98 protein-coding genes and 1 pseudogene (1 of these 99 running past the window's edge) are annotated in these 114,182 nt (G+C 66.4%); 44 read left to right on the top strand and 55 right to left on the bottom strand.

All coding sequences use genetic code 11. The features are described 5' to 3' along the window. The 6 genes from J8847_RS09710 to J8847_RS09685 form a co-directional block, all read right to left on the bottom strand. A protein-coding gene (locus J8847_RS09710; protein WP_211524495.1) for a flagellar protein FlaG crosses the window boundary here: on the bottom strand, positions 1-229 show its 5' portion. Its footprint begins 128 nt before the window's first position; the window shows 229 of its 357 coding nt (coding positions 1-229); its start codon is at positions 227-229; the stop codon falls past the left edge of the window. 86 nt (positions 230-315) lie between these two features. Further along, a complete protein-coding gene (locus J8847_RS09705) occupies positions 316-1,779 on the bottom strand; it encodes a flagellin (RefSeq protein WP_211524494.1) in 1,464 nt (487 codons plus the stop codon). A gap of 360 nt (positions 1,780-2,139) precedes the next feature. Beyond that, the gene (locus J8847_RS09700) at positions 2,140-3,720 is read right to left on the bottom strand and encodes a GGDEF domain-containing protein (protein WP_211524493.1); all 1,581 of its coding nucleotides are present in this window, start codon (positions 3,718-3,720) and stop codon (positions 2,140-2,142) included. Between the two features lie 88 nt (positions 3,721-3,808). Continuing rightward, positions 3,809-4,456 carry a response regulator transcription factor gene (locus J8847_RS09695; RefSeq protein ID WP_211524492.1) on the bottom strand — a complete coding sequence of 216 codons (648 nt, stop codon included), beginning with the start codon at positions 4,454-4,456 and terminating at the stop codon, positions 3,809-3,811. Next, entirely contained in the window at positions 4,453-5,934 is a 1,482-nt protein-coding gene (locus J8847_RS09690; protein WP_211524491.1) for an ATP-binding protein, read from the bottom strand. The genes J8847_RS09695 and J8847_RS09690 overlap by 4 nt, the downstream gene beginning before the upstream one ends. Then, a complete protein-coding gene (locus J8847_RS09685) occupies positions 5,931-6,572 on the bottom strand; it encodes a hypothetical protein (protein WP_229429594.1) in 642 nt (213 codons plus the stop codon). Before J8847_RS09685 ends, J8847_RS09690 begins: the two co-directional genes overlap by 4 nt. Positions 6,573-6,623: 51 nt before the next feature. Here J8847_RS09685 and greB point away from each other — a divergent pair, with 51 nt between their 5' ends. From greB to J8847_RS09670, 3 genes are all read left to right on the top strand, one after another. Beyond that, positions 6,624-7,190: a transcription elongation factor GreB gene (gene greB / locus J8847_RS09680; RefSeq protein ID WP_211524490.1), complete on the top strand. Its 567-nt coding sequence runs from the start codon at positions 6,624-6,626 to the stop codon at positions 7,188-7,190. Between the two features lie 8 nt (positions 7,191-7,198). Then, positions 7,199-7,798: a biliverdin-producing heme oxygenase gene (locus tag J8847_RS09675; RefSeq protein WP_211524489.1), complete on the top strand. Its 600-nt coding sequence runs from the start codon at positions 7,199-7,201 to the stop codon at positions 7,796-7,798. A 197-nt stretch (positions 7,799-7,995) separates the two neighbouring features. Next, positions 7,996-8,421 carry a YciI family protein gene (locus J8847_RS09670; protein WP_211524488.1) on the top strand — a complete coding sequence of 142 codons (426 nt, stop codon included), beginning with the start codon at positions 7,996-7,998 and terminating at the stop codon, positions 8,419-8,421. Positions 8,422-8,437: 16 nt separating this feature from the next. Here the strand turns inward: J8847_RS09670 and J8847_RS09665 are convergent, their stop codons facing one another. The 5 genes from J8847_RS09665 to J8847_RS09645 form a co-directional block, all read right to left on the bottom strand. Continuing rightward, entirely contained in the window at positions 8,438-10,654 is a 2,217-nt protein-coding gene (locus tag J8847_RS09665; RefSeq protein ID WP_211524487.1) for a tetratricopeptide repeat protein, read from the bottom strand. A gap of 21 nt (positions 10,655-10,675) precedes the next feature. Further along, a complete protein-coding gene (locus tag J8847_RS09660) occupies positions 10,676-12,919 on the bottom strand; it encodes a bifunctional (p)ppGpp synthetase/guanosine-3',5'-bis(diphosphate) 3'-pyrophosphohydrolase (protein ID WP_229429595.1) in 2,244 nt (747 codons plus the stop codon). A gap of 77 nt (positions 12,920-12,996) precedes the next feature. Next, on the bottom strand, positions 12,997-13,200 hold the full coding sequence (gene rpoZ / locus J8847_RS09655; protein ID WP_005665923.1) for a DNA-directed RNA polymerase subunit omega: 204 nt from the start codon (positions 13,198-13,200) through the stop codon (positions 12,997-12,999). 49 nt (positions 13,201-13,249) lie between these two features. Continuing rightward, positions 13,250-13,897: a guanylate kinase gene (gmk, locus tag J8847_RS09650; protein ID WP_211524486.1), complete on the bottom strand. Its 648-nt coding sequence runs from the start codon at positions 13,895-13,897 to the stop codon at positions 13,250-13,252. Positions 13,898-14,028: 131 nt separating this feature from the next. Next, positions 14,029-14,916 carry a YicC/YloC family endoribonuclease gene (locus J8847_RS09645; protein WP_211524485.1) on the bottom strand — a complete coding sequence of 296 codons (888 nt, stop codon included), beginning with the start codon at positions 14,914-14,916 and terminating at the stop codon, positions 14,029-14,031. A gap of 200 nt (positions 14,917-15,116) precedes the next feature. Here J8847_RS09645 and J8847_RS09640 point away from each other — a divergent pair, with 200 nt between their 5' ends. The 5 genes from J8847_RS09640 (at position 15,117) to hemW (ending at position 19,786) form a co-directional block, all read left to right on the top strand. Further along, the gene (locus tag J8847_RS09640; RefSeq protein WP_211524484.1) at positions 15,117-16,100 is read left to right on the top strand and encodes a serine/threonine-protein kinase; all 984 of its coding nucleotides are present in this window, start codon (positions 15,117-15,119) and stop codon (positions 16,098-16,100) included. Between the two features lie 9 nt (positions 16,101-16,109). Further along, complete coding sequence (locus J8847_RS09635; RefSeq protein WP_211524483.1) at positions 16,110-17,036, top strand: PP2C family serine/threonine-protein phosphatase; 927 nt, start codon at positions 16,110-16,112, stop codon at positions 17,034-17,036. Positions 17,037-17,058: 22 nt separating this feature from the next. Continuing rightward, a complete protein-coding gene (gene rph, locus J8847_RS09630; RefSeq protein WP_211524482.1) occupies positions 17,059-17,793 on the top strand; it encodes a ribonuclease PH in 735 nt (244 codons plus the stop codon). Between the two features lie 176 nt (positions 17,794-17,969). Then, on the top strand, positions 17,970-18,554 hold the full coding sequence (gene rdgB, locus J8847_RS09625) for an RdgB/HAM1 family non-canonical purine NTP pyrophosphatase (RefSeq protein ID WP_211524481.1): 585 nt from the start codon (positions 17,970-17,972) through the stop codon (positions 18,552-18,554). Continuing rightward, positions 18,551-19,786: a radical SAM family heme chaperone HemW gene (hemW, locus tag J8847_RS09620; protein ID WP_211524480.1), complete on the top strand. Its 1,236-nt coding sequence runs from the start codon at positions 18,551-18,553 to the stop codon at positions 19,784-19,786. Before rdgB ends, hemW begins: the two co-directional genes overlap by 4 nt. Before the next feature lie 4 nt (positions 19,787-19,790). Here the strand turns inward: hemW and J8847_RS09615 are convergent, their stop codons facing one another. Next, positions 19,791-20,528 (bottom strand): hypothetical protein, encoded by a 738-nt coding sequence (locus J8847_RS09615; RefSeq protein WP_211524479.1) that lies wholly within the window; start codon positions 20,526-20,528, stop codon positions 19,791-19,793. A 119-nt stretch (positions 20,529-20,647) separates the two neighbouring features. Further along, positions 20,648-21,088 (bottom strand): thioesterase family protein, encoded by a 441-nt coding sequence (locus tag J8847_RS09610; protein WP_211524478.1) that lies wholly within the window; start codon positions 21,086-21,088, stop codon positions 20,648-20,650. A 93-nt stretch (positions 21,089-21,181) separates the two neighbouring features. Between J8847_RS09610 and J8847_RS09605 the strand changes: the two genes are divergently transcribed. Continuing rightward, positions 21,182-22,180: a GlxA family transcriptional regulator gene (locus tag J8847_RS09605; RefSeq protein WP_211524477.1), complete on the top strand. Its 999-nt coding sequence runs from the start codon at positions 21,182-21,184 to the stop codon at positions 22,178-22,180. A gap of 6 nt (positions 22,181-22,186) precedes the next feature. Here J8847_RS09605 and J8847_RS09600 read toward each other — a convergent pair whose 3' ends face one another. Genes J8847_RS09600 through J8847_RS09590 form a run of 3 tightly spaced genes read right to left on the bottom strand, consistent with a single transcriptional unit; the run spans position 22,187 to position 28,005 of the window. Next, positions 22,187-23,620, bottom strand: a complete 1,434-nt coding sequence (locus tag J8847_RS09600) for an efflux transporter outer membrane subunit (RefSeq protein ID WP_211524476.1) — start codon at positions 23,618-23,620, stop codon at positions 22,187-22,189. Beyond that, positions 23,617-26,772, bottom strand: a complete 3,156-nt coding sequence (locus J8847_RS09595) for an efflux RND transporter permease subunit (RefSeq protein ID WP_211524475.1) — start codon at positions 26,770-26,772, stop codon at positions 23,617-23,619. Before J8847_RS09595 ends, J8847_RS09600 begins: the two co-directional genes overlap by 4 nt. Before the next feature lie 18 nt (positions 26,773-26,790). Further along, positions 26,791-28,005, bottom strand: a complete 1,215-nt coding sequence (locus J8847_RS09590) for an efflux RND transporter periplasmic adaptor subunit (protein ID WP_211524474.1) — start codon at positions 28,003-28,005, stop codon at positions 26,791-26,793. 163 nt (positions 28,006-28,168) lie between these two features. Here J8847_RS09590 and J8847_RS09585 point away from each other — a divergent pair, with 163 nt between their 5' ends. Next, on the top strand, positions 28,169-28,786 hold the full coding sequence (locus J8847_RS09585; protein WP_211524473.1) for a TetR family transcriptional regulator: 618 nt from the start codon (positions 28,169-28,171) through the stop codon (positions 28,784-28,786). A gap of 65 nt (positions 28,787-28,851) precedes the next feature. Here the strand turns inward: J8847_RS09585 and tal are convergent, their stop codons facing one another. The 6 genes from tal to pgi form a co-directional block, all read right to left on the bottom strand. Beyond that, on the bottom strand, positions 28,852-29,781 hold the full coding sequence (tal, locus tag J8847_RS09580; protein ID WP_211524472.1) for a transaldolase: 930 nt from the start codon (positions 29,779-29,781) through the stop codon (positions 28,852-28,854). Positions 29,782-29,994: 213 nt separating this feature from the next. Beyond that, on the bottom strand, positions 29,995-30,492 hold the full coding sequence (locus tag J8847_RS09575) for a GAF domain-containing protein (RefSeq protein ID WP_211524471.1): 498 nt from the start codon (positions 30,490-30,492) through the stop codon (positions 29,995-29,997). A 69-nt stretch (positions 30,493-30,561) separates the two neighbouring features. Next, on the bottom strand, positions 30,562-31,416 hold the full coding sequence (locus J8847_RS09570; RefSeq protein ID WP_211524470.1) for an SIS domain-containing protein: 855 nt from the start codon (positions 31,414-31,416) through the stop codon (positions 30,562-30,564). Positions 31,417-31,423: 7 nt separating this feature from the next. Beyond that, positions 31,424-32,893 (bottom strand): glucose-6-phosphate dehydrogenase, encoded by a 1,470-nt coding sequence (gene zwf / locus J8847_RS09565; RefSeq protein WP_211524469.1) that lies wholly within the window; start codon positions 32,891-32,893, stop codon positions 31,424-31,426. A 341-nt stretch (positions 32,894-33,234) separates the two neighbouring features. Continuing rightward, the gene (locus J8847_RS09560) at positions 33,235-34,131 is read right to left on the bottom strand and encodes an SMP-30/gluconolactonase/LRE family protein (protein ID WP_229512657.1); all 897 of its coding nucleotides are present in this window, start codon (positions 34,129-34,131) and stop codon (positions 33,235-33,237) included. A gap of 23 nt (positions 34,132-34,154) precedes the next feature. Further along, a complete protein-coding gene (gene pgi, locus J8847_RS09555; RefSeq protein ID WP_211524468.1) occupies positions 34,155-35,798 on the bottom strand; it encodes a glucose-6-phosphate isomerase in 1,644 nt (547 codons plus the stop codon). 223 nt (positions 35,799-36,021) lie between these two features. Here pgi and edd point away from each other — a divergent pair, with 223 nt between their 5' ends. The 3 genes from edd to J8847_RS09540 are packed head-to-tail and all read left to right on the top strand — an operon-like array spanning position 36,022 to position 39,114. Next, positions 36,022-37,941, top strand: a complete 1,920-nt coding sequence (edd, locus tag J8847_RS09550) for a phosphogluconate dehydratase (protein WP_211524467.1) — start codon at positions 36,022-36,024, stop codon at positions 37,939-37,941. Beyond that, a complete protein-coding gene (gene eda / locus J8847_RS09545; RefSeq protein WP_211524466.1) occupies positions 37,938-38,561 on the top strand; it encodes a bifunctional 4-hydroxy-2-oxoglutarate aldolase/2-dehydro-3-deoxy-phosphogluconate aldolase in 624 nt (207 codons plus the stop codon). The genes edd and eda overlap by 4 nt, the downstream gene beginning before the upstream one ends. Positions 38,562-38,571: 10 nt before the next feature. Beyond that, on the top strand, positions 38,572-39,114 hold the full coding sequence (locus J8847_RS09540; protein WP_211524465.1) for a Rhs element Vgr protein: 543 nt from the start codon (positions 38,572-38,574) through the stop codon (positions 39,112-39,114). A 9-nt stretch (positions 39,115-39,123) separates the two neighbouring features. On the opposite strand, the gene J8847_RS09535 is transcribed toward J8847_RS09540, so the two are convergent. The 3 genes from J8847_RS09535 to J8847_RS09525 form a co-directional block, all read right to left on the bottom strand. After that, entirely contained in the window at positions 39,124-39,879 is a 756-nt protein-coding gene (locus tag J8847_RS09535; protein ID WP_211524464.1) for a hypothetical protein, read from the bottom strand. A 12-nt stretch (positions 39,880-39,891) separates the two neighbouring features. After that, positions 39,892-40,269 carry a hypothetical protein gene (locus J8847_RS09530; RefSeq protein WP_211524463.1) on the bottom strand — a complete coding sequence of 126 codons (378 nt, stop codon included), beginning with the start codon at positions 40,267-40,269 and terminating at the stop codon, positions 39,892-39,894. 76 nt (positions 40,270-40,345) lie between these two features. Next, the gene (locus J8847_RS09525) at positions 40,346-40,729 is read right to left on the bottom strand and encodes a VOC family protein (protein WP_211524462.1); all 384 of its coding nucleotides are present in this window, start codon (positions 40,727-40,729) and stop codon (positions 40,346-40,348) included. Positions 40,730-40,865: 136 nt separating this feature from the next. Between J8847_RS09525 and rpiA the strand changes: the two genes are divergently transcribed. Together rpiA and J8847_RS09515 are read left to right on the top strand one after the other, a co-directional pair. Beyond that, positions 40,866-41,543 carry a ribose-5-phosphate isomerase RpiA gene (gene rpiA, locus J8847_RS09520; RefSeq protein WP_211524461.1) on the top strand — a complete coding sequence of 226 codons (678 nt, stop codon included), beginning with the start codon at positions 40,866-40,868 and terminating at the stop codon, positions 41,541-41,543. Positions 41,544-41,561: 18 nt separating this feature from the next. Further along, a complete protein-coding gene (locus J8847_RS09515) occupies positions 41,562-41,891 on the top strand; it encodes a hypothetical protein (protein ID WP_211524460.1) in 330 nt (109 codons plus the stop codon). Between the two features lie 101 nt (positions 41,892-41,992). Here the strand turns inward: J8847_RS09515 and J8847_RS09510 are convergent, their stop codons facing one another. Both J8847_RS09510 and argA read right to left on the bottom strand, forming a co-directional pair. Next, positions 41,993-42,265, bottom strand: coding sequence for an oxidative damage protection protein (locus tag J8847_RS09510; protein ID WP_211518579.1), 273 nt, complete (start codon positions 42,263-42,265; stop codon positions 41,993-41,995). A 38-nt stretch (positions 42,266-42,303) separates the two neighbouring features. Beyond that, positions 42,304-43,617, bottom strand: a complete 1,314-nt coding sequence (gene argA, locus J8847_RS09505) for an amino-acid N-acetyltransferase (RefSeq protein ID WP_211524459.1) — start codon at positions 43,615-43,617, stop codon at positions 42,304-42,306. Positions 43,618-43,672: 55 nt separating this feature from the next. Here argA and hrpA point away from each other — a divergent pair, with 55 nt between their 5' ends. Further along, the gene (hrpA, locus tag J8847_RS09500; RefSeq protein ID WP_211524458.1) at positions 43,673-47,701 is read left to right on the top strand and encodes an ATP-dependent RNA helicase HrpA; all 4,029 of its coding nucleotides are present in this window, start codon (positions 43,673-43,675) and stop codon (positions 47,699-47,701) included. Positions 47,702-47,784: 83 nt separating this feature from the next. Here hrpA and J8847_RS09495 read toward each other — a convergent pair whose 3' ends face one another. Next, positions 47,785-48,543: a PRC-barrel domain-containing protein gene (locus tag J8847_RS09495; RefSeq protein ID WP_211524457.1), complete on the bottom strand. Its 759-nt coding sequence runs from the start codon at positions 48,541-48,543 to the stop codon at positions 47,785-47,787. 866 nt (positions 48,544-49,409) lie between these two features. Between J8847_RS09495 and J8847_RS09490 the strand changes: the two genes are divergently transcribed. Then, positions 49,410-50,591, top strand: coding sequence for a S41 family peptidase (locus J8847_RS09490; RefSeq protein WP_211524456.1), 1,182 nt, complete (start codon positions 49,410-49,412; stop codon positions 50,589-50,591). 105 nt (positions 50,592-50,696) lie between these two features. Here J8847_RS09490 and J8847_RS09485 read toward each other — a convergent pair whose 3' ends face one another. Further along, the gene (locus tag J8847_RS09485) at positions 50,697-51,674 is read right to left on the bottom strand and encodes a tripartite tricarboxylate transporter substrate binding protein (RefSeq protein ID WP_211524455.1); all 978 of its coding nucleotides are present in this window, start codon (positions 51,672-51,674) and stop codon (positions 50,697-50,699) included. A 280-nt stretch (positions 51,675-51,954) separates the two neighbouring features. Here J8847_RS09485 and cysS point away from each other — a divergent pair, with 280 nt between their 5' ends. Next, entirely contained in the window at positions 51,955-53,337 is a 1,383-nt protein-coding gene (gene cysS, locus J8847_RS09480; RefSeq protein WP_211524454.1) for a cysteine--tRNA ligase, read from the top strand. A gap of 8 nt (positions 53,338-53,345) precedes the next feature. Here the strand turns inward: cysS and J8847_RS09475 are convergent, their stop codons facing one another. The 6 genes from J8847_RS09475 to J8847_RS09450 are packed head-to-tail and all read right to left on the bottom strand — an operon-like array spanning position 53,346 to position 60,406. Then, positions 53,346-55,088 (bottom strand): MFS transporter, encoded by a 1,743-nt coding sequence (locus J8847_RS09475; RefSeq protein WP_211524453.1) that lies wholly within the window; start codon positions 55,086-55,088, stop codon positions 53,346-53,348. Between the two features lie 25 nt (positions 55,089-55,113). Then, positions 55,114-56,214, bottom strand: coding sequence for an N-acetylglucosamine-6-phosphate deacetylase (locus tag J8847_RS09470; protein ID WP_211524452.1), 1,101 nt, complete (start codon positions 56,212-56,214; stop codon positions 55,114-55,116). Next, positions 56,215-56,982 carry a DeoR family transcriptional regulator gene (locus J8847_RS09465; protein ID WP_211524451.1) on the bottom strand — a complete coding sequence of 256 codons (768 nt, stop codon included), beginning with the start codon at positions 56,980-56,982 and terminating at the stop codon, positions 56,215-56,217. It lies immediately after the preceding gene. Between the two features lie 34 nt (positions 56,983-57,016). Beyond that, positions 57,017-58,342 (bottom strand): D-tagatose-bisphosphate aldolase, class II, non-catalytic subunit, encoded by a 1,326-nt coding sequence (locus tag J8847_RS09460; RefSeq protein ID WP_211524450.1) that lies wholly within the window; start codon positions 58,340-58,342, stop codon positions 57,017-57,019. Then, entirely contained in the window at positions 58,339-59,283 is a 945-nt protein-coding gene (locus tag J8847_RS09455; RefSeq protein ID WP_211524449.1) for an ROK family protein, read from the bottom strand. Before J8847_RS09455 ends, J8847_RS09460 begins: the two co-directional genes overlap by 4 nt. After that, positions 59,270-60,406: an SIS domain-containing protein gene (locus J8847_RS09450; RefSeq protein WP_211524448.1), complete on the bottom strand. Its 1,137-nt coding sequence runs from the start codon at positions 60,404-60,406 to the stop codon at positions 59,270-59,272. The genes J8847_RS09455 and J8847_RS09450 overlap by 14 nt, the downstream gene beginning before the upstream one ends. A 337-nt stretch (positions 60,407-60,743) precedes the next feature. On the opposite strand from J8847_RS09450, the gene J8847_RS09445 reads away from it, so the two are divergent. The 7 genes from J8847_RS09445 to J8847_RS09415 all read left to right on the top strand — a co-directional run bounded on the left by J8847_RS09445 (position 60,744) and on the right by J8847_RS09415 (position 72,706). Next, the gene (locus J8847_RS09445; RefSeq protein WP_211524447.1) at positions 60,744-64,055 is read left to right on the top strand and encodes a TIM-barrel domain-containing protein; all 3,312 of its coding nucleotides are present in this window, start codon (positions 60,744-60,746) and stop codon (positions 64,053-64,055) included. 91 nt (positions 64,056-64,146) lie between these two features. Further along, entirely contained in the window at positions 64,147-65,508 is a 1,362-nt protein-coding gene (locus tag J8847_RS09440) for a Gfo/Idh/MocA family protein (protein ID WP_211524446.1), read from the top strand. 38 nt (positions 65,509-65,546) lie between these two features. Next, a complete protein-coding gene (locus J8847_RS09435; protein WP_211524445.1) occupies positions 65,547-66,845 on the top strand; it encodes a DUF3472 domain-containing protein in 1,299 nt (432 codons plus the stop codon). A gap of 39 nt (positions 66,846-66,884) precedes the next feature. Continuing rightward, the gene (locus tag J8847_RS09430) at positions 66,885-69,869 is read left to right on the top strand and encodes a TonB-dependent receptor domain-containing protein (RefSeq protein WP_211524444.1); all 2,985 of its coding nucleotides are present in this window, start codon (positions 66,885-66,887) and stop codon (positions 69,867-69,869) included. A 204-nt stretch (positions 69,870-70,073) separates the two neighbouring features. Continuing rightward, complete coding sequence (locus J8847_RS09425; protein WP_211524443.1) at positions 70,074-70,688, top strand: TetR/AcrR family transcriptional regulator; 615 nt, start codon at positions 70,074-70,076, stop codon at positions 70,686-70,688. Positions 70,689-70,985: 297 nt separating this feature from the next. Then, a complete protein-coding gene (locus J8847_RS09420) occupies positions 70,986-71,417 on the top strand; it encodes a DUF2231 domain-containing protein (RefSeq protein WP_211524442.1) in 432 nt (143 codons plus the stop codon). Further along, entirely contained in the window at positions 71,414-72,706 is a 1,293-nt protein-coding gene (locus J8847_RS09415) for a sorbosone dehydrogenase family protein (protein WP_211524441.1), read from the top strand. The genes J8847_RS09420 and J8847_RS09415 overlap by 4 nt, the downstream gene beginning before the upstream one ends. On the opposite strand, the pseudogene J8847_RS09410 reads toward J8847_RS09415, so the two are convergent. The 5 genes and pseudogenes from J8847_RS09410 to J8847_RS09390 all read right to left on the bottom strand — a co-directional run bounded on the left by J8847_RS09410 (position 72,696) and on the right by J8847_RS09390 (position 76,227). Then, a pseudogene (locus tag J8847_RS09410) lies at positions 72,696-73,306 on the bottom strand (HD domain-containing protein). The gene J8847_RS09415 and the pseudogene J8847_RS09410 sit on opposite strands and share 11 nt — an antisense overlap. 10 nt (positions 73,307-73,316) lie before the next feature. Further along, on the bottom strand, positions 73,317-73,961 hold the full coding sequence (locus tag J8847_RS09405; RefSeq protein WP_211524440.1) for a glutathione S-transferase family protein: 645 nt from the start codon (positions 73,959-73,961) through the stop codon (positions 73,317-73,319). An 86-nt stretch (positions 73,962-74,047) separates the two neighbouring features. Further along, entirely contained in the window at positions 74,048-74,542 is a 495-nt protein-coding gene (locus J8847_RS09400) for an NADH-quinone oxidoreductase subunit B family protein (RefSeq protein ID WP_211524439.1), read from the bottom strand. A 72-nt stretch (positions 74,543-74,614) separates the two neighbouring features. Then, positions 74,615-75,472, bottom strand: coding sequence for an AraC family transcriptional regulator (locus J8847_RS09395; RefSeq protein WP_211524438.1), 858 nt, complete (start codon positions 75,470-75,472; stop codon positions 74,615-74,617). Between the two features lie 41 nt (positions 75,473-75,513). Next, positions 75,514-76,227 (bottom strand): glutathione S-transferase family protein, encoded by a 714-nt coding sequence (locus J8847_RS09390; protein ID WP_211524437.1) that lies wholly within the window; start codon positions 76,225-76,227, stop codon positions 75,514-75,516. Positions 76,228-76,369: 142 nt separating this feature from the next. On the opposite strand from J8847_RS09390, the gene J8847_RS09385 reads away from it, so the two are divergent. Continuing rightward, on the top strand, positions 76,370-77,263 hold the full coding sequence (locus tag J8847_RS09385) for a LysR substrate-binding domain-containing protein (RefSeq protein WP_211524436.1): 894 nt from the start codon (positions 76,370-76,372) through the stop codon (positions 77,261-77,263). Between the two features lie 4 nt (positions 77,264-77,267). On the opposite strand, the gene J8847_RS09380 is transcribed toward J8847_RS09385, so the two are convergent. The 5 genes from J8847_RS09380 to J8847_RS09360 all read right to left on the bottom strand — a co-directional run bounded on the left by J8847_RS09380 (position 77,268) and on the right by J8847_RS09360 (position 84,326). Beyond that, on the bottom strand, positions 77,268-80,102 hold the full coding sequence (locus tag J8847_RS09380; protein WP_211524435.1) for an Hsp70 family protein: 2,835 nt from the start codon (positions 80,100-80,102) through the stop codon (positions 77,268-77,270). Next, positions 80,099-81,964 (bottom strand): Hsp70 family protein, encoded by a 1,866-nt coding sequence (locus J8847_RS09375; protein ID WP_211524434.1) that lies wholly within the window; start codon positions 81,962-81,964, stop codon positions 80,099-80,101. Before J8847_RS09375 ends, J8847_RS09380 begins: the two co-directional genes overlap by 4 nt. Then, entirely contained in the window at positions 81,961-82,530 is a 570-nt protein-coding gene (locus tag J8847_RS09370) for a DUF2760 domain-containing protein (protein WP_211524433.1), read from the bottom strand. Before J8847_RS09370 ends, J8847_RS09375 begins: the two co-directional genes overlap by 4 nt. Positions 82,531-82,644: 114 nt before the next feature. Then, complete coding sequence (locus J8847_RS09365; protein WP_211524432.1) at positions 82,645-83,067, bottom strand: DUF86 domain-containing protein; 423 nt, start codon at positions 83,065-83,067, stop codon at positions 82,645-82,647. A 20-nt stretch (positions 83,068-83,087) separates the two neighbouring features. Beyond that, complete coding sequence (locus J8847_RS09360; protein WP_211524431.1) at positions 83,088-84,326, bottom strand: putative Na+/H+ antiporter; 1,239 nt, start codon at positions 84,324-84,326, stop codon at positions 83,088-83,090. Between the two features lie 215 nt (positions 84,327-84,541). Between J8847_RS09360 and imuA the strand changes: the two genes are divergently transcribed. Together imuA and J8847_RS09350 are read left to right on the top strand one after the other, a co-directional pair. Continuing rightward, a complete protein-coding gene (gene imuA, locus J8847_RS09355) occupies positions 84,542-85,249 on the top strand; it encodes a translesion DNA synthesis-associated protein ImuA (RefSeq protein WP_211524430.1) in 708 nt (235 codons plus the stop codon). Continuing rightward, entirely contained in the window at positions 85,179-86,660 is a 1,482-nt protein-coding gene (locus J8847_RS09350) for a DNA polymerase Y family protein (RefSeq protein WP_211524429.1), read from the top strand. Before imuA ends, J8847_RS09350 begins: the two co-directional genes overlap by 71 nt. 245 nt (positions 86,661-86,905) lie before the next feature. Here J8847_RS09350 and J8847_RS09345 read toward each other — a convergent pair whose 3' ends face one another. Further along, a complete protein-coding gene (locus tag J8847_RS09345; RefSeq protein ID WP_211524428.1) occupies positions 86,906-87,610 on the bottom strand; it encodes a GNAT family N-acetyltransferase in 705 nt (234 codons plus the stop codon). Positions 87,611-87,797: 187 nt separating this feature from the next. On the opposite strand from J8847_RS09345, the gene J8847_RS09340 reads away from it, so the two are divergent. Both J8847_RS09340 and J8847_RS09335 read left to right on the top strand, forming a co-directional pair. Further along, entirely contained in the window at positions 87,798-88,574 is a 777-nt protein-coding gene (locus J8847_RS09340; protein ID WP_211524427.1) for a S9 family peptidase, read from the top strand. Between the two features lie 8 nt (positions 88,575-88,582). Next, a complete protein-coding gene (locus J8847_RS09335) occupies positions 88,583-89,032 on the top strand; it encodes a GNAT family N-acetyltransferase (protein WP_229512655.1) in 450 nt (149 codons plus the stop codon). 36 nt (positions 89,033-89,068) lie between these two features. Here the strand turns inward: J8847_RS09335 and J8847_RS09330 are convergent, their stop codons facing one another. Beyond that, positions 89,069-89,482 carry a helix-turn-helix domain-containing protein gene (locus tag J8847_RS09330; protein ID WP_211524425.1) on the bottom strand — a complete coding sequence of 138 codons (414 nt, stop codon included), beginning with the start codon at positions 89,480-89,482 and terminating at the stop codon, positions 89,069-89,071. A 79-nt stretch (positions 89,483-89,561) separates the two neighbouring features. Between J8847_RS09330 and J8847_RS09325 the strand changes: the two genes are divergently transcribed. Genes J8847_RS09325 through J8847_RS09315 form a run of 3 tightly spaced genes read left to right on the top strand, consistent with a single transcriptional unit; the run spans position 89,562 to position 90,882 of the window. After that, on the top strand, positions 89,562-90,047 hold the full coding sequence (locus J8847_RS09325) for a DUF2938 domain-containing protein (protein ID WP_211524424.1): 486 nt from the start codon (positions 89,562-89,564) through the stop codon (positions 90,045-90,047). Between the two features lie 29 nt (positions 90,048-90,076). Then, a complete protein-coding gene (locus J8847_RS09320) occupies positions 90,077-90,649 on the top strand; it encodes a flavodoxin family protein (protein ID WP_211524423.1) in 573 nt (190 codons plus the stop codon). Beyond that, positions 90,646-90,882: a DUF2798 domain-containing protein gene (locus J8847_RS09315; protein WP_211524422.1), complete on the top strand. Its 237-nt coding sequence runs from the start codon at positions 90,646-90,648 to the stop codon at positions 90,880-90,882. The genes J8847_RS09320 and J8847_RS09315 overlap by 4 nt, the downstream gene beginning before the upstream one ends. A gap of 201 nt (positions 90,883-91,083) precedes the next feature. Here the strand turns inward: J8847_RS09315 and J8847_RS09310 are convergent, their stop codons facing one another. After that, positions 91,084-93,000, bottom strand: a complete 1,917-nt coding sequence (locus J8847_RS09310) for a M61 family metallopeptidase (RefSeq protein WP_211524421.1) — start codon at positions 92,998-93,000, stop codon at positions 91,084-91,086. A gap of 218 nt (positions 93,001-93,218) precedes the next feature. Here J8847_RS09310 and J8847_RS09305 point away from each other — a divergent pair, with 218 nt between their 5' ends. From J8847_RS09305 to J8847_RS09290, 4 genes are all read left to right on the top strand, one after another. Next, positions 93,219-93,677 carry an Hsp20 family protein gene (locus tag J8847_RS09305; protein WP_211524420.1) on the top strand — a complete coding sequence of 153 codons (459 nt, stop codon included), beginning with the start codon at positions 93,219-93,221 and terminating at the stop codon, positions 93,675-93,677. A 208-nt stretch (positions 93,678-93,885) separates the two neighbouring features. Continuing rightward, complete coding sequence (locus J8847_RS09300) at positions 93,886-95,406, top strand: Do family serine endopeptidase (protein WP_211524419.1); 1,521 nt, start codon at positions 93,886-93,888, stop codon at positions 95,404-95,406. A 46-nt stretch (positions 95,407-95,452) separates the two neighbouring features. Then, positions 95,453-96,115 carry a response regulator transcription factor gene (locus J8847_RS09295; protein WP_211524418.1) on the top strand — a complete coding sequence of 221 codons (663 nt, stop codon included), beginning with the start codon at positions 95,453-95,455 and terminating at the stop codon, positions 96,113-96,115. Beyond that, the gene (locus J8847_RS09290) at positions 96,112-97,452 is read left to right on the top strand and encodes an ATP-binding protein (RefSeq protein WP_211524417.1); all 1,341 of its coding nucleotides are present in this window, start codon (positions 96,112-96,114) and stop codon (positions 97,450-97,452) included. The genes J8847_RS09295 and J8847_RS09290 overlap by 4 nt, the downstream gene beginning before the upstream one ends. Here the strand turns inward: J8847_RS09290 and J8847_RS09285 are convergent, their stop codons facing one another. Continuing rightward, entirely contained in the window at positions 97,453-97,758 is a 306-nt protein-coding gene (locus J8847_RS09285) for a hypothetical protein (RefSeq protein WP_211524416.1), read from the bottom strand. A 250-nt stretch (positions 97,759-98,008) separates the two neighbouring features. On the opposite strand from J8847_RS09285, the gene J8847_RS09280 reads away from it, so the two are divergent. From J8847_RS09280 to J8847_RS09255, 6 genes are all read left to right on the top strand, one after another. Continuing rightward, positions 98,009-99,139 carry a branched-chain amino acid ABC transporter substrate-binding protein gene (locus J8847_RS09280; protein WP_211524415.1) on the top strand — a complete coding sequence of 377 codons (1,131 nt, stop codon included), beginning with the start codon at positions 98,009-98,011 and terminating at the stop codon, positions 99,137-99,139. 46 nt (positions 99,140-99,185) lie between these two features. Further along, positions 99,186-100,097, top strand: a complete 912-nt coding sequence (locus J8847_RS09275; protein WP_211524414.1) for a LysR family transcriptional regulator — start codon at positions 99,186-99,188, stop codon at positions 100,095-100,097. A gap of 132 nt (positions 100,098-100,229) precedes the next feature. Further along, positions 100,230-100,967 (top strand): SDR family NAD(P)-dependent oxidoreductase, encoded by a 738-nt coding sequence (locus tag J8847_RS09270; protein WP_211524413.1) that lies wholly within the window; start codon positions 100,230-100,232, stop codon positions 100,965-100,967. Positions 100,968-100,983: 16 nt separating this feature from the next. Beyond that, the gene (locus tag J8847_RS09265) at positions 100,984-101,208 is read left to right on the top strand and encodes a 2-hydroxymuconate tautomerase family protein (RefSeq protein ID WP_211524412.1); all 225 of its coding nucleotides are present in this window, start codon (positions 100,984-100,986) and stop codon (positions 101,206-101,208) included. A gap of 211 nt (positions 101,209-101,419) precedes the next feature. After that, positions 101,420-103,759, top strand: a complete 2,340-nt coding sequence (locus tag J8847_RS24420; RefSeq protein ID WP_211524411.1) for a family 43 glycosylhydrolase — start codon at positions 101,420-101,422, stop codon at positions 103,757-103,759. A 27-nt stretch (positions 103,760-103,786) separates the two neighbouring features. Further along, positions 103,787-104,341 carry a PEP-CTERM sorting domain-containing protein gene (locus J8847_RS09255; RefSeq protein ID WP_211524410.1) on the top strand — a complete coding sequence of 185 codons (555 nt, stop codon included), beginning with the start codon at positions 103,787-103,789 and terminating at the stop codon, positions 104,339-104,341. Here the strand turns inward: J8847_RS09255 and hisC are convergent. The 5 genes from hisC to J8847_RS09230 all read right to left on the bottom strand — a co-directional run bounded on the left by hisC (position 104,327) and on the right by J8847_RS09230 (position 110,126). Further along, positions 104,327-105,397: a histidinol-phosphate transaminase gene (hisC, locus tag J8847_RS09250; RefSeq protein WP_211524409.1), complete on the bottom strand. Its 1,071-nt coding sequence runs from the start codon at positions 105,395-105,397 to the stop codon at positions 104,327-104,329. The two genes, J8847_RS09255 and hisC, sit on opposite strands and share 15 nt — an antisense overlap. Before the next feature lie 64 nt (positions 105,398-105,461). Beyond that, positions 105,462-106,346 (bottom strand): aspartyl protease family protein, encoded by an 885-nt coding sequence (locus J8847_RS09245; protein WP_211524408.1) that lies wholly within the window; start codon positions 106,344-106,346, stop codon positions 105,462-105,464. A gap of 122 nt (positions 106,347-106,468) precedes the next feature. Next, positions 106,469-106,738, bottom strand: coding sequence for a hypothetical protein (locus tag J8847_RS09240; protein ID WP_211524407.1), 270 nt, complete (start codon positions 106,736-106,738; stop codon positions 106,469-106,471). 61 nt (positions 106,739-106,799) lie between these two features. Further along, positions 106,800-109,196: a TonB-dependent receptor gene (locus J8847_RS09235; protein WP_211524406.1), complete on the bottom strand. Its 2,397-nt coding sequence runs from the start codon at positions 109,194-109,196 to the stop codon at positions 106,800-106,802. A gap of 102 nt (positions 109,197-109,298) precedes the next feature. Then, positions 109,299-110,126 (bottom strand): PhzF family phenazine biosynthesis protein, encoded by an 828-nt coding sequence (locus J8847_RS09230; protein ID WP_211524405.1) that lies wholly within the window; start codon positions 110,124-110,126, stop codon positions 109,299-109,301. A 127-nt stretch (positions 110,127-110,253) separates the two neighbouring features. Here J8847_RS09230 and J8847_RS09225 point away from each other — a divergent pair, with 127 nt between their 5' ends. Continuing rightward, positions 110,254-113,418: an error-prone DNA polymerase gene (locus J8847_RS09225; RefSeq protein WP_211524404.1), complete on the top strand. Its 3,165-nt coding sequence runs from the start codon at positions 110,254-110,256 to the stop codon at positions 113,416-113,418. A gap of 6 nt (positions 113,419-113,424) precedes the next feature. Here the strand turns inward: J8847_RS09225 and J8847_RS09220 are convergent. Then, on the bottom strand, positions 113,425-114,182 hold a 758-nt coding region (locus J8847_RS09220; protein ID WP_211524403.1), incomplete at its 5' end, for a YaiO family outer membrane beta-barrel protein.

Raw genomic sequence — 114,182 nt, 5'->3', positions numbered from 1 at the left:
CCTTGCTCTCGTCGTCGATGGCGAACTCCAGGCTCTGCGCCGAGGATTTCATGCCCTCGTTGATCTTGCGCACCGCGTCGGTGAGCTCTTCGCGCGAAGGCTGGGCGGCCTCTGGCGCGCCGGCGGACTGGGCGGCCTTGGCAGGCTGCGCGGTGTGCTGCTCGAGCGCCGGAAGCGAGCGCTCTTCCAGCCGCGACGCCACGGGTGAACCTAGCGATTGGATGTTCATGTGACTTCCCTAGCGAAAAATCCTCGGCTGAATTTCTTCAGCCGAGGATCCGTTTTACATCACGGGCGGACTAGCTGGTCCGGGGATTAACCACGCAGGAGCGACAGGACGCCGTTCGGCAGCGAGTTCGCCTGGGCCAGCATCGAGGTACCAGCTTGCTGCAGGATCTGGCCGCGGGTCATTTTCGCGGTTTCAGCAGCGAAGTCGGTGTCGACGATGCGGCTGCGCGATGCCGACAGGTTCTCGGTCGACGACTGCAGGTTCGAGATCGCCGATTCGAAGCGCGACTGCAGTGCGCCGTACTGTGCGCGCTGGCTGTTCACCAGGCCCAGGGCCGCGTCGGCAGTCTTCAGGGCCGCCTGGGCGCCTTCGAAGGTGCTGATGTCGATCTTGGCGACCGATTCCAGGCTCGATGCGCCGGCGTCCTTGGTGTCCAGGGCGAAGTCGGAATCGTCGACCACCGAGAAGCTCTGCTCCGAGTCCATGGTGATGCGGCCGGCGACAGTCACTTCGCTGGCGCCGCTTGCAGCGACACTCTGCGAGGCGCTGACGGTCTTGCCGTCGGCGTTGTAGGCCGCCGCGGTCAGGCCGGTGCCAGCCGAGGTGTTCTTCAGGTTGATGTTTTCGCCGCTGGCATTGGTCAGCTTCAGGCCGCCGCGTTCTGCGTCGTAGGATGCGGTCACGCCGGTTTTGGCGGACTGGGCATTGAACGCGCTGACGGCAGATGCCCAGCCGTTGGCGTCGTCGGTCTCGACCTTGAACGACACGGTCACGGCGTCGGCATTGTCCGACTTCACTTCCAGTGCGTACGATTGGCCGGCAGCAGCCACGTCCAGGAAGGACTCGGTCTTGGCTTCGGCGGTCACGCCGGTTTCACCGCTCTTGCCGTTGATCTGCGCTGCAACGACCTTGGCCGAGGCGTTGGAGGCGATATCGATGTCTTCCGAACCGGTCGAGCCGTTGATGGTCAGGGTGCCGGCGGCGATGCCGTTGGTCGAACCCGATGCAGCCGCGACGGCGTCGTTGGCCAGGCGGTTGTTGCCGTAGGTCGAGGTGGTGAAGTTCGAACCGGTCATCGAGATCAGCTGGCCTGCATTGGCGCCGACCTGGAAGTTCGCGGTGCCCATCGTGCCGTCCAGCAGCTTCTGGCCGTTGAACTCGGTGGTGCCGGCGATACGGTTCAGTTCCGAGGTCAGTTGGGTGACTTCAGTTTGCAGGGCCTTGCGGTCGCCAGCCGAGTTCGACGAGTTCGACGACTGCACTGCCAGTTCGCGGATACGCTGCAGGATGTCGCCCGAGCTCGACAGGGCGCCTTCAGCGGTTTGGGCCATCGACACACCGTCGTTCGCATTGCGGGTGGCCTGGGTCATGCCGCGGATCTGCGAGTTCATGCGGTCCGAGATGGCGAGGCCGGCAGCGTCGTCCTTGGCGCTGTTGATGCGCAGGCCCGACGACAGGCGCTGGATCGAGGTGTTCAGGGAAGCCTGCGAGGTCGACAGGTTACGCTGCGAGTTCAGGGATGCGACGTTGGTGTTGATTACGGATGCCATGGTATTTCTCCAGACTAATGTCTTTCAGGGTGGGCCACTGTGCCCTGTTCACTTTGGTCCGCCACGCTGTTCTTGTGACGATCAAACCGCTGTTGATGCAGGTAACGTTATTCTGGGGAAAAACTTGAGGGGCAAAAATGCAGTTTTTTTCGGAATTCGCTGCTGACGCTCTATGAGGGCGCCTCTTGTCGGCGGCAAAAATCGAGACTTTAGGGCAAAAAAAATTATTTTTTTCTGGAAATTTTTTTGGGGCTAGGGGAGAGCGGGATGACGTTCACGCAATTTTTGCTATCGAAAGAACAACGCCGCTGAGCGCTTGCGCGGCAGCGGCGTAGCAGGATGACAAGCGCTGGCGCCGGTTCAGGGATTGTCCGCCACCACCACGCGGTTCTTGCCGCTGTTCTTGGCCTGGTACATGGCCTTGTCGGCGCGCGCCATGACCGACAGCTGGTCCTCGTTCGGCAGGCGCAGCGCCACGCCGCAGGAGAAAGTGATCAGCATCTTCTCGTTCTCGTGCAGGAAGAAATGCCGGGTCAGCTCGCGCTGCACCCTGACCATGGCCGCCGCGGCCGCCTCGACGCTGGTCTCGGGCAGCAGGATCAGGAACTCTTCGCCGCCGAAGCGGGCGATCACGTCCATCGAGCGCAGGGTGTCGCGTACCACTTTGACAAGGTGCTTCAAGGCGGCGTCGCCGGCCAGGTGGCCATAGGTGTCGTTCAGGCGCTTGAAGTTGTCCAGGTCGAGCAGGGCCACGCACAAGGGCATGTTGCGGCGGTCGGCGCGCGCGCTCTCGCGCTCGAACACGTCGTCCAGGCCACGGCGGTTGAGGCTGCCGGTCAGCTGGTCTTCGCGCACCAGTTCGCTCATGTGCTGGAGTTCCGCTTCCAGCTCGCGGATGCGCTGCTCGGCATCCTGCACCTCGCGGTGGGCGGCCAGCATGCGGTCGCGCGCGGCCAGGGCCTCATCCTGGGCCTGGCGCGTCTCGCGAAGGACTTCTTCCAGCACGGCGTTGAGTTCCGTGATGTCGGCGGCGCGCCCGATGCGTTCCGAGAAGCCGCCCAGCTTGGCATGATAGTCGCCGCTCGCCGCCGCCGCCGTGCCGAGGCGGTCGATGAAGGTCATCATCATGTTCTTCATGGTCGACTTGACGTCGGCGATGCTGTGCTTCAGGTGGCCCTGGCGGATGATCACGTCCTTCAGGCTGCGGGTGGCGTCCTCCAGCGCACGCGCGTCCAGCGGGCCGGCGATCAGGTCCTGGACAGCGGCGATCTGGCCGCGCATCCAGTTGTCGTCGTCCAGCAGCTCGCTGACATTGTCGAGCAGCAGTTTAAACAGGCGGAGCAGCAGTTCCTGCTCTTCGGCCTTATCGCCGCCGCGCAGTTCGATCTGGAAGCACAGCTGCTTCAGGCGCGAGGCGATGTCCTGCAGCTCGGTTTCGCCGGTCGCGGTCTTGACCGCGCTGCCCAGGCTTTCGGCTTCCTTCACCAGGTCCGGGCTGCCGCTCAGCAGCGAGGCGACCGCGAAGGACAGGGTGCGCGCCAGCATCTCGCGCAGCAGGCGGGTGTCGGGCTCCTCGGCGCCGATGGAGGTGATCGGCGTGTTGCGGCGCAGATGGCGCTCGGAGACCTGGCCCAGCGCCTGCGTGGTGGCGATCCAGTCGCCGGCCTTGACCGCGCGCAGCATGCGGCGGCCGTATTCGGAGACCTCGCCCGGGGTTTCCGCCAGGCGCCGGGCGAAGCCGGCCAGCACCTCGACCGCGCCGCTGTCCGGCGCCGGCGCGGGCGGGGCCGGCGGAATCCCGGCGATCTCGTCATAGATTGCGCGGTAGGCGTCGGGGGTCGGCGCAATGCGGCGCGTGGCCAGGCGCCGGAAGGCTTCGCGGGCAATCTCGGCGGGGTTCAGGGCGGCGGGTGCGGCAGGAGGGGACGGCAGGTTCGACATGATGTAAAGACGACGGCACTAATCCCGACATGATAAGCATCTTTTTTGCTTACCATCAATGAGTAAACGGTAACAAAGTCCCGTATTTCTAATCTACCAAGCCGTTGCGAATTGCATAAGTGGTCAGTTCGGCACTGGTCTTGAGCTTCATCTTCACCAGGAGGCGCGCGCGGTATTCGCTGATCGTCTTGACCGACAGCGACAATTCCTTGGCGATTTCGCTGACCGTCATGCCGGAAGCGATCATGGTCAGGGTCTGGTATTCGCGGTCGGACAGGGTTTCGTGCACCGCCGCCTCGTGGTCCTCGCCGATCTGGCTGGCCAGGGTCTGGGCCAGGGCGGCGCTGACGTATTTCTGGCCGGAGGCCACCTGGCGGATCGCCGTCACCAGTTCCTTCGGCGCGCTCTGCTTGGTCAGGTAGCCGGACGCGCCTGCCTTGAGCGCGCGGATCGCGTACTGGTCTTCGCGGTGCATGGACAGCATCAGCACCGCCAGCTCGGGACGGTCTTTCTTGACCTGCTTGAGGACGTCGATGCCGTTGCGGTCGGGCAGGGAAATGTCGAGGAGCATCACATGGCAGCGCGCTTTGCCGATCAGCTTGGTGGCGTCGAGGCCATTCTCGGCTTCGCCGGCGACAATGATGTCGCGCTGCTCGGCCAGGATCTGCTTGAGTCCTTCGCGGACAATGGCATGGTCATCGGCAATGAAAACTCGGATAGTTGCTTTGTCAGTCATTCTTCTAGTGCTGCCTTGCTGGTCTTGGCGGTCCCGGTGGCGGGAGCCGGGGCCAGCCTGATCTTGATGGTCACCATCGTGCCACCTCCGGGCGCCGCCGACAAGGCCAGCGTGCCGCCGAGCGCCCTGGCGCGTTCGCTCATGCCGCGCAGACCGAAGGACTGGGGCTTGAGGCGGTCGGCCGGCTGGATGCCGCGGCCGTTGTCGCAGATGCTCAGGCTCAAGTGATGGCGCTGGCGGCGCAGCGACACCGTCACCCGGGTGGCGCCCGCGTGCTTGGCGATATTCGTGAGCGCTTCCCGGAAGATGCGGAACAGGGCGGCGGCGTGGTCGGGGTCGAGCTCGATGTCCTTGTCGGGGCAGCGCATGACGACGGCGATGCCCATCTGCTTCTCGAATTCGCGCGCCTGCCATTCCAGGGCCGCGACCAGGCCCAGGTCGAGGGTGGTGGGACGCAGGTCGAGCGAGATGCGGTGCACGGCCTCGATCGTGCGGTCGACCAGGTCGTCGACATAGGCGGCCTTGGCGCCCAGGGCCGGCTGGTCGACGGGCAGGCGCGCCGAGAGCATCGCCAGCGCCATCTTGATGGCGGTCAGGTTGCCGCCCAGGTCGTCGTGGATCTCGCGCGCGATGCGGGTGCGTTCCTGTTCCTTCACCTGTTCGATGTGGGCGGTCAGCTCGGCCAGGCGGGCGCGCGAGCGGCGCACCTCTTCCTGCTCCTCGCGGCTGGCGGTGATGTTGGTCATGATGCCGTCCCACTGCAGCGCGCCGTCCGGCAGCGCGTGCGGCGTGGCGCGCAGGTTGATCCACTTGACGTCCTTCCAGGCGTCGATCCAGATCCGGCCTTCCCAGTTCCAGGCCGACAGCGCCGTGCGCGAGGCCTGCATGGCTTCCTGGTAGCCCTTGCGGTCTTCAGGCAGGATCAGGCGCTCGAACAGGCTCGCGTCGTGCTGCAGTTCCAGCACGGTCAGGCCGAGCAGCGCCTGGCAGCCGTCGCTCAGGTAGGGGAAGTCGGTGCGCCCGTCCGGGTGCAGCATGAACTGGTAGACCAGGCCCGGGGTGTGGTTGACGATGGCGTTGAAGCGCGCCTGGTACTGTTCCAGGGCCAGGGTCGCGGCCTGTTCCAGGGACAAGTCTTCGCCGATCGCCAGCAGCAGGCGCTGGCCGTCGCGCACGATGCGCAGGAAGCACAGCTTGACCGGATAGCTGCTGCCGTCCGCGCGCCGCAGCCGCGTGCGCAGCCCCACCTGGGCGCCGACGTCCTCGCTCAGGTCCTGCAACAGCTCGGTCACGGCGCCGCAGTCGAGCGAGGGCGCGAGCTGGAAGGCTGTCATCTTGCACAAGGTGGCGTTGTCGTAGCCCAGGTGCAGGCGGGCGGCCTGGTTGGCGTCGACCACTTCCAGGGTGGCGGCGTCGAACAGGTAGATCTCGGACGTGGCCGACTGCATCTCGGCGGCGAGGGAGGGATTGGGACTCATGGCGATCCGGTTTCGGGTTTCTTTTCGCGCCGGCTGCGCGACTGGCTGCGGTAGCGGGCGCTGAAGCGGCGCAGCACGCGCACCAGGTGGCTGGCATTGCTAGGGATCGCGCGCCCTTTGCGGCGCAGGCGGCGCAGCAGGCGGCGGGCGCCGTAGCGCCAGGCGTTCATCAGGCGGCGCAAGTGCCGGTAAACATGGCTCGCGCGCAGGGCGGCCAGCAGGCGGTCCTTGAGGCGCAGGAAGCCGCCGTGGCAGCGCGCGAACCAGCCCACCGTGAGCAAGGTGGGCAGGGTCAGGATGTAGATCCGGGCGACGATGGCCGCGCCGCCCAGCTTGGCGACGATAAAGCCGGTCACGCCGGCGATGGCGTGACCGTGGGCAATGGCGAGCAGGGCCAGCAGCTTGACCGGCAGCAGCAGCAGGCCGGGCAGCACGAAGGCGGTGAGCGCGGCCCAGGGCGGGAGGGTGCGGATGCGCGCTTCCAGCCAGCGCAGCGGCGGCCAGGTGGCGAGGGCGGCGGCGAGGCGGCCGCCGACCTGCCAGGTCCAGGCTTCGGCGAGCAGGATCAGCGCCGCCAGCTGGACCAGGGGCGCGAGCAAGCGGCTGCGGGTGGGGGGCGCTCGTCTCATGAGTCGCATGATACGTCATCCGGAGGGCGTTCCGCGGCCGGTCCCGCTACAATAGGGCCCATGAACAAGGCATTTGTGAAAGAGTCCGACAACGAGGACGACGATGAGGCGTTGGCCCTGGCGCAGGCGATCCCTGCCGGCGCCAAGAATTACATCACGCCCGCCGGCTACCAGCGCATCAAGGACGAGCTGCTGCAGCTGATCGATGTCGACCGTCCCGAGGTGGTCAGGATCGTGCACTGGGCAGCCTCGAACGGCGACCGTTCGGAGAACGGCGACTATATCTACGGCAAGCGCCGCCTGCGCGAGATCGACCGCCGCATCCGCTTCCTCACCAAGCGCATGGACTCGGCCTTCCCGGTCGATCCGAGCGTTCATTACGGCAACGACCAGGTCTTCTTCGGGGCCACGGTTACCTATCTCAACAAGGCGGGCGAAGAACATACCGTCACCATCGTCGGCATCGACGAGCTCGATCCGCTGAAGGGCAAGATCAGCTGGGTGTCGCCGGTGGCGCGCGCCCTGACCAAGGCCCGGGAGGGCGACGTGGTGCAGCTGCACACGCCGCAGGGCGTGGACGAGCTCGAGATCCTGTCGGTCGAGTATCCCGAACCCCACGCGGACTGAAAGGCTGCATGAATCAATTTACGAAGAGCGCCAGCGCGCCGGACGTTCTGGCCGCGCTGCGCTCCGCCACGGCCTCGCGCCACGAGCGCCTGGACAGCGGCTTGCCCCTGTCCGGCGCGCAGGCGGGCCTGGAAGAGTATGCGCTGCACCTGAGCATGGTGCGCGACTGGCTGCGGCCGCTGGAGGGCTGGTTCGCTGGCTTCGCGGACGGGCCGCAGGCGGCGCTGGCGCGGGTGGAGCGCCTGGCCCTGATCGAGCGCGACCTGGCCGAGCCGGGCATGCCGGCGATGGCTTCGCCTGCCGCGGATCGGGCCTGGCCGCAAGAGGCGAGCGCGGCCTACCGCTGGGGCGTGTGCTATGTCATCGAAGGTTCGCAGCTGGGCGGAACGGTGCTGTACGGCCGCCTGGCCGAACGGCTGGCGCCGCACCCGCTGCGCTACCTGCGCGGCGCGGCGGAAGGGCCGGGGGCGAGGTGGCGGGAATTCATGCTGGCGCTCAGGACGGGAGTGAGGACGCAGGAGGAGATTGCCGAGGCGTGTGCGGGGGCGTGTGAGGCGTTTGACCGGATTATCGAACTGGGGCTGAAGCCCGAGCAGACCGGCTGCTGACCCCTCCCGCCAACCTCAAGACCGTCATTCCCGCCACTGGCGCAAATGACTCCCGGCGAAGGCCGGGATGTCGGGTTTTTAGGCGAGGTGGACAAAAAATTTTTCGCGGCCACGTCGATTCCCCTGTCCTCCATTCGTCGTACGATACACGGCAGCAAACAGCCGCCCTTATCGACCACAACACATCGGAGGACACCATGCGTTTCATGATTCTGCTGAAAGCCGACCAGCACAGCGAAGCCGGCCACATGCCCAGCGAGCAGCTGCTGGCCGAGATGGGCCGGTTCAATGACGAACTGATCAAGGCAGGGGTGATGGTCTCCGGCGAAGGCCTGCACCCGTCCTCGCGCGGCGCCCGGGTGCGCTTCTCGAAAGACGGCGGCGTGCAGGTGGAGAACGGTCCTTTCCCGGAAACGAAACAGCTGGTCGCCGGCTTCTGGATCTGGCGCGTGGCCTCGCGCGAGGAAGCCATCGAGTGGGTCAAGAAAGTCCCGATGCCGATGGAAGGCGGCGAGGCCGAGATCGAGATTCGCCAGCTCTTCGAGATGGAGGATTTCGGCGACAACATGACGCCGGAACTGCGCGAGCAGGAAGAACGCCAGCGCGCCGCCCTGGCGCAATGAAGACCCGCCGCCGGTCCTAGCCCTGGTCCGGCCGGCCTCGGCCGTTCCGTGCCGCGAGCTCCAGCGGCACCTCGAAGGCCGCGGCCGGCAGTCCTGCGCACCAGCGCTTCCACATCGTCCGCAGCGCATACTCCACGCAGTCGGCGATCCGATCCACGGCGCCCGGAGACCATTGCGGGGACGTGCCGCGCAGCCTGGCGCGCAATGTCGCGAGCGAGGCCGGATCCCGGCATGCCGCGACGCCTTTGCCGACGAAATCCTCGGCGTCGTGGGCGATGAATTGCGAGGCTCCGTTCGCCGCCAGGTGGGATGCCGTCTGGCGGCCGGGCATGGTCGCGCCGGCCAGGGTCAGGGTCGGCACGCCCATGTACAGGCCGTAGGCGGTGGTGGTGCCGCCGGAATAAGGGAAGGTGTCGAGGCAGATGTCGATCTGGCTGTACATCTCCAGGTAAGTGCGCATGCCGACGAGCGGATGGAAGCTGACCCGTTCCAGGTCGATGCCTTCCTCCCGCAGCCAGGCCTCCAGGTGTTCATGGCCGCCGCCCCGGGGCATGCCGCCCATCAGCATTCGCGCATCCGGTACCGCGCGCAATACCCTGGCCCACAAGCCAATCACTTCGCGCGTGATCTTGCTGACCCGGTTGAAGCTGGCGAAGGTCGGGTAGCCTTTCTCCAGCATCGGCAGCGGCGTGATGTCCGGGGCTTCCGTAGTGGGGGAAAACGCCATTTTCATGGGAAGCAGGGCCAGCTTCTCGGTGAACTGGGCGTCGAGCTCGCCGGGCGGCAGCAGGTAGCGGTCGCTGATGTAATAGTCCATCGCGGCCAGGCCGGTGCTGCCCGGGTAGCCGACCCAGCTCGCCTGCACGGGCGCCGGCTTGCGCGCGAACATGGGCAGGCGGTTGTGGGAAGTGTGGCCGGACAGGTCGATCAGGATGTCGATGCCATCGGCGCGGACCAGCGCGTCCAGTGCGTCATCGTCGAGTGCGGCCACGTCGCGCCATTGCGCCATGTAGCCGCGCAGGCGGGCGGTCGTGTCGTCGTGGACGGGGAAGTTGTAGTACGCATGCAGCGCCAGGCCAGGCCGCCCGGCAAGACGGGCAAACAGCGGCTCGACGAAACTGGCCACCGCGTGGCGGCGGAAGTCGCCCGACACGATGCCGATGCGCAGGCGCCGTTCCGGCTCGGGCGCATTATCCCAGCCGCGCGCAGGCCGCACGCGTGCTTCGAGCCGCTGTCCGTAGCGGCGGTGTTCCTCGAACAGCTCGGCGGGCGTCACGCTCTCCATATGGCTCATGCAGAACAGCATGTTGGTGTTCACATCGGCATTGCCCGGATCGCGTTCCAGCAAGCGGCGGTAGGCCGCCAGTGCTTCGTCCGAGCGGCCGCGGCGGTCGAGGACCAGCGCCAGCGAGTGCCAGGCGTCCAGATAGTCCGGGGCCAGGCGCACGGCGGCTTCCGCATTGGTCTGCGCGTCGGCCAGGCGGCCCAGTTCCATCACCACGCCCGACAGGTGGTTGTAGGCGGGGGCGCTGTCCGGCCGCAGCGCGATCGCGCGCCGGAGCACGCTTTCGGCTTCGCCCAGCAGGCTGAGGCGCTTGAGCACGATGCCCAGGTTGGTGAGCGATTCCGCATCCTCAGGGCCGTAAGCCACGGCCTTGCGCATCGCCTCCAGCGCGGGCACGGCGGCACGGTTCTTGTAGAGGACGGCGCCCAGCAGCTTCCAGCCGAAAGGATGCTGGGGGAAGCGTTCGGCGAGGTCGCGCGCGGCATGGGCGGCGTCGTCGAAACGCCCGCACGCATACAGCTCGGCGGCGGCGTCGATCTCCTGCTGCTGCGGCTTGCTGGAGCTGGCCAGCTGCTGTTCGAAGGCGTCGAGCGCCGCGTCCTGCAGGCCGTGGCGCCGGCCCAGGTCGATCAGTTCGCGCGCGGTGGCGAACTGGCGCGCTTCCATCAGCACGTCGATGTAGCCGATCCAGTAGCGCTCTTCATCGGGGGCGTGCTGCACCGCATTGGCGAAGTGCGGGATCGCATCGTGCAGCCGTCCCTCCTGCAGTTCCAGCCATCCGAGTCCGAAGTGCGCGCCCGCGTGGGAGGGCTGGAGTTCGAGGACGGCGCGGTACAGCGCGCCTGCCTGTTCCAGCTGCCCCGCTTCCGATTCGCGCAGCGCGGCCTGCAGCGCTTCTTCCGTCAATGCCTGGATGGCCTCGCTGGGCGGTGGGGGCGGTTGATTCATCAAGCGAAGGACGGGAAGGGGTCAGGAGCGCTCGCGTTCGACGCGGTTCACGCCGGCCACCCTGCGCAGGTTGCGGATCAGCTGCGCCAGGTGGACCCGGTCCTTGACCTGGATCGTGAAGCGCAGCTGGGTCATGCTGTGTTCGTCATCCTCGTCCATGCCCACATAGGTGATGTTGGCGTCGGATTCGCCGATCTCGGCGGCCACGCGGGCCAGGATGCCTTTTTCGTTGTTGATCAGGAGGCGGATGCGGCAGTCGAAGCGGCGGTTCAGCTCCTCGCCCCACTGCACGGCGATCCAGCGGTCCGGCTCCTTGGCGCGCACCCGCTTGGCCGGCAGGCATTCGCAGGTGTGCACGATCAGGCCCTGGTCGCGGCGCAGCTGGCCGATGATCTGGTCGCCCGGGATCGGCAGGCAGCACGGCGCCAGCTGCACCGCCACGCCTTCGCTGCCATAGATCGTGACCGGGTCGATGTCGCTGGCCGGCGCCGGCTGGCTGGTCGGCATCAGGTCCGGATCGCCTTCCATCAGGCCGAAGATATGGCGCGCCACCAGCGCCGCCATGCGCTTGCCGATGCCGATGTCGGCGTACAGCTCGTCCATCGACTTGGCCGAGGATTCGGCCAGCAGTTTTTCCACGGTGGCCGGGGCCAGCTCGGGGCGGATGTTGCGCAGCGCCAGGGCGCCGGCCAGCAATTCCTGGCCCAGCTCCACCGATTCGTTGACGTTGACCGTGCGCAGGTAATGGCGGATCGCCGAACGCGCCTTGCCGGTGCGGACGAAACTGAGCCAGGTAGGGCTCGGGCGCGATTCCGGATCGGTGACGATCTCGACGATGTCGCCGTTGTGCAGCTCGGTGCGCAGGTGCTGTTCTTCGTTGTTGATCTTGACCGAGACGGTGTGGTCGCCGATGCCGGTATGGATCGAGTAGGCGAAGTCGAGCGCCGTGGCGCCGCGCGGCAGGGCGATGATCTTCGACTTGGGCGTGAACACGTAGACCGAATCGGGGAACAGGTCGACCTTGACGTGTTCCAGGAACTCGGCCGAGTCGCCGGTCTGCTGCTGGATGTCGAGCAGCGACTGCAGCCACGCATGGGTACGCTGCTGCAGGTCGGACATGTTCGAGTCGCCGGTCTTGTACAGCCAGTGCGCCGCCACGCCGCTTTCCGCGGTGCGGTGCATTTCCTGGGTGCGGATCTGGAATTCGACCGGGGTGCCGTAGGGGCCGATCAGGGTGGTATGAAGTGACTGATACCCGTTGATCTTGCGGATCGCGATGTAGTCCTTGAACTTGCCCGGCATCGGCTTGTACAGCGCGTGCAGGGTGCCGAGGGCCACGTAACAGTTGGGCACGGTGTCGACCACCACGCGGAAGCCGTACACGTCCAGCACCTGCGAGAAGGACAGGTGCTTGTTGCGCATCTTTTTATAGATGCCGTACAGGGTCTTTTCGCGGCCGTAGACTTCGGCCTGGATGCCGGCCGTGGCCAGCTGGTTCTTGACCGCCTCGAGGATCTTCTTGACCACTTCGCGGCGGTTGCCGCGCGCGGCCTTGATCGCCTTCGACAGGGTCTGGTAGCGCAGCGGGTACAGGTGCGAGAAGGACAGGTCCTGCAGCTCGCGGTAGATGTTGTTCAGGCCGAGGCGGTGCGCGATCGGCACGTAGACTTCCATGGTCTCGCTGGCGATGCGGCGCTTCTTGGCCGGGATCATCACGCCGAGGGTGCGCATATTGTGCAGGCGGTCGGCGAGCTTGATCAGGATCACGCGCACGTCGGAAGCCATGGCCAGCAGCATCTTGCGGAAGTTTTCCGCCTGCGCCTCGACCTGGCTCTGGAACTCGATCTTTTCCAGTTTCGACAGGCCGTCGACGAGGTTCGCGACCTGGGCGCCGAAGCGCTCCACGAGGTCGTCCTTCTTGACGTCCTGGTCTTCGATCACGTCGTGGAGGAGGGCGGCCATGATGGCCTGGGCGTCGAGCTTCCACTCGGCGCAGATCTCGGCGACGGCGATCGGATGGGAAATATAGGGCTCGCCCGACTTGCGCACCTGCCCGAGATGCATCTCGTCCGAGAAGCGGTAGGCTTCCTTGACCTTCTTGAGTTCAGCGGGGGTGAGGTAGTCGGACAGCTTGTTGATCAGCTGCGTGACGGAGGCCACGCCGGGAGCGGGGGCCTCGATCGGGTCCTGCGGGCGGCTATCCTGGCGCTTGGCCCGGCCGCCGGTGTTGCCTGGATGAGTCGAATCCGGATAAGGCAAATTCATACGCTATGTCGTCAAACCGCAGTTGAAATTACAGAATAACAGATTAACGGGATGACGCATCCAGGCAATGCCTGCTCTTACATCGGCACCTTTTTCAGCATTTCCAGGCCGACTTTGCCTGCAGCGATTTCACGCAGAGCAACGACGGTCGGCTTGTCCTTGGCTTCGACCTTCGGGGTGTGGCCCTGCAGCAACTGACGAGCGCGGTAGGTAGCAGCCAGGGTCAGCTGGAAGCGGTTCGGGACGTTCTTGAGGCAGTCTTCGATGGTGATACGGGCCATGTTGTGCTCCTAATAGCAATCTAAATAGCAAACCGCGCGGGCGGGCCGCTTACGGTTGTGGTTGTTGCGCGTGGATTCCCAGCTGGGCAAACAGCGTAGCGTTGCGGGCCGCCTGCTGGGCGAAACGGCAACGTGTCGCTTTGACAATCGCCTGCAGTTCTGCGAGGGCGACGTTGAACTCTTCGTTGATGATAGCATATTCGAACTCCGGAGCGTGAGCCATCTCACCCCCGGCAGCCAGCAGGCGGCGGGTGATGATGTGGGGCTCGTCGGTCCCGCGCTTGTGCAGGCGCTCCTCCAGGGCTTCGATCGACGGCGGCAGGATGAAGATGCCGGCCGCGGCCGGGAACTGCTTCTTGACCTGGCGGGCGCCCTGCCAGTCGATTTCCAGCAGGATGTCGGTGCCGGTCTTCATTTCCTGTTCCACGGTCAGGCGGCTGGTGCCGTAGTAATTGCCGTGCACTTCGGCCCATTCCAGGAATTCGCCGCGCTCGGCGCGGTTGACGAAGTCGTCGGCGGTGGTGAAGTAGTATTCGCGGCCGTCCTGCTCGCCCGGGCGGGGCGGGCGGGTGGTGGTCGAGATCGACAGCTTGATGCCCGGTTCCTGCGCCAGCAGCGCATTGACCAGGGTCGACTTGCCGGCGCCCGACGGGGCCGCGACGATGAACAGGCTGCCGGAGAAGGCGGTTGGGATCATGGTTGTTTCCTTCTGTTTTTTGCGATTACTGATGTTAACGTTGAACGCGTGGACGGGAAACCCGTCCACCCTACGTGATCGTACCCGTAGGGTGGACGGGTCCCCCGTCCACGCGTCCAGCGAAGCGTTGATTACTCGAGGTTCTGCACCTGCTCGCGCATCTGCTCGATCAGCAGCTTGAGCTCCATCGAGGCATCGGCCAGTTCCTTGACCGAGGCCTTGGCGCCGAGCGTGTTCGCTTCGCGGTTCAGTTCCTGCATCATGAAGTCGAGGCGCTTGCCGACCTGGCCGCCTTTCTTCAGGATGTGACGGGTTTCGTTCAGGTGGGCCGACAGGCGCGACAGCTCTTCCGACACGTCGATGCGGATGCCGTACAGGGTCACTTCCTGGCGGATGCGCTCCAGCACTTCCTGGCGCGTCAGGGTCGTCCCGTTGCCATGGCCGGCCAGGCCCAGCGCGTCCTGCATGCGCTCGATGGCCTTTTGCTGGAATTGCGCAATCACCTGGGGGATGAGCGGGGTGATGCGCTTGACGATGGCTTCCATCGAATCGATGCGCGACTGCAGCATGGCTTCCAGCGCCGCGCCTTCGCGCTTGCGGCTTTCCACGAAAGCTTCGATGGTGGTCTTGGTGAGGGCCGCGACGTCGGCCTGGAGCGATTCCTGGCCGATGGTCGATTCCTCGATCACGCCCGGCCAGCGCAGCAGTTCCGCGACGCTCATCTGGGACGCGGACGCGAAGTGGCGCGTGACTTCGGCCTGCAGGCGGGCGAGGTCGTTCAGCAGCTCCTGGTTGAGGGCTTGCGAACCGCCGCTGGCCTTGCGGCCGAAGGAGAGGCGCACTTCCACCTTGCCGCGGGTGATGGCGGCCATGATGGCCGAACGCAGGTCGGGTTCCAGCGCGCGCAGCTCGTCGTTGATGCGGAACTGAAGATCGAGGAAGCGCGAGTTGACGCTCTTGATCTCGATCGTGAGGGTGCCGGCAGCGCCTTCGCTGGTGGCGACCGCATAGCCAGTCATGCTTGAAATGCTCAAAGGGATCCCCGGTTTTTATAGAGCGCCCGATAAAACCCTCATGGCGGCGTTGCATCGTCTCGCCGTACTGATGTACTGTCTTCGACGATGCGCCTTGCCCTGAGGGCTTTCTCGGACGCTCTTATTCTTTACAAAGCCGATATTTATCCACACAATCGTCCTGTTTAGCAAGGAAACCCACTTGGATGGCCACTCAGAATAACGCACCCCTGCCCGATGGCCTGGAAATTGCCGGATACCGCATTGTAAAGAAAATTGCGTCCGGTGGGTTCAGTATTGTTTATCTGGCATATGACGCCGAGGGCAACGCGGTCGCCATCAAGGAATACCTCCCCAGCGCGCTGGCTTTGCGCCAACCGGGCGAGCTCATACCGGTGGTTTCAAAGCCGAATTTACCGATCTTCCGCATCGGCCTGAAATGCTTCTTCGAAGAAGGCAGGGCGCTGGCCAAGATCGTCCACCCCAACGTGGTGCGGGTAGTGAATTTCTTCCGCGCGAACGAAACGGTCTACATGGTGATGGCCTACGAATCCGGCCACACCCTGCAAGACCATATCGCGCGCGCGGCCCAGCGCGGAAGCCGCCTGGGAGAGCAGTTCGTGCGCCAGGTATTCAACGGCGTCTGCGGCGGCCTGCGCGAAGTCCACGCCAACAAGCTGCTGCACCTGGACCTCAAGCCGGCCAACATCTACCTGCGCACCGACGGTTCGCCCCTGCTGCTGGACTTCGGCGCCGCGCGCCAGACCATCAACATCGACGCGCCCATGCTGGCGCCGATGTACACGCCGGGCTTCGCCGCGCCGGAGCTGAGCGCCAAGGGCACGGCCCTGGGCCCGTGGACCGACATCTACAGCATCGGCGCGGCCATGTTCGCGTGCATGGCCTGCACCACGCCGCAGGCGGTGGACGCGCGCAGGCTGGAGGACAAGCTGCCGGGACAACTGGATGCATTGGAATTGCGCTATTCGCGCGAGCTGGTGGCCATGGTGCGGTCCTGCCTGGCGCTCGATCCGCTGGCGCGCCCGCAAAGCGTGTTCGCGATCCAGAAGATGCTGCAGGCCGCGCCTGCGGTGCCGGTTCCCGAGCCGGAATCCGCCGAAGAAGAGCGCCCATCCGGCTGGCGCGGGCTGGCCGGCCGGCTCGGTTTCGGCCGCAAAGCAGGGAGCTAAGGAGCCGTCATGCAGTTTTCCGTCTACCAGCAAAGCCACATCGGCGGGCGCAAGGTCAACCAGGACCGCATGGGCTACAGCTTCACGCGCGACGCGCTGCTGCTGGTGCTGGCCGACGGCATGGGCGGCCACCTGCGCGGGGAGATCGCCGCCACCATCGCCTTGCAGACCATCTCGATGATGTTCCGCATGCAGGCCAAGCCGTATGTGAAGAAGCCCGAGCGCTTCCTGGAAGAGGCCTTGCAGCAGGCGCACCGCGACATCCTCGATTACGCGGCCAGGCACCAGCTGCCCGACACCCCGCGCACCACGGTGGTCGCTTGCCTGGTGCAGCACAATTGCGCGATGTGGGCGCACTGCGGCGATTCGCGTCTGTACTGGCTGCGCCGCAACCAGATCCTGGCGCGCACGCGCGACCACTCGCACCTGGAATACCTGATCGAGAAGGGCAAGGCCCTGGAATCGGAACGCAACACGCACCCGGACCGCAACAAGCTGTACAACTGCCTGGGCGCGTCCGGCACGCCCAAGGTGGAACTGTCGCGCCAGGCCAGCCTGGAACCGGGCGACGTGCTGCTGCTGTGTTCCGACGGCCTGTGGGGCATGCTGCCCGACAGCGAGATCCTGCACCGGCTCTCGACCTCCACCATCGTCCAGGCGATTCCGGACATGGTGTCGATGGCGACCGCGATCGGCGGCGCGCGCGCCGACAACACCACGGCGCTCGGTATCATGTGGCAAGGGGCTGATGTGCCGGGCGCCGACATGAAGAACATCATCTCTACCCAGATGCTGCCCGAGGACGAAGTCAGCTCGACGATCACCGCCGGCCAGCCGGCGCCTTCCGAGACCGACGCGTTCGACGAGGACGAGATCGAAAAGGCGATCGCCGAGATTCGCGAGGCGATCGAGAAGTCTTCCCAGTTACTCAAATAAGAAATAAATAGGAAACCAAGACATGACATTTGAACACCGCCCGAGCGGGCGCGCGGTCGACCAGCTGCGTCCGATCCGCATCACGCGCCAGTACACCAAGCATGCCGAGGGTTCGGTCCTGATCGAATGCGGCGACACCAAGGTGATCTGCACCGCCAGCATCGAAGATAAGGTGCCGCCTTTCCTGAAAGGGAAGGGGCAGGGCTGGCTGACGGCCGAATACGGCATGCTGCCGCGCTCGACCCACACCCGCATGGACCGCGAGGCCGCGCGCGGCAAGCAGACCGGCCGCACGCAGGAGATCCAGCGTTTGATCGGGCGTTCGCTGCGGGCGGCGTTCGACCTGGAAGCGTTTGGCGAACGCACCCTGCACCTGGACTGCGACGTGATCCAGGCGGATGGCGGCACGCGCACGGCGTCGATTACCGGCGCGATGGTGGCGGCGTATGACGCCTTCAACGCGCTGGTGGGCCGGGGCGTCGTGGCCGCGGTGCCGGTGCGGCACTTCGTGGCGGCGATCTCGGTGGGCGTGTATCGCGGCACGCCGGTGCTGGACCTGGATTATGTCGAGGATTCGGATTGCGATACCGATATGAATGTGGTGATGACCGAGGCGGGGCACTTTATCGAGGTGCAGGGCACGGCTGAAGGGGCGGCGTTTGATCGGGCCGGGATGAATCGCTTGCTGGACCTGGCGCAGCTGGGGATTACGGATCTCGTGAAGCTGCAGCGGCAGGCGCTGGGGTTGGCGATTTAGCAAGCAAACTTAGGTTCCGGCCTTCGCCGGAACGACGTGCTGGTCGAAGTGGCAAGCTCTAAGACCGTCGTCCCGGCGAAGGCCGGGACCCAAGTTCGCACCGCCGCAACTACAGCACGCATCACCCCAAAGCAGTAAAATATCCCCCCTCCGCAGAACCCACTCCCACACACACCATGACCCAACGCCTGATCCTCGCCTCCAACAACGCCGGCAAGCTGAAGGAATTCGCCCAGCTCCTCGAACCCATCGGTTTCGAACTGCACCCGCAAGGCGAATTCAATGTACCGGAAGCGGAAGAGCCGTTCGGCACCTTCGTCGAAAACGCGCTGGCCAAAGCCCGTCACGCCGCGCGCCTGACCGGCCTGCCGGCGCTGGCCGACGATTCGGGCGTGTGCGTGAACGCCCTGGGCGGCGCACCGGGCGTCTATTCGGCGCGCTATGCGGGCGAACCGAAATCCGACGCCCGCAACAATGAGAAGCTGGTGGCCGACCTGGCCCTTCAGGCCGACAAGTCGGCCTATTACTACTGCGTGCTGGTCTACGTGCGCCACGCGGACGACCCGCAGCCGGTGATCGCCGACGGCCGCTGGAACGGGGAAATCATCGACCAGCCGCGCGGCGCCAACGGCTTCGGCTACGATCCGCACTTCCTGATCCCGTCGCTTGGACAAACCACCGCCGAACTGGACCCGGCCCGGAAAAACGCCATGTCGCACCGCGGCCAGGCCCTGCGTGCGCTCGTCGAGAAACTGAAATGATCCCCATTAAAGTCGCTGGCCCAGCGCCGAGCGAGCCCCGTAATCCCGCCACCGCCGCGCTGCAATACCTGCAGCCGGGCGCGCTGAACCTGACCGCGCTGCCGCCGCTGTCGCTCTACATCCACTGGCCCTGGTGCGTGCGCAAGTGCCCCTACTGCGATTTCAATTCGCACGAGGCCAAGGGCGAGGTGCCCGAGCAGGAATACCTGGACGCCGTGCGCCTGGACCTGGAGCAGTCGCTGCCCCTGATCTGGGGCCGCAAGATCCACACGGTGTTCATCGGCGGCGGTACGCCCAGCCTGATGTCGGCGCAAGCCCTGGACCAGCTGCTGGCCATGGTGCGCACCCTGCTGCCGCTGGAGCTCGACGCCGAGATCACGATGGAAGCCAATCCCGGCACCTTCGAATCCGAGCGCTTCAAGGCCTATCGCAGCAGCGGCGTCAACCGCCTGTCGATCGGCATCCAGAGCTTCAACCCGGCCCACCTCAAGGCACTGGGCCGCATCCACGACGGCGACGAGGCTCTCCGCGCGGTCGAGATCGCGAAATCCACCTTCGACAATTTCAACCTCGACCTGATGTACGCGCTGCCCTCGCAGTCGCTGGACGAAGCCCGCCACGACCTGGAGACCGCGCTGTCCTTCGAGCCGCCGCACCTGTCGCTGTACCACCTGACGATGGAACCGAACACCGTGTTCGCCAAGTATCCGCCGCAGCTGCCGGACGACGACACCAGCGCCGACATGCAGGACATGATCGCGGAGGTGACCGCCGCAGCGGGTTACGAACACTACGAAGTATCGGCCTACGCACAGAAGGGCCGCCGCGCGCGCCACAACCTGAACTATTGGCAGTTCGGCGACTACCTCGGCATCGGCGCCGGTGCGCATTCGAAGATCTCCTTCCCGCACCGCATCCTGCGCCAGGCGCGCTTCAAGCAGCCGGCCTCCTTCATCGAGGCGGCCAGGCGCGGCAACCCGGTGCAGGAAGAGCGCGAGATCGGCCGCGCCGACATGGGTTTCGAATTCATGCTCAACGCGCTGCGCCTGGTCGACGGCTTCGATCCGAACCTGTTCGGCGAGCGCACCGGCATGAGCATCAGCACCATCGGCAAAGCCCTGAACGAGGCCGAGGCCAAGGGCCTGCTCTACCGCGACCACAAGCTGATCCGCCCGACCGAACTGGGCCAGCGCTTCCTGAACGACCTGCAGGAGATGTTCCTGGCCGAGTGAGCTGCTAGATGCGTACCGCGCCGGCGAGCGCGGTGATGGTGCGCGCCAGGCCGCTGACCACGCGCGCCATGCCGTCCACGTCCACTTTCTCCGAAGTGCGATGGTAGGGGTAGTCCAGGAAGCCGGTCTCGGTGATCAACAGGGCAGGGGAGCCGGGACGCTCGCGGCTGCGATGGTCCGACAGGGTCACGCCCATCACATGGGCCGGCGCCGCCAGGCCGTGATCCAGCGTTTCCGTCTGTTCCCTGAAGGCGTCCAGCGCCTGGCGCACCCGCGCCGACGCCTCCATGGTGCCGGCGAAGGCGATGAAGCTGCCTGCCTCCGGCAGCCCATCCGCACTCTCCACGGGCGCCTGATCGGCGAAGAATACGAAGCGGATCTCGGTGCCGCGGCTGGGCTGCATGGTCTTCAGGATGCGCGCCAGCTCCAGCACTGCCGCCGTGCCGCCGCCGCGGTCGCCGACGATGAAGACGCGTTCGGGCCGTGCGCCCGGCGCCAGGTTCGCAATCGACACTTCGATATCGCGCGCCTGGCGTACGCGCACAGGCGCGTAGCCGAAGCGCTTGAGCGTGGTCTCGATATAGCGTCCGGAAGCATCAGGCGCCGTGGTGGACGTCGCTTCCACGTGGGCGCGCAGGCGCGCCGTCAGCGGCGGCGCGGCGGGGGCGGAATCGATTTCCGCCGTGATCAGCGCCAGCACGATGGCAAGCAGGATCGCAATCAGCTTCCAGTGTGTGTGCAAGAATTGTCGCATGGCCGGCAAGCGCCCAAGGCGCATCAAGCGGTCGATGCGTCCAGTGTAGCCAAATCGTTCCCGGCCCGCGTCCGCGCGCAATCAATTCCGCGCTTCAACACGCCGGATCAGCGCGCGCTCCCCGGCAGGCCGGCGAAATCCTCGGTGCGCGCCAGGCTGCGCAGCAGGTCGGCAAGCTCGGGGGGCGGGACGGTCAGCTTGCGCTGGCGCAGGTCGAACCAACCGCCCAGCGAGGTCACGCGCGCGCGCAGCACGCCCTCGCGGTAAAAGGTGTTCCGCAGGTTCATGCGGCTGGCGTCCTCCGACAGCCCCGCCATCTCGAAGGTGACCGTGATCTCGTCGAGCAGGCGGCATTCGCGAAAGTACTCGATCTGGTCGCGCATCACCACCGGCCCCAGCTGCAGGCGCATGAACTCGCTCATCGGAAAGCCGTGCTCGGCGAAATACATCATGCGCACGTCGGCCGACTTGTCGAGGTAGGCGGTATTGCGCATGTGGGCATTGAAGTCCATGTCGCCCCATCCGGCGACCAGGGTTTTCTGGAACATGGTGTTTCTCCTTATTCGAAGCAAGCGTCACTGTACAGCGGCGGGTGGCAATGAGAAACTGGCAGAATTGACTATATCGATACCGAATTTGCCATGCGCATCGTCGTCCTCGCCCTGAATGCCGTATTTGACACCGGATTGGCCACGGTGCTCGATGCATTCCGCACTGCCGGCGAACTGGCCGGGCCGCACGCGCCCTTCGAACTCACGCTGGCCGGTGTGCGCGCCGAGGTGCGCAGCGCGCAGGGGCTGGGCGTGCCGGTGGTGCCGGTGGAGAGCTGCGGCGTGCCGGACCTGGTGATCGTACCGGCGATCGGGTACAAGATGCCGGAGCCTTTGGCGCAAGCGCTGGCGAGCGAGGAAGTCCGCGACGCGGGCCTGGCGCTGCGGCGCTGGGCGGAGCAGGGCGTGCGCATCGCGGCGCCCTGCATCGGCGCCTTCGTGCTGGCGGAGACGGGGCTGCTGGACGGGCATGAGGCGACCTGCACCTGGTGGCTGACGCCGATGTTCCGCGAACGCCATCCGCATGTGGGTTTGGACGCGCGGCGCATGGTGGTGCAGTCGGGGCAGTTCGTCACCGCGGGCGCGGCGCTGGGGCACCTGGACCTGGCGCTGTGGTTGATCCGGCAGTCCAGTCCCGAGCTGGCGGCATTGGTAGCGCGCTACCTGATCGTCGATGCGCGGCCGAGCCAGAGTGCGTATGTGATCTCGGATCATCTGCTGCACCACGATCCGCTCGTTGCCGGCTTCGACCGGTGGGCACGGGAGCATCTGGCGAAGCGTTTCAGCCTGGAGGCGGCGGCGGGGGCGCTGGCGACCAGCAAGCGTACCCTAGCGCGAAGGATGGCGGATACCTTGGGGAAGACGCCTGTCGAGCATGTGCAGGATCTGCGGATCGAGCGGGCGGTGCATTTGCTCAGAACGAGCGATTCTTCGGTGGAGCGGATTGCGGAGCAGGTCGGGTATAAGGATGGGGCGACGCTGCGGTCCTTGTTGCGCAAGCGGCTGGGCAAGGGCGTACGCGAGTTGCGGAACCCAAGCTTCGCGCACACCACTGCAATAAAAAACGGGCCCGAAGGCCCGTTCCGATAAAGTCGCTCAGCGCGCCGCGACCGGCGCCGCAGGCTCCGTCCATCCCCCGCCCAGCACGCGGTACAGGGTGACCTGATTCTGCAAACGCTGCAGGTTCGCCTGAATCGCCAGCTGCTGCGCCTGGAACAGCGAACGCTGCGCATCCAGCAGATCCAGGTAGCTCGCCGCCCCATTCCGGTAACGCAGGTCCGACAGGTTGAAGCGCTCGCTTTCCGCCTCGGCCACGGCACGCTGGGCGCGCAGCTGCTCGCTGAAGGTCGCCTGTCCCGCCAGCGCATCCGCCACTTCGCGGAAGGCCGTCTGGATCGAGCGCTCGTACTGGGCCACCGCGACATCGCGCTGCGCACGGGCAGAACCCAGCACCGCGGTGTTGCGGCCGTAGTCGAAGATCGGCAGGACCGCTTGCGGCGCAAAGGTCCAGCCATACGATCCGCTCTTGAACAGCCCCGACAGCTCGGTGCTGGCGCTGCCCACGCTGCCCGTCAGCGAAATGCGCGGGAAGAAGTTGGCGCGCGCCGCGCCGATGTTGGCATTGGCGGCGATCAGCTGCTGCTCGGCCGCGCGGATGTCCGGGCGGCTGGCCAGCAGGTCGGACGGCAGCCCGGCCGGCAGGTCCGGCAGCTCGGTCGCCGCGAGGGTGACCGCGCCCGGCTGCAGCTCAGGCAGCGGCTGGCCGACCAGCAGGGTCAGCAGGTTGATGTCCTGCGCGCGCTGGCGCTGGGCTTGCGCCAAGGTGGTGCGCGCGGTCTCGACCAGCGAGCGCGATTGCTGCAGCTCGAGGCGCGACACGACGCCGTTCTCGAAGCGCAGCTGGGTCAGCTTGTCCGACTCCTCGCGGGTCTGCACGGTGCGCTGGGCGAGGGACAGCAATTCCTCGTCCGCCAGCAGCTGCAGGTAGGCGTTGGCGACCGAAGCGACCAGGCTGATCTGCGTGGTCTTGCGCGCTTCCTCGGTGGCGAGGTACTGCGCCAGCGCCGCATCCGACAGGTTGCGCACGCGGCCGAACAGGTCGAGCTCGAAGCTGGAGACCGTGAAGCCGGCCTGGTAGACGCTGTTGATCGGTTCGTCTTCGCCGGTGGTCTGGCGCTGGCCTGTGATGGCGGCGCCCACCGTCGGCAGACGGTCCGCACGCTGGATGCGGTACTGCGAGCGCGCCTGCTCGATGTTGGCGATGGCGATGCGCAGGTCGCGGTTGTTGGCCAGCGACAGCTCGATCAGCTGGCGCAGGCGCGCGTCGGCGAAGAAGCGCTGCCATTCCATGTTGGCTGCCGCTTCCGTGGCGGCCGCGTTGGCCGGTGCGGTGGCCGCACGCGGCACGCCAGGGAAGCTGCCCGCCACCGGCGCCGCCGGACGCTCGTACTTGGGCGCCAGCGACATGCAGCCTGCCAGCGCCATAGCCAGCGCCAGCGGAGTCACGATGAGTTTGATGTGTTTGATCATATTTTCTTGTCCACGACGACGGTTTCTTCTTCATGCGCGTACTTCTTGCGCTGGCGCTCGCTGCCCTTGAAGAACTTGCGGATCACGACGAAGAATACAGGAACGAAGAGCACGCCCAGGGTCGTCGCGGTGATCATGCCGCCCATGACGCCGGTACCGATCGCACGCTGCGATGCCGAACCCGCGCCACCGGCGATCACCAGCGGCAGCACGCCCAGGATGAAAGCCAGCGAGGTCATGATGATCGGACGGAAGCGCAGGTGCGCCGCCTGGATCGCCGCTTCCATCGGTGACTTGCCCTGCGCCTGCAGGTCCTTCGCGAATTCGATGATCAGGACCGCGTTCTTCGCCGCCAGGCCGATGATGGTCACCAGGCCGATCTTGAAGTACACGTCGTTCGGATAACCGCGCAGCATCGCCGCCAGGATCGCGCCGAGCACGCCCAGCGGCACCACCAGCAGCACCGAGACCGGAATCGACCAGCTCTCGTACAGCGCCGCCAGCGCCAGGAAGATCGCCAGCATCGAGAAGGCCATCAGGATGCCCATGGTCGAACCGGACAGCTTCTCTTCACGCGACTGGCCAGTCCATTCGAAGGCGAAGCCGGACGGCAGCTGGCCCGCGAGGCGTTCCATCTCGGCCATCGCGTCGCCGGTCGAATAGCCCGGCTTGGCGTCGCCCGCGATGCTCATCGCCGGATAGCCGTTGTAGCGGATGGTCTGCATCGGACCGGTGATCCAGCGCGTGGTGGCGAAGGACGACAGCGGCACCGGCTGGCCCTGCACGTTCATCGCGTTCAGGCGCAGCAGGTCGTCCGGCTGCATGCGGGCGCTGGCCTCGGCCTGCACCACGACACGCTGCAGGCGGCCGGCGTTCGGGAAGTCGTTCACGTAGGCCGAGCCGAGCGAGGTCGAGATCGCGGTATTGATCGCATCGAAGGTCACGCCCAGGGCCTGCGCCTTGTCGCGGTCGATGTCGAGCATCACCTGCGGCGCGTCTTCCAGGCCTTCCGGACGCACGCCGGCCAGGATCTTGCTCTGCGCCGCCATGCCCAGCAGCTGGTTACGCGCCGCCAGCAGGGCGTTGTGGCCGTTGCCGCCGCGGTCCTGCAGGCGGAAGGTGAAGCCGGTGCCGCGGCCCAGTTCCGGGATCGGCGGCGGCGACAGCGCGAAGATGAAGGCGTCGCGCACGCCCGACAGCCCGCCCATGATGCGGCCGGCCAGCGCCTGCGCGCTCGAACCGTCGCCTTTGCGCTCGCTCCAGTCCTTGAGCGGAATGAAGGCCAGCGCCATGTTCTGGCCGGAGCCCGAGAACGAGAAGCCCAGCACGCTGACCATGTTCGCGACTTCCGGCTGCTTCATGATGAAGGCTTCGGCCTGGCGCATCACCTCGCTGGTGCGCTCCTGGGTCGCGCCCGGCGGCAGCTGGATGTTGGCGATCACGTAGCCCTGGTCTTCGTTCGGCAGGAAGGAATTCGGCATGCGCGTGAACAGCAGGGCGACCACGCCGGTCACGACCACGAACACCAGCATCGCGCGGCCGGTGCCGCGCAGCAGGCGCGCGACCCAGCTCTCGTAGTTCTTGGCGGTGGCCGTGAACTTGCGGTTGAACCAGCCGAAGAAGCCTTTCTTCTCGTGGTGGTGGCCTGCTTCCACCGGCTTGAGCAGGTGGGCGCACAGCGCCGGGGTCAGGGTCAGCGCCAGGAAGGCCGAGAAGGCGATCGAGGACACCATGACGGCCGCGAACTGGCGGTAGATGTTGCCGACCGCGCCGCCGAAGAAGGCCAGCGGCACGAACACCGACATCAGCACCACGGTCACGCCGATGATCGCGCCGGAGATCTGGCCCATCGCCTTGCGGGTGGCCTGCAGCGGCGGCAAGCCTTCCTCGCTCATGATGCGCTCGACGTTCTCGACCACCACGATGGCGTCGTCGACCACGATACCGATCACCAGCACCATGCCGAACATGGTCAGCACGTTGATCGAGAAGCCCAGCGCCAGCAGGGTAGCCAGGGAGCCGAGCAGGGCGACCGGCACCACGATGGTCGGGATCAGGGTGTAGCGGATGTTCTGCAGGAACAGGTACATCACCAGGAACACCAGCACGATCGCTTCGATCAGGGTATGCACCACCTGCTCGATCGAGATGTCGATGAACTTGGAGCTGTCGAACGGGATCGCGTACTTCATCCCGGCCGGGAAGAACTTCGACAGTTCTTCCATGCGCGCCTTGATCAGCTTCGCGGTTTCGAGCGCGTTGCCGGACGGCGCCAGCTGGATACCGATACCGGTCGACGGCTTGCCGTTCAGGCGCGCCGAGGTGGCGTAGCCCTGGCCGCCGATCTCGATGCGCGCCACGTCCTTCAGGCGCACGGTGGAACCGTCCGGATTCGCGCGCAGCACGATGTTGCCGAACTGTTCGACGGTCGAGAGCTGGCCGGTCACGACCACGGTCGCGTTGATTTCCTGGCCGGCGGCCAGCGGCAGTTCGCCGATGGTGCCCGAGGCCACCTGGGCGTTCTGGCTGCGGATCGCGTTGTTGACGTCGGCCGGGGACAGGCGGAAGCCCACCAGCTTGGCCGGGTCGATCCAGACGCGCATCGCGCGCTCGGTGCCGAACAGCTGGGCGGTACCGACGCCCTTGATGCGCTGCAGTTCAGGCAGCACGGTGCGCGAGGCGTAGTCGCCCAGCGCGATCGGGTCCCACTTCGGATCGTCCGACGACAGGATCGTGAACAGCAGGAAGTTCGCGCGCACCTTGTCGACGCGCACGCCCTGCTGGTTCACCGCCTGCGGCAGGCGCGGAGCCGCGCGCGACAGGCGGTTCTGCACGTCCACCTGGGCCAGGTCCGGGTTGGTGCCGGTTTCGAAGGTCAGGGTGATCGAGCCGCTGCCGTTGGCGGAGCTGCTCGATTCCATGTAGATCAGGCCCGGCGAGCCGTTCATCTCGCGTTCGATGACGGAGATGACCGAGTCTTCCAGGGTCTGTGCGGAGGCGCCCGGGTAGGCGGCGTTGATCACGATCGATGGCGGAGCCACGTTCGGATACTGCGCGATCGGCAGCTGGGTGATCGAGACGCCGCCGATCACCATGATGAACAGCGCGATCACCCAGGCGAAAATAGGGCGGTCAATGAAAAAGCGTGCCATTGGAGTTCCTGTTCTTGCTTACTTCGCGGCTGCCGGGGCCGGCGCGGCGGCCGTCTGGGCCTTCGGCGTCCACGGCACGGTCTTGACCGGGGTGCCCGGCGGCAGCATCTGGAGCTTCTGGAAGCCGTCGACCATCACGCGCTCGCCTTCCTTCAGGCCTTCGGTGACGACCCAGTTCTGGCCGTTCTGCGAGGCGATCTTGACGGTGCGCGGGACCGGCTTGTTGTCGGCGCCGATGACGGTCAGGGTGTCGCCCTGAGCGCCGCCGCGGGTGACGGCCTGCTGGGGCACCAGGATGCCGTTCGGCAGTTCGGCCTGGGCCAGGCGCACGCGCACGTACTGGCCCGGCAGCAGGGCGTTGTCGGCGTTCGGCACGGTGGCGCGCAGGGTCACCTGGCCGGTGCTCGGATCCACGGTCACGTCCGAGAACAGCAGCTTGCCGCGCACCGGCATTTCGGTGCCGTCGTCCAGCATCACGGTGACCGGCAGGCTTGATGCAAGCTTCGAGGCGCCGGCCTGCTTGCGCAGGCGCTGCAGCTCGCTGGCCGACTGGGTGATGTTCAGGTACATCGGGTTGGTCTGCTGGATCAGCGCCATTTCGGTGGCTTCGGCGGCGGACACCAGCGCGCCTTCGGTCACCAGGGCGCGGCCGATGCGGCCGGAGATCGGGGCGTAGACGTTGGAATAGCCGAGGTTGATCTGCGAGACGCGCAGCTGGGCCCGGGCGGCCGCCACTTCGGCCTCGGCCGTCTTCTGGGCGGCGACGGCGTTGGTGTATTCCTGTTCGCTGATCGCCTTGGCTTCGGCCAGCGGCGCGTAGCGCTTGGCCTGGGCGCTGGCCTGGTTCAGGGTGGCCTGGGCGCGCGCCAGCGCCGCCTGGCTGCTGTTAAGCTGGGCCTGGTAAGGCGCCGGATCGATCTGGAACAGCGACTGGCCTTGCTTGACTTCGCTTCCCTCGGTGAACAGGCGCTTCAGGACGACGCCGTTGACGCGAGCGCGCACCTGGGCGGTGCGGACCGGCTCGGCGCGCGCCGGCAATTCGGTCTGCAGGGCGACCGGTTCGAATTTGGTGGTGATGACGCCGACTTCCGGGGCCGGCATCTGGCCGCCGGGGCCCCCGGCGCCAGGGGCGGCTGCGTCTTTCTTGCCGCAGGCGGACAGCAGCACCAGGGCCGCCAGGGTAGCGGCGGCAACCCGGGTCATGGACAGGGAAGAGGAGTTGGCAGAGCGCATTACATGCTTCCTTCTAGTTAATGAAACAGGATGACGCACTCTCACAACAACAACTTCTCCCGTGAGAGCGATATCATCGCTGGATTTTGCAGTCAGTTTTATATACTATCACGATTGTATGTAAATTGTTTTGTCATCCGATTTTTGGAATAGGCGTTCAAAGATGGCCCGTCGTACCAAGGAAGAAGCGGCCGCGACCCGCGACAGTATTCTAGACGCAGCGGAAATATTGTTCGCGAAACAAGGCGTTTCAAGGACAACGTTGCAGCATATAGCAAGCGCGGCGGGCGTGACGCGCGGTGCGATCTATTGGCATTTCCTGGACAAGGGCGCCTTGTTCAACGCGATGATGGACCGCGGCAAGTTTCCGATCGAAGAAGCGATGCAGGTGCTGGAGCAGCGCGAAGTCACCGACCCGCTGCAATGCCTGCGCGACGAGATGATGACGGTGCTGCGCATCGTGGCCGAGGACGAAAAGGCGCGCCGCGTGTTCGAGATCGCCACCCTCAAGACCGAGTTCGTGGACGAAGTCGACTCGGTACGCGCGCGCCGGCGCGAATCGATCGGCCTGTGGCAGGACAAGATGGAAGGCCATTTGAAGCAGGCGAAGGAGAAGGGCATGCTGCGGCCCGAGCTCGGCACCCGCGAGTCGGCGATGGGCTGCTGGATCATGATCGATGGCCTGATCCGCAACTGGATCTTCGAACCCACCAGCTTCGAGCTGCTTGCGGTGGGCGGGCATGTGGTCGACACCTACCTGGCGGGCCTGCGGGCTTGCTGAAGCGGGCGCACCAATGAAAAACGCCGCCTCGAGGGCGGCGTTCTTGTATGCGGGTCGCCGGGGGCTTAGCGCATTTGGGCGATCATCTTCTTCAGCTTGATCGAGTCGGCGACGAAGGCGCGGATGCCTTCGGCCAGCTTCTCGGTGCCCATCGCGTCTTCGTTCAGCATGAAGCGGAAGGTCTTCTCGTCGATGTCGATCTTGGCGATGTCGGCGTTCGCATCCGTGGTCAGCTTGCGCTCGACCGGCGCATCGGTGTCGGCCAGCTTCTGCAGCAGGTCCGGCGAGATGGTCAGCAGGTCGCAGCCGCTAAGCTCCAGGATTTGAGAGGTGTTGCGGAAGCTCGCGCCCATGACTTCGGTCTTGTAGCCGAACTTGCGGTAGTACTGGTAAATGCGCTTGACCGACTGCACGCCCGGATCGTCGGCGCCGGTGTATTCAATGCCGGTCGACTTCTTGTACCAGTCGTAGATGCGGCCCACGAACGGGGAGATCAGCTGGACGCCGGCTTCGGCGCAGGCCACGGCCTGGCACAGCGAGAACAGCAGGGTCAGGTTGCAGTGGATGCCTTCCTTTTCCAGGATCTCGGCGGCGCGGATGCCTTCCCAGGTCGAGGCGATCTTGATCAGCACGCGCTCGCGCGACACGCCGGCCTTTTCGTACAGGGCGATCAGTTCGCGGCCTTTCGCCACGGTCGCTTCGGTGTCGAAGGACAGGGCGGCATCGATCTCGGTCGAGACGCGGCCCGGGACATACTTCAGGATCTCGACGCCGAAGCCGATCAGGAGGTTGTCGACGATTTCATCGATTTCCGCGTGCGGCGCGTCGGCGATGGCCTTTTCCAGCAGCGGACGGTATTCCGGCTTTTGCACGGCCTTCAGGATCAGCGACGGGTTGGTGGTCGCGTCTTGCGGGGCGTAGGCCTTGATCGACTGGAAGTCGCCGGTGTCGGCGACCACGGTGGTGTATTGCTTGAGCTGTTCGAGTTGGTTCATGGTGTGGGTCTCGGTGTTTGGGAGTGTAACTTGTATTCTAGTGGCGGGGGCTGGGGTTTGGAAACTTGGATCCCGGCCTGCGCCGGGATGACGTGCTAAGTGTGCGGGTGTTCGTCACGCTAACTCGAGCCACTTACCCCGTCGTCCCGGCGAAGGCCGGGACAATGCCACTGGCATTGTCCCGCCCAAGTTTGCTTGCAAACCAACAACGTATTAGCAGTCGGTACCCTCAAGGAACGCAGCAATCATGCGCTCCAGCCCAACGCGATCTTCTTCAGAAAAGCGATCCGCCTTCGGGCTATCGATATCGAACACGCCGATCAGCTTGTCGTCCTTGATCAGCGGAATCACGATTTCCGACGCCGAGGCCGAATCGCAGGCGATGTGGCCCGGGAAGGCATGCACGTCCGGCACCACGATGGTCTTGCGCTCGACGGCGGTCGTGCCGCAGACGCCGCGGCCGAAAGGAATGCGGGCGCAGGCCGGCTTGCCCTGGAAGGGACCGACCAGCAGGTCCTGGCCTTCGCCTTTTTTCGAGGGAACGGTGAGGTAGAAGCCAGCCCAGTTCAGGTCGGCGATGGTGTCGTAGACGAGGGCGGAGAACTGGGAGGCGTTCGCGGTCAGGTCGCGTTCGCCTTCGAGGATGCTGGTGACCTGGCGGACCAGGAGGTCGTAGTCGGGGCGGGTGCTGCGTTCGGGGTTGATGTGCATGGCGGGGAGCGATGGACGGTCGAAACCCGGTATTTTACACCTGTGGGGTAATGGCTGCGGCCCGCAGTGTTAGCCAATAAACGAATCAAACTGCATATCAAACTCTTGAAGCGCCTTCTGCGCATTCTGCATCTTCTTGCGGAACTCCGGCCCGCGGCGCAAGGCCAGCCCCACCGCCAGCACGTCGATGACCACGAGGTAAGCCAGCCGCGCCGAAATCGGCGTGTACGGGTCGATCGCAAACACCAGATCAATCGGAATGAACAAGGTCGCCATCTCCGCCAGCGGCGTCCCCGACGGCGCCAGCACGATCACCTCGGCCCCGCCGGCCCTTGCCAGCTTGGCCGAGCGCGTCAGCGCCGGGTTGTTCCCGCGCTGCGAAATCGCCACCACCGCATCCCCTTCGCGCAGCAGCGCCGCGGCGATGGAGTGAATCGCCGGATCGGTATAAGCCACCGTCGGCACGCCCGAACGGAAGAACTTGTGCTGCGCATCCGCCGCCACGAAGCCCGAGGTCCCCTGGCCATAGAACTCGATCTTGTTCGCCCGCGACAGGATATCGAGCGCTTTCTGGATCAGTTCCGGCTTGAGGTTGTTGCGCAGGTCGAGCAGGGTATTGATCGAGCGGCTGCAGATCTTGTTGATCAGGTCCGAGGCCAGGTCGTCCTGGGCCGGCTGCTCGTTGGCGCCAGGCAGGGCCAGCGCCAGGCCCTGGGCCAGCTTGAGCTTGAACTCGTGCCAGCCCTCATAGCCGAGCGTGCGGCAGAAGCGCACCACGGTCGGTTCGGACACCTGCGCGCTCTTGGCCAGCGCCGTGATGTTCTGGCTGACCGTCGCGGACGGGGCGGCAAGCACCGCGAGCGCGACCTTGCGCTCCGACTTGGAGAGCGAATCGAGCTGGGTGCGGATCGAGTCGAGCAGCATGGTGGCCTCAGTCTTCCGGCAGGACTTCTTCGCGCCACTGCAGGCCGTCGCGGCCGATCAGTGCGCTCGATGCGGCAGGGCCCCAGGTGCCGGAGGTGTAGGGCGCCGGTGCGCTGTCGTCTTCTTCCCAGTGGTCCAGGATCGGCTCGACCCATTCCCAGGCCGCTTCCAGTTCGTCGCCGCGCATGAACAGGGTCAGCTGGCCGCGCAGCACGTCGAGCAGCAGGCGCTCGTAGGCTTCCATGCGCGGGCTGGTGAACTGCTCGCGGAAGTCGAGTTCGAGTTCGGCCTGCTTCAGGCGCATCGAGTCGCCCGGGGTCTTGGCCATCAGGTTCATCGACAGGCCCTCGTCCGGCTGCAGGCGGATCACCAGGCTGTTCGGCTGGAAGCTGGAGGTCGGCTGGTTGAAGATCGAATGCGGGATCTGCTTGAAGCGCACCACGATCTCGGCCAGGCGGTCGGCCATGCGCTTGCCGGTGCGCAGGTAGAAGGGCACGCCGGCCCAGCGCCAGGTGTCGATCTCGGCCTTCATCGCCACGAAGGTCTCGGTGCGCGACTGCTTGGGCGCTTCCGGCTCGTCGCGGTAGCCCGGCACGGCCTTGCCGTCGATGTGGCCGGCGCGGTACTGGCCGCGCACGATGTTCTGGGCCAGGGTGGTCGGGGTGAAGCGCTTCAGCGAGCGCAGCACCTGCAGCTTGGCGTCGCGCACGGCGTCCGGCGCGATCGAGGCCGGCGGTTCCATGGCGACGATGCACAGCAGTTGCAGCAGGTGGTTCTGCAGCATGTCGCGCAGCGCGCCCGAGGTGTCGTAGTAGCCGAGGCGATTGCCCACGCCGATCTTCTCGGCGATGGTGATCTGCACGTCCGAGATCCATTCGCGGCGCCACAGCGGCTCGAACAGGATGTTACCGAAGCGCAGGGCCAGCAGGTTCTGCACGGTTTCCTTGCCCAGGTAGTGGTCGATCCGGTAGATCTGCGATTCGGCGAACACCTTGCCCACGTCCGCGTTGATCTGCTTGGCCGAAGCCAGGTCGCGGCCGAGCGGCTTTTCCAGCACCACGCGCGAGTTCGGCGTGGCCAGGCCGGTCTCGGCCAGGTTGTCGCAGATGGTCGCGAACAGGTGGGGCGGGGTGGCCAGGTAGTAGACGCGGGTGAGGGACTCGTCCTTGCGCAGGGCCTCGACCAGCGGGTCGTAGGTGCCGACGTCGGTGGCGTTCAGGGCCACGTAGGTGATGCGCTTGAGGAAGCGGGCCCAGTGTTCGTCGACCGGGGTTTCCTTGATGTGCGGTTTCGAGTTGCTTTCGACGAATTGCAGGAAGGCTTCCTGGCTCATGTCGTCGCGGCCGACGCAGATGATGCGGGCGCTGGCGGGGAGGTCATTGCAGACGTCGCGCGCGTACATCGCGGGGAGCAGCTTGCGCATCGCAAGGTCGCCGCTGCCGCCAAAGAAAACGAGATCGAAATCGGAAAGGGCCATGGTCGTCGGAATCAGTGCAAGGGATGAGGGAAAGCTTAATGTAAATTTACTACACAAATATTTGATTTGCAAGAAAATTTACTACGAAAGCGATCTGGAGGGATGGCGACTGATGGTGCCACACGCGGGCGTATTGGGGCGCTTCGGATAAGGAGTCCGGCACGTGCATCTTAAGTAAATTGTTGGCCCTAAGGCCGTCATCCCCGCGAAGGCGGGGACCCAAGTTCTTCCGTGTTACCTACTACGTCGAACGCTAGTGGTCATGACACAAACTTGGGCCCCCGCCTTCGCGGGGGTGACGGTGTTGAGGGTGGTAGTGCAAGGAGGGGCGTGCGACCTGCTCAGCCGCGATACTCCGGCTCCTCCCGCCCCGCCACATCCACCCGCGTGCACAGCACCTTGCCACTCAGCGGATACTCCGCCAGCTCCGCCGCCGAGCGCCCATGGCTCGCCGTGGTGATATACAAGGTCCGCAGATCCGTCCCGCCAAACGCCAGCGAAGTCGGGCAGCGCGCCGGCACCATGATCTCGCGCAGGATCTCGCCCTGCGGCGAAATGCGCAGCACGCGCCCGCCCTCGAACATCGCCACCCAGTACGCCCCTTCGCTGTCGATGGTCGCCCCGTCCGGACGCCCGCCATACCCCGGCGCCGACTTGTCGGTCGGGAAGCTCAAGAGGGTGCGCTGGTTGCTGTGTACGCCGGTCGCCGGATCGTAGTCATAGCAATCGATCCTGTGCGTCGTCGTGTCCGCATGGAACATCGTGCGCCCGTCCAGGCTCCAGGCCAGTCCATTCGAATTGGTCATCCCGCCCGCCCACGCGCGGCGCAGCCGGCCCTGGTCGAGCACGTACATCTCTGCCGCCGGCTGGTCGCGCGGCTCGTACATCGTGCCGATCCAGAAGCGGCCCGCCGGGTCCACGCGGCCGTCGTTGAAGCGTACCTTGGTGATGTCGTAGGGCGCGTCCGCGATCGGCGTCTCTTCACCGGTGGTGGTGTTCAGGTGCAGCAGGTCGCGGCGCGTGGCGACGACCAGGTTGTTGTCGCCGTCCACCGCCAGCGCCGACGGCTCCGAGGCCATCTGCCATGACGAATACTTGCCGCTCGCCGGATGCACGCGGTTGACCGTCAGGCCGTTGATGTCGACCCAGTACAAGGCCGACTCGACCTCGTGCCAGATCGCCGACTCGCCCACGAGCATGGGCGCGTCGTGGACCACTTCGAATTTTTCGGTTGCCATGTTCTCTGCTTGTCCTGGATTGCTCAGATCGCGGCCTTGGCGCGTGCGATCAGTCCGTTGGTCGAGCTGTCGTGCTTGTCCGGCTGCGGTTCGCCCGCCAGTTCGGCTTCGATTTTCTTGGCGAGCACCTTACCCAGTTCAACGCCCCACTGGTCGAAACTGTTGACATCCCAGATCACGCCCTGCACGAAAGTCTTGTGCTCGTAGAGCGCGATCAGCGCGCCCAGGGTCGACGGGGTCAGGCGTTCCATCAGGATGGTGTTGCTCGGACGGTTGCCCGGGAAGGTCTTGTGCGGCACCAGGCGCTCGACTTCCTCGGCAGGCAGGCCCTGCTGCTGCAGGTCGGCGCGCACCTCGTCCGCGGTCTTGCCCTTCATGAAGGCTTCCGACTGGGCGAAGCAGTTCGCCAGCAGGGCGGTGTGGTGGTGCTCCATCTCGTGCGCCGGGCGCAGGGCGGCGATGAAGTCGATCGGGGTCAGGTCGGTGCCCTGGTGCAGCAGCTGGAAGTAGGCGTGCTGGCCATTGGTGCCGCATTCGCCCCAGATCGCCGGGCAGGTCGCGGTGTCGACCGGCTCGCCGTCGCGGGTGACGCGCTTGCCGTTGCTTTCCATGTCGAGCTGCTGCAGGTAGGCCGGGAAGCGGTTCAGGTCCTGGTGGTAGGGCGCGATGGTGACCGAGGGGCAGCCCAGGAACTGGCGGTTCCAGAAGCCCACCAGGGCCAGGATCGCCGGCATGTTCTGCTCCAGCGGCGCGGTGCGGAAGTGCTGGTCCATGGCGTGGGCGCCGGCCAGGAAGTCGCTGAAGTAGCCGAAGCCGACCGCCAGCGCCACCGACAGGCCGATCGCCGACCAGACCGAATAACGGCCGCCCACCCAGTCCCAGAACGGGAACATGTTGGCCGGATCGATACCGAAGGCCTTGATCGCCTCGGTATTGGTCGACACCGCCACGAAGTGCCTGGCCAGCGCCTCTTCCTTGGCATGCGTGAGGAACCAGCTGCGCGCGGTCTGCGCGTTCATCATGGTTTCGGCGGTAGTAAAGGTCTTCGAGGCAACAATGAAGAGGGTGGTTTCCGGATCGACCTGGCCGAGCGCCGCGTCCATGTCGTGGCCGTCGACGTTCGACACGAAGTGCATGCGCAGGCGCGGATGGGCGTAGTGGCGCAGGGCCAGCACGACCATCTTGGGGCCCAGGTCCGAGCCGCCGATGCCGATGTTGACGATGTCGGTGATGGGCTTGCCGGTGTGGCCTTTCCATTCGCCGCTGCGCACGGCATCGGTGAAGGTCTTGATGCGGTCGAGCACGGCGTGCACGTCGGCCGGGATATCCTGGCCGTCGACCGTCAGCCTGGCGTCGCGCGGGGCGCGCAGGGCGGTATGCAGGACGGCGCGGTTCTCGGTGTTGTTGATGCGTTCGCCCGCGAACATGGCGTCGCGGCGCTGCTCGACGCCGCGCTCTTTTGCCAGCTGGACCAGCAGTTCAAGCGTGCGCCCGTCGAGGCGATTTTTTGAATAGTCTAGGAACAGGTCCGCGGCCTCGACCGACAGGCGCTCGAAGCGCTGCGGGTCGGTGGCGAACAGCTCGCGCATCTGCCACAGTTCGGCGTCTTCGGCATGTTGGTCGAGGGCTTGGAAGCTGGCGGTGCTGGTCAGGGAAGGCTGGCGCATGGGATGAAGGTGCGTGGCACAATTAACATGATGGATAGGCGAATAATACAGGGAAGCGCTCGTAAATTCACTACATAAAGTTTGTGCGCGCTTTCTCATCCATTTCCCAGTCCGCCGGCTGGGCTGGTCACTCCTCCCTGCCAAAAGAAGGAAAGGCGGGCGACAAGCGCATTGAGCGATTCTGTAGTAAAATTTCAGATACAAAATTTTGGAAGGAACGAACATGGCGCTCCACCCTGTAGTTGAACAGGTCACCAATCGCATCATCCAGCGCAGCAAGCCGTCCCGCGCGGCCTACCTGGCGCATCTCGAAGCCGCCCGCGTGCAGGGCGTACAGCGCAGCACGCTGGCCTGCACCAACCTGGCGCACGGCTTTGCCGCTTTCCCTGCCAACGACAAGCTCAAGCTGCGCGAATACAAGCAGCCTTCGGTGGCGATCGTTTCGTCCTACAACGACATGCTGTCGGCGCACCAGCCTTTCGAGACCTATCCGCAAGTGATCAAGGACGCCGTGCGCCAAGTCGGCGCCGTGGCCCAGTTCGCCAGCGGCGTGCCGGCCATGTGCGACGGCGTGACCCAGGGCCAGCCGGGCATGGAGCTGTCGCTGTTCTCGCGCGACGCCATCGCCATGGCCACCGCCGTCGGCATGTCGCACAACATGTTCGACGCCGCGCTCTACCTGGGCATCTGCGACAAGATCGTGCCGGGCCTGCTGATCGGCGCGCTGCACTTCGGCCACATCCCGGGCATCTTCGTGCCGGGCGGCCCGATGACCACGGGCATCTCGAACAAGGAAAAAGCCTCGATCCGCCAGCGCTACGCCAAAGGCGAGGCCACCCGCGAGGAACTGCTCGAGGGCGAATCGCGCTCCTATCACAGCTCCGGCACCTGTACTTTCTACGGCACCGCCAACAGCAACCAGATGCTGATGGAAATGATGGGCCTGCACATGCCGGGCGCCGCCTTCGTCACCCCGGGCACCCCGCTGCGCGAAGCGCTGACCCGCGCCGCGGCCCAGCACGCGGTGTCGATCTCCCAGCAGGGCGGCAACTACATGCCGATCGGCCGCATCGTGGACGAGAAAGCCATCGTCAACGCCATCGTCGCGCTGCACGCGACCGGCGGCTCGACCAACCACACCCTGCACATCATCGCGATGGCGCGCGCCGCCGGCATCGTGGTCGACTGGAACGATTTCGACGAGCTGTCGAAAGTCGTGCCTTCGCTGACCCGCGTGTATCCGAACGGCGAAGCCGACGTGAACCACTTCCAGGCCGCCGGCGGCCCGGGCTTCGTGATCCGCGAACTGCTGGACGCCGGCCTGGCGCACGATGACGTCAACACCATCCTGGGCCACGGCCTGCGCGCCCACTGCAAGGAGCCTTTCCTGGGCGAAGACGGCAAGGTGGTCTGGCGCGACCTGCCCGAGCAGAGCGGCGACGAAGCCGTGCTGCGCAAGGCATCGAACCCGTTCAGCAACAACGGCGGCATGGTGCTGGTGCAGGGCAACCTGGGCCGCGCCGTGATGAAGATCTCGGCGGTCAAGGCCGAGCACCACGTGGTCGAGGCCCCGGCCCTGACCTTCGATTCGCAGGACGATTTCATGCACGCCTACAAGGCGGGCAAGCTTGAGCGCGACTTCGTGGCCGTGATCCGCTTCCAGGGCCCGCGCGCCAACGGCATGCCGGAACTGCACGCGCTGACCCCGGCGCTGGCGAACCTGCAGGACGCCGGCTACCACGTGGCGATGGTGACGGACGGCCGCATGTCGGGCGCTTCCGGCAAGGTGCCGGCGGCGATCCACGTCTCGCCCGAGATCCTGGCCGGCGGCCCGCTGGGCCTGGTGCGCGACGGCGACATGATCCGCGTCGACGCCACCGCCGGCACCCTCGATGCGCTGGTGCCGGCCGACGTCTGGGCGGGGCGCAAGATGGCCACCGCCGACCTGTCGAAGAGCCACATCGGCATGGGCCGCGAACTGTTCGCGGTGTTCCGCAACGCCATCAGCGCGGCGGAGGAGGGCGCTGCCACCTTCCCGCTGCCGTCGCCGATTCCGACCACCGTACCGCTGCACGAAGGCGTGGACGCCGGCGAAATCATGCCGGGTTCCGATGAAGACTTTCTTTTTAGGACGCAGAAATGACCTTACTTGACATCATGCGCTCGGCGAGCGTCATCCCGGTTATCGCCATCGACGATCCCGACCAGGCCGTACCGCTGGCGAAGGCCCTGGTGGCGGGCGGCATCCGCGTGCTCGAAGTCACGCTGCGCACCCAGCACGGCCTCGGCGCGATCCGCGCCATGAGCCAGGTCGAAGGCGCCATCGTCGGCGTCGGCACCCTGACCCAGCCGGAAGAATTCGCCGCTGCCCGCGATGCGGGCGCCGTGTTCGGCGTGTCGCCGGGCCTGACCCCGACCCTGATCGAAGCGGCCAGGACCAGCGGCCTGCCGCTGCTGCCGGGCGTGATGACCCCGTCCGAAGTGATGGCGGCGCGCGAAGCGGGCTTCCGCCAGCTCAAGCTGTTCCCGGCCGTGCCGGCGGGCGGCGTGGGCATGCTGAACGCGATCGGCGGCCCGCTGCCGGACGTGACCTTCTGCCCGACCGGCGGCATCTCGATCGAGACCGCGCCCAAGTTCCTGGCCTGTAAGAACGTGGCCTGCGTGGGCGGTTCCTGGCTGACGCCGAAGGACCTGATGAACGCCGGCCAGTGGGACCAGATCACCGAGCTGGCCAGGGCGGCCGCGGCACTCCGCCCGCAGTAAAAGCTTGCGCATGCGGACGCTCGCGCGCCCGCTCAGCGCGGGTGAGATCCAGATGGCGTCGCTGCTGTTCCGCGACGCCATCGACTACCGCCGGGTACGCGTGTACAACCGGCGGTACATGCCGTTCCAGCCCAGGAACTGCTGCATGACGCCAAACGGCAGCCTGTATTTCCACCATTCCTGTTTCCTTCCCGATTACACGCGCGGCGATCCCGGCGCGATCCACTGGTTCATGCACGAGATGGTGCATGTGTGGCAGCACCAGCTGGGCTATCCGGTGCGGCTGCGTGGGGCCTTGCGCATTGGGTTGTCCTATGACTACACGCTGCGCGAAGGAGCCAGCCTGGCCGACTACAACATGGAGGCGCAGGGCGACCTGCTGGCCGACTACTTCGTGCTCAAGCATCTGCGCAAGCCGGATGCGATGCGCCAGCAGCGCTATCGCGGCAGCCTGGCAATGTACGAAGAGGTGTTGGGGCTGTTCCTGGCCGAGCCTGTGAACTGGAGCAACCTGCCGCTCGGCCCTGCGCGCTGGCTGGCGCGCCGGAGCTGAAGGGCTGCTTCACCTGGCGGCGTCGTGGAGCGTGACCGTATCGAGCTGGCCGATGAACGCGATGTCGTTCCGGTCCACGCCGGCCAGGGCCGGATCGAAGCGGATCACCTGGCACATGCCCTCGGTGCGCGCCGCCGCCGGCTGGCCGCCGATCTCGATGCGGCCCTCGCCAGTGAAGAAGCACGCCTTCAAGCCGTCGAAGCGCGCAACCCGTTCGTCGTACATGCTGATCCGGTACCAGGGGATCTGCTGCTGCACGCGCTTGACCTCGTCGAAGGCTTTCGCGAAGTCCGCATAGGGAAGCATTTGACCTTCCCTGAGTCGGAGCTTCCAGGCCACATTGACGTAGCCTTTGCGGGTCTGGGTGTTGAACATGAGGGTGGCCTGTTCCCTGGCCGCCTGCTCGTTGTTGGGCAGCAGGAAATAACCTCCCCGGTCGACGGGGATGGTCTGGTCCTGCGTCTCGCCGACGATGGCGACCGCCCAGCTGTCCGGGAGATAGGTGTCGCGTGCCGGGCCAGTGATGCCGGTGAAGGACAGGCGAAGCCGCAGGTCGATGACACGCGGTTCCGGAGGCAGCAGGGATTGCAGGAAGGCCTGGTGCTTGAGGAAGGTAGCATAAGGCACGTTGCCCGGGTTCTTCTTCGAGTTGATCTCGACCGGGGAGAGTTCCCTGACCTGTTCATTGTCTGCCTGGTGCGCATTTGCGGTTGTTGTCAGGAAGACGGCCAATGCGGCGAAAGCGGGTAGTCTTGAATAAGCCATACGCCTGCCGGGTTACTGTGCGCGCCCGGTTTTTTTCAGCACTACCGAAGAGCTCGGCACGGTGCAGGCACGGGTGCACTGGCGGAACTTGCTCTCGCAAGCGTTGAACCGTGCCTGCTTTCTTTTCTCGAAATCCGACCTTTCGGCGGTGCGCGTCATGTCCGAAACAGGCTGGCCCTGCGCGGCGGCGCGCGCGTGAGGATTCTTCTCACGCATTTCAAAGAAATTCGACGTATCGTTTTCGGTCGCCTCCAGGGCGTTTGCCTTGCACTCCTGCTTCTGCGTGGAGCACAGCGAGGTGCACAAGCCCGGTTCGTCGGCGTGGGCGGCGCAGCCGAGGCCAAGCGCAAGACATAACAGGGCAAGGCGATGCATGCTGGGCTTTTTCATCGATATCGACATCCTGATCGGAAAAGGCCGAGTTTGATGTGTTAGTGCAATTTTGGCAATGCGCCAGGCATGATCTTCATTGATCGCAAAACTGCAGCGCGTTGCCGTCAGGATCGCGAAGGTGAAACTCCCTGGTGCCCCACGGGGTGTTCGCGGGTTCCCGGTAGGGACTGGTACTGAGGGCCGGAAGCGCGCCGGCAGCCAGGAACTCCGCGTAGAGCGCGTCGACATCGTCGACGACAAACCGGTACGCGGGGCGGTCGAGCGCATTGTTCCAGTGCGAGGCGTCTTGCCACTGCAGGTGCACATGCAGGCCGTCGCGCGCCACGCCGGCATAGCGCGGCTGTTCGGTGTCGTCCGCGAAGACGAGGGCGTAGCCCAGCCTGGCGTAAAAATCGAGCGCGGTCCGCACGTCGCGCGCCATCAGCACCGGCACCTGCGCCAGGATCTTTGTATTCATCTGTGCTCCTCAGACATCAGTCTATCACTGGTGTTGACAAGATATTCACGTACGCCGTGTGCTGATGCGATTTCGGCGGCGCAGGGCGGGAATCCTTTAAAATGTCGCATTCTTTTTCTTCTACCAACAGCGCATCATGACTCAAGACGAACTCAAACAGGCAGTGGCACGCTCCGCCATCGATTACGTGGTCGACGGCGAAATCATCGGCGTCGGCACTGGCTCGACCGCCAACTTCTTCATCGACGAACTGGCCAAGATCAAGGACCGCATCAAGGGTACCGTGGCTTCGTCGGAAGGTACGGCGGCGCGCCTGCGCGGCCACGGCATTCCGGTGTTCGACATGAACGAGGTGGAATCGATCGCCGTCTACATCGACGGCGCGGACGAGATCAACGCGGCCGGCGCGATGATCAAGGGCGGCGGCGCGGCCCTGACCCGCGAGAAGATCGTGGCGTCGATCTCGCAGAAGTTCGTCTGCATCGCGGACGGCTCGAAGCTGGTGGAGACCATGGGCAAGTTCCCGCTGCCGGTGGAAGTCATCCCGATGGCGCGTGCGGCCGTGATGCGCAAGCTGGCAGCCCTGGGCGGCCAGCCGCGCCTGCGCACCAAGGCGGGCAGCGACGAAGCCTTCATCACCGACAACGGCGGCGAGATCATCGACGTGGCCGGCCTGGCTATCACCGACCCGGTGGCGCTGGAGAACCAGATCAACCAGATCGTCGGCGTGATCGCCGTCGGCCTGTTCGCGCAGCGCGGCGCCGACGTCTGCCTGCTGGGCACGGCGGAAGGCGTCAAGACCCTGTCGTTCTAAGCTTTACGAGGCCTTTCCATGAAACGCGCGCTGGTGCTGGTGGCTGTCCTGTTGGGTGGTTGTTCCATGTTCAAGAGCAAGATGGAGCCGGCGCCACGGGCGCTTGCGGCCTCCCCGGCGGCGCCGCAGCTGCTTGATGCGAATGGCGCGCCGATCCAGCGGGTGCCGTTCCAGACCGGCGTGTCCTCGGCCACGGTCGAGAAGCTGGCGCGCGCGCAGGGCTGCACGGGCGGCCAGGGCGCGGGGCTGGTCACGGAGCCGGGGCCGATCGAGGTCTACCGGATGCAGTGCGAGGGTGGGAAGGTGTTCATGGCGCGGTGTGAGTTGCGCCAGTGCAGGAAGATGTGACTTGCCTGTTTTGCGACTGCGGTAGCGTTGCTGGTTCGCTAAAAACTTGGGTCCCCGCGAAGGCGGGGACCCAAGTTTCTTTACCTACTGTTAGCGCCGGCTTATGCAGTCGGCGGCACGTACCCCACCGCCTGATCCGCACCTTCACCAAAGAAATGCCGCTCCATCTGCGTCGCCAGGTACTTGCGCGCGCGGTCATCCGCCAGGTTCAGGCGGTTCTCGTTGATCAGCATGGTCTGGTGCTTCAGCCAGGCCTGCCAGGCTTCCTTCGAAACGGACTGATAAATCTTCTTGCCCATTTCGCCAGGAACCGGCGGGAAATCCAGCCCTTCGGCTTCCTTGTTCAGTTTGATGCAGTGGACGGTGCGGGCCATCGTGTACTCCTGTTATGCGGGACGGTGTAAAACCACCATTATAAAGACTTGATCAAAACCTGTGACCGGCGCTGCCAGTTATACATATGCTGGCGGTCCTTCGGCAGGTCGTCCACCGTGGCCGGCACGAAGCCGCGCTTCTTGAACCAGTGCGAGGTACGCGTGGTCAGCACGAACAGCTTGTTCAGGCCCGCCGCGCGGGCGCGGTTTTCCATGTGCTTGAGGATGCGTTCGCCGTCGCCCTGGGTCTGGGCTTCCTGGCTCACCGTCAGGCAAGCCATCTCGGCCATCTTCGATTCCGGGAACGGATACAGCGCGGCGCAGCCGAAGATCACGCCGTCGTGCTCGATGACGGAGAACTGGTCGATCTCGCGCTCGATCAGCTCGCGGCCGCGGTAGACCAGGGTGCCGTCGGCTTCCAGCGGCTCGATCAGCTTGATAATTCCGCCGACGTCCTCAATTGTGGCCTGGCGCAGGCTTTCCAGGTTCTCGTGGCTGACCATGGTGCCCACGCCGTCGTGGGTGAACACCTCGAGCAGCACCGAGCCGTCGGTCGAGAAGGGCACGATGTGGGCGCGGTCCACGCCGCTGTTGCAGGCCTTGATGGCGTGCTGCAGGTAGAAGGCGGCATCCGGCTGCAGGAAACCGGCCTGCAGCACGGCCTCGGCCTGGTGCGAGGACAGTTCGCGCAGCTCGGCGTCGCCGGCATCCTTCATCATCGGGGTTTCGGTGATGTAGATCAGCTTGTCGGCGTGCAGGGCGATCGCGGCCGAGGCGGCAACGTCCTCCATCGTCAGGTTGAAGATCTCGCCGGTCGGCGAGAAACCCAGCGGCGACAGCAGCACCAGGCTGTCCTCGGTCTGCAGGATCGGGTGGATCTTCTCGGCGTGGATCTTGCGGGTCACGCCGGTCAGCTCGAAGTCGGTGCCGTCGATCACGCCGAGCGGGCGGGCGACCACGAAGTTGCCCGAGACGATACTGATCTGGGCATGCGACATCGGCGTGTTCGGCAAGCCCTGGCTGAAGGCGGCTTCGATATCCAGACGCAATTCGCCGGCGGCTTCCTTCGCGCATTCGAGCGCCGCGGTGTCGGTGATGCGGATACCGTTGTGGAAGCGGCCCTCGACATTGCGCAGCGCGAGTTGTTCGGCCACCTGCGGACGCGAGCCGTGCACCAGCACGATGCGGATGCCGAGGCCGACCAGCAGCGACAGATCCTGCGCCAGCACCGGCAGGGCGCCGGAGGCGACCAGTTCACCGGGGAAGGCGACGACGAAGGTCTTGCCGCCAAAGGCATGAATATACGGCGCGACAGAGCGCAGCCACTGGACGAATTGGGTAGGGTTTTCCATTTGCCGCATTATAATTCGCTGCGCGATGTGCGCACCAAATACCTTGTAAAAATCAATGTCTGAACAGAGTAACAAGCCTTCGCCGCAGCCGGCGCGCGCCGCTTCCCCCAAACACGCATCCGCACAGCCGCCCAAGCGCCGCCCGGAGGGAGAGCCGCGTGCAGCGCGTCCTCCGCGCGAAGAAGCGCCGGTGCGCGTGCGTAATCCGCTGCCGCCGATCGTCTTCCCCGAAGACCTGCCGGTATCCGGCCGCCGCGCGGAAATCGCGAAGGCGGTGAGCGAGAACCAGGTGGTGATCGTATCGGGCGAAACCGGCTCCGGTAAAACCACGCAGTTGCCGAAGATCTGCCTGGAGCTGGGCCGCGGCGAAAAGGGCATCATCGGACACACCCAGCCGCGCCGGATCGCCGCGTCGTCGACCGCCAAGCGCATCGCGCAGGAACTCGGTACCCCGCTGGGCGAGCACGTGGGCTACAAGGTCCGCTTCAACGACACGCTGCAGAAGGGCGCCTCGGTCAAGCTGATGACCGACGGTATCCTGCTGGCCGAAACCCAGACCGATCCGCTGCTCAAGGCCTACGACACGATCATCATCGACGAGGCGCACGAGCGCAGCCTGAACATCGACTTCCTGCTCGGCTACCTGAAGCAGCTGCTGCCGCGCCGGCCGGACCTGAAGATCATCATCACCTCGGCCACCATCGACGCCGACCGCTTCGCGCGCCACTTCGGCACGCCGGAGAAGCCCGCGCCGGTGATCGAGGTCTCCGGCCGCCTGTACAAGGTGGAAGTGCGCTACCGCCCGGTGGACCGCGATCCGGTGGGCGTCACCGCCAAGCCGGGCGAGCCGCCGCCGAAGGCGCAAGCCGCCCGCGACAAGCGCGACCTGATGGACGCGGTGGTCGACGCGGTCGATGAGCTGTGCCGCATCGGCTCGGGCGACGTGCTGGTCTTCCTGCCGGGCGAACGCGAGATCCGCGATTGCGCGGAGGCGCTGCGCAAGCACCATCCGCCGCATGTCGAGATCCTGCCGCTGTTCGCGCGCCTGTCGGTCGAAGAACAGGACCGCGTGTTCCGCACCACGAACGCGCGCCGCATCGTGCTGGCCACCAACGTGGCCGAGACCTCGCTGACGGTGCCGGGCATCCGCTACGTGGTCGACACCGGCCTGGCGCGCGTGAAGCGCTACAGCTTCCGCAACAAGGTCGAGCAGCTGCAGATCGAGCCGGTGGCGCAGTCCGCCGCCAACCAGCGCGCCGGCCGTTGCGGCCGCGTGGCCGACGGCGTCTGCATCCGCCTGTACGAGGAAGACGATTACATCAAGCGTCCCAAGTTCAGCGACCCGGAGATCCTGCGCTCCTCGCTGGCCTCGGTCATCCTGCGCATGAAGTCCCTGCGCCTGACCGACGTCGAGACCTTCCCCTTCATCGAGGCGCCGCAAGGCCGCGCGATTGCCGACGGCTACCAGCTGCTGCAGGAGATCGGCGCGGTCGACGATACCAACGAGCTGACCCCGTTGGGCCGCAAGCTGGCCAAGCTGCCGCTCGATCCGCGCGTGGGCCGCATGATCCTGGCCGCGCTGGACAACCACTGCCTGACCGAGATGCTGATCGTGGCTTCGGCGCTGTCGACGCAAGACCCGCGCGACCGTCCCATCGAATACCAGCAGCAGGCCGACGAGAAGCACAAGAAGTTCGCCGACGAGAAGTCCGAGTTCCTCAGCTACCTCAAGATCTGGAAGTGGTTCGAGGAAGCGATCGAGCACAAGAAGTCGAACCGCCAGCTGCAGGACAACTGCCGCGCCAACTTCCTGTCGCAGCTGCGCCTGCGCGAGTGGCGCGACGTGCACTCGCAGCTGCTCACCATCGTGCGCGAGCAGGGCTGGCGCCTGAACGAAGCGCCGGCCACCTACGAGCAGCTGCACCTGGCGCTGCTCACCGGCCTGCTGGGCAACATCGGCTTCAAGGCCGAGGACGAGCAGGGTGGCGTGTATCTGGGCGCGCGCGGCATCAAGTTCCACATCTGGCCGGGTTCGACCCTGGGCAAGAAGGCGGGCCGCTGGATCATGGCGGCGGAACTGGTCGAAACCACGCGCCTGTACGCGCGCACCATCGCCCAGATCCAGCCGGAGTGGATCGAGAAGATCGGCGGGCACCTGCTCAAGAAATCCTGGGGCGAGCCGCGCTGGGAAAAGCGCCAGGCGCAGGTGACGGCGCTGGAGCGCGCGACCCTGTACGGCATCGTCGTCTACAGCAACCGCCGCATCAACTACAGCCAGCACAACCCTTTGGCGTCGCGCGAGATCTTCATCCGCGACGCGCTGGTGGCGGGCGACTACGAGACGCGCCTGGCGTTCTACGCCCACAACCACAAGCTGGTGAAGGAGATCGAGAACCTCGAGCACAAGTCGCGCCGCCAGGACGTGCTGGTGGACGACCAGCTGATCCACGCCTTCTACGACAAGGAGATCCCGCTTGACATCGTCAACGGCGCGGGCTTCGAGAAGTGGTACAAGGACGCGTCGCGCGACAACCCCAAGCTCTTGTTCCTGAACCGCGAAGAACTGATGCGCCACGAGGCGGCGGGCGTGACCACCGAGCTGTTCCCGAAGACGATGAACGTCACCGGGATCGAGATGGGACTGTCCTACCACTTCGAACCGGGCAGCGTGCGCGACGGCGTGACCCTGGCGGTGCCGCTGTTCGCGCTGAACCAGATCCCGCAGGAGCGCGCGGCCTGGCTGGTGCCGGGCATGCTGAAGGAGAAGGTGCACCTGCTGCTGAAATCCCTGCCGCAGAAGCTGCGCCGCCATTGCGTGCCGCTGCCTGACTACGCGGCGCGTTTTGTCGAGCGCATCGATGCGGCGGGCAGCTTCGGCCGGGGCGACCTGATCGACGTGCTGATCGCGGACATCCACGCCCAGCTAGGGGTGCGGGTGCTGACCACGGACTTCAAGCTGGAGACCCTGCCGGCGCACCTATTCATGAATTTCAAGGTGATCGACGAGCATGGCCGCCAGCTGGACATGGGCCGCAACCTCGCGACCCTGCAGGCCGAGCTGGGCGGGCAGGCGCGCCAGAGCTTCCAGAAGCTGGCCGAGGCCAAGCCTGCCGCGCCGGCGGCGCCCGCGCGTGCGCAGCAGCAGCCGGCATCCGCGCCGCCTGCGGGCAAGGGGAGGGGCGTGCAGCCCGCCGCTGCGCCCGCTCACGCACCGGCCGCCTCGCCGGCCGCGCGCCAGCACACCGGCATCACCAGCTGGACCTTCGGCGAGCTGCCGGAGCTGCTGGAGATCAACCAGGGCAAGCTGACCCTGATCGGCTTCCCGGCGCTGGTGGACAAGGGCACGCACTGCGACCTGGAAGTGTTCGACGACCCGAACGTGGCGGCGCGCACTCACCGCGTGGGCCTGCGCCGCCTGTTCGCGCTGCAGTTCAAGGAGCAGCTCAAGTTCGCGGAGAAGAACATCCCGGGCCTGCAGCAGATGGGCATGCAGTTCATGAGCGTGGGTACGCAGGAGGATCTGCGCGACCAGATCGTGGCCAAGGCCATCGACATCGCCTGCCTGCAGGACCCGCTGCCGACGGATGCGGCGTCGTTCAACAAGCGCAAGGACGAGGGCAAGGGGCGGATCGGCCTCCTGATCAACGAGATCGCGCGCCTGGCGGGGCAGGTGCTGGCCGAATTCCACGGCCTGCCCAAGCGCCTGCAAAGCCTGCCGCAGCCGGTGGCAGCGGATATCCAGTCGCAGTTGCAGGGGCTGGTGCACAAGCGTTTCATCGCCGACAACGAGTACTCGCAGCTGGCGCATTTCCCGCGCTACCTGAAGGCGATCAATGTGCGGATGGAGAAGCTGCGCACCAATGCGTCGCGCGATGCGCAGCTGATGGCGGAATGGCAGAACGCGGCCAGCCAGTTCCAGCGCACCCTGAAGAACCAGGCGGGCAAGAACAACGATCCGCGCATGGTGGAGTTCCGCTGGATGCTGGAGGAGTTGAGGGTGTCGCTGTTCGCGCAGGAACTGAGGACGCCGATGCCGGTGTCGGCCAAGCGGCTGCAGAAGGTGTGGGAGTCGATGATTCGGTAGAGCTGATCGACTGTTCGACAGTTGGTTGAACTTGGGCCCCCTTGGCGGGGACCCAAGTCTTAAGCAAACCACCAATCCATCATTTACCCGATATTGCTCCCCCGGATCCTGCTCAGATCCTTGTCATCGCCATCATGCCCCGGCCGCGGATCGGCACTGCCGCCCGGACCATAGGACGAGCCTCCGGCGGCAGTCCCGCCCCCGGCACTACCGCCCAGGTTGCTGCTCCCGCCACCCGCACCAGACCCCATCCCGGCATTGCTGGTCCCGGAGCCCACACCACCCAGCCCCGACCCGCTGCCCAGGTCGCCGCCGCCAGCCGAGCCCGATCCCATGCTCGAGCCCATGCCGCTGCCCATGCGCGAGGACCCCGTCCCCGCGCTGGCGCCGCCCACCATGCCGCCCACGGCCACGCCCGGCCCCATACTCGGCGCACCCGGACGATCCATGTCGGTGCCGTAGAAGCTGTGAATGCCGCTCGCCCAGTTGACGTCGCTCATGTCCGGCCAGGCATCCTTGTCGAACCCAGGCGCATTCTTCAGTCGTTCCTTGTCGACATTCAACACGAAGCGATGGTGCGCGGTGTCGAGGTGCAGCGCCTGCCAGGGCACGGCGAACAGCTTCTCGCCCATGCCGAGGAAGCCGCCAAAGGCCAGCACGGCGTAAGCCACCTGGCCGGTCTGCATGTCGAGCATGATTTCCTTGATGTCGCCAAGGTTCTCTTCTTTGCCATTGACGACGCTGTCGCCGATCAAGGTGTCGGCGCCCATGAGTGCCGGGCCAGGACCCGCGTGCCGCGTGTCCTTGTACATCCCGTACTTGTCACGATCTGCGTAGCTCATCTCGTCCTCCTTGGTCTGTAGACCTCTGCCGCAATGTCGACGGCTACCCGACAAGGGTGGCGCGCAACAATGCTGTAACAATGATATGGCTCAATCGAAGCAGGGCGCGCGCGTTAGTTACGGTCGAGTTGACGTGCAATGCGAGCTAGCGCACAGAAGCCGGTAGAAGGCGTAGTTATTCTGCTAAGTAATGTTTCGGAGGCTACAAGAAATGACGATCAACTCGCGTTGCAACTATGGCGGCTCGTTGGGCAAACTGATCCGCACCCGTTCGCTGTCTTCACTTTTCGCCAGCTTGCGCTGGATGCGCAACCGCTAAGTCCGGAGCGTATTCGCCTGCGCTGCGTGGATGCCGGACGCTTTGCCGTCCAGGTAGCGTGACAGAGCGAGTATTTCTGCGGTCCTGGCATCCTGCCGGCATGCGTCATTCGAAAGACGGAATGAGGCTGGCAGTGATCACGCTATTATCGGCCTCCGGCGGGCTGACATTCGCCTGCACTACGCTCTTGCTTGGTATCTTGGCCAGCCCGGACAGCAGTGCCTGCCATGCGCTTCCACGAGCGCAAATCGTCACACCGGACGAGCAGATTGCGATTGCAACCGATGTCTCTGTCGTCAGGGTGGTTCGGGCGACTCCTTATGCCAGTACCTGTGCCTGGCGCACTCCAGATCGACGGGACATATAAAAACGGGATGGCATGACAGCCATCCCGTTTTGCATTCGACGCCAAGTCCGGATCGGGTCGACAAGTCCATACCGCCAGCACCTGAAACGGATACAGACGGGTAAGCACGGCCCGAGCGCTGTCCTAATCATTTGAATTCCATTAATTAGCAATAAATACTGCTACAGCATGGTAGTTAACATGCTAGCATTGATCAACTTCGTTGCGTCTTCGATGAGGTTCTGGCCCGATAAAGCATTGAAACCCCGCATGCACAATCAGAGGAAGAAAATGATCAAAAAATGGATTGTCATACCGCTTTTGCTGGTTTTAACGATGTACGGTGTGATCTACACCATGGATACCTGGGTTCCATTCCTACAAAGACTCAAGCCGAAAACTGAGATTGTCATCGACAAGGCAACCCAAAAGGAGGCGATCAATACATTAATAGCGAAGCTGAACGCTCACTATGTCTATCCCGAGAAGGCCCGGCAGATGGAAGTGGTCTTGCGTCAGCACCTGCGCGAGGGCAAGTACGAGAAGATAACTGACGGAGAAGAGTTCGCAGATCGGCTCACCGACGACCTTCGCGGGGTAAGCCGTGACCTGCATATGATGGTGCACTCCAGCCCCGAGGAGGTTCCGTACGACCGTGATGTCCCACCCCCGCCGGCCTCGAAAGCGGAGTGGGAGCGACGTACCCCGTTAGCCAGGCGTCTGCTCCTGGATCTTGGCCTTGGCCTCGGAAAAGCTGGCGTGGCAAAGGTCGATCACCTCAGTTCCAATATTGGTTACCTGAAGCTGCCTGACTTTCCTCCTGGTTTCGTCATGGCCGAACGATATGCCGCAGCGATGGACAAGCTGGCTGACACTGACGGCCTCATCGTGGACTTGCGTGAGAACGGTGGCGGCGACCCGGCAACCGTAGCCTTACTGATCAGCTACTTCGTCGACCAGCCTACACGTGTCAACGACATGTGGGATCGCACTTCCGGTATCACCACGCAGCGGTGGACGGTGGATAAGCTTGACGGCAAGCGTTATGGCGGCAGAAAGCCGATCGTCATCCTGGTTGGCCCTAATACCAAATCGGCCGGCGAAGATTTCGCCTATACGATGCAGGCATTGAAACGGGCCACCGTGATCGGCGAACCGACCTGGGGTGGCGCCCATCCCAGCCGACCCTATCGCCTTGGCGACCACTTTGCTGCCTGGATACCGAGTCGCCGTGCGATCAATCCGATTACCCTTACCAATTGGGAGGGGGTAGGCGTCATTCCGGATGTTGCAGCAACGCAGGACAACGCGCTCTCGATAGGGAAGGAGTTGCTGCAGCGTCGATTCAAAGAGCTCCCCCGACAAATTGCCGCAGGCCGTTGACACCGCTGCGCATTATCAGCGCCGCACGTGCGACGCCGACGCCTCATAAAGAAAATGGGATGGCCATGACAGCCATCCCATTCGGATCAGACACTAGTCCGGATATCAGTCGACGGTCGCGCCGCTGTCCTTGACCACTTTCGACCACTTGACCGATTCAGCCTGGACGAACTTGGCGAAGTTCGCCGGGGTGTCGCCCACGTATTCGGTGCCGGTGTCGTGCAGCACTTTCTGGAAGTCCGCGCCCTTCATGACCTTTTGCGCTTCGGCATTGATCTTGGCGACCACCGCAGCCGGGGTCTTGGCCGGTGCGAACATGCCGTACCAGGCATAGGACTCGATGGCCGGCAGGCCGGCTTCAGCGAAGGTCGGCACGTCCGGCAGCAGCGGCGAGCGCTTGGTGCCCGATTGGGCGATCGGCTTGACCTTGCCGCTCTTGATGTGCGGCATGATCGCGATGGTGCTGTCGAACATCATCGGTACGTGGCCGCCCAGCAGGTCCGAGATCGCCGGCGCCGAACCCTTGTACGGCACGTGGATCATCTCCAGCTTGGCCACGCTGGCGAACAGTTCGCCGGTCAGGTGCTGCGGAGTGCCGTTGCCCGACGAAGCGTACTGGAACTTGCCTTTCTGCGCCTGGATGTGGGCCATCAGTTCCTTCAGATTCTTGGCCGGCACCGAGGGGTGGGCGACCAGCACCAGCGGGGCGCGCAGCAGGTTGGTGACCGGGGTCAGTTCCTTGATCGGATCGAAAGCCATCTTCTTGTACAGGCTCGGATTGATGACGATCGGTGCGCTCGAGGTGATCAGGAGGGTCTGGCCATCCGGCTCGGCGCGGGTGACCGCGGCGGTGCCGATGTTGCCGCCGCCGCCGGCGCGGTTGTCGATGACGAAGGTCTGGCCCAGGTTCTGGGTCAGGCCCTTGGCCAGCGGACGCGCCGCGATGTCGGACGGGCCGCCCGGCGGCCACGGCACGACGACCGTGACGGTTCCGGCGGGCCAGTTCTGGGCCAGGGCGCTGGCGGACAGGATGGTGGCGGCGACAGCAAACGCGAATTTGCCTTGGGTGGGGAAGAGACGCATATTCGAACCCTTTATTTGGTCTACATTCGGTGGTTGATGATTCAATAACCGGCGCAAAGATTCTACACTAATGAGAATATGACAGAACAGCGTGTCACTGCGTATTCACCTGAGCAATTTGTCGTGCTAGACTGACATCATGCAGATCAAAAAATTCTACTTTGGAGCATGTCGACACAGGCCATAGAAGCCTGTCGTACGCATTTCTGCACCTTATTTAGTCTTCTATCGGCCACAGCGAACTTGTTTCCCTGTGGCCTTTGTCTTTTCTGGAGCCGCCATGGACCTCAAGCTGTACGACACCTACGAGCGCGCACTGCGCCCCTTCCAACCGATCCAGGCGGGACGCGTGGGCTTGTACGCCTGCGGTCCCACGGTCTACGACTACGCCCACATCGGCAACCTGCGCACCTATCTGTTCGGCGACACCCTGCGCCGGGTGCTGGAACTGAACGGCTATGCGGTCCACCACGTGATCAACATCACCGACGTCGGCCACCTGAGCTCGGATGGCGACACCGGCGAGGACAAGATGGAGAAGGGGACGCGGCGCACCGGCCGCTCGGCCTGGGACATCGCCGCCTATTACACGCAAGCCTTCCAGCAGGACCTGGCGCTGCTCGGCATCCAGGCCCCGGCCGTGTGGGCGCGCGCTACCGACCACATCCCCGAGCAGATCGACTTCATCGCCGGGATCGAGCGCCAGGGCTACGCCTACCGGACCGAGGACGGCATCTATTTCGACACCGCCAAACTGGCGGCCTACGGCCACCTGGCGCGCCTGAACACCGCCGGCCAGCGCGCCGGGCACCGGGTGGAGCTCGGCGGCAAGCGCTCGCCGACCGATTTCGCGTTGTGGAAGTTCAGCGGCGCGGGCGAGCAGCGCCAGATGGAATGGGACAGCCCCTGGGGACGCGGCTTCCCGGGCTGGCACATCGAGTGCTCGACCATGTCGAGCAAGTACCTGGGCGCGCTGTTCGACATCCACATCGGCGGCGAGGACCATATCCCGGTGCACCACTCGAACGAGATCGCCCAGCACGAAGCCTGCCACGGCCACGCGCCGGCGCGCTACTGGCTGCACGGCGCTTTCCTGCAGCTCGAAAGCGGGGACAAGATGTCGAAGTCGGACGGCGGTTTCCTGCGCCTCACCACACTGGCCGAGCGCGGTTTCGATCCGCTGGCCTACCGCTACCTGGTGCTGACGGCCCATTACCGTTCGCCGCTGGCCTTCTCCTGGCCGGCCTTGCAGGCGGCGCAGACGGCCCTGAACCGCCTGCGGCAGGCGCTGCACGCGCTGCCCGAAGGCGGCATGCCCGACGCGGCCTATCGCGACGCCATGCTGGCGGAACTGAACGAGGACCTGAATACGCCGCGCGCGCTGGCGCTGGCCTGGGAAGTCCTGAAGTCGCCGCTGGATGGCCAAACGAAGCGGGCGACGGTCGCGTGGCTGGACCAGGCGCTTGGCCTGGGCCTGGAACAATGGCGTCCCGCCGCGATCGAAGTGCCGCTGGCCGTCAGGGAGCTGGTTGAAGCACGCGGCCTGGCGCGCAGGGAGAAGCGCTGGAAAGACGCCGATGCGCTGCGCCTCGCCATCGAGGAGGCAGGCTTCATCCTGCGCGATACCCCGGACGGTACGGTGGCCGAACCGTTGCCGGGGTAAGAAGGACCTTAGCCCGGCTGGACGCGCGACCCGGCGCCGACGAAATGCTGCTCGATCTCTTCCAGCGTCTTGCCCTTGGTCTCGGGCAGCAGGAAGGCCGCGGTCAGGAAGTACAGGACCGAGAACGCCGCCCCGAAGAAGAACACGGTCGAGTAGCCGTAGAAGCCGACGGTGGGCAGGAACATGGCGGCGATCACGGTCGAGACGAACTGGTTGATCAGGAGGGCGATGCTCATGCCGTTGGAGCGGATCCGGGTCGGCATCAGCTCCGACAGCGCCAGCCACACGCACACGCCCGGGCCCACCGCGAAGCCGGCGACGAACAGGCAGATCGCCAGCGCCACCTGCCAGCCGTGCGCCTCGGGCGGCACCGGGCCGAGCCAGGCGCGTTCGATGGTGAGCGGCGCATCCCTGGCGGCGGCCGGGTCGGCGAAGGGATTCAGGTGCCAGCGGCGCAGGGAGGCGCCGATCACGCTGTCCTTCTGCACGGTATCTTCACGGCTCAGGGTCATGGCCGGCAGCAGCGGGTCGTCGCTGCGGCGCGACTGCACGTTGGTGAAGGGGCCGTAGGCATAGGCCACCGTCAGCTGCTGGGGCGCGTCTTTGCCTTCAATTTCGCCTCCGCCAAGGGCCGCGAGCTGGGCGCCGTCCAGGCGCAGCGCCAGTCCGCCATTCTTCACCTGGGCTTCGACCGCGGCGCGCACGTCGCGCTGGTTCGATTCCGCCCCACGGAACAGCAGGCCCGCCGACACCAGCGCCACCACGATGCAGCCGCTGCCCAGTTTCAACAGGAACTTGCGGCCCTTGCGGTCGACCAGGATGACGGCCACCACGGTCATGACCGCGTTCAGCACCTTGAGGGCCACGTCCGCCGCGTTGGCGGTGGCGCCGGGCAGGCCGGCCTGGTTCAGGATCGTGACCACATAGGCCAGGATGGAGTTGATGCCGGTGGCCTGGGTCAGCGCCAGCACCAGGCAGGCCAGCAGGAAGGGCAGCACGTAGCGGCGGCTCGCAAGCGAATCGCGTCCGACTGCAAGCTTGGCGATGGGCTGGTCGATCTTGCCTTGCCCGCGCAGGGCCAGCCAGCGCGGCGATTCCTTCAGCGCCAGGCTGCCGAGGGTGAACACCAGGCCCGGCGCCAGGCAGAGCCAGAAGATGGTGCGCCAGGCGTGGTCCTGGGCCGCGAACACGGCGGCGGCCCGATCAAGCGGCGCCAGGGCGGCGGCGGCCTGGGTGGCGGCGTCGACGTTCTGGGCCTGGCTCAGGCCGATGACGGCCGCGCCCACCAGGCCGATGGTCAGCATCAGCTGGAACAGGGCGGCGCCGCGTCCACGCTGGGCGGCGGGCAGCGACTCGGCCAGGTAGAGCGGCACCACGACGCCGATCAGGCCACCGCTGATGCCCTGCAGCAGGCGGCCCAGCAGCAGGGGCGTGTAGCCGTCGGACAGCGCGATCATCGGAATGCTGACGGTGAACAGCGCGCCCGCCAGCACCATCGCCCAGCGCCGCCCGATGGCGTCGGCCAGCGCGCCCGCGAACAGCGAGGACAGCACGGACCCGAGCAGTACCGCCGCCACGATGAAGGACAGCTGCTGGGTGCTCAGCTTCCAGGCCACCGTGGCCGTCGATTCCAGGTAGGGCAGGGCGCCGGCGATGATGCCGACGTCGATTCCGTACAGCAGGCCGCCCATGCCGGCGATGAACAGCAGGTAGCGCTTGCCGCGCTCCGCCGAAGAGGTTGAAGCGTCCATGGTGTCTCCGTTGATTTGGTTTTGGTCAGTTCAGATCGATCGCTTCGCCTTCGACGAAGACGGCCACCGGCCGCAATGCTTCGTCGAGCACGACGATGTCGGCCCAGGCGCCCGGCTGCAGGCGCCCGCGCTGGGTCTCGCCCAGGTAGTCGGCCGGGTAGGTCGAGACGCGCAGCGCGGCGTCGGCCAGGTCCAGGCCCAGGCCGACGAAGTTGCGCAGCGCCTGGTCCATGGTCAGCACGCTGCCGGCCAGCGAACCAGCGCCGTTTTGATCACCCTTCAGGCGTACGCAGCCCGCGCACTTGAACACGCGCTGGGTGCCGAGCGCGTATTCGCCGTCCGGCATGCCGGTGGCGGCGGTGGCGTCGGTGATGCCGTACAGGCGCGGGATCGCGCGCAGGGCGGCGTGCAGCGCGCCCGGGCTCACGTGCTCCAGGTCGGGAATGATCTCGGCGTACTCGGCGTGCGCCAGGGCCGCGCCGACGATGCCGGGCTCGCGGTGGTGGATGCCGGTCATGCCGTTGTACAGGTGGGTGAAGCCGGCCGCGCCGGCGCGCAGGGCGGCCACGCCATCTTCGTAGCTGCCGTCGCTGTGGCCGATCTGCACCCGGATGCCGAGCGCGGCGAGGTCCGGGATCAGCGCCAGGTGGCCGTCGACTTCCGGCGCGATGGTGAGCACGCGGATCGGCGCCATGGCGTGCAGGCTGTTCACCAGTTCCAGGGTGGCGGGAATGACGTCGGGCGGCTGGGCGCCCAGGCGCTTCTGGCTGAGGAAGGGTCCTTCGAGGTGCACGCCCAGCATGCGCGCGCCGCCTTGCGGGCGCTCGGCGATGACGCCGGCCAGGCCGCGCAGGGCGCGCCGGATGTCGAGCTCCTTGGCGGTCATGGTGGTGCCGAGCAGGGAAGTGGTGCCGTATCTGGCGTGGGTGCGGGCGATGGTGATGCCCGCATCGCCGCCCTGCATGGTGTCGGCGCCGGCCGCGCCGTGCACGTGCAGGTCGACGAAGCCGGGGAGGATGGTGTGCTTGCCGGCGGCAGGGCCTTCGATGATCCGGTGGATGCAGTCGCTGAACTCGATGCTGCCTGTGATCCAGCCTTGGGGAGTAAGGATTCTGCCGCTGAGCATTTATTCCGCTATGAGTAATTCGATGCCCAGCTTTTGCAGCCCCTCACGGTATTCAGGGCTGATGCTGGCATCGGTGATGACGGTATGGACCCGGTCCAGCTGCACGATGCGGTGCAGGCTGACGCGGCCGAATTTGGAAGCGTCGGTGAGCACGATGATCTTCTTCGCGCGCTCGACCATCTTGTGATTCAGGCTGGCCTCGGCCTCGTGGTGGGTGGTGACCCCGAACTGCAGGTCGAAGCCGTCGACGCCCAGGAACAGCTTGTCGAAGTTATAGGCCTGCAGGGTGGCCTCGGCCTGGCTGCCTTGGATCGACAGCGACTGCTTGCGCAGCAGGCCGCCGGTCAGGATCAGGTCCACGCCCGGCGACTCCGCCAGTTCCCAGGCGATGTTCAGGCCATTCGTCATCACCGTCACGTTGTTCGCATCGCGCAGGTGGCGCGCCAGCGAAATGGTCGTGGTGCCCGAGTCGATGATGATGTTGTCGCCTTCCTGCACCAGGGTGGCGGCCAGCGCGCCGATGCGCTCCTTCTGCTCCTGGTTGATCGCATCCTTCTGGCGGATCGTGTGCTCGGTCGGCGGGGTGCGGGTGAGGGTGGCGCCGCCGTGGCTGCGCGTGGCCAGTCCCTGCGCCTCGAGCGCGCTCAGGTCGCTGCGGATGGTCACCGCCGACACGCCGTACTCCTGCACCAGGTCGGTCACCTGGACCGAGCCCTGGCGGGTCAGGAGCTGGAGGATGGCTTCGCGGCGTTGGGTGGTGTTTCGCATGATGGCGGATGGGTCGACGGTAAAAACGCCGAGCTTAACAGATAGGCACGCCCTTGTTGACGGCTTCCGCCGCATTCCGGTTGCAGGCCCGCGCATACTGCGCCAGCACGCGGCCGATCTTGTGCTCCAGCAGCGCGCGGCTGCCGGTTTTCAGCTGCCCCTGCAGCACGTCCAGGTACTGCTCCGGCAGGTGCTGGCTCAGGAGCGGCAGCGGAATCTCGATCGCGTCCAGGTTGGCGAACAGATGCTCCACGGCGGCCGCCACCGGCGGTTCGCCCCAGTAGTAGCGGCAGCGGTCGGACAGGCCGTAGCGGCGCATCACGCGCTGCTCGTCGCTGCTGCCTGGGTAGTGCTTGCGCCAGTGCTCGGGCTTGGCCAGCATCACTTCGTCCAGCACCTGCATCAGGCGCGAGGAGCGCTCGGGCGCCACCAGTTCGTCCTCGATCTGGCACAGGGCCAGCAGGCCTTCGCGCAGGGCGAAGGTCGCGGCCGGGCCGACCTTGAGGATGGCGAAGTGGTCGCGCACCATTTCGTGCAGGCCGGACTCCTTCTGGTAGTCGGTGGAGTGCGCCTCGAACACCAGGCCTGGCTGGCCGGCCACGAAGGCCGACAGGCTGGCCGCTTGGGCAGCGTCGTAATGCTGGATATGGCTGTGGTCGAAGTCCACGCCCGGCTGCACCACCATGGCGATCACGCGGCGCCAGGCGTCGTGCAGGCCGGCGTCGAGGAAGGCGCGGCAATGCACTTCCAGCGTGCGCCCGGCCGCCAGCGGCGAGGTCGGGGCGCCCGCATCGGCCAGCGCGGATTCGCCGCCCGGCACCGGCACTTCGGTACCGATCACGTAGACCGGCGGCGCATGGCCGGCGCTGCGCGCGGCCGCGTCGGCCACGATGGCCAGGCGCACGGCGCGCTCGGCGACGATGGCGTCGTCCAGGGCAGGCGGATCGTCGGCGCAGCGCATGCTGCAGTCCAGGTGGATCTTGTGGAAGCCCGCGGCGGCGTAGGCCGCTACCAGGGTCTCGGCCTTGGCCATTGCCTCATCGGCGGGACGGCCCTGCCAGGCGTTCGGACCCAGATGGTCGCCCCCGAGCACCAGGCGATCGAGCGGGAAGCCGCGCTCGCGCGCCAGCTGTTCGACATAGGCGCGGAACTGGGCCGGATTCATGCCGGTGTAGCCGCCGTACTGGTCGACCTGGTTCGAGGTCGCCTCGACCAGCAGCAGGGTAGCGTAATCCTGCGCCACGCGCATGGCGGCGGTAAGGACGATCGGATGACTGCAGCATACGCTGTACAGTCCGGCCGCTTCGCCGCGGCGGTGCGCCTTGATCACTTGCTGGATGGGGGAGAGGGCCTGGTTCATGGTGCGCTCATCTTCAGGTGCTGGTGGACCAGCAGGGCCGCGCCGCGCGCGCCGCCGGCGTCGCCGAAGCGCGGCGGCAGGATCGGCGGCACCTGGGCGCCGGCGAACAAATGGCGCTTGATGGCTTCGGGCAGCTGTTTATAAAGGTGGGGAAGCTGGGACAGCCCGCCGCCGAGCACGATCGCATGCGGATCGAGGGCCAGCACCAGGCTGGACATCGCGTGGGCCAGCAGGTCGAGGTGGGCGGACAGCGTCTTGGCGGCGATGGCGTCGCCCGTGTTGGCGCGCGCCGCGACGACCATGGGTGCGGCGCCGTCGCCGCCGAAGTGGCGGTGCAGCATGCTCATGCCGGGGCCGGAGACATAGCGCTCCATGCAGCCGGCGCGCCCGCAAGGGCAGGCGATGACCGGCAGCTTGTACAGGGACAGCAGGTGCGCCGGCGCGGCCCAGTGGCCCCATTCGCCGGCGACGCCGTTGAAACCGCGGTGCAGGCGGCCGCGCGAGCAGTAGCCGCCGCCGGCGCCGGTGCCGAGGATGGCGCCGAACATGGTCGGCAGGCCGTCGGCGGCGCCGCCTTGCGCTTCGGACAGGGCGAAGCACTGGCAATCGTTGCCGATGACGACGGGACGATGCAGCGCTTCTTCCAGCGCAGGGGTAACCAGGCGGCCGTTCAGCGCCGGCACATTGGAGCTGAGCTGGCGGCCGGTGAGGGAATCGACCACGCCGGGCAGGCCGATGCCGACCGGCGCGGCGGCGCCGAGGACGGCGTCGGCGCGCCGTACGATGGCGGCGATGGCCTGGACGAACTCCTGGAAGTCGTGTCCGGGCGTGGCGATGCGCTCGCGATGCACCTCGCCCATCTGCGCATCGAAGGCGACCAGCTCGATCTTGCTGCCGCCGATGTCGATGCCGTGGAAGCCGCGCAGGTCAGGAGGCGTCATGGCGGTAGATGGTGACGCCCTTGACGACACGGTTGACCGTGCCGCTGGCGAAAGGATTATCGGGAGTCAGCTGCAGCGTGGCCGAGAGGTGCAGGGCATACTGCTGGGCGAACAGCAGCCACAGCGGAGCGAGCCAAGCGTCGGGCAAGCCCGGGGTGTCCACATCAAAATCGCCGCCCGGACCGATCGTCAGCACGCGCTGGGCGATACCGTCGCGACGCACTTCCTCGACCAGATCCGCCTCGTAGCGGCGCGACAGCGCGCGGCTGCTGTTGAAGACGAGGACCGCCGATGCGCCGTTCAGCACCGACTTGGGACCGTGGCGGAAGCCCAGCGGCGTATTCGCCATCGCGGTCACGCGTCCGCCCGTCAGTTCGAGCAGCTTGAGGGCGCTTTCCTTGGCCAGGCCTTCCAGCGGGCCGCTGCCCAGGTAGACGACGCGCTCGGCCACCGTGCCGCCGAGGGCGGCGACCGGCGCTTCCCAGGCGAGCAAGGCCTGCTCCGCCAGCTGGGAGAGGGCGGCGATGCGGTCGAGCTGGTCGCCTTTGCCCAGCACGCCCAGCGCCGCCAGCAGCATGCAGGTGAAGCTGCTGGTCATGGCGAAGCCGCGGTCGCAGCTGGCGGCCGGCATCAGGAGGTTGAAGCTGTTCGGGTCGGCGGCGCTTTCGCGCGCCAGCCGGCCTTCGGCGTTGCAGGTGATGTTCAGCAGGCGTGCGCCCGGCACCAGCTCGCGCACCAGGTTGACGGCGGCCAGGCTTTCCGGGCTGTCGCCGCTGCGGGCGAAGGACACCAGCAGGGTAGGCGCGTTCGCATCCAGGTAGAGCTCGGGGTGGGTGAGCAGGGTGGTGGTGGCCAGCGCGCGCACCTGGGCCGGCCAGGCGGCATTGATCTCGTCGGCGACGATCTCGCCGACGTAGGCGGAGCTGCCGGCGCCGGTGAGGATCACCCGCTGCAGCGGATTCGCCAGGCAGCCGCCCAGGAAGGCCTCGACGCGTTCGCGCTCGCTGCGCAGGTTCGCGTACAGTGCGCCCCAGAGCGCCGGCTGCTGCGCGATTTCCTCGGCGGTGTGCAGGCCGCCGATATCGCGCCACGCTTGTTGGCTTCGCTGCAGAAGAGTAGTCATCGAAAGAAATGTAAAAAGTTTTTAGTGTGATCAATCTTAAATAGAAAGTTTGCGAAAGTCAAACACGAAAGATAAACGAAAGATACAGGGCAGGCGATCGTGGTTATTTCGCAGCCATCTGGACTGCGAGGAGCCAATTCATGCACAGATGTGTGCTTGCTACGCCACAATTCGAAAGATGACTCGGCATTTTTTAGTTTAAACGAAAGGTTTTGGGCGTGTTTCGTTCGTAGTTTGGAACTTTTTTAGGGTTTTCCTTTCCTTTTTGTTGACCTTCTTTGTTTTTGTTCATACATTATCTTCATCAAATCGCAAAACGATCCGAAAGACCTTGTCCATGAAGCACGCATCTTCCCTGCATCGTCCTCTCGCCGTCTCCCTGCTGGCGCTGGCTGTTTCCTCCGCCTGGGCCGCGCCGCTCGGCAGCCTGCGCAGCGTCAGCCCGGTCCAGGCCGACAGCCCGTCCTGGGACCTGGTGTCGGATTCCGGCGCCTTGGTGCGTGTCAGCCTGCCGCGTGCGGACGTGGTGCGCATCCAGGCCGGGCGCAAGGAACTGACCGGCCCCGGCGACAAGGCCGCAGCCATCGTGGTCGCCACGGCGTCGAAGGACGTGAAGCACGAATTCAAGGAAGAGAACGGCCAGCTGGTGCTGCGCACCGATGCGCTGACCCTGCGCGTGGACCGCAAGCCGCTGCGTTTCACCCTTTACCGCGCCGGCGAGACCCAGCCGTTGTGGCGCGAGCTCCAGGCGCTCGACCTCGGCGACAAGCAAAGCGTGCAGGTGCTCTCCAGCGACAAGGCCGAGCGCTTCTTCGGCGGCGGCCAGCAGAACGGGCGCTTCGAATTCAAGGGCCGCGAACTGCCGGTCTCCTACTCGGGGGGCTGGGAAGAGGGCGACCGCCCGAATCCCGCGCCCTTCCTGATGAGTTCCCGCGGCTGGGGCATGCTGCGCAACAGCTGGGCCGACGGCAACTACGACCTGCGTGAAGACAACCAGCTCACCCTGCAGCACGCCGAAGGGCGCTTCGACGCCTATTACTTTGTCGGCAAGTCGATGCACGAGGTGCTGGCCCGCTATACCGAATGGACCGGCCGCGCGCGCATGCTGCCGCGCTGGGCCCTGGAATACGGCGACGCCGACTGTTATAACGACGGCGACAACGTCAAGAAGCCGGGCACGGTGCCGCGCGGCTGGAGCGACGGCCCCACCGGCAAGACGCCGGACGTGGTCGACACCGTCGCCAAACAATACCGCGAACACGACATGCCGGGCGGCTGGATCCTGCCGAACGACGGCTACGGCTGCGGCTACACGGCGCTGCCGGAGACCGTGCAGGGCCTGGCCAAACAGGGCTTCCGTACCGGCCTGTGGACCGAGAACGGCGTCGACAAGATCGCCTGGGAAGTCGGCCAGGCCGGCAGCCGCGTGCAGAAGCTCGACGTGGCCTGGACCGGCAAGGGCTACCAGTTCTCGCTGGACGCCAACAAGTCCGCCTACGACGGCATCCTGAATAACTCGAACAGCCGCCCCTTCATCTGGACCGTGATGGGCTGGGCCGGCACCCAGCGCTACGCGGTGGCCTGGACCGGCGACCAGAGCGCCAGCTGGGACTACATCCGCTGGCACGTGCCGACCCTGATCGGCTCGGGCCTGTCCGGCCAGGCCTATGCCACCGGCGACGTCGACGCCATCTTCGGCGGCAGCCCGGAAACCTATACCCGCGACCTGCAGTGGAAGAGCTTCACCCCGGTGCTGATGGGGATGTCCGGCTGGTCGGCCAGCGCGCGCAAGCATCCATGGTGGTTCGACGAGCCTTACCGCAGCATCAACCGCCGCTACCTCAAGCTCAAGCTGCGCCTGACGCCCTACATGTACAACCTGACGCGCGAGGCCGAGGAAACCGGCGCGCCGATCGTGCGCGGCCTGATGTGGGATTACCCGAACGACCCGGCCGCGCTGCTCGAGACGCACAAGTACCAGTTCCTGCTGGGCCGCGACCTGCTGGTGGCGCCGGTCTACCGCAGCCAGGCCGTGAGCCAGGGCTGGCGCAAGGGCATCCACCTGCCGCAGGGCCGCTGGATCGACTACTGGGACGGCCGCCAGGTCGTCGCCGGGGCGCAAGGGAAGGACATCGACCTCCAGGTCAGCCTCGACAAGCTGCCGGTCTTCGTGCGCGCCGGCGCCATCGTGCCGATGTATCCCGAGATGCTGTACGACGGCCACAAGCCGAAGCACAGGCTCACACTCGACCTCTACCCGCAGGGCGAGTCCGCTTACACCCTGTATGAAGACGACGGCAATACCCGGCGCTACCAGCAGGGCGCGTTCAGCCGCCAGAAGATCGCGATGCGCGAGGCTGGAGGCAAGGTCGACGTCACCATCCACCCGGTCGAAGGTGCGTACGACGGCCAGGAAGCGAAGCGCGGCTACAGCCTGCGCATGCCCAGCCGCCAGCGTCCCACGAAGGTGCTGGCGCAAGGCGCCGCACTCAAAGAGCTCAGCCGCGCCGGGTTCGACGCCGCCGATGCGGGCTGGTTCTTCGACGCCCAGGAGCGCCTCGGTACCGTGCACGTCAAGACCCCGAGCCAGGACATCCGCCAGGCGCTGGGCTTCACGCTGGAAGGCATCGCCCAGGCCGCGGGCGACGACGCCTTCCCGGCCGCTCCGGCGCAAGGCCGCGCGCTGCCGCCGGACGCCATGGTCGTGGTGAACCGTCCTGCGGAAGAGCCGGGCCACCCGATGGAGAACGCCTTCGACGGCAACCCGGCCACCTGGTTCCGCACCGTGCGCAGCCAGGCTGTGAAGAGCGGCGCCCACGAATGGGTGATCGGCTTCACCGAACGCCGCCTGGTGGATGGCATCGAGATCGCGCCGCGCAGCGACGCCAACTGGAAGCATGGCCAGGTGCGCGACTACGAGATCTACCTGGCGGACACGAATGGCGAGTGGGGCGCGCCGGTCAAGCGCGGCCAGCTCACTCTGACCAAGGACACGCAGACCATCGCCTTCCCGGCCAGCGCCGGCCGCCTGCTGCGCTTCCGCGTGCTGAGCACGCAGAATCCGGACGGCAGCGGCGCCGCCAGCACCGATCCGATGGTGACGGCGGTCTCGGGTGACGCACCCGCCCGCGCCTTCGATGCCGCGGCCCCGGCCGAGGTGGCGCCGATCACCCTATCCGAATTCCGCATCCTCGAGCACCCGGTGCCGGAAGGCCAGGAACTGCGCCGCTACCTGAGCGAGCTGCCGCTGCCGAAGGCCCTCGGCCGCGACAAGCCCGCAAGCAAGGCGAGCGAAATGCGCATGAACGGCCTGCGCTTCAACAAAGGTGTCGGCATGGGCCCGGCCGGGCGCCTCGACCTGCAGCTGGGCGGCGCCTGGCGCCTGCTGCGCGCCGACCTGGGCGTGGACGACAGCTGCCGCGATGCAGGTGGGCTGCGCTTCCAGGTGTGGAGCGGCGAGCGCCTGCTCTACGACAGCGGCCTGGTGAAGGCGCCGGCCGTGGTCAAGCCCGAAATCGACGTGCGCGGACTGGGCCAGCTCAGCCTGCGAACCCTCGGCGCAACGGGCGCCCAGCCGGCCCGAACGTGCGGTAACTGGGCCAACGCCGTGTTGATCGGCACGGAAGGCGCCACGGTCAAGCCCCGCTAAGTACTTCAACCTCAAGCGATGTCGGAGCCCCCTCCTTGGAGCGGGGAGGGCCCCGCTCATCCCTCGCATCGAAAAAAGACGGAGACAGCATATGAAACGACGCAATTTTCTTTCCCTGGGTTCGGCGCTGGCAGGCAGCGCGCTGTCGGCAGGCGTGATGTCGAGCGCTTCGGCGGCCAGCCGCGAGCGCCTGCGCATCGGCATGATCGGCACCGGCATGCGCGGCCAGGTCCTGCTGCGCGAACTGGTGCGCCGTGACGACGTCGACGTGGTGGCGCTGTGCGACATCGAGCCGATCATGCTGGGCCGCGCGGTCGAGATGGTGACCAAGGCCGGCAAGGCGCGTCCCGCCATCTTCGGCGAGAACGGCCATAGCCTGGACTACCGCCGCATGCTGGACGCCAGCAAGCTCGATGGCGTGATCATCGCCACGCCCTGGGAATGGCATGCGCCGATGGCGATCGAGGCCATGCGCACCAAGGTGCCGGTCGGCTGCGAAGTGGTGGCCGGCGTGACCCTGCAGGACCACTGGGACGTGCTGGATGCCCAGCTCAAGACCGGCACCCCCTACATGCTGCTCGAGAACGTCTGCTACCGCCGCGACGTGCTGGCGGTGCTGCGCATGGTGCGCTCCGGCCTGTTCGGCGAACTGGTGCACCTGCAGGGCGGCTACCAGCACGACCTGCGGGCCGTGAAGTTCAACAGCGGCGATCCGGCCAAGCCCTACGGCGGCGGCGTGGAATTCGGCCAGAAGGGCTGGTCCGAGGCGCGCTGGCGCACCGAGCACTCGGTGCGCCGCAACGGCGAGCTGTATCCGAGCCATGGCATCGGCCCGATCGCCATGTACACCAACATCAACCGCGGCAACCGCTTCACCCGCATCAATGCCTTCGCCAGCAAGGCGGCCGGGCTGCACGACTACGTGCAGCGCCAGGGCGGCAAGGACCACCCCAACGCGAAGACCCGTTTCAGCCTGGGCGACCTGGTAACCACCACGCTCTCCTGCGACAACGGCGAGACCATTATCCTGCAGCATGACACTTCGCTGCCGCGTCCGTATTCGCTGGGCTTCCGCGTGCAGGGCACGCGCGGCCTGTGGATGGACCTGAACCGCTCGGTGCACGTGGAAGGCGTGAGCAAGCCCCACGAATGGGACGACTTCAAGCAGTGGCAGGACAAGTACGAGCACCCGCTCTGGCGCAAGTACGGCGAACGCGCGGCGAGCGCAGGCCACGGCGGCATGGACTTCTTCGTGATCCACGCCTTTATCGAGGCGCTGAAGGAGAACGCGCCGATGCCCATCGATATCTACGACGCCATCACCTGGAGCGCGATCACGCCGCTGTCCGAGCAGTCGATCGCCCTCGGCTTCCAGACCCTCGACTTCCCGGACTTCACGGGCGGCCAGTGGCGCAACCGCAAACCGATCTTCGCTTTCGACGACCGCTATTGATGCGGACTCATGCTGTTCCACACCTCGAGGAGAACCAGATGAAATCCAGGATGCTGATGTTGAATGCCGTCGCAATCGCCTTGCTGGGTTGCGCCCATGTCCACGCCGAACCGCGCGCAGCCGCAGACCCGACGGCGGGCAAGAAGGCGGTGGTGGCGGCGCCCCTGAACGTGGCGCTGGCTGGCAATGCCTTCGTGACGACGGCGGGCGCCGGTGCGACCGAGACCATCACCGCGAATGGCCTGTCCAACTGGACCAATCCGTCCACCGTCACCAGCATCTGGTTCCGGATGGCGCAGGCGGGCAGCGCCACCATTGGCCTGGACGCCAGCCTGTCCGGCAGCAAGAGCAGCACCGTGCGCGTCACCGTCGACGGCGCGCCGTACACGCTGGCGCTGAGCAAGGGCGCGAAGAAGACCTACACCGTCGGCACGCTCGATCTGCCGGCCGGCTACATCAAGGTCGACTTGCAGGGCGTGAGCAAGGACGGCGGCTATTTCGGCGACGTCGCCGGCCTCACCGTCGACACGGCGACGCCGGTCAATTATGCGAATGACGCCGCCAACTACTACTGGTCGCGGCGCGGCCCCTCGGTCCACCTGGGCTTTGCGGTGCCGGCGAATACCGAATACTTCTACAGCGAGCTGTCGGTGCCGGTGGGGCAGGACGCGATCGGCTCCTACTACATGGCCAACGGTTTCAATGGCGGCTACTTCGGCATCCAGGTCAATTCGCCGTCCGAGCGCCGCGTGCTGTTCTCGATCTGGGACGCCGACAACGGCGCCAAGACCACCCTGGTGGGCAAGGGGGCGGGCGTGGTGGACAACGGCTTCGGCGGCGAAGGCACGGGCGGCCAGTCCTACCTGCTGTACAACTGGGTGGCGGGCAATACCTACCGCTTCGTCACCCGCGTGCGCCCGGATGGCGCCGGCGCCACCGATTTCTCGGCCTGGTTCTTCGCGCCGGAAACCGGCGCCTGGCGCTACATCGCCACCTGGAAGCGCCCGGCGACCACGACCTACCACGCGGGCGTGTATTCCTTCCTCGAGAACTTCCTGGACACCAAGGGCTACCTGGGCCGCCTGGCCGAATACGGCAACCAGTGGGCGCGCTCCACCAGCGGGACCTGGAGCGAGATCACCAATGCGCGCTTCACCGGCGACGCCACCGCCGCCAACGCCCAGCGCATGGACTACGCGGGCGGGCTGCGCGGCAGTGGCTTCTACCTGCGCAACGGCGGCTTCTTCAGCGACTCCGTCCCGATCAACCAGAACTTCACCCGTCCCGCACTGGGCATTGCGCCCGGCGTGGACGTGAACACGCTCCCCATGCAGTAAGCGATTTACACACAACTATTATTACAAAAGGAGAGGCACTTGAAACTCAAGACACTGATCGCCGCGCTGGCGGCCGCAGGAATGGCGTCGAGCGCACTGGCCGCCGGCCAGGTGGATGACAAAACGACCAACAAGGAGGAGGGCAAGCCCGAGAAGATGGCGCGGGTCGAAGTGACCGGCTCCAGCCTGAAGCGCATCAACGCCGAAACCGCCTCGCCGGTGCAGGTGGTGGACGCCAAGCAGATCGAGAACATGGGCGCCCGCACCCTGATGCAGGTGCTGGACAACCTGCCGGCGGCGCGTCCCGCCCAGCAGGACTTCCGCTCGATGTTCACCGGTTCGGACGGCGCCTCGCAGGCCAACCTGCGCGGCCTCGGCGCCCAGGGCACCCTGGTGCTGCTCAACGGCCGCCGCCTGTCCTTCTATGGCGCGCCGTCCGGCTTCCAGACCATGTTCGTGAACATCGATGCGATCCCGGCGGCGGCGATCGAACGCATGGAAGTCCTGACCGACGGCGCTTCGGCGGTCTACGGTTCGGACGCGGTGGCGGGCGTGATCAACGTGATCACCAAGAAGAACTACCAGGGCCTGGAAGCGCGCGCCAGCTATGACACGTCCGCCGATGTCAAGTCCTACGGCGAGAAGCAGGGCAGCCTGCTGTTCGGCACCGGCGACCTGGCCGAAGACGGTTACAACATCTACGGCTCGGTCAACGTCTACCAGCGCGACCGCATTTCGCTGGCCGACACCTACGACAAGCGCCCCGATTACTTCTACGTCAACAATCCGAACTTCATCTCCAACTTCCGCATCGGCACCGGCAGTGAGCCGGGCGTGCTGAATCCGGGCACCCTGTTCGTGTTCGACCCGGCGCGCAACAACGCCCGCGTCCAGCGCGCCGTCAACGGCTGCCCGACCGCGATCACCGAAGCCTCCGGTACGCGCTGTATCTGGAACAACCTGCCGTACGCGCTCGATACCGGCCCGACCTCGGACCGCATCACCGGCTACCTGGCCGGCCGCAAGCGCTTCGGCGGCGGCCTGGAAGGCTTCGCGGAAGCGGCATACACCCACATCCGCATGCGCGGCGAGAACGGCCCGCGCAGCTTCAACAGCGGCAGCACCAGCAACTGGTTTGCGCGCAACACCGGCACCAAGCTGAATACCTTCGTCAATCCCTACCTGGGCCCGAACAACGTCTACCTGCAGGGCAGGCTGTCGCCGGAGATGGCGGCCATGATGGGCGGCGCGGCCGGCCTGAACTACCTGATGCAGGACGCCGTCGGCCACTTCGGCCAGAAAAACGTGGATGACAGCTACCGCGCGGTGGCCGGCCTGCGCGGCAGCGTATTCGGCGACTGGGAATTCGAGACCGCGCTGAGCATCGCAGGCAGCCACTCGACCCTGTACCAGACCGTGAACATCAACACCGCCGGTTTCGCCAAGGCCTTCGGCCCGTTCACGACCGACCCGGTCACCGGCCGCACCTATATCGCGGACAACCCGGCCTATAAATTCGGCGAAATCAGCGAGGCCAATGCCGCGCTGCTGCGCGAAGCCTACCCGACCTTCGACATCCAGTCCTGGACCAAGCTGATCACCTGGGACGGCAAGATCGAAGGCACGCTGATGAAGCTGGGCGACCGCGAAGTGCGCGCCGCCTTCGGGGCCAACCTGATGCGCGAAAGCTTCGACACCCCGGGCAATGCCGACGCGGCGAATGGCCTGATCACCCAGCAGGGCGGTTCCTGGTTCGACGGCGAGCGCACCATCAGCGCGGTGTTCGGCGAAGTGGTGGTCCCGGTGACCGACAAGCTCGAAGTCAACGCCGCCGCGCGCCTGGACAAGTACCCGAACTTCAGCGCCAACCTGGCGCCGAAGATCGGCGTGGTGTGGCGCGCGCGTCCCGAGGTGATGGTGCGCGGCACATATTCCGAAGGCTTCCGCGCCCCGAACCTGGCCGAATCCGGCTCGGGCGGCGTGTTCGCCCAGGTGGGCGGCATCCGCGACACCGTGCGCTGCGACGAGACCAACGCCATCGCCAACCTGTTGATGAAATCGGCGACCGCCACCGAGGTCGACCTGGGCAAGAGCCTGTTCAACTCCAACTGCTCGACCACGGTGGGCGGCCTGACCCCGCCGAACCCGGACCTGCAGCCGGAGAAGGCCAAGATCGCGACCGTGGGCCTGGTGCTGCAGCCGATCAAGGACCTCAGCATCTCGTTCGACTACTGGTACGTGAAGCGCCGCAACGAGATCGTGCGCCAGGACTTCAACGAGCTGTTCACCGAACTGGTCGACCAGTACGGCCCGGGCCTGGCCGGCACCGACAAGGCGATCCGCAACGCCCTGACCGACGCCGACCGCGCCAACATGGCGGCCGTGGCCACCATGTGCGCCAACCCGGCCAATGCGGCGGCCTGCGCCGGCGGCCTGCCGACCTACTCGGTGGGCAACCTGGGCGGCCTGATCAACTCCTACCTGAACCGCGGCAGCACGCTGGTCGACGGCTTCGACATCGACGCGCGCACCCGTTTCTCGCTGGGGAACTGGGGCAAGCTGAACACCGGCGCCGCGGTGACGATCCGCCGCCGCGAGACCTACGACTACGGCGACGGCAGCGGTTTCTCGGGCAACTACGTCGGCTACTACGACTCGCCGCGCGTGCGCGGCACGGTCAACGCGGATTGGATGTACGGTAACTTCACCACCAGCCTGTTCGTGAACTACACGGGCGGGACCAAGTGGGCCTACGGCGACTACGACACCGACAACACGCCGGAGAACTGCACCGCGGCGGGTGTGTCGCTGCCGGAAGAGCTGTGCGACGGCGCCCCGTCGTACACGACGGTGAACCTGGGCTTCAACTGGAAACCGATGAAGAACCTGAACCTGGGTATCAACATCAAGAACGTGCTCGACAAGAAACCGTACTACGATCCGAACGGCTGGGAAGGCTACAACCACAGCCAGAACCTGTTTGGGCGCCAGTTCGCGTTCTCGGCAAGCTACAAGTTCTGGTAAGCCGCGAAGTAATCTAGTTTAGTTAGCATCCAAACGTCGTCCCGGCGAAGGCCGGGACCCAAGTTTAGCGTCTCAGTAACGCTCGCAGAACTTGGGTCCCGGCCTTCGCCGGGACGACGGTCTTTCTGCTAACTGAAGTTTGTAAGGTTCGCGGGTTTGCCAAATACTGCTTGTCATTTCGCACAACTGTGCTAAAGTGGCTCCATGAACTCCACTGCCAAAAGCGAAGCCACCTACGCCACCATCGTCGGCGCCGCCATGGAAATGGCCGCTGCCGAGGGGATCGGCAAGCTCTCGCTGGGCGAGCTGTCCAAGCGCACCGGCATCAGCAAGAGCGGCATCTTCTCCCGCGTCGCGTCGCTCGAAGCGCTGCAGCTCGCGGTGCTGGAGGAGTACGACCGCGTGTTCGCGGAAGAAGTCTTCCTGCCGGCACTGAAAGCGCCCAGGGGCTTGCCGCGCCTGGTGAAGCAGGTCGAGCTGTGGCTCAAGCGCATCGGCAGCGATACCTCGCGCGGCGCCTGTCTTTATACGGCGGGCGCCTTCGAATTCGACGACGTCCCCGGCCCACTGCGCGACCGGCTGGAAGAGGGCGTGGTGCGCTGGCGCGCATCGCTGCGCAAGACGGTGCTGCAGGCGATCGAGGAAGGACACCTGCGCCCGGACACCGATCCCGAGCAGCTGGTGTTCGAGATCTACAGCCTGATCATCGGGATGATGCACGACGTGCGCTTCCTGCGCGGCGACGCCACGGCGCGCCGGGTGCAGCGGGCCTTCAACCGCCTGATCTCGACCTACAAGAGTTTCAACGACCTGGAATAGCAGTACCGGCGGTGGGCCAAGCCCGCCATTTTTTTCAAGTTATTTCGCACATGTGTGCGAAATGAAGCGTGAGCGAGGAGATCGTCATGTCCAATCTATGGTTGCTGGCCCTGCCTTTCGGCGGCTATGTCTGGTATGTGCTGGGCTGCGTGATGCGCATCGTCCCGAAATCGAACGAGGATTTCACCTTTTTCTAAAGCGGTCGGCTGGGGGAGACGTACGCCTGGATCAGCTATGCGACATGCACTTCAACTTGTCGCTACGATCTGATCAAGCGAACAACAAAAGGACGATGCCATGTCTTCTCCAACGACCGCCGGCGTACACTATCGCCACCCGCCAGGGCCGCTGCACGCCACCTTGCTTGCCGGTAGTGTTCCTCTTTTCCTGGGCGCCTTGCTGAGCGATGTCGCCTACTACCAGACGTACCAGATTCAGTGGGGCAACTTCGCGTCCTGGCTCATCGCGGGCGGCTTGCTGTTCTGCGGCCTGGCTCTTCTGTTTGCCCTGGTCAATCTCATCCGGGCGGAGCGCAAGGCGGGGCATCCCGCGCTGTATTTCCTGCTGCTGCTGGCAACCTGGGTGCTGGGACTGATCGACGCTTTCGTGCATGCCAAGGACGCCTGGGCCGTGATGCCGGCCGGCCTGGTCTTGTCCATCATCGTGGCCGTGCTGGCCTGCGCCGCGACCTGGGTGGGACTGGGACCGCGTCAGGGAGGTGTGAAATGAAGCCATGGAAGCCATTGACGGTGCTGGGCGCGGCGCTGCTGCTGGCCGCATGCGGAGAAGACGGCGCAGGCAGCCAGGCGCTCGGGGCCGATCCGAAGTTGCCCGAACCGCAGCGCGGTTTGCTGCCCAGCATGAAGATTGCCGAACCGGAGGCCTGGGGCGATCGCAAGCCCAGCGTACCGAAGGGTTTTACCATCACGGCGATCGCAACCGGCCTGAAGATTCCGCGGCAGACCCTGGTGCTGCCCAACGGCGATATCCTGGTGGCGGAAGGACGCGGAGGCGGCGCGGCCAAGCTCAAGCCCAAGGATGTGATCGCCGGTTATATCAAGGCCAAGGGCAATACCAAGGTCAAAGGCGGGAATCGCCTGACTTTGCTGCGCGATGCCGATGGCGACGGCCAGTACGAGCTGAATACCGTGTTCGCGGAAAACCTGAATGCCCCTTACGGCCTGGCCCTGGCCGGCAACAAGCTTTACGTGGCCAACCAGGACGAGCTGGTCAGCTTCGACTACAAGGAAGGCCAGACCAAGGCCAGCGGCCCGCCTGTCAGCGTCACCAAGCTGCCCTCCGAGATCAATCACCACTGGACCAAGGCGCTGACCGTCAGTCCCGATGGGCGCTTCCTGTATGTCGGCATCGGCTCCAACAGCAATATCACCGAGCGCGGCATGGAGGCCGAGGTCGACCGGGCCATGGTATGGCAGGTCGACGCCGCCACGGGCGCCCACAAGCCGTATGCGACCGGGCTACGCAATCCGACGGCCCTGGCGATGCATCCGCAAACCGGGCAGTTGTGGGCAGTGGTCAACGAACGCGACGAACTGGGACCGGACCTGGTGCCGGACTACCTGACCTCGGTGCGCGAAGGGGCATTCTATGGCTGGCCGTACAGCTACTGGGGCCAGAACGTCGATACCCGTGTCAAGCCCCAGGACAAGGAAAAGGTCGCCGCCGCCGTCAAGCCGGATTACAGCTTGGGCTCGCACGTCGCGGCGCTCGGCCTGAGCTTTTCTGTGCCGGCGATGGGTGAACAGTTTGCGAGCGGAGTCTTCGTCGGGGAGCACGGCAGCTGGAACCGCATCCCGCCTGTGGGCTACAAGGTGATCTTTGTCCCCTTCAGCAATGGGCGTCCTTCCGGTGAAGCGGTCGATTTCGTGACCGGCTTCCGTGATACGGATGGGAAGACGCGCGGGCGGCCGGTCGGTGTGACCGTCGATCCGCGCGGGGCGCTGATCGTCGCGGATGACCTGGCGAACACGGTGTGGCGGGTGATCCCTAGTCGGTAAATCCAGCCTGGTCCGAGGCCGCGTGCGTCCGCTGCGCCGCGGCGGCGCGGGTGCGCGTTTCCTCATCGAGCATTCCCCGGACCGCCGCGAACAGGGGATGCGCCTGCGTGTAGCGCTGACCGTAGCCGAGGTTGAACGCATAGTCGAAGTCCGCCGGATTATCGCCCTGGTTATGCTGCAGGATCGTCTCCAGCTTGTCCATGGCCTTGACCGCCCGGGCTTCGGGCGTCGCGGCATTCTCGTATTCCTCCCACAGCGCGAGGATCTCCTGGCGCAGCACCGGGTCGAGCGGCTGGGTGAGCTGCAGCATGTCTTGCCGCTCCTGTTCGCTCTTGGCGGCGGGATCGGCCTGGGCGATGGCCGGGATGTCGCCGTGGATGGCTTCGCCCAGGTCGTGGACCACGCACAGCTTCAGCACCTTCAGCATGTCCAGGCCCGCCAGGCCGTCTTCGAAGGCCAGGGCCATCAGGCACAGGCGCCAGGTGTGTTCGGCCGTGCTCTCCGGACGTCCGGACGAGGTGTGGCGCTGCGCAGGACGCTCTTGAGCGATTCGGCGGCGCGCAGGAAGGCCAGTCTGGCCCGGATGGTCTCCTGGTCCATGCGGTCTCCGTCAGGCGCCCACTGGCCGCCAGTCGTTCAGCCCTTCGATCTCGCACATGGTCTTCCAGCTCGGGCGCTGGAACACGCGCAGCGCGAGGTCGTTCAGGTGCGTCCAGGTGGTGCCCGGACGCGACATGTTGCGCGCCCAGCGGATGTACATGGTCAGCTGGAGGTCGGCGCTGGAGAAGGTCTCGCCCAGCAGGTAGGGGCCGTTGCTGGCGAGATGGCGGTCGATGCGGTCCAGGGTGGACTCGATCTTCCCGCGCAGGGCTTCGCGCACGGCGGCCGGATGCTCGTCGAGGCCGATGTCCCCCGAATAGAACCAGGTCCGGTACAAGGCGCCCAGGTGGCAGGACAGGTGCACGCTCCACTTCATCCAGTCGGCGCGGCCGGGCGTGCCCGGCGCCGGCGCCAGGCCCGCCTCGGGATGGCGCTCGGCCAGCAGCATGACTTGCGCCGCCGATTCCTGCATCACGACGCCGTCCACGACCAGGGTGGGCACCACGCCGCCGGGGTTGAGCTCCAGGTAGGCGCTGTCGTGCTGCTGGTCCTTGTCGAAGTCGACCAATTGCAGCTGGTGCGGCGCCCCGGTTTCCAGCAGCATCGCGTGAACCACCATGCTGGCGGTGCCCGGTGAGTAGTGCAGCGTGTACATCGGTTTCCTCCCTTGAATGGAAGTGCAGAGCTTAGGCCATGTGCATGCGGGATGTCACGCATAATCATCGAAAAAAATGGCCGGTATCAGCGCTTGATGAGTTGCCGCCGCCGCAGCTTCCGCTGCAGCTGCATGATTCCGTAGATCAGGGCCTCCGCCGTGGGCGGGCAGCCGGGAATGTAGACGTCGACCGGGATGATGCGGTCGCAGCCGCGCACTACCGAATACGAGTAATGGTAATAGCCGCCGCCGTTGGCGCAGGAACCCATCGAGATCACGTATTTCGGGTCCGGCATCTGGTCGTAGACCTTGCGCAGCGCGGTCGCCATCTTGTTGGTCAGGGTGCCGGCGACGATCATCAGGTCCGCCTGGCGCGGACTGGCGCGCGGAATGAGGCCGAAGCGGTCCATGTCGTAGCGGGCCGAGGCGGCCTGCATCATCTCGACCGCGCAGCAGGCCAGGCCGAAGGACAAGTACCAGATGCTGTTGCTGCGTACGTGGCCAACCAGGGTGTCGACGCTGGTCAGCAGATAGTGCTGGCCTTCCAGCGCCGTGTCTTGCAGGGTGTTCGTGTCTTCCATGCCGGTCTCCTTGTGAACGCCTGGAAGCATACGAAGGCGGACCGGCGGCGTCTTGTACGGACGCGACATGCGCTAGGTGGTGAAGGCCTGCAGCTCCTCGCTGTCGAACTGCCAGAATCCGTAGCCGGTGCCGCTGTCGAAACGGCTCCTGAGGAAGCTGGCCGGGGTGTCGCCGACGAACTGCCTGAAGTCGCGCGTGAAGTGAGGCTGGTCGACATAGCCTGCCGCATGGGCCGCCGCGGCCAGGCCGCCCGGCCCGCCGCGCATCAGGATCGCCAGCCCCAGCGAGAAGCGCGCCAGCCTGCGCACGTCGCGCAGGGGCAGGCCGTGGTGCATCAGGAAGCGGCGTTCGAACTGGCGGGTGCTCAGCCCCAGGTCGCCGGCCAGCTCCGCTGCCGGCCGCAGCAGCTGTTCTGCCGGCAGGGCCGGCAGGGCAGGGGCTTCGCGTCCGCCTTGCATCCGCTTGCGCAGCAAGAAGGCTTCGAGCGCCTCGACCAGCTCGCCGACGCGCCGGCCACGGTGCAGGCGCTCCAGCAGCGGCAGCAGCTCGTCCGGCGGCAGCAGGGCGTCGAGCGGCACGGGGTCCGGGCCGAGCAGGTTGACCGGCAGGCCGAAGCAGCGCAGGAAGCCGGATGGCTTGAAGGTCGCGGAAATGAAGCAGCTGTGCGGCGCCGCGCGAAAGCGGCCCGGCGCCAGCACGGGACCGGTCACGAAGGCCTGAGGCAGCTGCTGCGCGGGACCGTCCTCGTGCAGCACCAGGCTGCCGCCGCGCAGGTAGACCACCAGCTGCGGGTCGGGGCGGGCCGGCAGGTGCACCTCGGCGCCGTCGAAGCCGCCGAACATGAAGTTGCGTACGAAGGGCGCCAACTCCCGGCGCGGCAGGACGATGGCGCGCAAAGGCTGTTCGTTCAGGGCGGGAAGGGCGGGCATCCGCCTATGGTAGCAGCTCAGGCCTTGCAGGCAGGCTGGTGTCAGGCCACCAGTCTTCCCGCCAGTTCGTCCAGGGTCACGTGCCCGCGGAATGCCCCGCCGCCGCGGACGTTCCTGCCTTCTTCGATCTCCAGCGCGAAGCGCCCCGCCGGGGAGCTCCCGACGCGCTCCGCATGGCGGTGGATGGCGGGGAAGAGCGCCTGGGTATCGAACAGCCGGTGGTAGTCGGCCCAGCGGCTGACGGCGAACAGGTAGGCGTCGGCGACCGTCGGCGCTTCGCCGCCCAGCAACCAGCTGCGCTCGCCGAGCATGCGTTCGACGTGGCCGAATTCGTGCCTGACCAATTCCAGGCCGTCCGCGCGCATCTGCTGCTTGCGCTCCTCGCTCAAGCCTTGCCCTTCATACGACTTCCACAGCGGGGCGAAGGCGGCGAAGAAATCAGTGGTGAGGTAGGACAGCATCTCGGCCAGGCGGTCGAACTCCAGCGTGCCCTGGCGGAAGCCGAGGCCCTGCTTGATGCCGCGCCCCCCGATATGCTGGAGAATGGCCGCGCTTTCGGTCAGGCTGGCGCCGCCCCCGCCGAGCCGCAGGGCAGGCGTCTTCATGCGCGGATTGAAGCGGGTGAAAGTGGGCGGCCAGGGCTGCTCCAGCATCTCGATGCGGCACAGCTTGTAAGGCTGGCCGAGCCACTCGAGTGCAATGATGGAGGCAAGCGAGCATCCGCCGGGTACACCGTAAAACAGGACTGGTTCCATGGGTTCTTTTCCTTTGAAGTGTTCGAAGTGAAGTGTTGATAGTGAAGCGCGTCCGGATGCGTAGGATGACTATAGCTGCGTGGACGATGAGAGAATAGACTGGCCGGTGTAGAATCAGCGTCCATATTTGTGGACGATGAGCATGCTGAACCTGAACGATGTTTCCTTCTTCGTGCAGGTCGTCGACCGCGGCGGGTTCTCGCCGGCGGCGCGCGCGACCGGCACGCCCAAGTCGACCCTGGCCAAGCGCGTCGCCGCGCTGGAAGCGCACCTGGGCGTGCGCCTGATCCAGCGCTCCTCGCGCCGCTTCTCGGTGACCGACCTGGGCCAGGAGTTCTACCGCCACGCCGTGGCCATGCTGATCGAGGCAGAGACCGCGGAGAATCTCGTCAGGGGACGCCTGGCCGAGCCGAGCGGCACGGTGCGGATCACGGCCTCGCTGCCGACAGTGCAGCTGGCCTTGGCCAAGCCGCTGGTGGAACTGGCGCAGAAGTATCCGCGCTTGCACGTAGCGGTGCAGGCGGCCGACCGCTTCGTCGACATCGTGCAGGAAGGATTCGATATCGCCGTGCGCGACCACTTCGCGCCGCTTCCCGATTCAGGGCTGATCCAGCGCACCGTGTGCAGCGATCCGGTCTACCTGGTCGCCTCGCCGGACTACCTGGCGGCGCATGGCGAACCGGCGCAGCCGGAGGAACTCCCTGCCCACCAAGGCTTGCTGACCAACCCCCAAGCGGGCGGCTGGCAGTTGCAGGACGAGGCGGGGAAGACGGCGGAGGGGCGGCCGCAAGCGAAGTTCTCGGCCAACGAGTCCAGTGTGTTGCTCGCGGCGGCCGCGGCAAGCCTGGGCATCACCTGCCTGCCGCGCAAGCTGTGCAACGCCGCCCTGCAGGCCGGGACTCTGGTCCGGGTGCTGCCGCAATGGACCGCCGGAAGCGTCACGACGACGCTCCTGATGCCGCACCGGCGCGGGCAGCTTCCTTCGGTACGGGCGGTGGCGGAGCTGCTGGCGCAGCGGATTCCGGAAGCCGGCTGACGCGTCAGCGCAGCAGCTTGAGGCCTGGCGGCAGGGCCTCGCCCAGCATGCGCGACTCGGTGGCCTGGTCCAGCTCCACCACCTCGCGCACCATGGTCGACCAGGACGCGGGCGCGCCGCTGGACGCCAGGCGGCGCAGCACTTCTTCGCGCACCGGCTCGCCGATGTCGCGCGAGCGGTCGCCCGTCATGCGCGCGATGTGGGCCGCCGCGAAGCCGGCCGGCTCCACCTTGCGCCAGTCGAGCTGCATCAGCCTGCCCAGCCATTGCTCGGCCACCTCCAGCGGCGCCACCTCATGGGCGCTGGACTGGAAGGACTGGCGCGCGCCCACGCGGCCCAGCGCCCACAGGTAGCGGGCGTAGCGCGCGGTGGTCTTGGCGTCCAGCTTGGCGGCCGTGGGAATCGCCATGATCTGCTCCAGCAGCCATTCGCCGATCTCGGCCTTGTAGCTGGACGGGATGCGCTCCAGCGAGGCGCCCACGCGCAGCATGTCGTCCTCGCTGCCGTCCACCAATGTAACCGGGCGGCGTCCGCGTTCGGATTCGTCGGCTTGCAGGTTGAAGGCGAAATCGTCGAGCAGGCGCAGCTGGGCTTGGGTAGCCAGGCCGCCTGCCACGCGGCGCCACAGGGTCCACCATTCGGCGCGCACCTGGCTGTCCTTGTGGTACTGGACCCCGTTCTCGAACATGGACCACAGCTGTTCCATGCGCCACTCGTCGAGCGCATGGCCGAAGCCGGGACGCAGGCAATAGCCGGCCAGGTTCAGCCAGGCGCGTTCGTGCTCGGCCGAGCGGCGCCGGCCCTTGGCGCGCGCCATCAGGGCGTCGAACAGGCGGCGCAGCAGCGGCGTGTCCCAGCGTTCGCGCGCGCCCAGCAGGTATTCGAGGCTGGCGCGCAGCTGGCGCACTTCCTTTACGTCCACCTGCCTGGAACGGGCGCCGAATACGCGCTCGATCCGGTCGATGGCGGCGTCGAGCTGCGGGGGCAGGGTTTCCGCTTCGGGCGTGGCGCCTTCCTCGTCGCCGCTGTCGCGCAGCTGGAAGGCGAGCTGCCAGCGCTGGCCGCTGCCATCCTCGGCGACGCAGTGCACGTCGAGCGAGCCGACTTCGCTCAGCGCGGTCACCAGCTGCACGGGAATCTCGGCGCGCGCTGCCGCTCCGGGCGCGGCGCGCAGCACGGTGGAGATGGCGGGCAGGCGGACCACGTCCGAGGGATCGAGATCGACCAGGTCGCCGGCCTGCGGCGGAGCGGCGTCGGCCACCGTGGAGACGAGGTGGAAGCGCACCGGGCGACCGACGCGCAGGCCGAAGCTGCGGCCCGCCAGCGGCACTTCCTGCGCGGCTTGTGTCCCGCGCGGCAGCAGGCAGACGGCGCGCAGGCTGTCGCCTTTCGCTTCTCCGTCGAGCAGCAGGTAGTAGCTGCGCGCCGCGCCGCTTTCGATGGACGGCGCCAGGCCCTGGCGCGCCAGCGAGTAGGCGACGCCGCCGCGCGCCACGGCCACGTCCGGGTTCTCGTTGTGCAGCACGCGCAGGGGCGCGCCGCGCCAGCCGGCCAGCGCGCCGGCCAGCCTTTGCGCGAGCGCCGCGCCGCGGAATACGCCGCCGTTGAGGAGCAGGGTGTCCGGCACCGGCAAGCCGCCGTCGTCGGGCAGGCCGAGCGCTTCGCGCGCGGCGCGCGCGTGCTGGCGCAGGAAGCCGGCCAGGTGGCGCGTGATGGCGGGATCGCTCGCATAGGGCAGGCCGAATTCGACGATGCCCGCGCGTGCGCGCTTCGCGTCTTCCTGGGCTTCGTTCAGCGGGAGGAAGCCGTCGAGCACGATGCGCTCGATGTCGTCGCGGCGCAGGTCGGCCTTGCGGCTGCCGCCGATCAGGCGCGATCCGGCGCCCAGCAAGGTCACCGTGACCGAGTCGGGAGCATCGGGCGCCAGCAGCTGCTCCTTGGCTGCGCGGCAGCGTTCGGTGAGCTGGGCCAGGCGCGCGGCGGACAGGCGCGTGCGCGCTTCTCCGCTTTGCTCCGCCATGCGGCTTTCGATGAGATGGGCCAGCGCCAGGTCCATGTTGTCGCCGCCCAGTATCAGGTGGTTGCCCACACCGATGCGCGTCAAGGTGGGGCTGGGCTCGCCATCCTGCAGCTCCACCTTGACCAGGCTGAAGTCGGTAGTGCCGCCGCCGACGTCGGCCACCAGCACCAGGCGCGCGCCGCCCAGGTCTTGCGCCAGCGTCGTACGGTGGCGGTACAGCCAGTCGTAGAGCGCGGCCTGCGGTTCCTCCAGCAGGCGCACCGTGGGCAAGCCAGCCAGCCTGGCCGCCTCCAGCGTGAGCGCGCGTGCGCCTTCGTCGAAGGATGCGGGGACAGTCAGGACAATTTGCTGCCGTTCGAGCGGCTGCTTGGGGAAGCGCGTGTTCCAGGCGGCGCGCAGGTGCGCCAGGTAGCTGGCGCTGGCCGCCACCGGCGAGACCTTGGCGACATCGCTTTCCGCGCCCCAGGGCAGGATGGGCGCCATGCGGTCCACGCCCGGATGCGAGAGCCAGCTCTTGGCGCTGGCCACCAGGCGTCCCGGCGTGGCGGCGCCGAGCACGCGCGCCAGCCTTCCCAGCGCCACCTGGGCAACGCCGGCCGGGTCGTCCTGCGCCCAGGGCAGCTGCAGCTCGCCGGGCGCGAGCTCGCCATCCGCAGGGTGATAGCGCATCGAGGGCAGCAGCGGCGCCCCAGCGACTTCGCCGGGCGCGACCAGCTGGGCTATGGAGAACAGCTCGATGTTCCCGGCCTTGCCGCCGCTGTTGGAAAACGCCAGCACCGTGTTGGTGGTGCCGAGGTCGATGCCGACGAGGTAGGTCACGTTCCTTCAGGACCGGTGCGGACGTCGAACTCCACCTTCCAGCGCTGGCCGTCGCGCGAGACAGCGGCCAGTTCCAGGGTGCCGGTGTCCGTGGCCAGCGCGTGCAGCTTGACCTGCACCACGTCGCCCGGCACGCGGCCCTCGGCCGGCAGGGTGGCCTGGATCTCGTTCAGCTCCTGCAGCTCGTCCGGGCCCCAGAATTCCAGCACTTCGCCGATGCGGTCCTGGCGGCGCGTGGTCGAGCCGAAGAAGCGGAAGTGCACCGGCTCGCCGACCACCAGGCCGAATTCCTGGCCCGGCAGTTCGAGTTCGCTGCCTTCTTCCATGCCGAAGGGCGCCACGCACAGCGCCTCGATCGGCGGCTCCATGCCGGGGATGGCCGGCATCGAGGATTCCACGCCGACGTAGTAGGAACGCGCCGTGCCGCCGCGAATGCGCACGCCGCCGCCGCGCCGCGCGTAGCTGTAATAGGCCGCGCCGCGCGCGACCGCCAGGTCCAGGTCGGCGCCTTCCAGCATGCGCGCCGGCTGCGCGCCTTCCATGTACAGCCAGTCGTTGATGGTGTCCATCACGCGCTGGGCCAGGATGTTCGACTTGAACACGCCGCCGTTGAACAGCACCGCGCTCGGGTGGAGGAAGCTGTGCTCGGCATTCACGCGGCCGCTGAAGCCTTCCAGTTCGGCGGTGGCGCCGGCCTGGCGCGCCAGGAAGGCTGCCAGGTGGCGGGTGACCGCCGCATCCTGCGCATAGGGCAGGCCGATTTGCGTGAGGCCCGCACGTGCGCGCGTCGCCGGGCGTGCGGAGGCTTCCACGCGCGGGAAGAAGCCGTCGGTGATGAAGGTGGTGACTTCCTCGCGCGTGAGTTCGGTGCGGATCGAGCCGCCGATCAGTTTCGAGCCGCGGCTCGGCACGACGATCGGCCAGGTGGTGGCGTTGGCGTCGGCCAGCAGGGCTTCCTTGGCGCTGCGGCAGCCGTAGGTGAGGGCGCGCATCTGCCATGCGTCGAGCTGGGTGCCGTTGGCCGAGAGTTTGCGTGCCACCAGGTGGGCCAGGGCCAGGTCCATGTTGTCGCCGCCCAGCAGGATATGGTCGCCCACGGCCACGCGATGCGGTTCCAGCTTGCCGTCGCGCTCGAGGATCGCGATCAGGGAGAAGTCGCTGGTGCCGCCGCCGACGTCGACCACCAGGATGATGTCGCCCGGCTGTACCTGCTTGCGCCAGCGGCCGCCGCTGCCCTGGATCCAGCTGTACAGGGCCGCCTGCGGCTCTTCCAGCAGGGTGGGCGCGAAGCCGGCCTGGCGGGCCGCCTCGGCGGTCAGCTCGCGCGCGGCCGGATCGAAGGAGGCCGGGATGGTGACGGTGACCGATTGCTGCTCGAAAGGCGCTTCCGGATGCGCCGCGTTCCAGGCCTGGCGCAGGTGCTGCAGGTAGCGGGTGGAGGCCGCCAAGGGAGAGACGCGCTCGACTTCTTCCGGCGCGTCGTGCGGCAGGATGGCGGCGCGGCGGTCCACGCCGGGATGGCACAGCCAGCTCTTGGCCGAGGACACCAGGCGGATCGGCGTGGTGGCGCCGCGGCTGCGCGCAAATTCACCTGCAATCGCACCGGAAGCCTCGCCGCCCGTGCTCCAGGGCAGGGCCAGCTCGCCCGCCGCCAGTTCGTCCGGGTGCGGCAGGTAGAGGAAGGAGGGCAGCAGCGGCAGCGCTTCGACCGTGCCGGGCGCGGTCAGCTGCGGGACGGGCAGGACGCCGTCCGCGGTCTTCTCGCCGTCGCTGGCCTGCAGGTCGACATAGGACAGGGCGCTGTGGGTGGTGCCCAGGTCGATGCCGATGGCATAGCGCGCATCTTCGTTCGATTGGGTCACAGTTCCACCTCCGCCGGGGCCAGCACGCGCGCATCGTGCTTCTCGGCCAGTTGCGGCAGGGTGACCTTGGACGCGCGCCAGCCGCGGTGGCTCAAGGTGCCCTTGAACGGGGCCTGGCCGACCACGTTGCCGGTCAGGCGCACGCTGGCGGCGTCGAAGCCTTCTTCCAGGGTGATGCGGGCGCCTTCGTTCTCGTTGCGTACCGGTTCGATGGTGAAGTGCTCGCGCAGCACGCGCGCGCAGCCTTCGTGCACGACGCGGGCGGCGGCGCCGATGTCGGCGTCGGAATAGGCGCTCAGGTTTTCCTGGGTGAAGTCGATCAGGCGGGCTTCGCGCTGGAACAGACTCAACAGTTGCAGGGCGGAATCCGGCGTCGGAGCGCGCAGAGGGGCAGGCGCTGGAGCGGGAGCCGGGGCTGGCGCCACAGGAGCCGGTGCGGCCACCGGGCCGACGCTGTCATCGCGCACGCGCGCGGCGAACTCGGCATCGCCGAGCGACTTGAAGAAGGCGCCGAAGGCGATCGAGATCCTGCTCCAGAAGGAGGGCAAATTGGTCGGTGTGGTCATTTCTTGCTTTTGGTAAGTAGGTGTTGCACCGCTAGAGCGTGTCAGGCGGCGTCGGGATCGAAGTCCGGAAACGCGCCATGATACCAGTTAGCGCGTGTCCGACGCGCCACCCCTTCACTCCGTGGGAGTGCGGGCCCCGCTGAGCAAGGCGGCGGCATAAACGCCGAAATCGTCCAGTCCGCGCTTGATAATGGTCACTAGCGCTGGCAGGGGCGCTTGCTGGTAATCCCATTCGGCGCGGCAGAATTCGCCGGTGCGCTTGAGGTCTTCGGCCAGGGTGGCCTCGATCCAGCCGTGTTCGGCCAGCAGGGTGATGACTTCGCGCTCGTCCTGCGGCAGGCCGAGGCGGGCATTGCCGATCACGTAGTCGCCCATCTCGATCGCCGCTTCCCAGGCGCGGATCACGTTGAGCGTGGCCGCATCCTGGCGCGTGATGTCTTCGGTAAAGGTAGCCGGTTCCTTCGCGTACTCTTCGCGGGCGCGGCGGCAGCAGCGTTCGATGGTGCCGGCCTTGCTGACCAGAATGTCGTCGTCCATTACCGCCTCCGTTCTCGATGTCAGATCAGGAAGAACAGCGCCGCCACGCAGGTGGGCAGCAGCGCGCCCAGGAACAGGCCCACGGCCCCGATCGATTCGTCGGCAAAGCCCTTTCGCAGCAGGGCCGCGCCGGCCGGGTTGGGCGCATTGGCGATGACGGTCAGGCCGCCGCCGCACACGGCGCCCGCCACCAGCATGTATTTGGCATGGTCGCTCAGGCCGGTGATCAGGGACCCCAGGTAGGTCAAGGCTGCATTGTCCGTGATTGCGGTCAGGCCGAGCGCACCGAAGAACAGCGCGGTCGGTCCCAGGCTCGACACCAGGGGTTGCAGCCACCATTGCTGCATGCCGCCCAGCACCACCAGGCCGGCCAGGAAAAAACCCACCAGCAGGCCTTCCTTCAGGATCAGCGGATCCTGGTGGCGCTGGTAAGCCGTGGTGAAGCCGAGGAAGAGCAGGAACAGGCCGATGAACAGCACCGGATGGTGGGCCAGCAGCACCACCAGCGCCAGGAAGGCGATGTGGATCATCGATACCGCCAGCGGCGCGGCTTCGGTGCTGGCGGCTTCCTGTGGGGCCAGGTGGCGGCGCAGCAGCAGGGTGGCCACGGTGGCGTTGATGGCCACCGCCAGCGCGGTGCGCCAGCCGAAGTGGGTGAGCATGAAGACGCTGTCCCAGCCCCAGGTGCCGGCCACCATCAGCACCGGCGGCGCGGCGTAGGAGGTGAGGGTGCCGCCGATGGACACGTTCACGAACAGCACGCCGAGGGCGGCGTACTTGCCCCATTCCGGCATGCCGGGACGGAACACGATGGGGGCCAGGGTGAGGGCGGCCAGGGTCATCGCGGCCGGCTCGGTGATCAGGGAACCGGCCAGCGGCACCAGCGCCAGGCCCAGCCAGCACAGCGCCACCTCGGTGCGCACCGGGGCCAGGCGCGCCAGCAGGCCGAGCAGGGCGCGCACGGCGTCCAGCACCGGGCGCGAGGCCGCGATCACCATGACCACGAACACGAACAGCGGCTCGGTGTACTGGCGCGACTCCACATAGCCGATGGCCGCGGCGCCTCCGCCCATCAGGGCCATCACGGCGATCAGGACGAAGGCCCAGAAGCCGAACACCACCTCGACCTCGCCCAGCAGGTGGAACAGGCCGGCATGGCGCGGATAGCGGTGGGCCAGGGCGTGGAAGGCCTTGGTGGAGAAGGTGTGGACCAGGGCAAGGGCGAACAGGACGGCGCCGACGAGATCGACAGGATTCATGGGCGGCCTCCCGGCAGACGGAGCAGTGAAGTCATTGCTGAAGCGGAAATAGATGAGCCCGCATTATTTCATCTTTTGCCTTGATGCTGGGCTGGCGCGAGTTTAAGTTTTATCAATACCAAATACCCAACTGGTATGTTCAAAATGAATATACCTTGCCAAACTCCGGCTCAGATAGTACTGTATATTTATACAGTATTTCTACCGGCACAACTATGCTAACAACCAACACCAATGTTGCGCCGGAGGCTTTGCACCCTTCGCTGTGGCTGGCGTCGCAGCTGGCGCATGCCGGCACCCGCTGCGTCGACACCGGCCACGCGGCCCTGTCGTCCCAGCTGCCCGGCGGAGGCTGGCCCACCGGCACCCTGACCGACCTGATGCTGCAGCAGCCCGGCATCGGCGAAATGCGCCTGCTGCAGCCCGCGCTGGCGCAGTGCGCCGCACGCCGCATCGTGCTGCTGCAGCCGCCCCATCCGCCCCAGGCGCTGGCGCTGGCCGCGCTCGGCCTGGACCCAGCACACCTGCTGTGGCTGCGCAGCAGCCGCACGGCGGATGCGCTGTGGGCGGCGGAACAGGTGCTGCGCAGCGGCAGTTGCGGGGCGCTGCTGTTCTGGACCAATCACGTGCGCAGCGACAGCCTGCGCCGCCTGCATCTGGCGGCGCAGGCCGGCGAGACCCTGTTTTTCATGCTCCGTCCGCTGGCCGCGGCGCAGGACGCATCGCCCGCGCCACTGCGTCTTGCCCTGCGGCCGGCGGCGGGCGGCATGCACATCGACTTTCTCAAACGCCGGGGACCGCAGCGCGACGCGCCGCTGTTCCTTCCCTTGACTCCTTCTCTTCTCCAACGCCATGCGTCTGTGGATCGGCCTGTATTTGCCCCAGCTACCGCTCGAGGTCTTCAGCCCGAACTGGTCCAGTGACCCGGGCAGCGTGGTGCTGGAGCAGGAGCGCGTGCTGGCGATGTCGCCCGCCGCGCGCGCAGCCGGGGTCCGGCCCGGCATGCGCCGCGGCGGCGTGCTGATGCTGATGCCCGAGGCGCGCCTGCACGAGCGCCATCCCGCGCGCGAGGCCGAGGCCTTGCAGGCGGTGGCGATGAGCATGCTGCAGTACACGCCGCAGGTGGCGCAGGCCGAGGAAGCCACCTTGCTGCTGGACATAGGCGCCAGCCTGCGCCTGTTCGGCGGCATCCGCCGGCTGTGCGCGCGGGTGCGCGAGAACCTGCGCGCGCTCGGTTTTACGGCCTGCATCAGCTGCGCGCCCACCGCGCGCGGGGCCTGGCTGCTGGCGCGCCGCAATGCGGGACGGGCCGTGCGCATGGATTCGCTCACGCGCCGCCTCGACCGGCTGCCGGTGGTGCTGCTGCCGCCCGCACGCACCTATGCGTCCTGGTTCGAGGGCATCGGCTGCGAGCGCCTGGAAGAATTGCGGCGCCTGCCGCGGCCCGGCCTGCAGCGCCGCTGCGGACGCGCGCTGCTCGACCTGGTCGATGCGGCCTATGGCCTGAGTCCCGAGCTGTTCGAGTGGATCGCGCCGCCCGAGCATTTCCAGGCGCGGCTGGAGCTGTTCGACCGCATCGACCAGGCCGACCTGCTGCTGGCCGGCGCCCATCACCTGGTGCTGCAGCTCACCGGCTGGCTGTGCGCGCGCCAGCTGGCGGTGGAGCGCATCCGCCTGCTGCTGGAGCACGAGCGCGGCCGGGTGGCGCGTCCGCCGACGGCGCTGGAGATCGCCCTGGCCGAACCGACCTGGCGCGACGAGCACCTGGTGCGCCTGCTCAAGGAACGCCTGGGCAAACTGGAACTGGAAGCGCCGGTGATCGGCCTGGCGCTGGAAGCGCAGCAGATGCGGGCCATGGCGCCGCCGAGCGAGTCGCTGTTCCCCGAGCCGGGCGGCACCGAGGAAGACCGGCTGCGCATGATCGAGCTGCTGGTGGCGCGCCTGGGCGCGGACAATGTGCTGCAGGCGGTGCCGCTGGCCGACTACCGCCCCGAGGTCGCCAATGTCTGGATTCCGGTGGAAGAGCGCGTGAGCCGGGCGGCGCGCGAGGCCGGCAGGCCGCCCGACGTGCAAAGCCTGCCGCGTCCGACCTGGCTGCTGGCCAAGCCGATCGCGCTATTGATCCGCAACCACCGGCCCTTCTACGGCTCGCCGCTGAAGGTGGCCTCGACCCCGGAGCGCATCGAGGCGGGGTGGTGGAGCGAGACCCAGACGCGCGACTACTTCATCGCGGAAGGGGAGGACCACACGCTGTACTGGATCTACCGCGAGCGCATCGTCGGCTCGGGCGAGGATGCCGCGCCGCGCTGGTACTTGCATGGTTTGTTTGGATGAATCGCCGGCGTCATCGTAGCGTGGGGGGGGTTCCCGCCCCCGCGGCGATAGTTATCGGTTCCAGTGCTGCGCCTGGTGATCTGCCGATTACCGGTTGTTAAGGGGCTCCGATTTCATGCCGCATTATTTCGCCGTCAACTATCACCGCGTGGAGTGAAATGCCCCAGTGGGGCATTTCACGAGCCGTCCACACCCTACGGGTATTGCGGCAAAAGGACAGGTCACCTGTTCGCTGATGACCGACCTCATTCCGGCGCCGTCACCCTGGTCAGCTGCAAGGTCCTGCGCGCCACATAGCCCAGCGACTCATACAGCGCGATCGCACTTGCATTGTCCGGGTACACGTGCAGGAAGGGCAGGTCGCCGCGGTCCACGATGCGGCGCATTTTCTCGACCATCAGGATGCGCGCATACGCCTTGCCGCGGTGTTCGGGATGCACGCACACCGCGCTCACCTCGACCATCCCGCTGGGACGCATGCGCTCGCCCGTCATCGCCGCCAGCGTGCCGCCATCGCGGATGCCGAGGAACTCGCCCAGCTCGTGGGTGCGCACGCCGAAGGGCCCCGGATTGGTCAGTCCCGTCAGGCTGCGCATCTCGGCCGCATCGTCCTCGCCCAGCAGCAAGGTCGCCGCAGCGGCGCTGCCGGCGTCGCGCGTCGCCACCATCTGCAGCACCGGTCCGAGCCGGGTGGCCTCCAGCCCATCCGCACCCACGACCGGATCGGGCGTCACCAGCATGACCGATTCGCCAGGCGCGAGCAGGCTGGCCAGCGCGGTCCAGGCCGCCGGGCTGTCGCCGAGCAAGGCCGCGAAGGGCCCGACCTCGCGCGGATAGCGCAGGGCAAGCGGGCCGCCCTGGGCGAAATGGCGGTGCCCGCCCGCCAGGCTGGACCAGACGGGGTGATCGAGCGCCGCGTGCCGCTCTGGAGAAAGCGCAAATATGTGCATGCCGTAATGTAGAGGAACGTTCGCCGCAGCGCAGGCGCGCCGCAGCAGACAAGGCGAGACCCAATGCAATTATCATACAGTGGCGCCAGCCCGTCTGCATCTCTCTGCATCGCCCGCCGCATGTGCTATCGTTGCGCCCAAAAAGCGCACTGCGACTGCCTTGTGCAACCCATGAAGGAGATGTTTGATGGCTGGCGGAACCGTTCACTTCCCCGGCGCGGACGGCCAGCTATTGGCCGCCCGTCTCGATGTACCGGACGGCCCCGTGCGGGCCTACGCCTTGTTCGCCCATTGCTTCAGCTGCAGCAAGGACGTGCTCGCGGCCAGCCGCACGGCGCACGGCCTGGCGCGCCACGGCATCGCCGTGCTGCGCTTCGACTTCACCGGCCTCGGCGCCAGCGAAGGCGAATTTGCGAACACCAATTTTTCCTCGAATATTGCTGACCTGATCGCGGCCGTCGATTTCCTGCGCGCCGAGTATGCCGCGCCGCAATTGCTGGTCGGCCACAGCCTGGGCGGCGCAGCGGTGCTGGCCGCCGCCGCCACCGTGCCGGAAGCGCGCGCCGTGGCCACCATCGCGGCGCCCAGCGATCCGCATCACGTTACCGGCCTGTTCGGCGAGCACCTGGACACCATTGCTGAGCACGGTGAGGCGCGCGTGCGCCTGGCGGGTCGCGAATTCACGATCCGCCGCCAGTTCCTCGAGGATATTGCCGAGCACAGCCTGGCGGAGAGGATCCATGCCCTGAAGCTCCCGCTGCTGGTGCTGCATTCGCCGCTCGACCGGACCGTGCCGCTGTCGGACGCCATGCAGATCTTCGAGGCCGCCCGCCATCCGAAGAGCTTCGTGTCGCTCGACAGCGCCGACCACCTGTTGACGCGCCGCGAAGATGCGCAGTACGTGGCCGGCGTCATCGCCGCGTGGAGCGCGCGCTACCTTGATTCACCACACGACGCCTTATGAAAACAACGATGAAAACGAACCTGAACTACCGCCAGGCGGAATTGAAAGATATCCCCGAGTTGTCGGTGCTGCGCCTGTCCGTGCGCGAGAACCAGCTGTCCTCGCCGGACAAGGTCACCCTGGCCATGTACCACGATTACCTGACCACGCTGGGGCAGGGATGGCTGTGCGAGGAGGACGGGCAAATCCTCGGCTTTTCCGTGGCCGACGTGCGCGATGGTTCGATCTGGGCGCTGTTCGTGCGCCCGGACAGCGAAGGCCGCGGCATCGGCCGCACCTTGCTCGAGATGGCCTGCGACTGGCTGTTTGCCCAGGGGCACCCGAAGGTCTCGCTGAGCACCGGCATCGGCACGCGCGCGGACCGCTTCTACGAAGCCCATGGCTGGCAGCGCGAGCTGCGGCCGGGCGACCGGGAAGTCAGCTACACCTTGCCGGCCCGCCAGCACCACAGGATCTGATTCCCGGGCCGCGAGCCAGCCTTCGGCCTCGCGCCATCACTTCCCGGCCCGCCGCCAGTGCCGGTCTATCGTTCCCGACGCCGCCGACGCCAGCAGCTTGCGGAAGGTCGGGCACTCCATGTGGCTGGGAGCCGGGCAGGCGGCCGCATGCCGCAAGCCCTTGCTCATCGCCTTCAGGCGCCGCACCAGCGCATCGATCTCGTCCGCCCTGGCCGCCAGCACCTGGCGGTCGATCCGCGGCCCGTTGGGCGTGAACATTCCGCGGATATCGTCCAGCGACAGCCCGGCCGCCTGGCCCAGTGAAATCAGGGCCAGCTGGTCCAGCACATCCTTGCCGAAGGTGCGGCGCAGTCCTTGGCGTCCTGTCGAGGCGATCAAACCCTTCTTCTCGTAATAGCGCAGCGTCGACGCCGCCATGCCGCTGCGTTTCGCGACTTCCGCAATGTCCATGCCAAATCCCTTGACTTGAAGTTGACTTCAACTTCTATAGTGGACCACATACGCAGTCCGGTCAATCGAAAGGAATACCATGGAAGCGCTCGCAGTCATCCTCCACATCGTCCTCATCGGCGCTGGCGCCACCGTCGTGATGGACGCCTGGCTCATCGTGCTGAAACGCATGGGCGTCAAGACCCTCGACTTCGCCCTGGTCGGCCGCTGGGTCGGCCACCTGGCGCGCGGCCGGGTCGCGCACGCCGCCATCGCCAAGGCGTCCCCGGTAGCCGGCGAACGCCTGCTGGGCTGGGCCACCCACTACGCCGTCGGCGTCGGCTTCGCCGCGCTGCTGGTCGGCTTGAACGGCCTGCGCTGGCTGGACAGCCCGACGCTCTTGCCGGCGCTGGCGGTCGGCGTCGCCACCGTGGCCGCGCCGCTGTTCGTCATGCAGCCCGCCATGGGTGCGGGCTTCGCCGCCTCGAAGACCCCGACACCCGTCAGGAACTGCCTGCGCAGCCTGGCCAACCACGCCGTGTTCGGCCTCGGCCTTTATCTTGCCGCCCGCCTGCTGGCGTTCTGAGGACATCCACTCATCACATCGGAGGAAGCATGAAACGACTCGCAGTCATCTACCACAGCGGCCATGGCCACACCGCCCACATCGCCGGCCACGTGGCCGAAGGCGCCGGCAGCCGGGAAGGCATCGGCGTCGACCTGCTGCTGGCGCAGGACCTGGCGCAGGAGACCCATCGGCTGTGCGATTACGACGGCATCATCCTCGGCTCGCCCACCTACCTGGGCGGCGTGTCGGGACCGTTCAAGGGCTTCATGGACGCCACCGGTCCGCTGTGGCGCACCCAGAAGCTCAAGGGCAAGCTGGCGGCCGGATTCACCGTGTCCTCGCTGCCGGCGGGCGACAAGCAATCGACCCTCCTGTCGATGTTCACCTTCTGCATGCAGCACGGGATGCTCTGGCTCGGCAACCAGATCCTGCCCGAGCAGCACGCCGGCGTGCCCTACGACGAAGCGGCCAACCGGCTCGGCTCGTGGTCGGGACTGATGGTCCAGGCCGGACACGCATCCCCGCCCGACGCCTTCCCGCCGGGCGACATCAAGACCGCGCGCCTGTTCGGCCGCCAGTTCGCGGCTACCCTGCAGCGCCTGGCGGGCGAGCGGCCATGATTCCGAAAAAATATGCGCCCCAGCTGTTCGCCTTCATCCTGTCGGGGCAGATGTCGCTGGTGATCTCGGGTGTGTCGACCTGGCGCGCCATTGGCTGGGTGGGGGACTTCCTCAGCCAATGGCTGGGCGCGTGGCTGATGGCCTGGGTCATCGCTTTTCCTGCCGTGCTGCTGCTGTCCGCGCCGGCCCGCATCGCGGTGCGCATCCTCACCAGCGAACGCCAGGCGAGTTGAAGACGTGCCGGGTTGCGCGAAACGCTTCCTACCGCCGGCTGGTGCGGTAGGTGTAATAGCTGACGGTGGCGATCGCGATGAAATTCATGAGGGGATGTACTGGGTGGCGCGGGTAGTGGTCAAGCTGCCGTGGTGCGCGACGAACTTGGGTCCCCGCGTAGGCGGGGACCCAAGTTTGCTTACGCACCACGAGCTAAACCATCACTTCATCGGCTTGAACAGTTCTTCCAGCCTGTCCTTCGTCCCCGCAATCCGCTCCAGGCGCGGATAACGCAGCCCCTCGCGGTAATCGAGCGAGATGGTGCGCAGGTTGTTCCCCTTCTTCACCAGCAGTTCGATCGGCGCCTTGCCGTCCCTGGCCGCCTTGATTGCCGCCTTCAGCACCTCGCCTTTGTAGGCCTTGTTGTTGACCGCGATGATGGTGGTGTTGGCCGCCAGCCCCGCGCGGAAGCCCACGCCGTCCCAGATCACGCCGGTCACGCTGCCGTCCTGGCGCACCGAGAAGCCCAGCGAGTAGCTCAGGTCAGTCAGCTTGTTGCGCTCGTCCGCGGCCTTGACCGCATCGGTCGGGGTGTCGGTGTACACCAGCTTCCAGCCGGCGCGCGCCAGGCCGTCGAGCGGGGCGCCCGGGCCGTGGCCTTCCAGGCGGGTGCGCAGGAAGGGCGCCCAGTCGAATTTCTGCACCTTGTTCAGCGCCACCACCACGTCCTCGAACGTGTAGTGCAGCGCGTCCACGCGGCCGTCCTCGACGCCGAAGAAAGCGCGTGCGAAGTCGTTCAGCGAGCGCTTGTCGCCGGACAGCTCGCGGATCCTGGTGTCCACATCCAGCCAGATCAGCATGCCCTCGACGTAGTAGTCCTCGCTGCGCTGCCAGTTGCCCCAGCCGATCGGGCGGCGGCCGTTGATGATCGGGTCGTTGACGGTGTCCTGCACCGCGCGCCAGGCGCGGCCCTGCGTGTTGTCGTAGCGGGCGGCGCTGGCCGCCAGCGATTCGCGTGCGTGCGCCATCGAGATCAGGCCCGAGCGCGCCGCCAGCACATTGCCCCAGAACTGGGTCTGGCCCTCGTACACCCACAGCAGGCTGTTTTGCAGCGGCGTGTTGAAGTTGGGGACGTCCTGGCCCGCGGGACGGCGGAACTTGCCGTTCCACGAGTGCACGAATTCGTGCGGCAGCAGTTCGCGTCCGCCTTCGTTCTTGCTCCACTCGGTGAAGTAGCCCAGCTTGACGCCGTTCTCGCTCGACTGGTGGTGCTCGCGGCCGATGCCGCCGAATTCGTCCGAGATCGCGAACAGGAAGTCGTAGTGCTTGTAGTGGTGCGAGCCGAACAGCTTGAGGGCCTGCTCCACCATCGCGCGGTGCAGGGCGATCTGTTCCGGCTTGGCTTCCAGGCTTTCCGGATTATCCGCGACCACGTTCAGCATTACGGGCGCCTTGGCGCCCGGCGCCAGGTCGATGCGCTTGAAGTAGCGGCCGGCGAAGATCGGCGAGTCGACCAGGGTGTCGAGGTCGTGCGGCTTGAAGCGCACTTCGTCGCCGCGCTTTTCCTGGACCTCGAGCGCGCTGGCGAACTGCCAGCCGGCCGGGAACACGACGCTCGGCTGCACCGTGATGCGGCGCGCGTGGTAGCCCGCCGGGTAGAGCAGCACCGATTGCCACTGCACGCCGAGGATGTCGTCGGTCATGGTGATGCGGCCCTGGCCGCCGTCCAGCGGCGACAGGAACTGGTACTCGGCGTCCAGGGTCGTGGCGCCTTCCGGCACCGTGACGTGGAAGGCGTAGACGTTGACCGGGTCGCGCGTCCATTCGACCGGCTTGCCGCCCGCGCTGAACTTCAGGCCAGCGAGCTGGGTCAGCGGAATGTTCGGGCCGTGGTTGCCCGGCGCCCACTGCGGATAGAGCAGGGTCAGCGGACCCGGTTGCACGGGAATCGCCATCTGCATGCGGAAGATCTGCTGCGACAAATTGGTCGCGTCGACCTTGACGGCGATGGTGCCCGGATAGGGCTGGTTGCCGACGGCCGGGACGGCGGCCTGGGCCGGCAGGGTCAAGGCAAGGGCGAAGGCCAGGGCACTGGCCGGACGCGCGGCGCGCGCGAGCAGATTGCGGGTCGAAGTCATGGATGGCAAGGGGATGATGGAAGCAAACGGACGAGTGTAGCACCGCTCTGCAGGCCTAGATTCCATGGAAACATACTGCAAACAAAATTTGCTAAACATGCTTAAAAACCATATTTCGCATACCTTGAAAAGTCAAAGACCTGGCATTAGATTGGCTTCAACGGATGCTCAATGAGGTCCGTCAACTTATCGCTTAACTTGAAAAAGGATATGTAATCATGCGTACTTTTGATCTGACTCCGCTGTACCGTTCCGCCATTGGTTTCGATCGCCTGGCCAACCTGCTCGAGCAGCGTGGCGAGCCGAGCTACCCGCCGTACAACATCGAACTGGTGAGCGAGGACGAGTACCGCATCGTGATGGCACTCGCCGGCTTCAGCCGCGACGAGATCGAGATCGTGACCGAGCGTGACAGCCTGCATGTCACCGGCCGCAAGCAGAAGGACGAGACCCAGCGTACCTACCTGCACCGCGGCATCGCGGCACGCGATTTCGAACAGCGTTTCCAGCTGGCCAACCACGTGAAGGTCACCACTGCGTCGTTCGACAACGGCATGCTCACCATCGAACTGGTGCGCGAAGTGCCTGAAGCCCTGAAGCCGCGCAAGATCGCCATTGCGGATGCGCTGGGCAACACGGGTAATGTCCAGGCACTGGAGCAACGCGACGCCGCCTAAGCAGGCAGTGGTAACAGCAGTAGTGAATTAAAAGGAGGGCGCTCGCGGTACGGGGCGCCCTTTTTGTTTTTGGAACCGATGAGTTAACCCGTCCTTAAGCCTGCCCTAAGGCGGACTCTTGCCAACTTAAGCATGGTCTAAGGCTCATGCGGGAAACTACCTCCATCGATCATCCACACCATCGACAATTTTCATCAGGAGCTCATACATGTCTAACGAACCTGCCATCACCGCCAAACGCCTGACCCTGGCCCTGTGTGCCGCGGGCGTCATTGGCGGAGCGGTTGGTGCCATTGCGGTCAACCACAACAACGTTGCAGCCGAGACTGCGCCTGCCGCAGCCGCCCCCGCGCCGGCCGCCGCGCCCGCGCCTGCCGCTGCAGTGGCCGCCCCTGCGGCGACGGTGACGCTTCCTGATTTCACGCGCATCGCTGCGCAAAACGGCAAGGCCGTGGTCAACATCCGTGTCAGCGGCACCAGCCGCGCCGCCAACCGCGGCGCCATGCCGCGCATGGACCCGAGCCATCCGTTCTACGAGTTTTTCCGGCAGTTCCAGGACCCGCGCTACGGTGGTGGCGGCGGTCGTGAAGCGCCGGTCGTTTTCGGCGCCGGATCGGGCTTCATTGTCAGCCCGGACGGCGTCATCCTGACCAACGCCCACGTCGTGCAAGGCGCCGACGAAGTCACCGTCAAGCTGCAGGACCGCCGCGAATTCCGCGCCAAGGTCCTGGGCTCGGACCCGAAGACCGACGTGGCCGTGCTGAAGATCGACGCCAAGAACCTGCCGGTGGTGCCGGTCGGCAGATCGCGTTCGCTGCTGGTGGGCGAGTGGGTGCTGGCCATCGGTTCGCCGTATGGCCTGGAAAGCACCGTCACCGCCGGCGTGGTGAGCGCCACCGGCCGCTCGCTGCCGGACGGCGCCGTGCCCTTCATCCAGACCGACGTCGCCGTCAACCCCGGCAACTCGGGCGGCCCGCTGTTCAACACCCGCGGCGAAGTGGTCGGCATCAACTCGCAGATCTACAGCCAGACCGGCGGCTACCAGGGCCTGTCGTTCTCGATCCCGATCGACGTCGCGGTGCGCATCAAGGACCAGATCGTCGCCACCGGCAAGGTGCAGCACGCCAAGCTGGGCGTGAGCGTGCAGGAAGTCGGCCAGGGCTTCGCCGATTCCTTCCGCCTCGAATCGCCGGAAGGCGCCCTGGTCTCGAGCGTCGAGCGCGGCGGCCCGGCCGAGCGCGCCGGCCTGAAGTCGGGCGACGTGATCCGCCGCGTGAACGGCCAGTCCATCGTGTCCTCGGGCGACCTGCCGGGCATCATCGCCCTGGCCAAGCCGGGCGAACGCGTGAGCCTCGACGTCTGGCGCGACGGCAAGCTGGTGCGCGTCGATGCGACGCTCGGCGACGCCAGCGAGAAGGGCAAGCGCCCGCAGGAAGAGCTGGCCGCGGATGTGCAGGACAACAGCGCCAAGCTGGGCCTGGCCCTGCGTCCGCTCGAACCGATCGAGCGCCGCCAGAGCGGCATCGCCTCCGGCCTCGTGATCGAGGACGCCTCGGGCGCCGCCGCCGTGGCGGGCATCGAGCCGGGCGACGTACTCATTTCAGTCAACGGTCGCGCGGTGAACTCCGTCGACCAGGTCCGCGACGTGGTGGCGAAAGCCAGCAAGTCTGTGGCCTTGCTGATCCAGCGCGGGAGTGACAGAATCTTCATTCCGGTGCGGATCGGTTAAGGAAGCGTAGCGTCCTCGACCTGCTGGTTTCAAGAACGGGGAATTCATGCGGCTATTGCTGGTGGAAGACGATACGATGATCGGCGAAGTAGTGCTCGACCTGTTAAGGGCCGAGCACTACGCCGTCGACTGGGTCAAGGACGGCGAAATGGCCGACACGGCCCTGATGCAGAACCAGAACTACGACCTGGTCCTGCTCGACCTTGGGCTCCCGCGCAAGGACGGGCTGGACGTGCTGCGCTCCATGCGCTCCCGCAAGGACCGCACCCCGGTGCTGGTCGCCACCGCGCGCGACTCGGTGGCCCAGCGCATCGCCGGCCTCGACGCCGGCGCCGACGACTACGTCCTCAAACCCTACGATCTCGACGAACTGCTGGCGCGCATCCGCGCGCTGCTGCGCCGCGCCGCCGGGCGCGCCGAACCCATCTTCGAATACAAGAACATCTCGGTCAACCCCGCCACCCGCGAGGTGCTGGTCGACGGCACGCAGGTAGCGCTGTCGGCGCGCGAATGGGCGGTGCTGGAAGCCCTGGTCGCTCGTCCCGGCGCCGTGCTGTCGCGCGCCCAGCTCGAGGAAAAGCTATACAGCTGGCGCGACGAAGTCTCCAGCAACGCGGTCGAGGTCTACATCCACGGCCTGCGCAAGAAGCTGGGCAGCGACCTGATTCAGAACGTGCGCGGCGTGGGCTACATGGTCCCGAAGGCATGAAGGTCACCCATTCGCTCCGGGGCCGCCTGCTGTGGTTCCTGCTGGCGGCCATCACGATCGCGGCGCTGGCCCAGGCATCCATCGCCTACCGCACGGCCCTGCACGACGCCGACCAGATCTTCGACTACCACATGCAGCAAATGGCGCTCTCGCTGCGCTCGGGCACGCCCTTGTCGAACACCGAGGTGCAGGAGCGCATGGAAGCCAACAGCGAAAGCGGCGGCAACGACGACATGGTGGTGCAGATGTGGTCTCCGGACGGGGTCCAGATGTTCCACAGCGTCTCTCGCGCGCGCCTGCCGCAGCGTGCGGTGCTGGGCTTTTCCAACGTGAAGGCCAACGGCACCGTCTACCGCGTGTTCTCGATCCAGACCGCGAACCAGACCGTGCAGGTGGCCCAGGACCTGGCCGTGCGCCGCAACATGGCGGGCAACCTGGCGCTGCGCACCCTGGGGCCGATCGCGGTGATGATGCCGATCCTGATGCTGGTGGTGTGGTGGGTGGTGAGCGGATCGCTCGAGCCGGTGGCGCGGGTGCGCTCGCAGGTGGCCTCGCGCCAGGCGGACGACTTGTCGCCGGTATCGGAAGCTGGCTTGCCGGACGAGGTGCGTCCGCTGGTGCAGGAACTGAACCTGCTGTTCGGACGCGTGAAGACCGCCTTCGACGCCCAGCAGAATTTCGTGGCCGACGCCGCGCACGAGCTGCGCACGCCGCTGGCCGCGCTGCGCCTGCAGGCGCAAAGCCTGGACCGCGCCGATAACGCCGACGCGCGCAAGCTCGCGGTGGCGCGCCTGACGGCCGGCATCGACCGCGCCACGCGCCTGGTCGAACAGCTGCTGGTGCTGGCGCGCCAGGAAGCGACCGCCGCCAGCGGCGCCGCCTGCCGCCCGGTCGACCTGGCCGACCTGGCGCGCCGCACCGTGGCCGACCTGGCCGGCGTGGCCGCCGCCAAGGGCGTCGACGTGGGCGTGCAGCAGGCCGACCCGGCCAGTGTGGAAGGCCAGCCGGATGCGCTGCAGATCCTGCTGCGCAACCTGGTCGACAACGCCATCAAGTACACGCCCGCCGGCGGCACGGCCGATATCTCGGTGGTCGCCGAGGGCGCGGCGGTCAAGGTCACGGTGGAAGATAGCGGCCCGGGGATCCCGGAAGAGGAACGCGAAAGGGTGTTCGACCGCTTCTACCGCGTGGCCGGCAGCGAAGCCGCCGGCAGCGGCCTGGGCCTGGCCATCATCAAGGCCATCGCCGAACGCCACGGCGCCGCGCTCACGCTCGGCCGTTCCGAGCGATTGGGCGGACTGGCGGCCACGGTCGTCTTCAAGAAACAGGAAAGCTGATCAGCAGCCCAACTGGCGATGGCGCTTGCGTAGGCTGAGCAAGTCCTGGCGCAGCGATTCGATCACACCGGCGCCGGTGCTGCGCCGTTCCGCTTGTTCGCTCACCTGGATCGCATCCTGCAAGCCCCGGCATTCGCGCTTCGTGCGTGCGGAAACGGCGTGGCGGGGGCCTTGGATGGCGGCCGTGGGGCGGGGCGTCTTGCCCAGTACGGCGCCGGCACAGGGCTGGCCGTGGCGGCCAGCCTGCGCGCATGCGTCGGTGGCCGGGTCCAGCCCGGCGGCATGGACCGGCAGCGCGGTCGACAAAAACAGCAGGCCGCCGGCAAGCGCGCCGGCAGCCCTGATTCTGGCTGGGGTATCGATGGTGGTCTCCGTGGTACGTCGTTTTCTGCCTATTGCTGCCAGGGGCTGGCGTCTTTTGCGCCGATGAGCGCGGAGAATACAGCAGTTAGCAAGATGGCATTCTCACCAATTGTCACAAGCAGCACGCCCGTGCGGCAGCCGGTAGAATGGACGGTTTTGGCGCGCTAGCGCTAGCAGTGACAATGAGGATGCGATGAACAAGCAGGTAATGATGGTCGGCGCCCTGGCGGCGGCGGCTGGCATGGCGACGGCGCAGGAGGTGGTGAAGATCGGCCATGCGGCGGCCGTGACCGGGCCGGTGGCCTACTTCGGCAAGGACACCGAGAACGGCGCCCGCATGGCGGTGGAAGCGCTGAACGCGCGCGGCGTGAGCATCGGCGGCAAGAAGGTGACCTTCCAGCTGATGGCCGAGGACGACGGCGGCGACCCGAAGCAGGCCACCAGCGTGGCCCAGAAACTGGTCGACGCGAAGATCCATGGCATGGTCGGCCACGAGACCTCGGGCACCACGATCCCGGCCTCCAAGATCTACCACGCGGCCGGCATCCCGCAAATCTCGCCCTCGTCGACTTCGCCGAAGTACACCCAGCAGGGCTTCAACACCACCTTCCGCGTGGTGGCCAACGACGTGCAGCTGGGCCAGGCGCTGGGCCGCTACGCCCTCGACGGCATGAAGGCGAAGCGCGTGGCGGTGGTCGACGACCGCACCGCCTACGGCCAGGGCCTGGTGACCGAATTCTCGCGCAGCCTGCAGAAGCAGGGCGGCAGCGTGGTGGCGCGCGAGTTCACCCACGACAAGGCGACCGACTTCTCGGCCATCATCACCCGCATCCGCGCCAGCAAGCCGGACCTGGTCTTCTTCGGCGGCATGAGCGCGACCGCCGGCCCCATGCTGCGCCAGATGAAGCAGCTCGGCATGAACGTGCGCATGATGGGCGGCGACGGCATCTGCTCGGACGAGATCCACAAGCTCTCCGGCGGCACCATGGCGGACGGCCAGGTGGTGTGCGCGGAAGCGGGCGGCGTGCAGGGCGAGGCCAAGGCCGGCATGGACAAATTCCGGGCGGATTACAAGAAGCGCTTCGGCATCGACGTGCAGATCAACGCGCCTTACGCCTACGACGCCGTGATGGTCATGGCGGAGGCCATGGTCAAGGCCGGGTCGTCCGCGCCGGCCAAGTACCTGCCGGTGCTGGCCAGCATCCAGTACAAAGGCGTGACCGGTCCGATCGCTTTCGATGCGAAGGGCGACATCCGCGACGGCACCATCACCCTGTATGGCTTCAAGGGCGGCAAGCGCAGCGTCCTCACGGTGACCAAATGAGCCCCGGCGGGTATCATCGGCAGCATGAACTCCATGGCATGAACCGATGACCCGCCAATTCGACGACATCCTCCTGGGCAGCATCGAGCTGTTCTGCTCCACGGCAGAACTGGGCAGTTTCACGGCCGCGGCGACGGCGGCGGGCGTCACCCCGGCGGCGGTGAGCCGCGCCATCTCGCGCCTGGAAGCGCGCCTGGACGTGCGCCTGTTCGTGCGCACCACGCGCACCCTGCACCTGACCGAAGCGGGACGCGAGTACTACGAACAGTGCCGCGCGGCGCTCGCTCAATTGGTGGAGGCCGAGCGCATGGTCACCGGGCGCCAGAGCGCGCCCTCCGGCCTGCTGCGCATCAGCCTTCCTACGCCCTACGGCCACTACCGGGTGCTGCCGCTGTTGCCCGAGTTCACGCGCCGCTATCCGGACGTGCGCATCGAATTCCACCTCAGTAACCGCAACGTCGACTTTGGCGACGAAGGCTTCGACCTGGCGATCCGCGGCCGCACGCCGCCCGATTCCACCATGATCTCCCGCCAGCTGGAAGACGCCGAACTGGTGGTGGTCGCCTCTCCGGATTACCTGGAGCGCGCCGGCACGCCCGATTCTCTGGAGGCGCTGCGCGCCCACAACTGCATCCAGTTCGCCTTGCCCAGCAACGGGCGCAACATCCCCTGGCTGTTCCGCGACGGCGGCGCGGACATCGAGCTGCCCACAAACGGCCTGTATGGCTGCGCCGGGGACATCCTTGGCGCGGTAACGCTGGCGCGCGCCGGCGGCGGCGTGTTCCAGACCTACCGCTTCATCGTCGAAGACGACCTGAGGGCAGGGCGGCTGGTCGAACTGCTGCCGCGATACGGCGGGCGCTCGCGGCCCTTCTGCCTGCTCTATCCGCATGCGCGCCACGTGGCCCTGCGCGTGCGCGCCTTCGTCGACTTCCTGGTCGAGCAGCTGAGAGGCTAGGCGATTCATTACATCGTGTATCGATTGTATTACTGCCGATCACCTTTTTCCGGCGGTGCGGACTTCCTATAGTTCAGGCCATGGACGGCGCAACGACGCTGCTGTCCACACCACCGAACAAAGGAGCGCATCATGCAAGCAGCAAACCGTACCGTCGTCATCACTGGCGCATCGAGCGGCATCGGCCTGGCCCTGGCCGCGGCCTATCTCGAACGCGGCTACAACGTGGTGGGCAACGCCCGCAGCGCCGAGCGCCTGGAGCAGGCGAGGGCCAGCCTGGGCAAGCCGCAGAACTTCCTCGGCGTGGCCGGCGACATCGCCGAACCCGCAACCGCCGAGGCCCTGTTCGCGGCGGCCTCGGACCGCTTCGGCAAGGCCGACATCCTGATCAACAATGCCGGCATCTTCACCGCCAAGCCCTTCGCCGCCTACACGCCGGACGATGTGGAGCGCCTGGTGGCGACCAACCTGATGGGCTTCTTCTACCCGTCGCAGCAGGCCGCCACGCACATGGCGGCGCACGGCGGCGGCCACATCGTCAACATCACGGCCAGCATCGCGCTGCAACCCAATGCCAGGGTGCCGGCCGCGCTGCCGGTGCTGGTCAAGGGTGGCCTGAACGCCGCGACCCGCGCGCTGGCGCTGGAGCTGGCCCCGCAGAACATCAAGGTATCCGCCGTCGCGCCGGGGATCATCGACACGCCGATGCACGACAGCGGCTTCCACGACTTCCTGCGCACCCTGCAGCCGACCGGCCAGCTCGGCAAGGTGGACGACATTGTCGACGCGGTGCTGTACCTGACCGACGCCAGCTTCGCCACCGGCGTGGTGCTGAACGTGGACGGCGGCGCCACCGCCGGCACCTGGTAAACGCAAGGAGAACGCCATGCCTTATATCCTGATCCAGGTCACCGACGAAGGCGTGACCAGGCAGCAGAAGGAAGCGCTGATCGCGGGCGCCACGGACCTCATGAAGGAGGTGCTGGACAAGGACCCGGCATCGACTTTCGTCGTGATCGACGAAGTGAACACCGATAACTGGGGCGTGGGCGGCGAAGCCGTCACCAGGCTGCGCCAGCGCCAGGCGGCGGCGCGCGGCGGCGCCAAGTAAGCCTGCGCTGACGGCGCGCGGGGATCGATACCGATATCGGTATCGATCCCCGTTTTAATGTGATTTGTCGAAAATATAAAAACTCTTCATTCTGTCCATTCACCGTACATACCCAGGACGGCCGTGCCAGACGCGCCGCAGGGAACGTGCGTCCTGCGATCCGGCAGGCGCAACGACGATAACGCAAACGATAACAAGACGGAGACACGCAATGAAGAAGCCATTCTCTCTATGGGGAATAGGGGCGCTATTGGCCTCGTCCCTCCTGTCCCTCGACGCCGCCGCCCAGGCAGGCTACACGCCGGTCAGCTTCACCAACGCCTCGGTCCACGATCCTTCCATCGTCAAGGTCGGCGACACCTTCTATGTGTTCGGCTCGCACCTGGCGGCGGCCAAGACCAAGGACCTGATGAACTGGCAGCAGATCACCAGCAGCGTCAGCGCCACCAATCCGCTGTTCCTGAACGGCTCGGCCAACGTGTTCACCGAGCTGTCCGAGGCCTTCAGCTGGGCCCAGTCGAACACCCTGTGGGCGGCCGACGTGCGCCAGCTCGCGGACGGCAAGTTCTACATGTACTACAACGCCTGCAAGGGCGATTCGCCCCGTTCGGCGCTGGGGATCGCGGTCGCCGACCGCATCGAGGGTCCGTATGTCGACAAGGGCCTCATCCTGCAGTCCGGCATGTGGGGACAGGCCAGCCCCGACGGCAGCATCTACGACGCCCTGAAGCACCCGAACACGGTGGACCCGCACGTCTTCCCGGACAACGCCGGCCGGCTGTGGATGATCTACGGCTCCTACTCGGGCGGCATCTTCATCATGCAGATGAACCCCTCGAACGGCATGCCGCTGCCGGGCCAGGGCTATGGCAAGCGCCTGATCGGCGGCAACCACAGCCGCATCGAAGGCGCCTTCGTGCTGTACAGCCCCGCCACGTCCTACTACTACATGTTCACCTCCTTCGGCGGGCTGGATGCGACCGGCGGCTACAACATGCGCGTGGCGCGTTCGCTCAATCCCGACGGTCCCTACCTGGACGCCCAGGGCAACAACATGGCGAACGTGAAGTCCGACCCGGCCAAGCCGCTGTTCGACGACGCCTCGATCGCACCCTACGGCGTCAAGCTGATGGGCAGCTTCCTGTTCGACCGCAAGCTGGGCGAAACGGGCACGGGCATCGGCACCGGCTACGTCTCGCCGGGCCACAACTCGGCCTATTACGACGCCGCCACCGGCCGCCACTTCCTGGTGTTCCATGCGCGCTTCCCCGAGCGCGGCGAACAGCACGAGGTGCGCACCCACCAGATGTTCATGAATGCGGACGGCTGGCCGGTCGTGACGCCTTACCGCTTCGCCAACGAAAAGCTGGCCGCCGTGCGGCGCGAGTTCGTGGTAGGCGACTACCTGCTGGTCAACCACGGCAAGGACATCTCCGCCACCATCAAGAAGGCGCAGCCGATCACCTTGAGTTCCACCGGCGCCGTGACCGGGGCGGCGAGCGGCAGCTGGACGCTGGTTGGCAGCAACCAGGTCGAGCTGCAGCTGGGCGGCGTTCCCTACAAGGGCGTGCTGGTCAGCCAATGGGACGAGACCTCGAAGACCTATGTGATGACCTTCTCGGCCCTGTCGCGCGACGGCGTGAGCGTGATGGGCAGCCGCCTGGTCCCGCGCACCGATGCGCAGGTGGCCAGCGCCATCTACAACGAGCTTAGCCTGGGCAATACCTCGGCCGTCACGGCCAACCTGAACCTGCCGACCAGCGGCGCGCGCGGCGCCACCATCGCCTGGACCTCGTCCAATCCGGCGGTGGTCAGCAATACCGGCGTGGTGAGCGCTTCGCCCAATGGCGACGTGACGCTCACGCTCACCGCACGCATCACCAAGGGCACTGCCAGCATGCTGAAGACCTTCACCGTCACCGTGCGCAAGGCAGGCGGCCTGCTGGCGCACTATGCGTTCGACGGCAACCTGTTCGATTCGAATGGCGTGTTCGCGCCGGGCAGCCTGATTGGCAGCCGCATCGATGTCGCCGGCGGCAGCCTGGGATACGAAGCGGGCGTGAAGGGCAATGCCGCCGTGTTCGATGGCGCCAGCGGCGTCCGCCTGCCCAATGGCCTGATCTCCTCCAACAACTACACGGTGGCGCTCTGGCTCAAGCCGGCGCAGCTGACGGCCTTCACCACCACCTTCTTCGGCGCGCGCACCACGGACTCGTGGATCAGCCTCCTGCCGAAAGGCCACGACTTCGTCGGCGGCGCCAGCATGCTGTGGTCGGGCACGGCCTGGTACGACGCCGGGCTGGGGATGAATATCCCGGTCGGCCGCTGGTCGCACCTGGCCTTCACGGTGAAGAACGGCGCGGTCAATGTCTATGTGGATGGCGTGAAGAAGTTCAGCGGCGTGAACTTCCCGAACGTGTTCACCACCGCCACCGGCGTGTTCGCGCTGGGCGTGAACTGGTGGGATACGCCCTACAAGGGCTCGATGGACGACCTGCGCATCTACGGCACCGCATTGACCGATGCCGACGTGGCGGCCCTGGCCCGCTGATCCTGACTGAATCTCGAGGAAGACAACATGAAGAACACCATTCTCTCCCTGGCGCTGCTGCTTGCGTCGTTCGGCGCATCCGCCGGCGTGATCGGTTTCGACGACCTGCCGGGCGATGAAACCCAGGCGGTGGCCAATGGCTACCAGGGCTTCGACTGGGACAACGTCGGCGTGATCCGGGCCGACGCCTATCCGGGCAGCGGCTATGAAACGGGGACGGTCTCGTTCGCGAACACCGCCTTCAACCGTGACGGCGCGCCGGCCGCGATCTCCAGGGCCGGCGGCTTCAACTTCGTGGGCGCGTACTTCACTTCCGCCTGGCTGGAGCAGGAGATCTCGTTCGAGGGCTGGCGCAATGGCCAGCTGCTGTTCACCACGGATGTCTCGTATGTGATCGATACGCTGGCGCCGCAGTGGGTACAGCTGGGATGGAACGGCATCGATACGCTGGTGATCTACAACAGCAGCCCGACGCCGTGGGCGATGGACGATTTCACCGTCCCTGAGCCGGCATCTCTGGCGCTGTTCGGCGCCGCGCTGGCAGGCTTGCTCGTGTCGCGCAGGCGTTCAAGCCAGGCTTGATGCGGTGATGTCTTCCAGCGCCGCCACGAGCTGCGCGCATTCCTCGTCGGTGCCGATGCTGATGCGCAGGTAGTTGTCGATCCCCGGCGACTTGAAATGGCGTACCAGGATGGCGCATTCGCGCAATGCCTGGGCCAGGTCGCCTGCACGGTGTTGGGAATGGCGCGCGAACACGAAGTTCGTGGCCGAAGGCAGCACGTCGAAACCCAGGGTGCGCAGGCGTTCCGCCAGGCGCTCGCGCGTCGCCATCACCTGGGCGCGCCGGGCCTGGAAATAGTCTTCGTCTTCCAGCGACGCGACGGCGCCGGCGATTTCCAGATGTCCCAGCGGGTAGGAGTTGAAGCTGTCCTTCACCCGATTCAGTCCTTCGATCAAGTGCGGCTGGCCGAAGGCGGCGCCGACGCGCAGGCCGGCCAGCGCGCGCGACTTGGAGAAGGTGTGCACCACCAGCAGGTTGGGATAATCGCGGATCAGCGAAACGGCGGATTCCGCGCCGAAGTCGACATAGGCCTCGTCCACCAGCACGACGCGGTCGGGCTGCGCGCGCAGGATGCGCTTCACCTCGTCCAGGGTCAGCGCGATGCCGGTCGGCGCGTTCGGGTTGGCGATCACCACGCCGCCGCAGGGCGCGCCGTACTGGCCGGGATCGATCCGCATGTCCTCGTCCAGGGGCACCAGCCGGGCCTCGATGCCGTAGAGGCGGCAATAGACCTGGTAGAAGCTGTAGCTCACCGCCGGCATCAGGAGGGGAGCGTCCTGCACGAAGAAGGCATGGAAGGCATGGGCCAGGACTTCGTCGGAGCCGTTGCCGACGAAGACCTCGTCCTGTCCCACGCCGTGATAGGCGGCGAGGGCCTGCGTGAGCCGGATCGCTTGCGGATCGGGATAAAGGCGCAGGCGGTCGGCGCCAGCCGCCTCGATGGCGGCCATCACCTTGGGCGAGGGCGGATAAGGATTTTCGTTGGTGTTCAGCTTGATCATGCGCTCGATCCGGGGCTGCTCGCCCGGTACGTAAGGCGTCAGCTTGCCTACGTGAAGACTCCAGAATGTGTTCATCGGCTTGCGGGTTGAGCACTATGCGGAACTGTCGACTATAGCAGAGCCTCCGCAAGTCCGTTTGTCAGGGGCATAGCGCGATGCTGCGCGAGCGCTGGTCGATCATGACCGTGTAATTGCGCAGAACGTGCGCGCCGACGAGCAGCTCGGGAAAACGCTCGGAGACGCGCACCTCCACGTCCTTGATGCTGGCGGCGCCGATCCTGAACGGGCCGGGCACGACGGCGCGCATGGTGTCGATCCGCGTATTGGTCAGCGTGCCTTGCCCGGCCAGCTCCAGCGGGCCCTTGCCGACCTTGTCGTAGAGGGCTTGCGGCATCACGAAGCTGACGTTGGCCCCGGTGTCCAGGTTCCCCTCGGTCCGGATCGAGCCAATGGAGACAGGCACGCGGAAAGCGCGCTCGTACTTGAGGATGTGCTCTCCCGCCGCAGGCAGCGACAGCGTGCGGCTGAAGGCCAGGGTCTTGTTCGGGTAGTCCAGGATCAGCAAGCCGTCCGCAAAGAACTCGCGTCCGACGATGCCGTGGAAGGCGGCGCCGGCCGGCATGCGGCCGCTGTAGTTGCGGGTGATGACATCGAGTCCCTTGCGCGACAGGCCGCCCAGTTCGAGCGCGTCCAGGTGCACGGTATCGACCTGCGCGGCCTGCACGCCGTCCGAGGCCTCGGCTTTTCCTTGCGGCTTCAAATTCAGCGTGGAGACCAGGCTCGCATCCGCGCGTCCCAGGCCGCTCGCTCCGGTATCGATGGCGAAGCGGAACGGGCCGCGGTCATTGACCCTGGCTTGCACATAGATCCGTCCGTCGACGACCTCGAACGGAATCCGCATGACGAAGTTCTCAGGCGCCATACTGGCCAGCCGGCAGGCGTCCGGCGAGGGAGTGGAGGCGCTGGCCCAGGTGCTCAGGCAGGACAGGCACAGGCTGAAGAGGATGCGCGCGGACGTAGGCATGTGACTTCTCCGTGGAAGAAAATGCCAGTGTCCTTGCCGGCGGGGCTGGATGCATCCGCTTTCCGACGAATCGCCGCAGCGGGCGACGAAAGCCGGGGGAAGCGGACCGGATGATCTCGCGATCAGTCGGCGGAGAGGCCTTTTTGCAGCAGCTCGGCCACGAGCTGGTTCAGCTCGACGCCGCGCTCCTTGCTCAGCTTTTGCAACTGCTGCACCAGCTCGCCGTTGAGCTTGACGGCAAACGGCACCAGTCCCAGCGCGCGCTCGCGCTCGCGCTGTTCGCGGCGGTCGGGCGTAGCCGCCTTGGCCGCTGCGCCAAAGGCGGCGCCCTTCGCATTCATCTGATTCATCAATTTTTTGGCATCGCTCTTTGCCAGGTCGGTCTTTTTCATCGTCAGTCCTTAATAAAAAAGGCTCCGCAAGCGGAGCCTCTGGATGTCATGCGAAGCCGGTTCAGAACTTGTGCGACAGGCGGGCGAACACCGAAGCGCCGTTCAGGCCGAACTGCACGCTCTCGTACTTGAAGCCGTTGTCGGTCTCGTTCGGATCCTGCGCCGTCGGCTTGACGTCGAAGATGTTGGTGCCGCCGACGGTCAGCTTGGTCTTGTCGGTGAAGGCCCAGGTGAAGGACAGGTCGGCCGAGGTCTTGGCGTCATACTTCTGGTTCGGCACCGGCGGGCCCGAGAAGGTGCCCAGGGTCTGCGGACCGAAGTGGATGATGCGCAGCGAGGTCTCGAACTTGTTCAGGCTGTAGTCGAAGCCGAGGGTGGCCTTGCGGCGCGGCGCGCCTTCTTCGATGAACAGGCGCTCGCGCTCGGACAGCAGCACGTCCTCGAAGCCCGCGAATGCGGCCGGGGCTTTCACGTTCTTGACTTCGGTCTTGCTGAAGTTCAGCGCCAGGAAGGTGCTCAGCTTGCCCGCGCCCAGGTCGGCGCGGTTCGACACGGTCAGGTCCAGGCCCTGGGTCTTGGTGTCGACCGAGTTGACGAAGAACTGCGCCTGGTCCACGCCCAGCTGCTGCAGGGTGGCGCCCAGCGCAGGATAGTTCTCGGCGTCGAAGCGGCCCGTCAGCACGATGCGGTCGTCGATGTCGATGCGGTACAGGTCGGCCGTCACCGAAGTCGACTGGGTCGGCGACCAGGTGATGCCCGCGGTGAAGCTCTTCGATTGCTCATCCTTGAGCTGCGGGATGCCGGCGGCATTCGCCACCGCGCCGCCGTTTGGCGCCAGCACCACGTCCACCGCCTCGCCGCTGACGAAGTCGGTGAAGGTCGACGAGAAGTGGACCTGCTGCAGCGACGGCGCACGGAAGCCGGTGCTGGCCGAGGCGCGCAGCAGCACGCTCGGCGTCACGCGGTAGGAGCCGGCCAGCTTGCCGGTGGTGGTCGAACCGAAGTCCGAATAGCGCTCGTGGCGCAGCGCGGTCTGGACCTTGAAGCGGTCGCTGACGTCGGTCTCGATGTCGATGTAGGCGGCGCTGCTGTGGCGGTCGCTGTCGGTCGCATCGCCCGGCTGGAAGCCCGGGAAACCCTGGCTGCCCGGTGCGCCGCCGAAGTTCAGGCCGTCGGCGTCGATATAAGAGCCCGGCTCGCCGGCGAAGATCTTGTAGTTCTCGCGGCGGTGCTCCAGGCCGAAGGCGACGTTCATGCCGTTCAGGACGCCGTTGTAGAAGCGGCTGAAGTCCAGGTTGGTGGTCGCCTGGCGGAACGAGAAGCCGCCCGCGTCGAAGGCCGAGGCGCTGCGGCCCGGACCGCCGGCAAGCAGGTCCTGGTTGGCGATCGAGGCGTTCAGGGTGTTATTGATGTTGTACATCAGGCGGTTGTAGCCGTAGGTCTGCGACAGGTCGGTGTTCCACTCGCCCATTTGCCAGCGGTAGCCCACGGTGCCCCAGCGGTCGTCGACCTTGCCGTCGATGAAGGGAACGAAGCCGGTCGGGTACATGGCCGCCGAGTTACGGCGCGGAATATCGTCCGAGCCCACGCCTTCGCGCGCCCAGGCCGCCGACGAAGCGTCGCGCTTCTGCGCGCCCGCGGTGAAATACAGCTTGCCCGGACCAGTCGGGAATTCGCCGTTCAGGTAAAGGGTCTGGTTCTCGGACTTGGTGTCGCCGATGATGCGCGGATTGCCCGGCTCCGAGCGGTTCGAGCGGCCGCGGTCATACCATTCGCCGGTGATGCCCAGCACGCCACCCGCCACGGCCACGCCGCAGTAGGCCGAGGCCAGCCAGTTCTCGCCGTCGCCTTCGGTGTACTGGCCGTAGCCCAGCACCGATTCGCAGCCCAGGTTTTTCTTCAGTTCGATGTTGATCACGCCCGCGATCGCGTCCGAGCCGTATTGCGCGGCGGCGCCGTCGCGCAGCACCTGCACGTTCTTGATCGCCAGCAGCGGGATCGCATTCATGTCGGTGCCCGTGTTGCCGCGGTTGCGCGCGCCGAACAGATTCACCAGCGCCACGGTGTGGCGGCGCTTGCCGTTGACCAGCACCAGGGTCTGGTCCGAGCCCAGGCCGCGCAGGGCGGCCGAGTCGATCAGGTCGGCGCCGTCCGCGCCGGTCTGGCGGGTCGAGTTGAACGAGGGCGAGATGTTGGTCAGCGCCTGGGCCAGGTCGAACTGGCCGCCTTGTTCGGCGGCCTTGGTCATGGGGATGAAGTCGACCGGCACCGGGGTGTCGGTGGAAGAGGCGTTGCCGACACGGCGCGAGCCGACCACGCTGACGGTGGCGACGTTCTCGGTGCTGGCTGCCGGCGCTGCGCTTTGTGCGAAGGCGGCGGCGGGAATCAGGGAGGCAAGGGCGGCGCCGCCGTACAGGGCAAGTAGGAGCGACTGGGGAATCAGTTTGAGTTTGAGCACAGATTTTCTCCGGGGGAAAATTGAATACTAATCAATTGACCCTTTAGTCACCATGGCTCTGTATCGTTAACACAACGTTGTAATGATATAACTTCAAATCATTCAACCAGCATGGAGAAAAGCCGCTTCGCTGCCTGCCGCTTCGACCCGTCCGCCGACCAGGACCACGCCGTCGGCGTAGCGGGTGCGGATCAGGCAGCTGCGCCCGGTCGCCCGGCCTTGCAGCAGGGTGATCCCCTGTTCCAGCAGCGCCGTCAGCGCGCCGGCCGCGACGCCGGTGGCGCTGTCTTCCAGCGCGTGGTCGAGGTGGTTGAAGTTGCGCCCTTCGTAGCGTCCATCCGCATGCCGGCAGTACACGTACATGCCGTTCACGCCGGTCTCCCTGCTCCAGGCGGTGATGGCGGCGAGGTCGGGAACGAGTGCGTGCAGGCTGTCCGCGTCCTTCACTTCCACCAGCAGCTTCGGGCTGCCGATCGAGGTCGCGCGCGGCGTCGATGCGGTCACCAGGTCCGGCGCCGCCAGCAGGCGCGCCAGCTGCGCGCCGTCGAGTGCGGGCTGGGTCGCTTCCTGCACTTCCATTTGCACGAAATAGCCGCCGTCCTCGCGCACCAGTCCCAGGCGCTGGCCGCGCATCGCGGTGCGCACCGCCAGCATCGCCGCCTCGGGAGCGCGCGCGAACAGCACCTGCGCCACCGCCAAGGTCGCGTGCACGCACAAGGGGCTGCGGGCGTGGGGATAGAAGTAGTCGACCACGCCCGCGATGCCCGCGATGCCCGGTTCAGCGGCGGGATCGATCCAGACGCAGGTGATGTTGCGCTCGCGCGCGAAGGCCGCGCGTTCGGCCTGGCCGCGCGGATCGTCTTCGATCACCAGGGCAGGGTTGCCGTCGCCGGGGTGTTCGCCGAAGCAAAGCAGGGCATGGATCCGCATCGTTCTCTCTTGCTGTGTGTCCTTGGTCGGTTATACTGTATATTCATACAGTATTGCTGTTTTGCCTAAGGATTGTAGCCCAGCCGTGCCAGCGCCGCCGACCACCGCCGATTTTTCCTCTCCCGCAGTGCAGACGCAGGTTCTGCCGCAATATGCGGAGCTGTTCTGCATGTCGAATTTCTCGTATCTAGAGGGCGCCTCGCACGCCGAGGAACTGGTGATGCGCGCGGTGCAGCTCGGGTACTTCGCGCTGGCCCTGACCGACGAATGCTCGCTGGCCGGCGTGGTGCGCGCCCACGGCGAAGCGAAGAAGACCGGCCTGCCGTTGGTGATCGGCGCCCACTTCCACCTGAAGCGGCGCGACGGCAGCCCGGCCCTGTCGCTGATCCTGCTGGCGCAAAACCGCAACGGCTACGGCAACCTGTCGGAACTGATCACCCTGGGCCGCATGCGCGCCGCCAAGGGCGAGTACTTCCTCACGCCGGACGACCTGGCCGAACCCGGCGTGGAACACGCGCACCTGAAGCACATGCCCGACTGCCTGGCGATCCTGCTGCCGGCCTATCCCGGGCACGAGGCGCAGGACGTGGACCGCCTGCACGCGCAGGCCGCATGGATGGCCACCACCTTCCCGGGCCGCGCCTGGCTCGGATTGACCCTCCTCCACCGCGCCTTCGACGAAGCCCATCGCGCCACGGTGGAGGAGGTGGGCTGGCAGCACGGCTTGCCGATCACGGCGCTGGGCCAGGTCGTGATGCATGTCCGCTCGCGCAAGCCACTGCAGGACACGCTCACCGCCACGCGCCTGGGCAAGCCGGTGGCCGAATGCGGCTACGGCCTGGCGCAGAACGCGGAGCAGCACCTGCGCGCGCGCCTGCGCCTGGCCAATATCTACACGCGCGAGGCCCTGGCCGAGACGGTGCGCATCGCGCGCCTGTGCACCTTCTCGCTGGACGAACTGCGCTACGAATATCCGGACGAAGTGGTCCCGCCCGGCCATACGGCCAGCAGCTACCTGCGCGCGGAAACCTATATCGGCGCGCACCGGCGCTTCCGCGAAGGGATTCCCGCCAAGGTGCAGGCCCAGATCGAGCACGAGCTGTCCCTGATCGCGGACATGAAGTACGAGCACTACTTCCTGACCGTCTACGACATCGTGCGCTTCGCCCGTTCGCAGAACATCCTGTGCCAGGGCCGCGGCTCGGCCGCCAACTCGGCGGTCTGCTACTGCCTGGGCATCACCGAGGTCGATCCGGCGCGCGCCAGCCTGCTGTTCGAGCGCTTCATCTCGAAGGAGCGCAACGAGCCGCCCGACATCGACGTCGACTTCGAGCACCAGCGCAGGGAAGAAGTCATCCAGTACATCTACGGCAAGTACGGGCGCGAACGCGCGGCGCTGGCGGCGGTGGTGATCAGCTACCGTCCCAAGAGCGCGCTGCGCGACAGCGGACGCGCGCTCGGCATCGACCTGGCCATCGTCGAGAAGGTGGCCAAGACCCACCACTGGTTCGACAGCCGCGCCGACCTGCTCGGGCGCCTGGCCGAAAGCGGCCTCGATCCGGAAGCGCCGCTGTCGCAGCAATGGGCCACCCTGGCCCAGCAGCTGCTCAACTTCCCGCGCCACCTGTCCCAGCATCCGGGCGGCTTCGTGATCGCCCAGGGCAAGCTGTCGCGCCTGGTGCCGATCGAGAACGCGGCGATGGAAGAGCGCAGTGTGATCCAGTGGGACAAGAACGACCTGGAGGAACTGGGCCTGATGAAGGTCGACGTGCTGGCGCTGGGCATGCTGTCGATGATGCGGCGCGGGCTGGAACTGGTCGGGCAGCGCTACGGCGACGTGTTCGAGATGCAGGACATCCCGGCCGACGATGCCGCCACCTACGACATGATCTGCGCGGCCGACACCGTGGGCGTGTTCCAGATCGAGTCGCGCGCGCAGATGAGCATGCTGCCGCGCATGCAGCCGCGCCGCTTCTACGACCTGGTGATCGAAGTGGCGGTGGTGCGCCCCGGCCCGATCCAGGGCGGCATGGTGCATCCTTATCTGCGGCGGCGGCAGAGACTCGATCCCGTGCACTATCCGAGCCCGCAGATGAAAGTGGCCCTGGAGCGCACCCTGGGCGTGCCGATCTTCCAGGAACAGGTGATGCAGGTGGCGATCCTGGGCGCCGGCTTCACGCCGGGCGAAGCGGACCAGCTGCGGCGCGCGATGGCGGCCTGGAAGCGCAAGGGCGGCCTGGAGCAGTACTACGAGCGCATCGTGGGCGGCATGCTGGAACGCGGCTACGAGCTGTCCTTCGCCGAATCGATCTTCAGCCAGATCCAGGGCTTCGGCGAATACGGCTTCCCCGAATCGCACGCGGCCAGCTTCGCGCTGCTGGCCTATGCCAGTTCCTGGCTCAAGTGCCACGAGCCGGCGGCCTTCCTGTGCGCGCTGCTCAACAGCCAGCCGATGGGCTTCTACAGCCCCTCGCAGCTGGTGCAGGACGCGCGCCGCCACGGCATCGAGGTGAGGCCGGTGGACGTGGCGATCAGTGGCTGGGATTCGGCGCTGGAGGAACTCGACCCGGTCGACCGCTCGCGCCAGCCGGCGGTGCGCCTGGGACTGTCGCTACAGCGCGGATTGAAGCACGAAGTGGCGGAGCGTATCGAGGAAGCGCGCGCCATCCGGCCTTTCGAGAGCGTGGCCGACCTGGCGCGGCGCGCGCGCCTGGACCGGGGCGACCTGCAGGTGCTGGCCGGCGCCAACGCGCTGCGTTCGCTGGCCGGGCACCGGCGCGAAGCCCTGTGGCAGGCGGTGGGCGCGGCGCCCGACCGCGACCTGCTGCGCCCGACCACGGTGCAGGAAGAAACGCCGCAGCTGGCCGCGCCCTCGGAAGGCGAGGAAATCGTGGGCGACTACCGTGCCCAGGGCCTGACCCTGGGCCGCCATCCGCTGGCGCTGCTGCGCGAGCAGTTGCTGGCCAGGCGCTTCATGCCGGCCTCCACCCTGATGGACTACCAGAACGGCCAGCTGGCGCGCGCCTGCGGCATGGTGACGGTGCGCCAGCGCCCCGGCACCGCCAAGGGCGTGCTGTTCATGACCCTGGAGGACGAGACCGGCAACGTCAATGTGATCGTCTGGCCCTCGCTGGTGGAGCAGCAGCGGCGCGAGGTGCTGAACGCGCCGCTGCTCGGCGTGTACGGCATCTGGCAGAAGGAAGGGGAGGTGCGCCACCTGGTCGCCAAGCGCCTGGTCGACATGTCGCACCTGCTGGGGCGCCTGCATGCGCCCAGCCGGGACTTCTGCTGACCGGCTTTACCAGCGGCGGTAGACGGCGAAGTTCAGGCTGCGCTCGCGCGCGCTGCCACCGCTGTCACGGGAGAAGGCGGCGCCCACGCGCCCGCCCCAGTCGCGCGAAAAATAATGCACCAGGTTGACGCTGCCGCCGCCGGAGCGGGTGCGTCCGCCCGCCAGCGACAGCGGATCGTCGCTGCGGCCGCGGTTCACCGCCAGCTCCAGGTAGCTGTCGGCGTCGCCCTGGTAGTAGTAGCGGCCCAGCAGGCGGTCGCCCGAGCCGTGCGAGCCCGGCGCCACAATATTCTGGTGGCGCAGCTGGACGTACCAGTTGCCGCTGTACTTCGCCAGGCTCACGCCGTAGATGTTGACGCGCTCGCCGAAGCCGAGCACGTCGTCGCTGAGCGAGACTTCCCAGCCGTCACCCACCGCCTGGTACAGCTCGATGCGGCCGCTGTTGGCCGGGAACAGGCGCGCCGAGGGCGCACGCTGGTAGCGCAGGTTGGCGTAGGCGCCGTTCCATAATTTGGTGTAGGCGTCCAGCGCCCAGGCGTGGCCGGTCTGGGCGAAGCGCTGCGCGCGCAAGGCCTCGAAGCCGATCGAACCGAGCTTGCCATAATGGCGAATGCTGGCGGTCTGCTCGTTCCAGCGCGGGTTGTCGCCCAGCCTGGTCCAGGTCGAGGACAGGCCCGCCGCCCAGGCATAGCCTTCGGCGATGGCCGCATCGGGCGTGCCGGGACGCGGGCGCATCGCGGCCAGCATGGCGTCGACCTCGCCGG

The sequence above is a fragment of the Massilia sp. AB1 genome (assembly GCF_018119385.1).
GTDB lineage: Bacteria > Pseudomonadota > Gammaproteobacteria > Burkholderiales > Burkholderiaceae_D > Telluria.
This window is presented reverse-complemented; position numbering and strand designations above follow the sequence as displayed.

Coding starts and splice junctions, on each gene's coding strand:
- J8847_RS09345 (WP_211524428.1), bottom strand. CDS start 87,610: ATGCACATATTTGCGCTTTCTCCAGAGCGGCACGCGGCGCTCGATCAC.
- cysS (WP_211524454.1), top strand. CDS start 51,955: ATGGACCTCAAGCTGTACGACACCTACGAGCGCGCACTGCGCCCCTTC.
- J8847_RS09605 (WP_211524477.1), top strand. CDS start 21,182: ATGCGCATCGTCGTCCTCGCCCTGAATGCCGTATTTGACACCGGATTG.
- J8847_RS09435 (WP_211524445.1), top strand. CDS start 65,547: ATGAAATCCAGGATGCTGATGTTGAATGCCGTCGCAATCGCCTTGCTG.
- J8847_RS09695 (WP_211524492.1), bottom strand. CDS start 4,456: ATGACTGACAAAGCAACTATCCGAGTTTTCATTGCCGATGACCATGCC.
- J8847_RS09665 (WP_211524487.1), bottom strand. CDS start 10,654: ATGAATCAACCGCCCCCACCGCCCAGCGAGGCCATCCAGGCATTGACG.
- J8847_RS09570 (WP_211524470.1), bottom strand. CDS start 31,416: ATGCTGCTCGACTCGATCCGCACCCAGCTCGATTCGCTCTCCAAGTCG.
- J8847_RS09370 (WP_211524433.1), bottom strand. CDS start 82,530: ATGACCACACCGACCAATTTGCCCTCCTTCTGGAGCAGGATCTCGATC.
- J8847_RS09350 (WP_211524429.1), top strand. CDS start 85,179: ATGCGTCTGTGGATCGGCCTGTATTTGCCCCAGCTACCGCTCGAGGTC.
- J8847_RS09575 (WP_211524471.1), bottom strand. CDS start 30,492: ATGCACATCAACCCCGAACGCAGCACCCGCCCCGACTACGACCTCCTG.
- rpoZ (WP_005665923.1), bottom strand. CDS start 13,200: ATGGCCCGTATCACCATCGAAGACTGCCTCAAGAACGTCCCGAACCGC.
- J8847_RS09485 (WP_211524455.1), bottom strand. CDS start 51,674: ATGCGTCTCTTCCCCACCCAAGGCAAATTCGCGTTTGCTGTCGCCGCC.
- J8847_RS09340 (WP_211524427.1), top strand. CDS start 87,798: ATGGCTGGCGGAACCGTTCACTTCCCCGGCGCGGACGGCCAGCTATTG.
- rdgB (WP_211524481.1), top strand. CDS start 17,970: ATGACCCAACGCCTGATCCTCGCCTCCAACAACGCCGGCAAGCTGAAG.
- hrpA (WP_211524458.1), top strand. CDS start 43,673: ATGTCTGAACAGAGTAACAAGCCTTCGCCGCAGCCGGCGCGCGCCGCT.
- J8847_RS09415 (WP_211524441.1), top strand. CDS start 71,414: ATGAAGCCATGGAAGCCATTGACGGTGCTGGGCGCGGCGCTGCTGCTG.
- J8847_RS09510 (WP_211518579.1), bottom strand. CDS start 42,265: ATGGCCCGCACCGTCCACTGCATCAAACTGAACAAGGAAGCCGAAGGG.
- J8847_RS09395 (WP_211524438.1), bottom strand. CDS start 75,472: ATGCCCGCCCTTCCCGCCCTGAACGAACAGCCTTTGCGCGCCATCGTC.
- J8847_RS09495 (WP_211524457.1), bottom strand. CDS start 48,543: ATGAGCTACGCAGATCGTGACAAGTACGGGATGTACAAGGACACGCGG.
- J8847_RS09425 (WP_211524443.1), top strand. CDS start 70,074: ATGAACTCCACTGCCAAAAGCGAAGCCACCTACGCCACCATCGTCGGC.
- J8847_RS09315 (WP_211524422.1), top strand. CDS start 90,646: ATGATTCCGAAAAAATATGCGCCCCAGCTGTTCGCCTTCATCCTGTCG.
- imuA (WP_211524430.1), top strand. CDS start 84,542: ATGCTAACAACCAACACCAATGTTGCGCCGGAGGCTTTGCACCCTTCG.
- J8847_RS09390 (WP_211524437.1), bottom strand. CDS start 76,227: ATGGAACCAGTCCTGTTTTACGGTGTACCCGGCGGATGCTCGCTTGCC.
- greB (WP_211524490.1), top strand. CDS start 6,624: ATGAACAAGGCATTTGTGAAAGAGTCCGACAACGAGGACGACGATGAG.
- pgi (WP_211524468.1), bottom strand. CDS start 35,798: ATGCGCCAGCCTTCCCTGACCAGCACCGCCAGCTTCCAAGCCCTCGAC.
- tal (WP_211524472.1), bottom strand. CDS start 29,781: ATGAACCAACTCGAACAGCTCAAGCAATACACCACCGTGGTCGCCGAC.
- J8847_RS09360 (WP_211524431.1), bottom strand. CDS start 84,326: ATGAATCCTGTCGATCTCGTCGGCGCCGTCCTGTTCGCCCTTGCCCTG.
- J8847_RS09465 (WP_211524451.1), bottom strand. CDS start 56,982: ATGCGAAACACCACCCAACGCCGCGAAGCCATCCTCCAGCTCCTGACC.
- J8847_RS09305 (WP_211524420.1), top strand. CDS start 93,219: ATGCGTACTTTTGATCTGACTCCGCTGTACCGTTCCGCCATTGGTTTC.
- J8847_RS09590 (WP_211524474.1), bottom strand. CDS start 28,005: ATGCGCTCTGCCAACTCCTCTTCCCTGTCCATGACCCGGGTTGCCGCC.
- J8847_RS09610 (WP_211524478.1), bottom strand. CDS start 21,088: ATGTTCCAGAAAACCCTGGTCGCCGGATGGGGCGACATGGACTTCAAT.
- J8847_RS09660 (WP_229429595.1), bottom strand. CDS start 12,919: ATGAATTTGCCTTATCCGGATTCGACTCATCCAGGCAACACCGGCGGC.
- rpiA (WP_211524461.1), top strand. CDS start 40,866: ATGACTCAAGACGAACTCAAACAGGCAGTGGCACGCTCCGCCATCGAT.
- J8847_RS09460 (WP_211524450.1), bottom strand. CDS start 58,342: ATGAACCAGGCCCTCTCCCCCATCCAGCAAGTGATCAAGGCGCACCGC.
- J8847_RS09525 (WP_211524462.1), bottom strand. CDS start 40,729: ATGAATACAAAGATCCTGGCGCAGGTGCCGGTGCTGATGGCGCGCGAC.
- J8847_RS09535 (WP_211524464.1), bottom strand. CDS start 39,879: ATGGCTTATTCAAGACTACCCGCTTTCGCCGCATTGGCCGTCTTCCTG.
- J8847_RS09540 (WP_211524465.1), top strand. CDS start 38,572: ATGCGGACGCTCGCGCGCCCGCTCAGCGCGGGTGAGATCCAGATGGCG.
- J8847_RS09705 (WP_211524494.1), bottom strand. CDS start 1,779: ATGGCATCCGTAATCAACACCAACGTCGCATCCCTGAACTCGCAGCGT.
- J8847_RS09255 (WP_211524410.1), top strand. CDS start 103,787: ATGAAGAACACCATTCTCTCCCTGGCGCTGCTGCTTGCGTCGTTCGGC.
- J8847_RS09385 (WP_211524436.1), top strand. CDS start 76,370: ATGCTGAACCTGAACGATGTTTCCTTCTTCGTGCAGGTCGTCGACCGC.
- J8847_RS09230 (WP_211524405.1), bottom strand. CDS start 110,126: ATGCGGATCCATGCCCTGCTTTGCTTCGGCGAACACCCCGGCGACGGC.
- J8847_RS09560 (WP_229512657.1), bottom strand. CDS start 34,131: ATGGCAACCGAAAAATTCGAAGTGGTCCACGACGCGCCCATGCTCGTG.
- J8847_RS09445 (WP_211524447.1), top strand. CDS start 60,744: ATGAAGCACGCATCTTCCCTGCATCGTCCTCTCGCCGTCTCCCTGCTG.
- J8847_RS09405 (WP_211524440.1), bottom strand. CDS start 73,961: ATGTACACGCTGCACTACTCACCGGGCACCGCCAGCATGGTGGTTCAC.
- J8847_RS09475 (WP_211524453.1), bottom strand. CDS start 55,088: ATGGACGCTTCAACCTCTTCGGCGGAGCGCGGCAAGCGCTACCTGCTG.
- rph (WP_211524482.1), top strand. CDS start 17,059: ATGACATTTGAACACCGCCCGAGCGGGCGCGCGGTCGACCAGCTGCGT.
- J8847_RS09270 (WP_211524413.1), top strand. CDS start 100,230: ATGCAAGCAGCAAACCGTACCGTCGTCATCACTGGCGCATCGAGCGGC.
- J8847_RS09275 (WP_211524414.1), top strand. CDS start 99,186: ATGACCCGCCAATTCGACGACATCCTCCTGGGCAGCATCGAGCTGTTC.
- J8847_RS09365 (WP_211524432.1), bottom strand. CDS start 83,067: ATGGACGACGACATTCTGGTCAGCAAGGCCGGCACCATCGAACGCTGC.
- hisC (WP_211524409.1), bottom strand. CDS start 105,397: ATGAACACATTCTGGAGTCTTCACGTAGGCAAGCTGACGCCTTACGTA.
- zwf (WP_211524469.1), bottom strand. CDS start 32,893: ATGGCCCTTTCCGATTTCGATCTCGTTTTCTTTGGCGGCAGCGGCGAC.
- J8847_RS09670 (WP_211524488.1), top strand. CDS start 7,996: ATGCGTTTCATGATTCTGCTGAAAGCCGACCAGCACAGCGAAGCCGGC.
- J8847_RS09420 (WP_211524442.1), top strand. CDS start 70,986: ATGTCTTCTCCAACGACCGCCGGCGTACACTATCGCCACCCGCCAGGG.
- J8847_RS09245 (WP_211524408.1), bottom strand. CDS start 106,346: ATGCCTACGTCCGCGCGCATCCTCTTCAGCCTGTGCCTGTCCTGCCTG.
- J8847_RS09700 (WP_211524493.1), bottom strand. CDS start 3,720: ATGTCGAACCTGCCGTCCCCTCCTGCCGCACCCGCCGCCCTGAACCCC.
- J8847_RS09645 (WP_211524485.1), bottom strand. CDS start 14,916: ATGACTGGCTATGCGGTCGCCACCAGCGAAGGCGCTGCCGGCACCCTC.
- J8847_RS09325 (WP_211524424.1), top strand. CDS start 89,562: ATGGAAGCGCTCGCAGTCATCCTCCACATCGTCCTCATCGGCGCTGGC.
- J8847_RS09530 (WP_211524463.1), bottom strand. CDS start 40,269: ATGAAAAAGCCCAGCATGCATCGCCTTGCCCTGTTATGTCTTGCGCTT.
- J8847_RS09490 (WP_211524456.1), top strand. CDS start 49,410: ATGCTAGCATTGATCAACTTCGTTGCGTCTTCGATGAGGTTCTGGCCC.
- eda (WP_211524466.1), top strand. CDS start 37,938: ATGACCTTACTTGACATCATGCGCTCGGCGAGCGTCATCCCGGTTATC.
- J8847_RS09400 (WP_211524439.1), bottom strand. CDS start 74,542: ATGGAAGACACGAACACCCTGCAAGACACGGCGCTGGAAGGCCAGCAC.
- argA (WP_211524459.1), bottom strand. CDS start 43,617: ATGGAAAACCCTACCCAATTCGTCCAGTGGCTGCGCTCTGTCGCGCCG.
- J8847_RS09310 (WP_211524421.1), bottom strand. CDS start 93,000: ATGACTTCGACCCGCAATCTGCTCGCGCGCGCCGCGCGTCCGGCCAGT.
- J8847_RS09515 (WP_211524460.1), top strand. CDS start 41,562: ATGAAACGCGCGCTGGTGCTGGTGGCTGTCCTGTTGGGTGGTTGTTCC.
- J8847_RS09585 (WP_211524473.1), top strand. CDS start 28,169: ATGGCCCGTCGTACCAAGGAAGAAGCGGCCGCGACCCGCGACAGTATT.
- J8847_RS09675 (WP_211524489.1), top strand. CDS start 7,199: ATGAATCAATTTACGAAGAGCGCCAGCGCGCCGGACGTTCTGGCCGCG.
- J8847_RS09450 (WP_211524448.1), bottom strand. CDS start 60,406: ATGACTACTCTTCTGCAGCGAAGCCAACAAGCGTGGCGCGATATCGGC.
- J8847_RS09635 (WP_211524483.1), top strand. CDS start 16,110: ATGCAGTTTTCCGTCTACCAGCAAAGCCACATCGGCGGGCGCAAGGTC.
- J8847_RS09640 (WP_211524484.1), top strand. CDS start 15,117: ATGGCCACTCAGAATAACGCACCCCTGCCCGATGGCCTGGAAATTGCC.
- edd (WP_211524467.1), top strand. CDS start 36,022: ATGGCGCTCCACCCTGTAGTTGAACAGGTCACCAATCGCATCATCCAG.
- J8847_RS09290 (WP_211524417.1), top strand. CDS start 96,112: ATGAAGGTCACCCATTCGCTCCGGGGCCGCCTGCTGTGGTTCCTGCTG.
- J8847_RS09455 (WP_211524449.1), bottom strand. CDS start 59,283: ATGACGCCTCCTGACCTGCGCGGCTTCCACGGCATCGACATCGGCGGC.
- J8847_RS09280 (WP_211524415.1), top strand. CDS start 98,009: ATGAACAAGCAGGTAATGATGGTCGGCGCCCTGGCGGCGGCGGCTGGC.
- J8847_RS09470 (WP_211524452.1), bottom strand. CDS start 56,214: ATGCTCAGCGGCAGAATCCTTACTCCCCAAGGCTGGATCACAGGCAGC.
- J8847_RS09685 (WP_229429594.1), bottom strand. CDS start 6,572: ATGCGACTCATGAGACGAGCGCCCCCCACCCGCAGCCGCTTGCTCGCG.
- J8847_RS09265 (WP_211524412.1), top strand. CDS start 100,984: ATGCCTTATATCCTGATCCAGGTCACCGACGAAGGCGTGACCAGGCAG.
- J8847_RS09600 (WP_211524476.1), bottom strand. CDS start 23,620: ATGATCAAACACATCAAACTCATCGTGACTCCGCTGGCGCTGGCTATG.
- J8847_RS09335 (WP_229512655.1), top strand. CDS start 88,583: ATGAAAACGAACCTGAACTACCGCCAGGCGGAATTGAAAGATATCCCC.
- J8847_RS09330 (WP_211524425.1), bottom strand. CDS start 89,482: ATGGACATTGCGGAAGTCGCGAAACGCAGCGGCATGGCGGCGTCGACG.
- J8847_RS09295 (WP_211524418.1), top strand. CDS start 95,453: ATGCGGCTATTGCTGGTGGAAGACGATACGATGATCGGCGAAGTAGTG.
- J8847_RS09690 (WP_211524491.1), bottom strand. CDS start 5,934: ATGAGTCCCAATCCCTCCCTCGCCGCCGAGATGCAGTCGGCCACGTCC.
- J8847_RS09595 (WP_211524475.1), bottom strand. CDS start 26,772: ATGGCACGCTTTTTCATTGACCGCCCTATTTTCGCCTGGGTGATCGCG.
- J8847_RS09320 (WP_211524423.1), top strand. CDS start 90,077: ATGAAACGACTCGCAGTCATCTACCACAGCGGCCATGGCCACACCGCC.
- hemW (WP_211524480.1), top strand. CDS start 18,551: ATGATCCCCATTAAAGTCGCTGGCCCAGCGCCGAGCGAGCCCCGTAAT.
- J8847_RS09300 (WP_211524419.1), top strand. CDS start 93,886: ATGTCTAACGAACCTGCCATCACCGCCAAACGCCTGACCCTGGCCCTG.
- J8847_RS09240 (WP_211524407.1), bottom strand. CDS start 106,738: ATGAAAAAGACCGACCTGGCAAAGAGCGATGCCAAAAAATTGATGAAT.
- J8847_RS09440 (WP_211524446.1), top strand. CDS start 64,147: ATGAAACGACGCAATTTTCTTTCCCTGGGTTCGGCGCTGGCAGGCAGC.
- J8847_RS24420 (WP_211524411.1), top strand. CDS start 101,420: ATGAAGAAGCCATTCTCTCTATGGGGAATAGGGGCGCTATTGGCCTCG.
- gmk (WP_211524486.1), bottom strand. CDS start 13,897: ATGATCCCAACCGCCTTCTCCGGCAGCCTGTTCATCGTCGCGGCCCCG.